This window comes from Chitinophaga niabensis (assembly GCF_900129465.1).
Lineage (GTDB): Bacteria > Bacteroidota > Bacteroidia > Chitinophagales > Chitinophagaceae > Chitinophaga > Chitinophaga niabensis.
In genome coordinates, this window is the sequence record NZ_FSRA01000002.1 from 2,417,528 (window position 1) to 2,532,870 (window position 115,343).

Below are 115,343 nucleotides of genomic sequence, written 5' to 3' on the forward strand. Positions count from 1 at the left end.
ATTTTCCCTATCCTTGGCATAAACAGATTTATTGTCACTTTCGATAAAAAATGTTGGCTTTTTATTGTTAACTAGTTCCTGTAACTTACTAATTGACATATCTCTCCCATCAGTAATGCTAACAAGAGTTCCGTTTGGATCTATGATATAAATATGTGGAACTGAGAATGGCCCCCAAACCTTATATAAGGTGGAATCGAAAGCGATAGGAAGTATTAAATTCTGTTTTACTCTTAAGCCCTCATATAGGTTTTCAATTCCATCTAGACCTTTATGCGGTACTCCAACTAACATAAATTGAATTTGGTTCTGAAATTTCCTTTGGAAGGAATCAATTTTTGGAAAACTTTTTATACAAGGTACGCACGTGGTCATCCAAAAATCTATAATTAACCATTTGCCCCTAAAATCATTAAGGGAAGCTTTATCTATTTTGTAATGTTTGATATTATCTAAAATAAAGTTCGGCATAGGCTTACCAACTTCCGGCATTTCAACCTTTTGTACTCCGGTTAAAGTATTATTTGACATTACCTCGTTCACCTGGCCGCTTGTTGAATTACTTACCAATGTGTTAATCACCAGGACTATTATTAATCTTAATGGTTTCATCTTAATTATTAAAACATAAATGTTAATAGATATTAAACTTTCATACTGCGTTGTAGGCGCAGTGAAAAATTCTTCAATAATAAGACCTTAAGTATCGAATAAAGGGTGAAGAACTTCCCTTTTTTTACTGAAAATATTGTCCAGTTGGTGGTCTGCTCTGCGGCCCCGAGGCATTGTCTCTGTGGCGGTCTGTTTATCGACCCCGCAGGAATTATTCGAGATACAGTAGAAAAAATCCATACTGTCTGCTCATTTCAGTGATTGCTGTTAACTTTAATTAGGGAAAATTTATCTATGTATGAGAATTGAAAGAACAGCCCTTACTATCATTATGTTTATTGGTGCAATAAGTGGAGCTATTGCATCTCATTCGCTATTAGATGGACCCAGTTATTCGAAAAATACAGATCTCCCAGATATTCAAAGTATTCCATGTCAGGCAAGAGAAGCCGACTGTGATGGTGGACTATACGCCTGCACGATAACAATAGAAACTGAATGCGGAGGAGTTTATCCTTCAATTCAGTTATATGAATTATTAGGATTGACATCTTGCACCATAGCAAAAACCCGTTCTTTACCTATAGAGGAATAGTATTAACGGTATTTTCTACTTTAATATTCCATTGTATAGTATTAATCATCCTAGTGATCCAACATCTTGCACAATTCTTTGTACCACTAGTGAACCATATTATTTAGCCTATAATTTCACTATTATGAATAAGAAAACCATTATTCTGTTACTTTCCACATTTGTGACTGCTGTTTCAGGAGCATTTGCTTCAAATCTTTTTATACCAGTAGACGGGTATAGTTCAATGGTCTACGTATCTAAGCAAACGATCCCATGTGAATTCCGTAAAATTTGCGACCTGGGAACATTCGTTTGTACTGCAACATTTACTATAGGAAACACAACCTATGTGGACTTCGGGTTGTTTAAACTAGAGGGTACAGAATGTACATTGTTATTATCTCAGTCAACCCCTTGATTGATGCATTTATTTTTATTGGGAAATTATTTTCCTTCAGTTTCTTGTATTAAATCGCACTTCTTATACTGGTATTTGGCTATTGGGAATGGATGAACAATTAGATTGTACATTGCAGTTTATGGGTTATAATAATTGAAAATGTTAATTGACTTTAAATTTGTACTTATGAAAAAGAAAACCATTATTCTGTTCCTTTCCACATTTTTGACTGCTATTTCTGGGGCATTTGCTTCCTATTACTTTATTTCTGCACCTGGTTATACCAGTTGGCTTACGCTTCCTGCTCAGGAAGAACCTTGTGTTTATCGTCGCGATTGTGACGGTGGCCAGTTCGTTTGCAAAGCAAGTTTTATGATAGGAGGCACGTTATACTATAAATGGACCATGTATGGGTTAAATCTTCCTACTGATCCTACAGAATGTACTATTCCATTATCCATGTCTACTGAGCTTGATTGAAATCATAGTTAGCCATTGTATTAATTTAAACCTTTTTATATGAACAAGAAATCCTTTTTCCTTGTCTTTAGTACTTTCCTATTGGCTATTTCCACGGCTTTTGCATCAAATATATTTATTGCAGCCCCGGAACTTGGGTATAGCAAGCAAATTGATGTTGAGTGTCAACCAGAACCATGTAAACTGCGAGGAGAATGTCCTGGTGGACCATTTATATGTACTGCCACTTTTGTTGAATGTGATATAGTATATGTTAACATAGCTTTATATGGTCTTAATAACCCATCTGATCCCACATCTTGTACCGTTCAATTAACGCAGGAAAATCCCAATTAATTCATATCATTTAATAGTTTTTATATTTTTAGCACAACTTGTCTTAATCCTTTTAGTGTCAAAAAATTTTGCTACCTCCTTATCTAGGGAGGTTTTTTCTTGATGCAATACTCAAGATCTTTCTATAAAAAAGTGCGGCGATTCACCCTTAACCTTATTCTTAGGGTCTTATATGGGAGAAAACGTTTTAAAACGAAGTATAACTCTCTTAATATGCTGCGGTTATATAGCAGTGTTATTTATTTAACGATAACAGCTAATAATGAAAAATACCACTCTTATATTTATCCTATTTGCAATATTATCAACTAGCAATAATGCCGCCATGGCCCAGGACAACAATTCCCTATCTGAAAAAATGGAAATGCCAGAAGTAGGAAAACCTATGCCTGACTTTACCCTGGACAGTATAGAGAATTTCAAAACAAACAAAGTTAGTCTCCAGGATTTGAAAGGACAGTGGTTGATACTTGATTTTTGGTTTTTGGGGTGTCCTTCTTGTATATCAAGTTTTCCAAAGATGAACGAAATACAGAATAAGTTGAGCGATAAATTACAGATAGTTCTATTAGCTGCTGTTAATGATGATAAGGGCGAATGGCATAGATCTGAAACAACGAAAATATTCTATAGAAAACTCAGAAACAAACAAGACTTAAGCTCGCTCCCAATTATTTATGATTTTAAATTATACAAAGATTGGAGCATTATGGCCATGCCACATTTAATAATTATTGACCCAGATGGAATTGTTAGGGCTATCACTGATGGAAGGGATTTAACTTTTGAAAAACTTACAGCTCTCTTTAAGGGAAATGAAGTCAGTTTTTTTCCGGTGAGATCAGATCGACAGGAATTTTTAGGGACGAATAACAAAATGGAAAATCAAAATGTTATTTTCAATTCGATATTAACTAAATATTCCCAAGAAGAGTTTTCAAATTATACAATAGATTACCAACTTAATGATTCGAATTATAAGCGAAAAGGCTACACATCTTCAGGATCGCTGCTCTATCAACTGTACAATATTGCATATATTGGGTATGGAGATTGGGGCAGAGATAATAAAGTACTTTATGATAATTATTATAAGTTTCCCATTCTGAATATTAAGGATAAAGTACCATTCACAAATGTAGAATCTCCAAAATTTTGGTTTAACTACAGTTTTTTTGTTCCTGCTTGGATGGAAAGTAAGGGAAATATTATGAAATTTATGCAACGTGATCTTAAAAATTATTTTGGCTACAATGTTAGACTTGAAGAAAGAGAAATGGATGTACTGGCCTTAATCGCTAACGAGGGTGCTGCAGAATTGCTGAGAAACAAAGATGGTAAATTTTATTCTGATGCTGGTGAGGGGTATTTTGTTGCAACAGCCGGATTTAAGAAAAGAAATTTTGACGCTCGGCACTTGATATATTATTTAGGCAATAATTTAAAAGAAACTATTTTGACGCCATTTTATGATGAATCAGGTTTGGAAGGAAAGATAGATATTTCAATTGATGCATTAATGACCGATTTGAACCAAGTTAGAATAGAGTTGCAAAAATATAAGCTTGATATTGTGCAGAAGAAGCGGAGAATGAAAGTTTTAGTAATTTCTGAATAATTTAACCTCCTAAACATTGTATTACGGAGTTTGAAGGGCTGATTAGATATTTTCAGCCCTTCTAGTATAGAGAAACTTTCATTCAGGAGTATCTCTAGTTAAAACAATTGTACAAGATGTCAAGTCTGATGCTATTGCCAACTTATACATCTGAATGTTTACATAAGTAACAAGTCCTTCATCAAATGTAGCTGTACAATTAAATTGACCTCCATTGCATTCGATCCTTGCTTTACATAAGGTTTCTTGTCCTGGTACATCAACCAATTTTGAATAACCAATATCTGCAGTTAATAGCTGTGAAGCAAATGCTCCACCAATTGCCAGGATAAAAACCACAGCAGATAAGAAAAGTCTCTTTTTCATAATGCTAAATTGAAAGGTAAAAGGATTTGCCTACTCTTTTTACAGGTTTTCAGCTTCCCCTGGTTCTTTATCTATAATTATGCTATCACACTTCCCTTATATGTAAAGAATGGTTGACCTTCAGATAACGAGGCTATTTTTAGTATTTTTTAGATTCAACGCTTTATGGAATGGATCTAGTTAATTGAATATTGCAATCAGTTGGATTTCCAGGAATATCTAATCCATATAACTGAATTCCAACGTAAAATACAGATCCCTCCTGGAAATCGGCTGTACAAACAAAAATTCCACCATCGCATTCCTCCCTAGGTACACAAAGATGTTGCTGTTCACCTCCAGGTTCATTTACATCTTGTATTCTACTGTACCCTATCTGAGGGAATAAATAAGTAGATGCAAATGCACCTCCAATGGCCATAATAAATGTTACAGCTGATAAGAAAAGTCTCTTTTTCATATTGCTAAATTAAAAAGGTAAAAGGAATGGCCTACTCTTTTCTACAGGTTTTCGGCTTCCCCTTGTTTAATATCGGTATTGAATTCAAGTTCCGACGATATCTTAATAATATGGTATAACTATTTTTCGTTTAAGGTTCTGACCTTGTGCATTCAATAGTGCAAGTAGTTTCATCACCAGGACCTGCAAGTGAATACAATTTAACATTAGTATATGTTACAGTTCCTACTTGAAAATCTACTGTACAAACAAACAGTCCCCCATCACAAGACTCTCTTATTTCACAAAGTTCTTCTTGCTCCCCTCCTGGAGTATTTACATCTATTGCGCGACTATAACATAATACAGAAGTTGAGTAATTTGAAGCTGCCGCTCCGGCAATGGCCAGCATAAAAGCAGCTGCTGATAGAAAGAGTCTCTTTTTCATAAAACTAAATTGAATGGTATAAGAAATGCTTACTCTTTTGTACAGGTTTTCTGCTTCCCCTGAATAATGTGTAAGGTTAAGTTGGACGGAATTAGTTCTGCTTGAATTCAACTATAGGAGAGTTTGGAATCTAGGAAATCCCTATATAAAATTACTCAATGATACTGCAGATGCCATACAGTAGATACTTTTTTATCTCAGCTCAGGAACTCCGTAGAACAATTACTATTAATATTTTCTTCAGATTTGGTGAAAAATTCACCCTTAAGCCTCCTCTTTGGGTCTTAGTATATGAGAATTGTTACTGCGTCCACAACGCAGTGAATAATAACTTAATATTCCTTAACATTTATTTATTAATGACCAAAGATGAATACATTAAAACTAATAGTAATTCTGGCGGCTACAATAACAGTAGGTAATGTAACAATGGGGCAAGTGGGAATGGCATCAATTAATAACTCAATAGACAATGTAAAAAATGTTGAAAAGCCAGAAGTAGGAAAACCAATGCCGGATTTCACACTGGATAACATTACTAATTACAAAACAACAAAAGCTTCCCTCAAGGATTTTAGAGGCAAATGGCTGATCTTAGATTTGTGGTTCAAAGGTTGCGCAGTTTGCATAAAGAGTTTTCCGCATCTAAATATATTGCATGAAAAATTTAAAGATAAAGTACAATTTATGCTAGTTGGAGATATTTCAAAGGATGTTGGAGGAAATGCGATTATTGAAACTTATGAAAATGTCAGCGAAATTCAAAAACTCAAATTGGCTTGTGCTTTTGACTCTACAATTATACAGAAATACCAGATACATTCATTCCCTTATGTTTATATAATTGACCCCAACGGAATACTAGTAGCAATTACAGATGGAAGAGATATTACAAATGATAAGATAGAGAAATTAACTGATGGTAAATCTGTAACATTTTTCCCTAAAGAAAGAGAAAAATTCATAAGTGGAATAAATAATTCAAATCCGAAAGATTCAGATTCTTTAATATTATTTCAATCGACATTATCAAAGTATACAAACCAAGATTTTTTTCTACCCCCAATCGACTATCAACTTACAAACCAATTCAAAAGAAAAGGCTTCAAAATTGCTGGAGTAGCTTTACCATTCTTATACAACCTGGCATATTTCGGTAAACATCATTGGACAATGGGAGATAGTTTATACGAAAAAGTCCACAGACAGCCTGTGCTTAACATAAAAGATTCATCGCTGTTCGACTGGAATGATAGAATAATTAAAGGGTTGTATAATTATAGTCTAGATATGCCTCCATCAAAGGCAACGAAGGAAAATATAATGGAATACATACAAAATGATTTGAAAAAATATTTTGGCTATACTGCTACAATTGAAAAAAGATTTGTGCCTGTTTGGGTAATAATTTCAGAAAAAGATGCTTTGGAAAAACTCAGATCAAAAAGTACAGTGACTTCGTTTAAAGGCGATGAAACTTGCCTAATTTTAAAGAACTATAATTGGTCAAAAGTTCCATATTTGCTAGTAAGGTATATGAAAGAACCAAATTTGATTACTGTTTTCGATGAGACAAATTTAACTGGCGAAATCGATATAAACATAACAGCCTTCATGTCAGACTTCGATCAGGTCAGAAAAGAATTGAGAAAAAATGGGCTTGATATTATTAAAAAAGAAAAAGAAATGAAAGTATTAGTAATATCAGATTTGAATAATTAGAAATTAAATAGGTATAACCGCTCAATAAAGGGGTTATACCTATTTAACTTAATAGTTAGGACCTAATTTTCTTCTGAATGTGTCAGCAAAATTGTGCAAGGATTTGTAGTTGGAACCTTGTACATATCAATTCCTACGTAAAGGATACCATTGTCTTCAAAAGTAGCTTTACATGCAAACTGGCCTCCATCACATTCCTTCCTATCAACGCAAGGAGCAGATTGAGTTGGTACATCTTGGATTCTACTGTAACCCAGATCTACAACTAAAAGTTGGGTTGCGAAAGCTCCGCCAATTGCTAACATAAAAGCAGATGCTGATAAAAACAATTTCTTTTTCATAAAACTGAATTGAGAGATAAAGAACAATTCCTACTCTGTTATGCAGGTTTTCGGAGACCCCTGTTTATTGCAATAAAGATTTATTGGGAATAGAATGATGAGTAAAATTGTGAAGTTGATTCCGTGGAAAATTAGCCTTTGGGTCTATCAATTACAAAACTAACAGTCATTACTGCAAACGCAATTCAGTATGTGGAATTTTATTTTATGAACGTATAAATTTCTAATATATCGATCCAAAATAGATTGAATTATTCAGGACTGTAGTAATAAACGCTTTTTTGAAATACCTTTTACCCAATGGAAACCACCAGCTGTTTTTGCTTTTCCTCTTAATACCGCTGAAATACCAGTATAGCCGCAATTAGCTGCTTTCGCAGCATCTTTAAGGCTATTATAATAAGCAATGAATTTGCCCTTTAGATCGTATTGGGTTACCCTAGTTCCGCGAAGTAATAAACGATGCTCTGCTTTTTGCTCTTTTAGAGCTATAATATCTATAGATGCTTCTTCGCCATGGCGCCAATAATAGCCTCCTGCAGTATTCTCTCTTCCATTGACAACTCCACTGATTGAATTAACGTAAATGTCAGTTATCCTGGCTGCTTCATGAATACTAGCATATGTTTTAATGATTTTCCCGTCATTTCCATATTGGCTCACTCTCTTAGAAGTGACTTTAGTAGAAGCTTGAATTGATTTTTCTAAATCTATGTGACCAAAGTTATTCACCATTCTCCCAAGATTGACAGACCTTCTTACTTTATTTATGATGGTGGATGCCATTAGGTTTTTAGGATAAATATCAAATCCGTTTCCATTTTTAACTAAGATGACTGTCTTTTTGTCCCTAAGATCAAAATCTTGCACGAAATATTTATACACTAATCTTCTAACAGGAAAAGACTTTTGTTTCCTTTCAACCATTATATTGACAATCAATTGAAATGTGAAGTCTTTATGGTATTTGTTAGGAGCTTTATAAACTACTAGTTTCGATATCCTTTCTTGCAATATTTTTACTCCTCCATTGCCAGTAAATATTTCTCTTTCTAACCCTTTAATTCTGCCATGGTTTGATACCTGGTAATAACCATTTACTTCTTTTATGTTTTTCCATATTTCTCCTGGCCTATTTCGTAGACTTTGATCCAGGTATGCCGGCAATCTATTTTGGGTTGATATTGCCATAAGAGAAATTTTAGCTAAGTCAATTTATGCAAAAGTGCTGCAACCGCTATGCAGTAAGCCCACGGAAAGCATCAAAGTACACTGCGGGGTCGATGAACAAACCACCGCAGGGACGAAGGTGGGAATGTCTCGCTGGGATCTCTTGAAAAAGGACCTGGCAGTAGGTAACTTTTTCGGGGGCGCCAGTACAGACCCTAAAAAGACATTATCACGGTTAAATAGATTGTAATGCACCTGAAGGGAAAAATGTAAGTTATGTACACCTGCGGGATCGATGAACAGACCGCCGCAGGGACAAAATAATTGTCCAGCTGGAGGAACGAAGGTGGTTAACCTGATATTATAAATACTTGTAACTAGGCTATAATAACTCTAGGTATAATTGTTACATTATTTGTAGTATGAACGAGAAAATCCTTAATTATAAGATCTTTACCTTGAGACTTAAATTCATTCACTTTATTTGTAGCACTTTCAATACCCCAACCAGAGAAACTTAAACTTTCAAGATTAATTCTTGCGAGTCGAATTTCTTGTGACTTTAATACTCCGCCATGAAACCAATCTGGGCTCAAAAGAGACTTGGATCTAAATGAAATTTTTTCAGAAGCACCAGAATCTTCATATAACGCCATTGTTAATTCTAAAAATTTAAAGGATAGTGGACGACGGCCCGTATTTTCAAAGGTAAAATTTATAGAGGCTGTGACTCCAATACAGTGGTATTTCCCATTTTGTAAATGTCTTGATGGTCCAATGTCAGGTATCTTAAGATCAATAGTAACGTGTAATTCATATTCAGGAATAATGTTTTTCCTATCATAGTACATTAATTCTAAATCATACTTAGTTGCTGGAAATGTGCCTGTATTCTTTCTTACAAAAATCCGTTGCTCAACTTCACTTTTAATTAGACCATTCTTGTCAAAGGTTTGGTAATTACGTATTAAATGCGGTTTGTGCAATGACGGGGGAATATGTAAAACACCCAGGATATTCTTCTCATATTCCGTTTCGTAATAATTGATCTCAAAAGCGTCACTTACGTGTCTAACTATTAAAGAATAGAGGTCAGCACTATCCCTAAGTCCGCAATGTGAAAAGGAAGCATCTGTAAATGTTTTAGTTTTATCATCATAGCCAATAATAATTAAGCCTTCCAATCCGAAAGTATTAGCTATGGCAGAGGTATCTTTAATGAATTCGCTAATACCTCGCTTATCCTTTAAATCATACCATTTTTCTTTGAAATCTACTTTTGGGTTTTCAGCTTCCAAACCTGATAAGGATTGTTGAATTAGCTGAATTACCTGTTCGGATATTTTTGGAGGAATCATAAGGAATTGGATTGGAACTGTTGTATAGGATAAAAATCCGATGGAATTGAATAAAAAAACGCGATGCTAGTTTATGAATCAATATACTCAATAAATTCTTTACCTATAGTTGACGTAGTAAGGTGCCACTCCACTCGATTGTTATTTTCTATGGCAGGATCTGTAACTGCATGATTCAATAACCGAAAATTTTCTAGTCCATGCTGCAAAAGTTCATAATAATGAAAATCTCCGCCTGTATATCTTTCGGAAAATTGTTCCCGCAAGGCATCACCGTATAAATGAGTGCCTGTTTCGTATAACTGTTCATTATCATAAATACCTTTCAGAATCATCAACTGCGTTTCTGTTAATTGTGCAACCATATCCAGAAAAATATATTTCTTATCTAATGCTAAATTAGATATAATGGCAGACTGAAAAGCAGCTCGCAAAAGGGGTTTTTTATACTCTTCAATATTTTCCATGTAAATCTTGGAGGATTTAACAAACAAAGATTGAAATTTCTCGTTTTCAAATATTTCTTCTTTAGATATCCCTGATTCTATCAATTGGGTCAGTATCATATTAGTAGCTTCCATCCATTCCCTCATTCGCTTTTGATAGTTAGGTTCTATGCACATTGTTACTAATTCACCCATTAGTCCCCCTACTAGAGGAAAAGCACCCAAGGCACCTTTTGCCGCCTTCAGTGCATAATCCTGTCCTCCTTCTTCAGGTACAGGTAAAATTTCTTGATCCATTGTAGATAATTTTATTGTACTGCAAATTTATGCCAATTAACTAAAATGAGTTGGGTATTCTAGGGAAACATAACTTATTGAGTTTGGTTTGGTATTATTATCCTTAGCGAGTTCCGGAGGAACCCTGGCGATAGGGTAATTCCATCAGGGTTTAATAGGTTGTAGTACTCCTAGAGGTGGGAATGCAAGTTGTGTACACCTGCGGGGTCAATAAACAGACCGCCACAGGGACAAACTTTTAGGACGGTGAATCGAAATTACGGAGAATAAATAGGATCAGCTCATATTAGTAGTTGATAGCCCTTCACCATTTGCACCGGTAAATTTCTTTTTCTCTTCTCTGCTAAACATAAGATTGATTCCTGCCGTAAGCATGCTCAATTCATGAACATCAGTTATTCCCGAAACTTCAACAGATAATTCAAAATCAGCAATTCCTTCTTCATAAAGCCCGAGATCATTGTTTTGTATAGCTAACTTACATTTACCAACCCCCCGGTTGTTTAATGATGTTTCATATGTCACCTTAAATTCATCATTACCTTCGTAGTTAGCTACCGCAGGTATTAAACCATCATAAATCAAAATTGCTTCCTTAAATTTACCGCGATCCAGGAGATCCTTTCCGAGATAAAATTGCTCATTAATTATTTTTTGAGATATCATGTTAGGATATTTTTGTTGTAGAAATAAATATACCAAAATATTGATAATTTATTTTCACCATGATTGGGAAAATATTCATGATTGCTCTAGTAGCCGCCCTTAGGGGTGGCATTTTCTTAACTTAACAAATCTGCTGGGTCGATGCGTAAGAACGCAGCAACCGCATACAGTTCATCAAGGCGCGGCAACCTTACATTGTTACACCAGCAATTTACTGTCTGTGGATGAGACTCCAAAAAATCTTATATTTAAATCAGATTATTAATACTTTAAGACCGCCAATTATGAGTGGAAGAGACAGCATGCGCGGATACGTTTTTCAGACAATCGTAAGTGTTATGAAGGCACTCAGCAACCAGGGCTGGGAATATGTATCTATTGAACCCTCAACGCCTGAGGACAAGGTTGATATTATTTGGGCAGGGATAGATGAAAATTTGGTTTGCCAACAGGTGAAGTCTTCCTACAAAAACTTTAGCAAACCAGATATTGTGCGATGGCTGGAAGTGATGGTTAAAGATGTTCCAACATCGACCGAATATCAGTTGCTGCTTGTTGGTAATGTTGCCACTGGTGTAGATACGTTTATAAATGATATTAGGAAGAAAAACGCGGATTTTCGCACCGGAAGTGAATTATTGGATGATAACCTTTCAAAAATATTTGTTGAGTTAATTCCATTTCAGGCTGAATATTTACAAGATGTAATCACTAACCAGGTTGCAAAGTTTTTAAGTGATGAAGGCTTTCAACTACCTCATGGCGCCTATGAACTGATTGCCGGAGGGCTTATTTATCAATTTTTTGAATTCAGCATCTTCGAGAAAAAGGTCCATCGAACGGAGGTAGCTGAGTTGCTAATTGATTGGGCAAAAAGGAATTATCAGAAGGCGTTTGGTGCGTATACACAATCGAGGAATTTGTTGCTTTCCTGCTACACTGGTGATGGGAAATTGGAAGAATCGATGGCTGGTAAATCCCTTACTATGGACCTTTCCAATATCTCCTATTTCTACAAGGGTATAAGGGAAGTATTTGCGGCCTTTCAAGAAGCAGTTTCATATGATCTTCCAGCGAGAAAAACGGTTGTTCCGCTGCCGGAAAGATCCCCCTTGGGCATAAACTTTATGGAACTGGAAATTCGGTCAGCTGAATTTGATAAAGATCGGAAGGATTTTATATCTAAAAGGCTTCGATCCTATTTTAATATTGAACCGCCCCCCGGCTTTTTTAATGTAGGAGAGCTCAATTGGATTGTTCCCACGCTTACGACTATGCTAACCTTTGGCAACAGATACGAAGGCACAGATGATGAAAAAAAGAAAAATGAGCATTTGCGTAAGCTTTATTTTAGGCTAAAAGAAATTGATGAACTGGTTAAATGTATTGATTGCATAGAGCGTTATGTAGCCATACCAGTTGCCATCCAAAATATGGGCTCATTTGATGAGGATATCAAGCTGGAAATTAAAATACCGAGCGATATAGAAGTTCTAACGGCAGAAAACCTTTATATACCAGAGGATGGAGACGTACTAGAAAGTTTGATGGACGATGACTTCCTGTTTAAAAACCTTGGGCAGCCTTCTAACAGCACGGTTTCTGAATATCCGGATACAATGCCTTTTACTTATACTAAGATGCCGTCTTTCAGCCTTCTTCAAGCTGGGCCCGATTTGAATTATATGAAAAAGGTATTTAAACGTGCGGCAGAAAATATATTAGATAATGAAGTATTTACCGACCGGCCAGGATTTACTTTGCTAAGATATACGTTTAGGAAGCTAAATCCTCATCAGTCAGTTTTTCTGCCTTCCTATCTATTTCTGAAGTCGAAAAAACCATTTAATATTGAGTATAGTATTACCTCGAAACATACTATTAAGGTAACCACGGGTATGTTGAATATTACACCAGAGGTTGAGGTAGACAAATCCATATACAAGCGGCTTTTTCAACATTATAGATCTAAGATAGTTGATTTTGATGATGAGGAAATTTAGTGCCGGATATGGTTTTTCTCTCCGACATATATGGTAATTCCTGCGGAGTCGCGTTACTGACAACCACAAGGACGATATGTGGTACAAACATCGTCCCGCCGCGGTTATATAAAATAGAAGCGACTATTTTGCACTGATAGCCACCCTTAGGGGTGGCATTTTCTTAACTTAACAAATCTGTTGGGTCGATGCGTAAGAACGCAGCAACCGCATACAGTTCATCAAGGCGCGGCTGACTGACATTCGTAACCCAACTGCTGACAGTTTGTGTATGTACACCAATATGCTCAGCCAGTTCTTTGCTGGTGAGATTTTCTGCTGCCAGCATTGCTTTAATACAATTGTATCTTAGCCGACCAATTTTTTTCTTAATCCCTAAAGCAATTGCGATATCTTTTAAATCTCCAAATGCCATTGTTTCCACCTCACCCCTAAGTATTTCCTTAGACCATTGGTAATCTATTTTGGCAATGTGGGCAAGCTTCAGGTAAGAGAGTTTTTCCTTACGACAATGTTCGATGATAAGATCTGCAAGTAATTGTTCGCGTGTTTTTTCTCATTGTTTACGTTTTTAAGATTAAAGCCCAAGGGTATAAATTAAGTTCCATTTGAATGCTGGCGGAAGGCCCATTGGGGTTTTACCCACCTACTTTGTGCGGATATGTACCGCTGGCGGTCTCTTGAACAGGACCCCCGAAGATATGGTAGCTCCTGCGGGGTCGATGAACAAACCACCACAGGGACGAACCTGTAAGGAGAAGGCTAAAGACGTTCCGCTGGTAGTCTCAAGTAATGGACTCCGGGGGATGCAAACTTCTGCTTAGGCGATAAGAGCCAATTGTTAATCGGCTTGTTAATTTCCGCAAACTCGTTTGTTTGTTTGCTAAAAATATTAGTAATATTGCTGTGTAAATCAGTTTGACATGAGAGCAGCAGCTGCGAAAAGCGGCCTCCGATTCTACGGAATCAAGGAGGTAGAGGAACTTTTTTTGCCCTTAATTGGGTTTGTGAAGGCTGGCTTCCCGAGCCCTGCAGATAATTTTTTAGAATCAGACATTGATCTTGTTGCATTTTTTGGCATGAACAAACCATATATGCGTATTGTACGCGTAGAGGGAGACTTTTTAGTAGATAATCATGCTCCAGATGGTAGTTTGCTTATAGTTGACACATTGCTAAAGCCTATAACCAATGACCTGGTAATAGTTGCCTTGAATGGAGACTATTTAGTTAGAACAATAGTAAAGGCATTAAACGGGTGGATGCTATACAGTGAGAATACCATTTGTAACCCAACGATTATTGGAGAGGAGGATAATTTCAAAGTGTTGGGTGTAGTTGTTCAAGTAATATTATCAACCAGGCATAGAGCCAGAAGCAAAGCAGGCACTATATCTTTTGAAGAAAGTATTGATCTACCAACATTATTAAACATGTATAAACCTTCAGTCTATGTTGTGCGAACTGACGGCAACTCAATGGAAGGAGAACATCTGACTGATAAAAGTTATCTAATTGTAGATAGATCTTTGAAACCGGAGCCTCATGATATAGCTGTTGCCGTGTTGAATGGTGATTTTACTGTGAAGAAGTTGATTCATTCCCCCAAAGGATGGGTATTGTATGCAGCCAATAATCACTACTCCCCAATTCCTGTAAAAGAGAACGACGATTTTACAGTATGGGGAGTTGTAGCACACATAGTTATTGATAGAAAGGAAATGAGAAAAAATTGTGGTTGAGCTGGAGGAAATATCGCCATATGGTATTTACTACCTAGACAAGAAACCAATACAGTTACTTGAGGAGCACTTTCGAGGGAATATCCTTCAACTTGCCGAAAGCCTTGTTCCTGTGCCCATAGATCCAATACAACTATGGCGTCTGAACTTTCATCACCAACCAAACACAGGAGCTTGTTCTAAAATCTGGAAAGAATGCAAGGTGATCATAACACCTGCAAAGCATGGGTGGACCATTCAATTTCCTGGAATACCAAACGCGGGGCAGATATTCTATATTCATCAGGTTCAGCGACTATGGTATGCCCACTTTCAGGAGCATTTGTGGCTTCCGAAGAAAACCAAGCCAACTCCGCCAAAGTCTCTTATTGTGGAACCGGTAGTTATATCCGAAAAGATTATTCATCGTAATAGGACATATATGAACCATACTACAATACATCCTGAGGATCAGCCATATTACCTGTCTTGGGATTCTCGCCTACTTTTAAGATCATCAGACTTTGCTATTTGGAGAGTTAGTGAAAAAAGTCCATTATTTAGTCATGCGGGGAGAAATTGGGGACTTTCTTTGCTGCATGGCAGGGCAGTAGAGGAGGATCGTATTCATGCAGGAAAGTGGCTACGGGCATTTCTTTCTTCTTAAAACAGAAACTAATACCCAAAAAATCAATGCGGAAGTGTTAAGGCCAATAAACACGACAACAATTTTATCAAGAATAGTATTTCCCAATAAAATGGCTGGCCAAAAATATATTGCAATTGAAGAGGCTGTGAAATTACCTGCAATTATCCTCCCCGATACTAATAGGGAATGAGCTAACTCAGCAGAATCCTTTTCGGACCACTCTTCACCTTTTATTTCTTTGTCATATGAAGTGCTGCTACTCATTAGTTTGAAACTGCTACTGTCTTACTGGAAGTCTCTTAAAAAGGGTCCCTGGTAGTATGGTAAATCCTGCGGGGGCGATGAACAAACCTCCATATGGATGAATTTTCAATTTTCTCCTGTTTTTTGTACTCATGCCTCTCCTAATTCAGTAATTTCTTTAGATACAGAATTCTCGTCTATTTTTGTATCATTTATTTTATCTAATTCATCATAAGTTTCAGCAGTATTCTTAAATTCTTCTAACCTTGTATCCGCCTCCCTTGCGCGGCCATTATTGTTTACATCCAACTTTATTTTGTCTAAAAGGCTTTCCGTATTTTTTTTTATTGAATCGACTTCTGCTTCTGAATAGCTATTGGTACGCATTTTTCTATAAAATGTAGCTTCGCTCCATCCACAATCATTACAAATCAAAAAGCGAAGAGTGGCTGAAGCGTTCGTGACTTCTTGGTACAAGTTTGCAAGGTCAAATTTGCTCTTATTCATGTTGAATCGATTAACTATCAGATAGTAGGGGCCAAAAAGACTTTCGGCATATATAGCACTCCAACTAATCACTATTCATAAGATGCAAAAAGAACACTTTAGGGGGAACTAAGGGTGAAGGAAATTATATTTTTTTATTATTAAATTTTAACAGTAGAAAATATTGGTGAAATCCTTCATTTGTTATTATGAAGATATTCCCTGCTGGCAAAGGGTTGTGACCTAAAATTTAGAAAATCTCATATACATTAACGGCCATTTAACAGAAGGTACAAAAGATTTTTGCAACTTTTACACTCATATTGATTCTGTAATTTTCACATACACTTACTCCCACCTTTCTCCTTGTTTGGCTTAAGCTCTTTAATGCTAAACATTCATTCACCAAAACAAAAAGACAACCTTACTTAATAGGCATTTTCATACATTGCGACGACCTTTTAATTGAAACCAACATGCTTTTCACAGACGATGTAAATATTGTAGAGGGTCTTAAACAAGGAAATGAAGTAGCCTTCGACGAAATGTTCAAAAGGTATTTTGAAATTCTTTGTCTGCATGCGCATAGTGTGCTGGAAGATTCTGAAGAAGCCAAAGATTTAGTACAAGAGCTTTTTACTAAATTGTTTCGATATAACCATATTTGGACTAATGTAGTTGATCTTCGTGGTTATTTATTTCGCTGTATTCATAATAGTTGTCTCAATGCATTAAAGAAACGAAAAGTACTGTCTGAAAGAAAGCAACTATATCTGTCTGAAACTTTTGCATTTCTTAAAAATGGACAAACATCAGAAAATGAAATTCTGAGATTTGAAGAAAATGCTCTTGAATCAATTAATAATTTACTTCCTGATCTACCACCTCAACGTTTGGCCGCTATGAATTTGGTTTATGTTATTGGATCTTCTTATGAGGAAGCGGCATCTTTAATGGGAGTTAGTGAAAACACTATAAAAACACATCTTCGCTTAGGTAGAGAATATATAAGGGCTAAACTTTTGGTTCGGCTCTTAGCAATAGCCTTGATTTTGCAATATTTTGATTTTAATCATTTTTTACCGGTTCGCTACGCGATAGGCTGAACGAAATCTAATAAATCATGCTGTTATTTGACCAAAATCAAGGAATTTAACCATCCGTTATTAACTTTTTCCAATATTTCTTAATAAATATATAATTTCTAATTCACCCTTCAGTAAGCTAACAGGGTCTTTATTGCTGTATGCGTTGCAACATATATGTAAAATTCCTTTTTAACTGCCAAACTAGTCCAAAATGCAATACTACTACCTACGCTTTTCGCTATATCGAAGAACAATTTTGATTTTCGGTTTATTATTACTCTTTTTCCAAAATAGCTATGCTTTCCAGGATAGCGCCCTCGTAACATTGAATGTCTCTAATACTTCAATTGAAAGTGTTTTTAAAAACATAGAACAGCAAACAGGAGTAGTATTTGTTTATGCTGCAACTGATTTGAATGGAAAAGACCAGGTTTCAATTAAAGTTCGTAAAGTAAAGATAGGCGCTGCAGTAGATTTATTACTTAAGGGGAAGAATGTTACCTGGAAGCGGGTTAACGGGGGAATCGTAATAAGGAGGAAAGATGAAGTTTCAAACGGATCTACCATACCTTCAAATAATAATGTATTTAATGATTCATTACCTGGAGTAACCATAAAAGGTACTGTAACAGGGGAGGAGGGTGGACCTTTACCTGGTGCAACGGTTCAAGTAAGGGGAACTTCTATAGGGACCATGACTAATGCTCAGGGCCAATTTTCTCTTTCAAATGTACCTGCCAAATCTTCTATAATCATTACTTATACTGGGTTTCAAATGACCCAGATTTCTATAAGAGATCAAGAAACCTTTGTTATACGTTTAAAAAGAGCTACAACAGGCTTGGACGAGCAGGTGGTTATTGCCTATGGCACTAGTAGTAAACGAATGCTCACAGGAAGCGTAGGACGTGTAACTGCGAAGGATATAGAAAAGCAACCAGTCGGAAATCCTATAGCAGCTCTATATGCACGAGTTCCTGGTCTCGTAATAACGCAACAAACGGGTGTGCCCGGTGGTGGTTTTAAAGTAGAAATTAGAGGGCAAAATAGCCTTCGAAACAGTCCATCAGATAATGGGAACATACCTTTGTATATCATCGATGGTGTACCATTCAACTCAACATCCCTTAGCATAAATGGTATACAAAGTATTTATCCTCAGTTGTCTGTTGCTAGAGGGGCAAGTCCTTTGAATAGTATAAATCCATCAGATATTGAGTCTATAGAGGTGTTGAAAGACGCTGATGCGACTGCCATCTATGGTTCAAGGGGAGCAAATGGAGTAATATTAATCACTACAAAAAAAGGCAGGTCTGGCCAGATGCAAGTTGATGCTAATTTTTATACAGGAGCCGGTAAAGTAACCAGGATGTTGGACTTATTGAATACCCAGCAGTATTTAGAAATGAGAAAAGAAGCATTCAGTAACGATGGCGTGACTACATATCCAATTAATGCCTATGACGTCAATGGAACATGGGACCAAAATAAATATACTAATTGGCAAAAGGAGTTAATAGGCGGAACTGCCAAAACCACGGATGGACAGATTTCGGTTTCAGGAGGAACTTTAAACTCCCAGTATCGCTTTGGAGCAGGATATCATAAGGAAACAACGGTATTTCCAGGAGACTATTCAGATCAACGTTTTTCCACGCATTTTAGTTTAGTCAATACTTCTCCAAATCAAAAATTTAAAAGTCAAATTTCTGCAAATTACTCTATAGGTAACACAAATTTGCTTTCTCAGGATTTAACTGGTAGATCTCTTACTTATGTTCCGAATGCTCCGGACCTATTGGATGCAAATGGTAATTTGAATTGGCCTACTGGAGTTAGCCAAAATCCATTGCAATATACTCGTCAACCATATAATGCTAAGAGTAATAATTTATTTGCTAACTTAACAGTAAGTTACGAATTACTTAAAGGACTGATTTTAAAATCTAGCTTTGGTTATACTAATTCCACAAATAAAGAGAAAAGCAAAATACCAAAATCATCACTACTTCCCAGTATACAAGCAGTGACTCCAAATAGTACGCAGTTTGGTAATAGCTTTAATAATTCATGGTCTATTGAGCCTCAAATTACGTATCAAAAAAGGATCGACAAGCACAGAATAAATGTTTTAGTAGGTAGTGCATTTCAAGAGCAAAACTCAGAAGCTTTATCCCAAAGCGCGTCCGGGTTTGCTACTGAAGCATTAATGGATAATATAGGTGCTGTTCCTAATACAAATGTGTCTACAGCTTTTAATACCGCAAAATATCGATACAACGCAATCTTTGGCCGGTTGGCATATGATTATTCTGAAAAATACTTATTAACATTAACTGGAAGGAGAGATGGTTCAAGTCGTTTTGGGCCAGGTAAGCAATTTGCTAATTTCGGATCTATCGGTGCGGCATGGATTTTTACTAATGAGCAGTTTATTAAAAATAATCTAGGATTCTTAAGCTTTGGTAAACTGAGAGGTAGTTACGGATCTGCAGGTAGTGACCAAACACCTAACTACGGATTTTTGGATTTGTATACTACATCAACTTCATATCAGGGGATTGTTGGGTTAACTCCTAAACAATTGTTTAATCCGGATTATGCTTGGGAGATAAACAGGAAAATTGAGGGTGCATTGGAGCTTGGTTTTCTTAGAGATAGAATCTTATTTTCTGCTGCATATTATACTAACCGATCTTCTAATCAGTTAGTAGGTTATCCATTACCTCCAACAGCAGGATTTGGAAGCGTGCAATTTAATTTGGACGCAATAGTTCAGAATGTAGGATATGAGTTTGAATTAAATACGACTATTCTTGATAAGAAATTTTTTAAGTGGAATACTTCTTTTAATCTAAGTATTCCTAAGAATAAATTAGTTTCCTATCCAAACCTTGCTGGATCCTCTTATGCCAATACTTATGTAGTTGGTGAACCTTTGGGTATTAATAAATTGTATAAATATAAAGGCGTTAATCCCCAAACCGGATTACATGAAGTTGAAGATATTGACAAAAATGGTAGCTATAATGCAGCTGACTTACAATCGATTAATTTTTTAGGCGCAAAATACTACGGTGGATTAACTAATACGATAGAATGGAAGGGAATTCAGCTTGATTTGTTATTTCAATTTACAAAGCAAGCTGGAAGAAATTACTTAGCTCTGTTTGGTTCTCAACCTGGATTAATGTTTAATCAACCCATAGAGGTTTTAAATAGATGGAAAAATGCTGGTGACATTACAACTGTACAAAAATTTCGGCAAACTTTAAATACAGAATATGGTCGCTATGCTGCAAGTAATGCATCTGTTACAGATGCTTCATTTATAAGATTGAAGAACCTGTCATTATCTTATAACATACCTCGCCATTTAATTGAAAAGGCCAAGATTAAGAATGTTAAAATATCAGTTCAAGGCCAAAATTTGATAACAATAACTAATTATAAAGGATTAGACCCAGAAAGCCAGGGAAATGTATTACCACCATTACGTTTTTTAACGGCAGGTTTGCAAGTGACACTTTAATATTGATAGACAAGTAATCCTGAAATATTATAAACAGGTAAACCAAGAATAAATAATAAAGACATTAAACATGAAGCAAGATATTACTTCCAACCATATTAAGCCGAATGTAATTCTGAATTTAGTTCAGAGCCTCATTCAAAAAACAAAGTCGAATTATATACAGAGTGACATGCAGAAAAAAAATGGAAAAATTGGACTAGCTATCCTTATACTCTTTACAACCTCATGCACAAAATTTGTGGAGATTGATCCTCCTGCTACGGACTTAATTAAAAGTACAGTTTTCACAGATGAGTCCACTGCAACTGCTGCCATCATTGATGTTTACGCCCAAATGATAAATGGTATTTCATATTCAAACGGAACAATCACATCAAGTCTCAGCTATAGGGCAGGACTTTCTGCTGATGAATTAGATCTTTATTCTACTAATGCTGAACATATTGAATTTGCTACGAATACAATTTTGCCTACTACTTCAGTTATAAACAGTTCTTTTTGGGCTGCACCTTATAAACATATTTTCCAGGCAAACGCAATTTTGGAAGGGCTGCCTAACTCCGAAAAATTAACTCCGGCTTTGAAATCTCGCTTGGAAGGGGAGGCTAAATTTTTAAGAGCATATGCTTATTTTCACTTGGTTAATATGTTTGGTGATGTCCCTTTGATTAAGACAACCGACTATAGAATAAACTCAAATATCCCTAGAACCAGTAAAAGTGAAGTTTACCAACAGATAATTACGGATTTAAAAGATGCTCAAAATTTATTAGATTCTAATTACCGAGCACCTAATAATACGATAACTTCAGAACGTGCTCGTGTAAATAAATTTGCAGCAACAGCTTTGTTAGCTAGAACTTACCTATACCTTAAAGATTGGCCAAATGCTGAAACTCAGGCAAGTGCCATTATAAATTATACAGCTCTATATGAGTTGCAACCTTTAAAGGATGTTTTCATAAAAAATAAGAAAGAAGCCATTTGGCAGTTGAGCAGGGATAATGGCAATGCTCCTGATGCTGGTGCATTTATCTTTACAACTGTACCAAATAACGGAGCACTAAAAAATTCATTGGTTACATCTTTTGAAGCAAATGACCAAAGAAAGGTTAATTGGATAGGATCAAGAGTTTCTGGGGTGAACACTTATTATTTTCCCAATAAATATAAATTAACATCACTAACTCCTATTGATGAATACTCTATGATGCTGCGTTTGGCAGAGCAATACCTGATCCGCGCAGAAGCTAGAATCAACCAACCAGGTAAAATAGCAGATGGAATAGCAGATCTTAATGTATTAAGAAGCAGAGCAAGCTTACCAGCTCCCAATAACCTACCGCCTTTATTGACAGTACTATCCAAAGAGCAGGCAATAGTAGCATTGGAATTAGAGCGCCAACATGAATTATTTACCGAATTGGGGCACCGCTGGTTCGACCTTAAAAGGTGGCCGAGCATTCTTACTCCAGGTGATAATACCCTGAGTAGAGCTGACGATGTATTAAAACCTCTTAAAGCTGGATGGACCAAGGAGGATAAGTTGTATCCCATTCCCCAGGTTCAGATCAATAATGATCCTGCAATGGCCAACCAACAGAATCCTGGTTATAACTAATAACGGGTTACCAGTCAGAAGACATGGCAACGGCAGGATGAAAATGTTCAAACATTAAAGTCTGTTTCCATGAACTTCTGTCTAAACTTCATAGAAAAACCACCTTCCGTTTTAAAAAAAAGTATCTACTCCAATCGGTAAAATTGGTTTAGAGTTTGATTCTTTAAAATGATCAAACCCGGTCTTTACCGGGTTTTTTCTAAAACCAACAGCGTTCATGCTTCAAAGAATCATCTTAATATCGTCTCGCCGGTGCTCTCTGATAAATGACCTCTATATTTAGAGTTTTAAATTTTGAAATATTGTTCTACGATTAGCTTAAACAAATAACCCGACGTTTCTCCTACGGGTTGGCTTAAGTAAAACTGTCTAAACCATAATATTTATGTTTATACTATTTTATGACATATTTTGAGGCTATTTGCAAATTTGCGTTAGAATTACAAAACCTTAAGGACATTGATTACGAATGGAAAATTTTAGTTCAGCTGGGTACATTTGCTATAGTGGGTTTTCTCTGGTTAATTTTGGATTTTTCATTTTATTTTTTCAAAGGAAGATCTTTACTAGGAATACAATATACATCCAAAACAAAATATGCTGTAGTATTTATTCTTTGGCCGCTTTCAGCTGCAATTGTTGGCTACTTTGGTTTGATAATGGGAATCTTAAATCCAACTCTTCAGACCTGTGTAATGGTGGGTACAACATGGATATATTTGGCTCCAAGAATAGCAAATAAAATATCTAAACCCAAAGACATTCAATCTTAAATGAATTTAATTAATACCATACTTGGCTTTAGAAACTTTTGCAAAGTAGATGAGATAAAGCGTTTTATCCATATATCTATATCGCTGGATAAATCAGAAGATCTTGTTTTTTCTGGGCATATCCTGCTCTTTAAGACATCCAGACAACAGACCTGGATCATAATTTCCAACATACGCTTAATTTGCGTTTTAGATGATATATCCAAGGATAATTTTGAGATAAGGTGGGATTTAGATAAACACCTGGTACTTTTTGAAAGTAAAGTTATACTGGAAATAACAGTAGAACCTCACTATAGCAGAAGATCAGGTATAATAAACTTTGGTGAGTATCATAAAAATTGGTTATATACTAAAAAGCTATTTCCTCATCCCAAAGACCTAAAGCAAAAACTGCTTGAAACGATTATAACAGAAATGGGATAAGAGCAATCGTGTGAAGTAGGAAAAATAAAATAGCTGATCACCCATTACAATAAGTTTAGATTTTGGTTAGTTCTACTGAACCAAACCCGGTCTTTACGGGTTTCTTTTGCTTTATTCCTGCAATAATAAACATATTCGAATCCGTTCAGGATAGAAAAGAAGGTTGGTATTTAATAAATACTAATCATAGTCAAAGATTAAATAGTAGCCCGGTATATACCGGGTTTTTTATTATTTCACTATTATTCATTGGGATTTCATGAATTGGATCTCCTCAAAATAAAAACAGAGCCGAATATACAGCCCTGTTTGCTATGCAACGATGACGACCGTCAAAAAAATCATCCAAATTCAAAACTTTGAATGACCTCACTAAGAGTGTAAGTTCTTTATTCATACTTAAAGAACTTATTTGATCTATTTCAACTGTAAGTTCCTCCTATTTATTGACAATAATTCAATCAATTTCTTCCCGCAAGTGATTTTTGAAAAGCCCCTTCGGAAATAGAAACAGAGCTGTGGAAACAGGCCTGTTTATTAATTTTCTTGTCAAATGGAATTTAAACACTCAAAATACTAAAGTTGGACTTCCTAGTAGTTATTATCAATGTGGAAATTTAGCATTTAATTTGAATGTATATCAATTAATATGAGAGTTAATCGATCATTATAAGTGAAAAAAACCTGGTGTTACCCAGGTTTAACGTGACTGATTTACTACTTTACTTGTTTAGTCTTTTCCAAGCAACTAGCAATTTTAATTTCAGAATAATATTTGATAATAGATCAACCATTTAAGGGGTTGTACAACTGACCGTCTCTGTAAAGATTTACCTTTTGCAATCAATTTTGTTCCTTAGGATATTCCTCACATTATCAAACTTTGAATCAAGGAATAAAGCATACAATTTCTCCACTTCTTCCCAGCTCTCCATTATCACTTTTATTTTCTCCTCTTCAACTTCGTTACTATATCTAAAATCAACTGATAGCATTCCTTCAGCTTCAAGGGTGTATTCTTCAACTCCCTGTCCATCTTTCTTGTATGGCTGGATTTTTGCTAACCAGGTAGAAATATAATTCTTTTCTTTTCTACCACTATTCCTTAAAATCTTCCCAACACCTACAACTTTTGGATCTAATATTAATTCAAATATTTCTCTAACTGTTTCCCAATTCTGAACTTTAAGTTGAATTTCTTGATTTATGTAGGCATTTTCTCCGAAATTATCATTAAGTTCATATCTAATCTTTAAATCTTCATAGACACTCAAAGAATCGTTCTCATTAATTACTACCCAAAAAGATCCAGTAAAGCCATACTCAAGAGTTTCTCTGATGGCCTCCAAGATACTCTCTATTGTTGCTGGCTTAAAGCCTTTATACACCCATGGACCTTCTAAATAAGGATATTCCATAAATTCGTTTTAAACCTTTTGTGTTTATTTGGATGGCTAAATGCAATCGTTAAAGTTATTATACCTATCTGTCTCGCTGGAAATACCCCCTCGTAAAGCAATTTTTCATATAAAGGAACCACTATTTAGATACTGTGGTGAACAATAAGTATCGAAATTATAAAGTTGAAACATAAAATTTGAAGCCTATACCGTGGAGTGTTTCAAGTTTTACTTCTTTATCGTCACTGAAGTGTTTTCTTATCTTGGTGATAAATACATCCATACTTCTACCAATGAAATAATCGTCTTTTCCCCATACATGATAGAGTATTTCCTCGCGTTTAAGGGTTTTATTGGCGTTCTCGCAAAAGAACTTCAAAAGATCTGCTTCCTTTTGTGTAAGGGAGGCTTTTAGTTTGCCACTTTTTTCTGTCAGCTTAAGTTCTCCATAATCAAAGGTAGTTTTACCTACGGCAAACGTAGTCCGCTTATCTGCATTCAAAGGACGGGTACGTTTCAGGAAAACTTCGATGCGGAGTAGTAATTCCTGCATGCTGAAAGGCTTGGTAACATAGTCATCAGCACCATGTTTAAACCCACTTATCTTGTCCTCGTCTAACGATTTTGAAGTAATAAAGAGTATTGGAATTAGATCATTGCGTTGCCTGATCTGCTTTGCTAGTTCAAAGCCATTTTTTTTAGGCATTACCACGTCAAGGAGACATATATCATACAAGCTTTTTAGAAAAGTTTTCCAAGCTATTTCGCCATCGGAACAGTGCACCACCTCATATCCCGCTTCTTCTAAGCGTTTTTTTGTAATGGCGCCCAGATTATAATCATCCTCTACTAATAGGATTCGTGCTTTTGTATCCATTTGTATTAAGCATTAGTGAACTATTTTTTGTTTCCTGTGTCAAGGCTATACATGATATTGTCGTGAACGGACCTCCATCCTTAGAGGATAAAATGACCGAATAATCCTTACCTCTTTCATTAGTGGATGAATGGGGTTAATTATGTATATTAGTTCATCATCCCTCATAGTTACAGAGGGAAAGGCAAGTAGGAATGTTTCTCCAGCAACTAACTGGCGAGTTCCAAAATTCCTAGCAATAGATGGGTCTTTGTCATTCCGCCAATCTTCTGGTAACTGCTCTTCCCTAAATACGCGTAAATTATTTTCTGGCACTTCATATTCTACCATCACCATATTTTGGCTAATTTCTCCAAGCCTATAAAATACCCTGTTTTCTATCATGCATTTTGACAAAGAGTTATGTAGATATATACAAGGAATTCCTGCGTTAGTCCAATAATTATCAACCTGCCTCCCACTATCACCAATAAGATCATCCTGCCATTCTTTTGTGCAAAGTCTATATAAAAGCATACTTTATTATTTTTTTAGAATGTGCCTACCTCAAAACGGCGAATTTCATCTTTTACCTTTTGGGCACCTACCTGAGTATCCATCAACTCAATGGGGGTTCTACCATGGAAATACCTGTTCGGCAATTTCATCCAGGTATTAAAACGTTCTCCATCGCTAAAGACCTTATAACCATAACCATATAACTCCGCAATGCCCATGATCCGATCACTAATAATATGACTGAAAGTTTCATCTTCCTTTTTCATATGAATCGTACGTTCTGTAATCGCCAACATGCAACTTAAAGTAAAGTAATCTAATGCCAGTACATTCTTTAAACAAGTCAACTGTTCCTTCATTATTCCTGCTCTCACAAAGGTTTCCTTTACTGTAAACGAAACTGTATGTAGAGTGGCAACTTGTTCGTAATTACTGAATAATCTAACTTCATTATTCGCTATAATGCGTTCTCTTTTTCTTCTTGCCATATAAATTGATTGTAAGTTTTCACGATACTGTACGCAAAGTCTCACAAATGGTTGAAAATATTTCAATCAATTTTAAGTTTAATTAAAATTGATCGAAACATTATCAGAATGAAGTTGTTAATATTATTATGCGAATAATTCAATCAGTTAATAAAATGAAAAAATGTGATTTTGAGTTATAAATTGATTCACTTTTCATTTACCATGGGTTTGTAAATGCTTGTTAGAAAGTCAGTTGTAAATTTGATAGATTTACAAAAACAAAAAAGCCCAGGATATTCCTGAGCTTTAATGCGGTCTTTTCTTTTAGAGCCGGTGCGGTCTTTACTAATTTTTCTTTTTATACTTTAACTCCTTGTTTAGTAATTTCAATTATACCTTAATCTTATGCAAGATATTACTAGTGTCTGATAATAATTCAACCAATCTGATGGTAGGTTAATCCTTCATAATTAAAAAATACATTATTCCCATTTTATTACTTCTAGAATAAAGATCTGGTAAGAAGTTGAATCATTTAAACAATAGGCCAGTTCTGAAAACTGAGCACTTCTAAAATATGCTGTAAATTTGCGTCCTTCAGTTTGTAAAATATCTGGTAAAGCAGTAGAAGAAAATATTGTATTTGATGACTGTTGAGTAATTTCTATAAGAACCCAAATAGTATCGCTACATTGAATTCGTTTTCCTATCACCTGAAACTCTCCAAATGGCGCGAGATCCCTGCCATTATTACTAAACTTCCTATTACAGCCGAAAAATGAGGTTGTAAGAATTAAGGTTACTACAAGTAGGATGATTTGATGCATATTTAATTATATAGGTATTTTCAAGACGAAAAAATGATATACACAGGGTGAATCGAAAATAATATATATTTCATATAACTAACATTTAACAAAAAATGCTAATTGATTCTCATACCTTAAACCTGAAAGCTGTCGGTTAATTACCGATTACTTTTCTCGTAAAATTCAACCGGCATCTGTCGTGATGCTGGTTTTTATTTTTGATGCCTTTCTATTCAATATTCCCTCCTTTTCATATTCTGTAGTTTTAATTGGCTCTGCTGAATAGCTTCTTGATATTAAGCAGAGCATGGTCAAGGCAATCAAGGCAGTGATTAAATAGCCCAATACCCCAAAAAATAGGATCTCACATGGCTATCTGGAATTTTATCAGTAAATTGTACAATCTATTGATAATCATTGTTTAACCAACCATAGCTTATGAATTATACATCCTTGTTATCCTTTGTAAACACGGAATTACACCCCAATTATATAAGATCTCACATAGATCAGCTGGATCATTACCAGCAAAAAGTAACATCCTTCCAGGACGAAATAAGTAAAGAACTCCAAGGAATGGCCAGTAATGTAACCTCTGCAGCTACATTACAAGACCACCAAACCATGTTAACTCAAATCTCCAATTCGCTCTTTAACTACAGCAAATTCCTGGTTGAGTTTTTACCGGCAACTAACAATTCCGTCCTTCTTTTTTATGAGAAGATTACAAAAGTTTTTGATGATTTATTATATCATATTATAAAAAACTATCCTGCCTATGTTCTGAGGGACCTTCCTGTACCATACTCCTTTGGATCCGTAATTCGTAAAGAATTTCAATCCTCAATAAGTGAACTACAAGCTGCATCGGCTCAAAATTTAATAGAACCAGCCTTGTTAGAACTAATTTTAAGGCCAATTATTGATATTATTCAACGAAAGGAACAAATGGTTACTTCTGGGGTACTTTTTTATAATAGAACCCTCTTAAACGAACTTACCTGGATAACTCAAAAGTCCTCTTCAGAAATAGAAATAAATGCCCAGATTCACTACACTCTTTTGCATTTAAATTTTAATTCTTTTGAATACTATTTTTTCTGTACAAATAAACTAAGACAAAAACTTCAAGAGAAAAAGGATAAAAAAGAGCTTCTTGAATTTTTAACCTTTTACGAAAAGGAGATAAAAGCTACTCCTTATAAGTCTAATGATTTAATTCTCCATCAGGATCAACAATCGCTTTCTACACAGATGTTAACTTGGATAGCCAAAGAAAAGGAATATGTAGAATTTCTACACAATGCAGGACAGATAGAAGTTTTAATGGAAACCGAACAAGAAAATGAAGAAGAAGAAGAAGTTGATAGTAATGAAATTGATGAAGAATCTAATACCATCGAAGTTTCAAAATTAAACACTGACCTAACAGTAAGAGAACTAGCTGTAATGGTAAAATTATATATAGATGTTGGAATAATTATCAAAACTACACAAACTAAAGTAATGCATTTTATCACACAAATGCTCACGACAAAAAGAACAAAATCCTTGGCATTTCCTAGTTTCAAAAATAAATTTCATAATAAACCAAGCCTCAAAACTTTAGTAAAATGCGAATGGTGGCTTAAGAAATTATTAGCGAAAATAGAAGAGTATAAAAGAGAAATAGCTGCATAATACATTGTAATTCAATATATTAAATATTATTGTAACCATTTAGGGTCTTTTCTTGCGTAAAACTGACGTGTAACTTCATGCTCCCTACCTCTACCGGGATGAATATGCTCATTTAGCCAAATGGATTATTGAGAGCACTATTTGTTTTATAGCTTAAGCTACTTGCCACTTATAGTAACGATGGTAATAGTTTGAAATAATCATAGTTTTTTAAAATTTATACCATGCACAAGACAATTCAATCTTTAAAAGAGAAACCACCGCTATTCTCCGAAGAGAACATACAACAAATGTACACTGCCTTATATAAAATGATGATTCAATATTACCCGCCAATTGCTAATGAAAGGGAATTGCTGGAAGTAATATTAGCTTCAACAAATATCGAGTTTTTTAAAAAGCGACAGGTAATGATTGATTATAACCAGGTGTGCAGAAACTGCTATTTCGCCGTAAAAGGATTGGTAAGATCTATCCATATACAAGATGGCATTGAAAAGACTCAATGGTTTATGGCCGAACAAGATATAATAATAGCAGTCTATAGTTTTTTTAATCAAACACCTGCGGAAGAAAGGTTAGTGGCCTTAGAAGATACAATTTGCATTTCGCTAAACTTTGATAAGCTGGAAGAGATATACCTGAAATTTCCTGTCTTTAATGGCGTGGGAAGAAAACTAACAGAATATTACTATCAGTTAGCATTCGACCGGACCACCTGGGTAACATTATCTGCTAAGGAAAGGTATGAAAGGTTATTAGATAGTCCTGTATATGGTCGGTTTATCAATAGAGTTCCTTTAGCGGCATTGGCTAGTTACTTAGGAATAGATAAAGCTACGCTTAGCCGTATACGAACTGATATAAATAAAAAACGATGATATATATCAACACTTTGTATTTGTGCGCTCCATAATTTTAATATTGTAAAACCATCTTTATGAAACCTAACAAATTCAAAATCTTAATTCAAACAACTGTAGTTGTTTTGTTAACCTTGCTAACAATCCTGTTCCCTTATTGTAGAAAAGATCCTACTAACAATAATGCAGTTAATGTTGATCACCCATTTCTGCAGCTGCTAACAGACTTACCCTCTCAAATACCTTTTTTGGAGGATTCTATTCGAAAGAATATCAATAGTGCCAAACTTGATACCATTGTTAATAGGTTTGGTTTACCAATTTGGGATAAAGCATTTACTGCCTCAACCCACAGCAAACTTACTTCAATAGTGCCAATAGCTCGTAATGGAGAAGATCAGATATCATCATTCATTGTCTTTGAAATAGCAAACAAGTTTAAATGGAGACTTTTCGATATTCAGAAGCCTGAGAGATATGGATATAACAATGGGAAAAATACAGCAAATGCCAGATCTATCTTTATAATGAGCGAATTCCTAAATTACAGGGCATTTGATGATCCGACTGCTACAATCGGCGATCCGTGTATGATGACTAATACTGAAAGAGCCCGGATAACCAGCACAATTACCACAAACGGAAATGTAAGGAGTTCAGGGGCGAAAATAATAAGTTTAAGATTCATTAGCATGACTAGCTGTTATGCCTGGACCTCTTGCACCGGAGATGGAAACGGAAATTGCATTGATAATTTGGTTTATCATATGGACTGCTCCAATAGCCTAGTTTGGATACCGGATGATTATAATGAAGGTAATTTAGGTTGGGAAGAAACATTTAACCCCGGCACACCAAATGATAGTCAAAATCCTCATGGACATGATCCCTACCAGGAAGATTGTAATTCCAATAATCCAGAATCACAGGCGCCTATGGTACTCCCACCTGATAAGCCTATATACAACGTTTCTGAATACATAGGATGTTTTGATAAAAAATCGGCTGGAAAAGTAACTTTCTATGCAGACCAACCAGTAGAAGGAAGTACAGAAGCTTTTGGGTTAAAAGAAAAAGTGGGACATTCGTACGTAACGATTGAACAAAATGTAGCTGGAACAGTTTATAGAAGAACAGTTGGATTTCACCCAAGCCAGGGAGTTTCCCCCTTTTTTAATAAATCAACGGAAAGCCAGTTGGGCGATGACTCTAATGTTGAATATGATGTCAAATTAGAAACAACTGTAACGCCTGAGCAAATGGGAAAAATACTTACCTTGATAGAGAATCATAACCCAGTGTATAATATAGAATCTTACAATTGCACTCATTTTGCATTGGATATCTCGGTTGCTGCCGGCTTAAATATACCCAGGACAGTAGGGTGGTGGATTGTAGGAAGCGGATTAAACCCAGCAAATTTTGGCGAAGATTTGAAGAAGATGACGGGTTCAATTACCCAAAAGGGACATTCAGAGAATAATACTGGAAACTGCAACTAATAAAATTACAAATCATGAAAACGTTAATTGTAATTGGATTATTTATCTCCCTTTCAGTAAGGGGATATTCTCAAAGCGATACAGAGAGCAAAAAACTTATTTCTCAGTTCCTGGAATATACCTTGGGTAACTGGAATGTTGATACTGCAACCGCAAAATACATCTTGTTTTTACCGGAGGAATCTAAAGTTGCCTCCCGAGTAAAAAGGAAATTTTATATCTGCCTTGCTATACAGGAGTTGGCTAATGAGCTGAAAGGAGAGAACATTAACTTAGCAGATCTTAAAATCAGTAAATATGAGGATGCTGATGCTGAACTGAAAAAGTTGAACCTAAACTACGACTATAGTAACAGATCATACATTGTTACTAATGCGAATAAAAGCTTTGTAAGATACTTCCTGATTAGTGGTCAAAAAATTGAATCTTTCGCTTTGTTCAATAATAAAGCATATCTGTTATTAAACTAGTATAAAAGTGATATTTAGCTATTCCAAGTGATGTTATAATTGATAATATTGAAAGCCTCCTTGCCAAAATTATTTGGTTTGTGGATATGATAGGGGAGAATGGCAAGGGGCTTTCTTTTATAGAGTAGATCGCTACATCCTCTTAATAAAAGTTATTGGAAATAATTGTGCTCAAAGGTTGATTCTTTTGAGAATGCCATTCCTATTTCACCCTATCATAATTGAATTTCTATGAGATAAGGCTTTTGACATTATTCATTGAAAAACATTGTGAAATGGAAGCATTTGTGAGTGAATTGAAATCTAGCTTAAAGAACGAATTACAACTAATTGAACAACAAACAGACATTTTATTAGACAGATACAGGTTATCTGCCAAGGCGGTATCATCCATTGTTTTACAATTGAAGGATAAAATTACAAACTATCAGTTTAAAAATTCAAAGGACGAAATATTTTTTTTCAAAAAAATATTGCCTGATTTTTATAGCGAGGTAATATATTATTCAAAATCTTTTCAGATACTGACAAAATTATCCATTTGTGAACGCGAAGGACAGAAAATACTTATTCGAGAAGAACTTAGTAGCATTACTGGTTATTTTAAAGAGCATCAAGAACTCTATCTTTATTATCATCTTGGCGATAATCATTTAGATGATAAATACTTTATCCGAAGTAATGAACCCATACAATTTTCCTATACCTTATTCTGTATCTTAGATTCTCGTTTTTGCACTGAGTACTCCTGCCAAATTTCGAATTTTATCGCATTTGAAAGGGTTAAAAATGATCTTGAAATTAAGCTGGCATTATTAGAAAATCAACCACTTAGCTCAACTGTGGCAACAATTCCGAAGCAGCTGAAGTGGAAAGGCCCCAAAGTAGGATTGGTAGAGTTTGGTTATGCTTCAAAAGATGCGGGCTATTTAGATGAATCTTTCCAGGATATTTTTGCTTCCTTCGAACAACTGTTCCAGATAAGAATTGAAAACTCATCCCGTACATTTCAAGAAATTATTGCCAGAAAAAAAGATGATCCAATAGTTATGGAAGTACTAGCCCAAAAGGTAAAACAAAGAAAGGAAAAGATGAACGAAAATTATACCTCCAAAAAATGACCCTGCAATACCAGATTAACCTCCCATTTCTATAATTATTTAACCGAGCCTCTGATCATACTCTGAAATATCGCTTCTCAACCAACGCACCTTTGTGTTAAGAAAGAAAACACAAAACATTTAATCTAAATTAATGGTTATGCCCATCGAATTAAGTGCAGTTGAGTCAATACTAATCCTAGTGGTATGTGTGTTAGGGTATTATTGGTTTCTTTATAAAAAAGGTGCTTTTGCCCCTAAAGAGGTTCCTGTATCCTCCATGGAAAACATATTAGAGGTTCCAGATCTTATCCCTCGAGAACTATTGACAGAAGGAAATAGATCTTTAATGTCACTGCCACCCCATTCAGAATCATTAAAAGAATACGAAGAGATCGATGATTCTGGTTTCGAAATTTTAGAAGACGAAAATATGGCGCTTTTGAAAGAAGCCGAAATTGTTGTAGATCGAATACAGGATACATTAAACAATATAGCATCAAACCCACCTAACCCTGAAGAAGTAAGCTCAAAAATACGAGCTATAATCTCTCCTTATCAAATTTTCCTGGAAACAGAATACTTTGATTCCATTAATACTTACATCGCTCTTTCAGTGGAAAGAGATTGTGGAATAAAACTAACGAAAACCGAATTACAATCCTTATGGAATTAACTCATTGGTAGGGGTGGATTTCAGGTGGTAGCCCGTCTGTGTGTATTGAAACAGTGGTATTGAAAGCAGGCGGGCTTTTTTCTCTCAATTATTTAATTCAATTATATGTGCAGAATGAAAGTGAGAGGAGCCAAGTGGCTCATGGGAAAGTTTTGCCTATTATCTCTATTTGTTTTATTACTGTGCTCTGTTGGAATTGCACAAGATGGGGTAAAAGGTATTGAGAAGGCAACTGAGTTAATGGGACAATATTTTAAGGCGGGCGTTACATTGCTTTATATTATTGGAGCAGTTGTTGGACTAATTGGAGCTATAAAAGTTTACGGAAAATGGTCGTCCGGAGATAGTGATACCTCAAAAGCTGCCGCAAGCTGGTTTGGAGCATGCATATTTTTAGTGATTGTAGCTACCGCCTTAAAATCATTTTTCGGAATTACCTAATCCACCTTTCAATGTCAACTGTATATCAGGTTAATAAGGGGATCAATCGTAGTATAGAGTTTAAAGGCATTAAAGCCCAGTATATAATATACCTGGCAGTTGGATTAGTTACTTTATTACTCCTCTTTACAATTTTGTATGTTGTTGGTGTTAGTACCTACATGTGCATGGCTATTATAATCCCTACTGCGGCTATATTTTATACTGTTATACAACGAATAAGTAAAAAGTATGGAGAACATGGATTGACTAATTATTTTTCCCGAAAAAGATTACCATCTAGCATTCAAACAAAAACAAGGAACATATTTTTTCAATTAAGTGAGATAGAAAATGAAGAAGAAAAGGAGCTTGGAAGAAGTGCTTCCAATTTATAAAGTTGAAAATAATTGTATTTTATCCAGGACTGGAGATGTTACTATTGCTTTTGAAGTTACTTTGCCAGAATTATTCACGCTGTCCATTGATGATTATGAGGCATTACACTTTACGTGGGTAAAAGCTATCCGATTATTACCTGCCCATTCAATACTGCATAAACAGGACTGGTTTGTTAGATCAAAATACAAATCCAATTTTGATAACCCTGATCTAACCTTTTTATCAAGAAGCAGTGAACTAAATTTTAATGAAAGGCCTTATTATAGCCATCAATGCTATCTTTATCTTACTAAAAGATCTGCAAGTCAAAGAACTTCCAGTTCCTTAACAAGCTCCTTAATTAAATTCAACCTATCCACAGAGCAATCCATTAATAACCGGGAGTTATCAGAATTCATGGATAAGGCAGGACAATTCATTAAAATATTAGAAGATTGTTCTTTTATCAAAACGAGACGACTTTCAACGGAAGAATTGGTAGGTAGCGTTGGTAGTGCTGGGTTGATAGAAAGATATTGCTTTTTGTTAGGAAAAGATGAAATGCCCCTAATTCGAGACATTGATTTTTCTGGGCAATTGAAAGTTGGAGATCTTCATACCAAGATTTTTACTTTGGCCGATATTAATGATTTGCCCTCTCTTTGCGGACCCAGATGCAATTACGAAAAGTACAGTACAGACAAGACGAAATTTTCAGTATCCTTCGCTGCCCCGCTTGGGCACTTGCTAAACTGTAATCATATTTACAACCAGTATATAACTATTAATGATGTTCAGCAAACTCTAAAGAAAATGGAGTCCAAAAGGTTGCGACTTCATTCATTATCTGCATACTCAAGGGAGAATAGCCTTAGTAGAGACGCTGTTAATCAATTTTTGAATGAGGCAATTTCTCAACAAAGGTTGCCAGTAAAGGCTCACTTTAATATTGTATCATGGACAGACAATAAAAGTCAATTAAAAGAAATTCGTAATAATATTTCCTCTTCTTTAGCCCAAATGGATGCTGTAGCAAAAGAAGAAACAATTATATCACCTCAGCTATTTTTTGCGGGAATACCTGGGGGAAGTGGTTATCTACCACTTCATGAAACCTTTGACAGTTTTGCCGAACAGGCTAGTTGCTTTTTTACCCAGGAAACTAGCTATAGATCTTCTTTATCTCCTGTTGGAATTAGGTTGGGTGACAGGTTATCTGGGATACCCATACATGTTGATATTTCTGACGAACCAATACTAAAGGGAATTTGCACCAACCGCAATAAATTCATTTTGGGGCCCTCCCTGTGCCGGGTCATTCAGTAATGGGTGACCCGGCATTATAATCCGGTTCTGGGAAATCTTTCTTTACCAACCACATGGTAAGGAGCTATTATGAACAAGGAACCCATATTGTTTTAATTGATATTGGCCATAGTTACCGTGGATTGTGTGAAATGGTCAATGGGTATTATTTCTGCTATGAGGAAAAAAATCCTATACAGTTTAATCCATTTTACCTGGAAGAAGGGGATACGCTTGATACAGAAAGGAAAGAGAGTATAAAAACAATGATCCTGGCATTGTGGAAGAAAGACGATGAACACTTTACCAGATCAGAATACGTAGCTATTTCAGACTCAATACAACTGTATTACGATTATCTATCAAATAACCCTGAGTTATTTCCCTGTTTCAATAGTTATTACGAGTTCGTTCAGGATCATTTCACTGTAAAATTGAAAAGTGAAAATGTCAAAGATAAAGATTTTGACATTGGTAATTTCTTATACGTATTGCGGCCCTATTACGGAAACGGTGAGTTTGGGTTTCTTCTGAATGCAAAGAAAAATTTAGATCTACTTCACCAACGATTAATTGTATTTGAACTTGATAATATAAGCGGGCACGCTGTACTCCTTCCAATTGTGACATTAATTATAATGTCCGTTTTCGTCTCCAAAATGAGAAGATTACGAGGAACAAGGAAGATGATTTTAATTGAAGAAGCATGGAAGGCTATTTCCAAAGGTGGAATGGCTGGATATATGCGATACCTGGTAAAGACTGTTCGTAAATATTTTGGAGAGACATGTTTTGTTAGCCAGGAAGCGGAGGATGTTGCAAACAACCCAATTGTTAAAGATGCAATCATCAATAATTCAGACTGTAAAATTTTACTTGATCAAACTAAATATATAAACAAGTTCGATAGTGTTCAGCAACTTCTTGGATTAACTGATAAGGAAAAAACGCTTATTCTCTCGCTAAACAAAGCCAATGATCCATCAAAGAAATATAAGGAAGTGTTTATAAGTCTTGGTGGTACTGTATCTAAAGTATATAGAACTGAAGTTTCATTGGAGGAATATTTATGCTATACGACTGAAGAAAAGGAGAAAATTAAAGTACAGGAATATGCTAGAAAGTATGGCAGTATTCAAAAAGGAATTGCAATGTTGGCACAGGATATTCGGCAGGGAAATATTGCTGCGTAAAAGTTTAGTGATACTTTTTACTTTTTTATAATGCAGTTTCTTATTCCTTCTCTGCATTTATTTAAAAGAATTTCAAATAATAATGTATGCTTTTTAAGTCCCTAATAATATTTCTTGTACTAATAACCTTTTGCTTGTACTCAAAACAGGCTTCTTCTCAGGTTGTTGTCATCGAAGCAATAAAGGTAGTTGCAAAAAAGGTAATCAGGGCGATGGATCTGCAGATTCAAAGAATTCAGAATAGGACAATTGATTTGCAGAATATTCAAAGACAGATTGAAAATGTCCTTTCAAAGCTTAAGCTGGATGAAATTGCGCAATGGACTGAAAAGCAAAAAGAACTGTACAAAGAATATTTTGATGAATTATGGAGGATAAAGTCAATCCTTAGGTATTACCAGGAGTTCAAAGATATTGTAGATAAACAGAAACAGCTTTTTAATGAGTATAAAAGGGCTTATGAGATAGTAGGCCGTGATACTAAATTTAGTGAAGAAGAATTAGAGTATATATACAATGTTTACTCAGGAATTTTGAATTCCAGTATCGAAACAGTAAATGATATCTTACTGATTATGGAATCTTTCAGTGTACGAATGTCTGATGCAGAACGATTAAAAATTATTAGTGATACAAATTTAGCCTTGGACAAGTATTTAGCAGACTTGAGAAAGTTTAATCAACGGAACCGGTTACTGAGCCTTCAACGTGCTAAATCAGAGAAGGAACTTGAGATTGTCAAAAGAATGTATGATTGGAAATAGAAAGGTATGAAAAAGCTGGACAGTATTGTTGCAGAACAAGCATTATTACTCAGAGCAAATGGCTATTCTGAAGAATATCTTAATAATGGAGAAGCTGAAGGTAGCTATGTCGAACATTTAAAATTGGCTCTGGAGCCTGTTATAGATAAGGATGATTTGTTATTCGATTGTGAGCCATTTGACATGCAGCTATTGGGTGTTTTCGATCAAAAGGACCGTGTTCTATTTACTTTTTCATATGAGTTTGATGTTTTCAATTCACAAATTACTCTTAAACAGATTGAAGCTCGTTTGAATGATGTTCAACTAATTATCATTATTGATAAAGGTAGCGATGTATTGGCCAGCCGGGAATTGTATGAAAAAGTTAAAAGTTTGAGCCAGGTAGTCAATAATTTTCAAGAGAAGGAAGCTGCTCAATACTATGACAATCTAATAGAACGGGAAAAACACCTTTTGGCTACAAATGGATATCATAATACTAATGTAGAAGTTCAGTTTAGGAATACAATAGAGAGAGGTAAAAAAGATTCTTCTATTATTCAAAGTTTTATTATTCATGGAACCTCCAAGACAGGGGATATGTTTGATAAAATGCAATATCGCCTTCATTACGAATACCATCCATTAAAGAGAGAATTCCGGTTAAAATCAGTTTATGCCAAAGTTGATGGAGAAGCTAGAATATTTAAAGGTACAGATAGCTATCCGATTCCACCTGCTATAGATATTTATAGATATCTATTAGAAGAAATAAATAAAAAGCGCGCTGCTCTTATTTTAAATAACATACCTGACTCTAACTTCTCTAAAGGGAGATACATTAAATAAATTAAGTATTGCCATGTTTAAAGTGTTGTGTATATCAATTGGAATATTTCTTCTAATTCATCCTTGTTTTGCACAGGGTATATTCAATCAGAAAAAGACACAGACAAGGTATAAAATAGAACAAATAGCAAAGCTTCGTTTATACTTGGAGTATCTAAAAACAGGATATAGTACTGTACATACAGGTCTTTCATTAATTGGTGATATTAAGAAAGGAGATTTTGATTTGCACTCTCTGTTTTTTCAGGATTTATATACTGTTAAACCGGTTTTTAGAAAATATTCCAAGTGTAATCACATCACCAATAACATCAAATTGATTCAATCTGAAATTCAGGATATCATATCATTTTTAAACTCCGAAAATCTATTTGTCCAACCAGATATTATTTCAATTGAGAACAGTGTTGCTGATTTTTACTCACAGCTAATAAATGATTTGTTTCAATTAGGAGAAATATTGTCAAATGGGTTTGTTCAAATGAAGGATGCAGAAAGGTTTGAGCGTATTGATAAATTACTGGTTTCTGTTGAGGATAAGAGATCCTGGGTTACAAAATTTGGTCAAAAGATTAGGTTGTTATCAATGCACCGGAGAATGAGTTCATCAGACATTAAACAGCTTGATAATTTGAGTGTGCAATATAAATAATATTAACCATGAAAAATCTATTAAAGTTATTTAGCTCATTTTTTTTCCTGATGATAATCTTGCCTACTGCAAAGGGACAGTCTTATGAAGTACAGCAACTTATTTTGAATATCGAAAAATTGAATCAGCTGAAATCTATCTTATCCCAAATGTACAAAGGTTATACAATACTTAATACCGGCTATACAACCATTAAGGGGTTATCTGAGGGGAATTTTTCGTTGCATAAAGTATTTCTGGATGAATTATTGAATGTAAGCCCCACAGTAAAAAAATATAGGAAGGCCGTCGAGATTATTAACATGCAAGCTGAAATCTTAAAATTATATAAAAAGTCGTTTGCTTCATTTTCTGTGAAGAAGATATTATCTGAGCCTGAGTCAAACTATATAGAGATTGTTTACCAGGATCTTTTCAAACGGTCGCTAAAAAATCTTGATGAGTTGTTAATGATAATCACTGCCAATAAGCTAAGGATGAGTGACGCAGAACGAATAGAGGCTATTGACAGGATATATGACGATATGAGAGAGAAAAGAGATTTTGGAAGACATTTTTTTAATAAGTCCGTCATTTTAAAGTTTCAACGCGGTAGAGAACTTCATGATATCCAGGTGTTGCAAGATCTTAATAAACAAAATTGAGTGATATGAAGTCTAAAATAGTAATTGGATTTATATTGATTTTTATTCTTGCTTTTCCCATTGTTGGCCAATGCCAGTTTTTAGAAGGGCAATTGGGTAAGTATCATGATATACTTTATCGGTTATATAAGGAAATGATTCCTATGGCCAAGGATTTACTTGTTGTTTCTCAGGCCGTTGGAGCATTTGGTGCATTATGGTTCATTGGTGTAAGAGTTTTGAAGCATTTAGCTGCTGCTGAACCCATAGATTTCTTCCCTTTGGTAAAACCTATAGTAGTTACCATACTCATTTCAATTTATCCCGTAGTATTGGGAGTTATGAATGGCGTTTTATCTCCTACTGTTATTGCAACAAAAGAGATGGTCAAAAAGTCAAACAATCCTGTTGCAGTGTTATTGGAACAAAGACAGAAAGCAATTGAGGAAAATAAAGAATGGCAAGATCTTGTAGGAGGAATTGGTAGTAGTAATGAGGAGTGGGATAAGTATAACCAACAGCATGATGAAAAGGGAGAATCTTCATTAGGAAGTGCATTTACTTTCTCCTTATCTATTATTCATCATTCGATCAACGTAATCATAAAACTTTTTGTATCCTTTTTATTACAAATATTGTATTTCGCTGCGGCTATTTGTATCGATTCAATGCGAACATTCATTTTGTTATTACTATCTATACTTGGACCGTTTGTATTGTGTTTAAGCATATACGATGGATTCCAGCATATATTACCTATTTGGATTGCTAGATATGTTAATGTTTATCTATGGCTGCCAATTGCAAATCTTATGGGTTCAATGATTGGAAAGATACAAGCTGAAATGTTAAAAATGGATTTGAAGGACATGTTCGAGGGTAATATTCCAAGTTTTGGTCAAACTGATGTACTCTACCTTATATTTCTTGTTGTTGGAATAGTTGGATATTTCTGTATTCCTAGTATCTCCAATTATATAGTGCATGCAGCTGGTGCCAATACAATTGTATCTAAAACAAATTCTTTAATTCTAACGGCTGGTAGTATGGCTATAACCGGTGGAACTACTGCCTCTGGTGGAGGAGCTACTGCTACAGCTGGTTCAGGTAGTATGAGTAGTTCGAATTACGGTAATGACCTCTATACTTCATCAATGGCAGATGCTGCTAACTCTGAGCCATATCATAAAGAGGGGGGATATAATTATTCCAAATTATCTGGAGACAAATAAAATAGGTATTAGTATGTTTCAACAATTTAAAAATATTGATTCTGCTTTTCAACTTACCCGAGTATTATCTATTATAGCCTTAGCTGGTAGTATTATTCTAAATGTCTCATTGGCCTATATAGATTATAAAGAAGATAAAGACAGGGAAAACAGGGTATATGTTATAGCAAATGGAAAGTTGTTTGAAGCATTTGCAGAAGATAGGGGGAGGTATTGGCCTATCGAAATTAAAGATCATGTAGAATCTTTTCACCATGATTTTTTTACTATTGAACCTGATTGGGATGATATTGTAAAGGGAATTAATAAGGCCCTTTACCTGGCAGATAACTCAGCAGCAAATGAGTATTCTAATTTAAAAGAAAGCGGTTATTACAACTCCTTTGTATCTGCAAATGCACGCCAAGTAGTAGAACATGATAAAGTCGAAATAAACATGGATGTTTCTCCTTGGCACTTTAAATATACCGGAAGGCTTGTAATAAAACGCTCAACTACAGAAGTAGCAAGATCGTTAATAACAGAAGGTACCCTAAAGATTGTTAAGCCTACTGATAATAACCCACACGGATTAAAAATTGGAAATTGGAGGATACTGGAAAATAAGGATGTTTCTCTTTCAAAATGACAGTTATGTTTGGAATATTTTCACTTTTCAAAAGAAAACGGAAAGACATATCTCAAAAAGAAGCTCGACAAGGAATTCTATATTCATTTCAGGTTAAGCTATCTTCTTACCTTTTTGAAAAGCAAAAGCGATTTACATTTAGGCAAAGGAAACTATTTTTCCTGCTATTTTGTATTTTGATAATAGGTATTCAGTTCTTCTATTTATATAAAATGATCAAACCTGATAACCAAGATCATTTTTTTCTACCCCATCAAACCATTACAACACCTACCGATATAACTCTTCCAGACAGTTTAGATATTAAAGTTATACAAACATATAAGCATTTTAAGAAACTTGAAAACACCACTCCCAAATAAGTTTTCAATCAAAAATGTAATAATATGAAATTAGTGATTAAGAAGTATCGAAAGATACTAGTGATGTTGCCATGCTTTCTCATTATTATCCTTTTTCTAGGGTACGTAATTAAAGGGGGGATAGAGAGTAGTAAAAATGAAGGTTCTACTATTGACTCATCAAAACGCTTTAATATCGCACTACCGGCTCCACGTATTGAGGAAAAGAATAAAACAAAATTGGAAGCATTCATGCAATCTCAGGCTGATTCCAATAAGAAGGATGATGAACTAGAGCCATATGCAAAAAGATTTTTTGATCCTGGACCAACAGAAGAGCATTTTGAGCATGATATGGAGGCAAATAAGGGTAACTATAAGCGTCCTACAATTGAGCAACAGGAACGGAAAGTTAATGAACAAATGAACAGAATTCTAAAGGAGTTGAATAGTGCTTCTGGTAATAATTCGTTCAGTACTAACGACAGTAACGATTTGCCAGCTCAAGGAGATAATAAGCCAGAGATAGCCCGTTTGGAAGCATTAATTGAAAGTCTTCAATCGGGATCTGAACCGGATCATGAATTATTGCGACTCGATACCATGCTAAACAAGATTATTCAAATAAATGAGCCATTTAAATTATCTAAAATAGGAGCCAGGCCTGATAGTAATGTTCTAATTGTACAGAAGTATCCTTTGAATATTGGCTTTAGAAATGCAGACCGAAGATATTTTTTTGGATTAGACAATAATCCGGTTACAATTAGTAATGAAAAAACTGCTATCAAAGCGGTAGTACATAGTGATCAAACGGTTCAGGATGGTTCAACCATCAAACTCAGATTGATTGAAAGCATCTATATAGGTCAAAAGGAGATCCCTGCAAATACATTTGTATATGGGGTATGTAAAATCTCTGATGAAAGACTAATAATTAACCTCAAAAACATAGTTTGCAATAACACAATGTATCCTGTAAGCCTTTCGGGATATGATATGGATGGTATTCCAGGCATCCATATACCTGGAACTATAACACGCGACGCTTCAAAACAAGGTATGGACCAGGTAATTCAATCACTTTCTATGACAGGAATTGACCCATCTTTAACAGCTCAGGCCACAACTGCAGGTATTCAAACGTTAAAAGATCTAATACGTCGAAAAGTAAAACTTGTAAAGGTAACCATTAAAGCAGGTCACCAGCTGCTTCTTCAATAGATAAAATTGATAATATTTAAAATTATAACAATGAGGTTTATATTATTATTTACAATAGCATTAAGTTTCACCTTTTCTGGATATTCTCAATTTATTTCACAACCAGAATCTGTAATTCCCATAATACCCCACAAGATAAAAGTAACCCATCGAGCAACCACTGTTTTGGTATTTCCATACACAGTACTTAATGATCCAGACAGGGGCATTGATGGATTGGTAGCAGCTAAAGTTACAGGAGTGGAAAATGTACTAAAACTGAAAGCAGCATTTAATTATTTAGACACTACCAGTTTGCATGTATTTACGTCAGATGGAGGTATTCATGTATTTGAAGTAACCTATGACCCTAAACTTTTCAATACTACCTATAAAATTATTTCCCAGGATTCAATGATGACTATAAAAAAACTTGCAAAATATCAGAAAAAATCAGATGTAAACGAAAAGGAGTTGGACATCTTGGTAAATAAAGTTCGACATCAAAAGGGTTTTCTGAATGATGATACAAGAAAATATAGAATGCAACTCTTATTGCGTGGCATATATTTTAGTGATGATATTATGTTTTTTAAATTCAACATTAAAAATAAATCTAACCTTCCTTATCAAGCCGGTTGGGCGAGGTTATACCTGATGGATAAAATTGTATCTAAAAGAACATCAGTTCAACAATTAGCAATTGACCCTTTATATCGTGACGATTTTCCGTATTTAGCTGGGAAAAGTAAGCAAGACTGGATTATCGCCATCCCGAAAACTACCATTCCTGATAAAAAGCAGCTAATATTTGAACTTCAAGAAGATAATGGAGGACGACATCTAAAGATTTCAATCCAAAATAGAGATTTATTCAAATCCCGAAAAATATTATAAAATGAGTGGCCAGGTTAACCGGATAATGGATACGATTCTCTTAAATGTAGAACAAGATCTTAAATTTAAGATCAATAATCCACTTTTTGATAACTCAAAGCAAACCGAAAACCTGAATCTACAGTATTATAACACTCTTCTTAAGCATTATAGTACAAGATTAAACCGGAATGAAAGAAATACTCGGGCGTACCTTAAAGACGAAATTAGAAGATTAAAGTTTAAAACCAGTAATAATTTCGCAGACAAAATTCGATATGGAAGATTGGCGAGATGGATTAATAGATTCCTAAGTTTAAGAAACAATGGTATAAAGTTTAACAGAACTATCGTTAATGGTTTCCAGAATAAAATTGGACAAAGAGAGAACTTCTTATTACTGGATAAAGCAATTAAAGATGCCGGTTTTAATCAGGATATTTCCAAATCTTTGGAAAAACTAATTGCTCAGGGGCTTCCTAAATTCCATATTAGATATACTGATGTACGATGTCCAGAAACAGAATTTATCCTTCATTTTAATATTATTCCTGGTACTGGGGCTTATCAATTTGCAAATTTTGAAGCTGCTGGCAGATTGCAAATTGAGCATAATTATGGGTTGCAGGAACATTTATGGCATTCTTTTTCATTAAATGCAGATGTGCAAATTTCCGCCACAGAAGCCTCGCGCTTAGTCAATGGAAAATCTATTTGCAAAGAAAACGATACTTGGATAACATTGGGTAATAATAATGCTTATTCAACGGATCGTTTTAATTTAGAAGCAGAATTAAAGAAATTGCCAATTCAAAAAATGAGTGCAATAGAGTACAAAAAATTAACCAACGCACTTAAGTTTGGAGCGTCAAAAGAAGTTACACTTATTTTAGACGGTATTCCTGTTAAATATAATCTGGAAGCTAGTCCAAGTCACCAATGCATACGTATATTAGATAAAAATAAGCAGTTGGTTGATTTACCTGCGCTAAAAGAAAGAACTTCAAAGCAATCTAAATTATTAGCAAATATTGAAAAGCAATCTGAAGCCAAAGTAATCAAGATGAGACGGTAATGCAATAGAAGAAATGAGTATTAATTCCCAATGAGAAATGGATAAAAAGAAAAGCAAAGGTCGCGGCTAACCGCAATTTTCCAAACCCAACACAAAAAATGGATGCACAAGAACGATGTGCATCCATTTTTTTTGCTCTGCTGCTCTGCCCAAAAAAAATGGCGTACAAGAACGATGTACGCCATTTTTTTTGCCTCCCCGCAGGCTCTCATTAGGGTTTGGAAATTTGCGGTTGAACGCCGCGAAAATTTAATGCTTTCTTTTTATCCATTTCTCATTAGAAATATAATACCGATGAAAGGAAAATGTACTGATTAATTAATGATTCTCATAACCTTAAAACTTAGTTATGCTTATTTCCACATTAAAAGAGACGTTCATTACTGTTAGACCATATCATCCAATAATGGAAATGATATATCATGACAAAATAAAAATTGAATGTCTTTGTTTTTGGTTTGACGGTGAATGTCGGCACCCAATCAATAATCAAACACTAAAGATATTTCTTAACCATGCAGAAATATTTACGCCTAGTGTATTCCCGGAACGTCCTGACCTTGGTTGCTATGCAATAGATAATGATATTAATTATGAAAATGGTGAATTACAAGTAGGAGAAATATATTATAAGGGGAATCTCATTTACTATAGAAAATAATGAGAGTTCATTGGCTAAAATCATTTATACAATTACTAATACTTTAAAATTGAAGTTATGAAACCATTAGAACTATCAGGTTATTTGGAATTTGTGTTTAATAATAAATACCCTGTATTGGTTAAATCGAAGCCTGGCTGTGGGAAATCTGATATCATTACAGATGCAGCTCAACGAATTGGACAAAAATTAATCATTTCTCACCCAGTTGTGAGCGATCCAACGGACTATAAAGGATTGCCTTTTCCATCAAAAAAAGGAGTAGCTGAGTTTATTCCGTTTGGTGATTTACATCAATTAATCATTGCTAAAGAACCTACTGTTTTCTTTTTGGATGATTTAGGTCAGGCAACACCAGCAGTACAAGCAGCTTGTATGCAACTCCTGCTGGCACGTCGAATCAATGGGCATGTCATTAGTGATAATGTTACTTTTATTGCAGCCAGCAATCGTAGGGAGGATAAAGCAGGGGTACGTGGATTATTAGAACCTGTAAAATCTCGTTTTGTTTCCATTGTTGAACTGGAAGTTGATACAAATGATTGGGTTAAATGGGCTATTCAGCATAACATGCCCACCGAATTAATAGCATTTGTTCGATTTAAACCCGATTTCCTCGATGATTTTTCTCCTACACAGGATCTCGTCAATTCGGCATCCCCCAGGACTGTAGCCAATGTTGGTAAACAACAATTATCTGGACTTGATAAAAAACTCGAATTTGAAGTTTTTAAAGGAGCAGCTGGAGAAGCCTTTGCTACGGAATATTGCGAATTTCTAAGAATTATCCGTGAATTACCTTCTGTTGATCAAATTATTCTAACTCCCACTACAGCTATTGTTCCTACCGATCCGGGAGCGCAATTTGCCATTTCCGCTGCACTTGCCAGGAAATTATCAGATAGTAATATCAAATCTATCATTACTTATCTGGATAGGTTACCAGAAGAAATCGCAGTTGCCTGCATCAAAGACGGAGTTACCCGTACGCCAGAGATAAACCATACCCGTGAGTTTATTGAATGGACCTCTAAGAAATCCAGTTTAATGAGTTAAATATTATGGCAATGGAACTTGCAGAAAAAATGAAAAAAGCCCGAATACAACTCATTCTCGACCATCCTTTTTTCGCTTCTCTCGCTTTAAAACTAACCTATATAGAAGATAAACAAACCCAGACTACAATTATCAATGGTAAATGCATAAAATATAATCCTGATTTTATTAAAGAGCTGCCTATTAAACAGATAGCTACTGTATTGGCGCATGAAGTATTGCATATTCTCTCCTTTCATCATATGAGACGAGAAAATAGGGATAAAGTTCTCTGGAACAAAGCCACAGATTATGCCATAAATCCTTTATTGATACGATCAGAATTTCAATTACCTGATGGGGCTTTATTGGATCACAGGTTTGATAATATGAATGCAGAACGTATTTATTCGATTCTGATGCAAGAACAACCTTCTGACAAACAGGAATCTTCTGAATCTCAAGATTATCAGGGTATGGGAGATGTAGAAGACCTGCCGGAGACTGAAAGTAAACAAGAAGTTGAGGCACAAATTAAACAAGCTATGACCCAGGCTGCAATGATTGCCAAAAGCCAAGGTAATCTCCCTGATTATATAGAGCGATTAGTATCTGAAACAATCAAACCTAAAGTTAGCTGGCGAGAAGCATTGCAAAGATTCTTTTCAGAAATAACCAAGGATGATTATACCTGGACTAAGCCTTCTACAAGATACCTTCACAATGGCCTGTATTTACCTTCGTTAGAAACGCCTTTTATAGGGAAAGTCATCCTAATTGTTGATACATCTAGTAGTATTTCAAATGAGCTTATTAACAGTTTTGCTGCAGAAGTACAGGAGATTACGTCTTCTTTTAGTATTCCTCTTACCATTATTTATGTTGATACGAAAGTGCAAGCTATTCAAGAAATAGAGCCTGACGAAATTATAAACCTAAATCCAAAAGGTGGAGGCGGAACTAACTTTAAGCCTGGATTTGAATTTATTGATGACCATAATCTCGACCCAGAAACAGTAATTTATTTAACAGATGGAGAATGTTACTCATTTCCAACAACCCCCGATTATAATGTTCTCTGGGCACAATTTGGATCGTTTGAATTTAATCCTCCATTCGGGGAAGTTATTCAGGTTACAGATTAATTCACATATAAATTATTGTCATGAAAGATTTATCACAACGTGCCATGCTGGCTAATTTGAACATTAAACAATGGTCAGGTAGAAAACAAGACAAAAACATTACCCGTGAAATTGAACGGGAACATAATGCAACCAACGCTGGTAATTTTAACAAGATTCTTATCCAGGATGATGAATTAAAGGAAATTCAGAAGATAGCGTCTGCTGCCCGGTCATATTTTTATGAATCCACATTGCCGTGGGGAGATAACGGAGACAGGTTGTTGCCATCCCCTAATATTTTTGTCTTTCTCCAGAAAATTAGAAAATTCAGAGAAGAATTTGAAGTCGCATGTGAAACATTCAAGAAGCGATTTCCTGCATTAAAAGAGCATGCAAAAGTTCGACTAAACGGCATGTACAAAGAAACCGATTATCCTTCAGTGTCAGATTTATCAGCTAAATTTCTTCTTAAAGTAGTAACTATGCCTATTGCAGATGTTGAAGATTTTAGAGTTAAGATTGATCCAAAGGAAGAAGCTGCCCTTAAATCTCAGATTGAGGATAGTATAAAAGAACGGGTTTACCATGCCACTCAGAATATATGGGAAAGAATACAAAAGACGGTAAACCATATGTACGAAAAACTTTCTGACCAGGAAGGGAAATTCCACAATACTCTTGTAACAAACATTGAAGATTTGATGGACCTATTACCACGACTTAATTTCACTAATGATCCCAACATTACAAGAATAATCGCTGATATGAAAACACTAATCGTAGATCCAGAAACACTTCGAAACGATTATTCAACCCGAATGCATACTGCTGATGGGGCAAAGGCAATACTTGATAAAGTATCAGATTATTTAGGCTAGTACTGCATTCTTCAAAAATTATTTATATGAACTTATTAATTACAGCTAGTGTTGGCATATTTAATTCCAATGATAGATTTTATCTGCAGATTATTTCGGCTAATCGGGAGAAATACTATTATTGCGAGATATCAAAAAATGCAGCTCGATTATTTTCTAATACAGAGAGTGCTAAAATTGAGGTAGTAGATGAACTACCTGATGGGATTATACTTGCAGCGTCTATATCTCCATCCTGATATATAAATAAAAGTAAAGGAAAAGAAAAAAGTCACCTGAACAATACGGATGAACAATTATGAAGAATTCAGTTGTGTCGAAAATCACTTATACGCTAGAAAGCTGTCATAATCCTAATGCTCCATTTAGGTTACGAGATTGGCAAGTTGAGTACGAGTTATTATGTGAAGATGAAATGCGAACCCTCGCAAGAGCCTTTGGATTCAATAAGAACTCCGTTGAAAAACTCGTTACTGGACCAAAGAAATTCCGATACATCAAGAAGAAAGGATATGAGATATCAAAAGTATTGCATCAGGAATCAGTTGGATGCAGGAGTTTTATGGACAAACGACAGCCTGCACATATTCAGATGCAAGAATTACTAAAGCGTTCAGCTAACGCACCATCTAAAAAATAAAACTAATTATGAAAAAAAACGCAATAAAAAGTAGAAATAGTAACGAGCCAACGGAATACTATAAAGCCGGAGATATATTTACTATACCCGGTATAGGCGAATTTCCTAGTTCTTTACAAACCTTGTGGGAGGAAGACGATGAAGTCCGAAGAACATTTAAATTAAGTGCTGTAACTGCGGACTTCATTTACTACGCTGATGAAGAAGAAGGTGATGGCAATGGCAACACTGTAATGTTAAATAAGCAAATGGAATTAGTATCGGACAATTATTTTGGTTTCAATGATTTTGTGGGAGTAGTAGAAAAAAATGAGGGTCTATTGTGGATTTCAGATGCTGTGGAATATTGGCAAAGGGAGGAGTTTGTTAAGCCACAACTCATTACACCGGAAATTGAGGATCTGCTTAATGAATTGGACGTAGAAAAGCTCACAGACAAAGAAAAGACTGTTTATTTCCGATATAGGTATAGTGGCCCTGTAAAATACACCAAGGCTGAAGCACTTATGGCTGTTATGTCTGTGGAGTTGGATCAGGAAGATTACAGTAATCAACTGACTGCTATAACGGATATTTTGAAGTAGAAAGAGGAGTGAAAAATTGGGACCAACAATCAATTGTTGAACTGAAGAAAGTAAAACATCCCTACTATACCTAACTAGTAGGTATGAAGCTCACTATAATAGCCAAAACTGTTATACCCTCAAATACGGTTCTCCTATATTCCTATTCACTTTTCTGCTTTCAATTTTAGAATTAGTACTAAGTATTTCCATGCGGAATCTCATTCACTATTTGAGGTTGGGAATCTTATGTGATAACGGATAATCAGTATATCCTTTTAATAGCTCATTTAAATATTTGGTTATGAAGAAGAACAGTAACACTGGTCAATCTGGCCTGTTCGAAACTGAACAAATTCCTATTGTAAAAAAAGAGAAAGAAAAAAGAGAAGGTGATTACGTTTTTGACCTGATGGATTCACTCACTGCGCCAGTTCTAACCTTTAGTCAATCGTGGGCTGATACGATACCTAAGCGAATGCTGGATTTAATACCAATAGCAAGAATGATGGCACTAATGACGAAAAGTGAAACTGCTACAGATGAGGAATGTGTTGTGTACATATATACTCGGACACTTGAAGCTCCAATGTCAAGTGAATGGACGGACATATACCTCCATTTGAGTTGTAAGGTGCTGGAACTAAGGTTTGGTGAGGATCATTGGAACGAACTAAAGGCTTCGAAAAAACTTAGCGAATGGCTGCAAAGTAAGCTAACAGGCCTGCGTAACCACATTTATAGAAAACGGAGAGAATACCTAAAGGGTAGGTTGAAGTCTGAAGAAAAGGTAGAAAGTGTAGGCAAGCCAACTAAAGCTACTAAAACAATCCCCAATACCGCTCATTCAAAACCTGCAATTGAGCAAGCATCTTTTGATTTTTAGGTAAACGAGCTATTATGCCTTTAAAGGACAGCCAGGACCAAAATAAGCGATTCATTTTGAAGTCAGCTTTGTGTTATCAAACATTAAAGTGGGAAGCAATAAAGCCCTTAATTCAACAGGCTTCATTTGATTTATAAATTTAATATATGTATTGTTTCAAATCTAAAAAATACAAAAATGGAAAACAAATCTGAAAACATTGTAAATGAAAAAGTCGGTTTAATTCCTGTTGACCAAATTAGTCGTGATCCAAAACAACCAAGGAAAACATTTGACCAGCAAAAACTTGAAGAACTCGCTGCTACTATCAAAACCAATGGAATGATTCAACGTATGCTGTTAAGACCGAACCCTTCAGGCGGTTATTTTATTGTCTGTGGTGAACGTAGGCATAAAGCCGCCATAATTATTGGTCTTACTGAAGTGCCTGCAGAAGTAAGAGATATACCTGATCACCTTGTACGGGAACACCAGATTATGGAAAATTTAATGAGGGAAGATGTTCATCCTATGGAACAAGCTCAAGGATTTTTGCAAATGATACAAGAAAGTCAAATGAATCCAGACGAAATTGCGTTAAGATTGGGAAAGACGGTTTATTCTATTCGTAGGTACCTTAAACTTAATGATCTAACTCCAAATTGGCAGAAATTTTTCCTCAGGAATGGAATTTCTGTTTCAGATGCATTGCAATTATGCTCTTTACCTACAGAAGCACAACGGGATATTTATCGAACAATAGTTTCGAAAGAAGCGGAGAAAGATGATAATATTTCAATTTCTATTAGTAGTTCTCTGCTAAATAAGTATAAGGGTGATTTGATTAATGCTTGCTTTAATATCGAAGACCCGGCCCTAGATCCGAAAAAGGGATCCTGTATTGGTTGTACCTTTAATTCAGCGACCTCTTCCTTATTTCCTTCCGAAGAAAAGCGCCCATTTTGTCGTAATACGGTTTGCTTTAAGAACAAAGTTGAAATTCATTTAAATATTGAATTGGAAAAAGCTAAAGCGGATCCGAATGTTGTATTAGTTTTTAGCACGTATTCAACTCCTGATGTTGTAAAGAAGCTCAAAGAAGAAGGTCATGAAGTACTTAAATTGGGATATGGCGATGACTGCTATCGAGTTAATGCCCCTGAAAAACCCATCTGGAATGTATTTATCGAAGCACGTCGATCATCAAAAAAAGCAGAAAAGTCACTTAAAATAGAGTTTAATAAACAACTTAAACAGTTTGATTTGGAGAACGCCAAATTCGAAAAATCAATTAAGACAGCGTTGGTGAAAAGGGCGTATGTTGTTTGTTCAAATAATGATAATGATACTGGAAAGTATATATTCATTACACTTCCCGAGAAAAATAAAAAGAAAACTTCGAAAGACGTAAAAGCAGCTATTAGTAAAGGAACAGCAAGTATTAATGATATCGATAATCAAATTACTAATGTATTAGATAGAGAGAAAAGCGCTAAGGATCGTGATAAAGAAAAGGTACATAGAAGAATAATAGAAGCAATTAAGGAGGATAAGAATATTAACATCCTTCCCAAAAAAGAAAACCAATTTGATTCTATACTCTTAAATTTTCTTTTGATAGAACATTTGGGCTGGCGATTTGAGAAACTTGAGAAAATTATAAAGATTCCTGGACTACGGAGCCCAAAAGATATTAATCAATTTAGAACTTCCTTAAAGCTACTCTCTAAACAGCAAATTTCATACATTATAAAATACATAATTATGGATAAATACCAGAGTCACTTTTCTAATACAAAAGGTGGTTTTGCAATTAGACTACTTGCTGAAGGTCTTGGTACAATTCCAATAATTGATTTTGAGAATGATCAGAAAAGCATTGCTGCTAATCGGCAATTGAATGTTAATAAGGCCGTTGCAATTTTAAAAGAAAATAAAGCAGAACTAATTAAGAATAATAAGCAGAATATAAGTAAAGCTGTTACTGCGAAAATTAAAAAAGCTTCTGCCGAAAAAGCTAAAACCGCTACCGACCAAAAGCGTGCATAATTGATTAACCCCATCTATTCTTCTTATTCTTTTTCTCAAACCTTCTACCCTCAACCTCTTCACCTTGTACATAATTTGAAACCAAATACTTTCCCGTATAGGGAATGGGGAAACTTTGTTCTGTATGAAGCAGGTTGCGGGAAGCATTCTTCAATCTTAAAACTATTGTTATGCAAAAAAGTAAAACTGCCGAAAAGGCAAATCTCTTTACAGCTGCAAAAAAAGACTGCACCGGCCAAGGAAGCCAAAAGCAAGGTTGTATCGCTTGCTATTTCTGCCGAACTGGAACAGCATATCAAAACCTATATAAATGCCAAATCAGAATGTAAAAACTGGGAAGCCCAACTGAAAATAGAAGAAGGGGTCATAAAAGAAAAGGCCCGTGACCTTTACCTGGAAGAATATAAGAAAGATGGCAGAAATATCGGTTCATTCAAACTGGGCGATGTAACGGTCAGCGTGCAGGATCGCTACCCCAAAATGACAGAAGATGTTGCCGCAATCGTGGCCAAAAACTTTCCGAATATAATAGAAAAACGGACGGAATACCTGTTCAATCAGGATATTCTTCAAAAGTATATTGAGCCGATTTCTGATGCACTCCAAAACGCAGAAGGTATACCTGAAGAAGACCTGGCTGCATTGATCGAAGCAAGTGAAACGATCAATGTAAAAAAAGGAACAATCGATACCCTCGCTCAGTACGGAGATCAGATGACGGATCTCTTTTACGCTATTGCCCCCATCATATCTATGCGTTAAAAATATAATGTTATGAGTATCTTCTCTGATTATACAGAATTCAGGTATATCTATCCTCCCAGACCGGAAGCGGCCATAGCCCCGGCATTATTAAAGGGATTCGGCGAAGGATGGGCCGCTCAGCCGAAATACAATGGAAGCTGTGCGGTGCTGTTCATTAATGGCTATCGGGACTATCAGCTCTATAATAGGCGAAACGAAAAATTATCGCTGCAAAATGTGATCCAGTACAACTTACTTAATGATAGCGAAAAGTATATGGTGCTATGTGGTGAATACCTAAATAAAAACAAGTTCGGTGAAGATGGAAAGGCTTTTAACCACAAATTTATTATTTGGGACATTCTTGTCTGGAGAGGACGTTACCTGATCGGAGAAACATTTGAAAACCGCCTAACGCTTCTTCACGAACTATTCGGGAGCAGCAGAGGATACGTATCTAAAAACAATATGAGCATTTACAATCACCTTCATACTACTCAAGTCGAAAATATATTTATGGCCCCTGCATATCTTGACGGCTTTTGTGAACTATACCAAGATGTAGCCGAAACAGATCTTTATGAAGGGCTTGTTTTAAAGAAAGCAAATGCCAGGTTAGAACCAGGGTTTCGGGAAAAGAATAATCACTCCTGGCAAATTAAGGCCAGAAAGCCTACACTTAATTATAAATTCTGACACAACCTTTCTTTTAGCAGCTTAGAAACTATTGTATCTCGATTTAAACTTAATTAAAAATTATTTACTTATGGCAACACTTGTTTTCAAAAACTCAAATTTGAAAGAAATACTTAATGTGATCAAAGAAGCCACTGTTTTTAGAGCTTCATTATCTGAGAAAATTATTGCTTATGAAGAAAATTCAGGAAAGGAGTATGATTTTGACCCGAAAATAGACCTTGAACTATATTCCACGCACAATCGACCTACAGTTTGGTTGGTTAAAGACAGGGGGATATATATCATGTCTTCAGCCTTGGTGGACGAAGCTTGTAAAAAAGATATTCCTGTTTGTTATGCAGAAGGTTTTCACCCGAATAACAAGAATTGTTATGAAAAATGCAGAGCCGCTATGGGAGGAGATGATTTTGTTGAATCTATTCCCTTTGAACAAGATTTACAGGAGGGAATCAGTCAAGGGGCTGATCTGTATATTAAAGTTACTACTCAGCATATTGATATTATACTGAAATATCCTACGGGAGGATGATTTAACTCAATATTCTATATTATTTAATACTAAAGAATTAATTGTGTTAAAAAAAAAAGGTTCTCAAAGCATTGAGGTCAAAAATGCTATCAAAACGCATTTTCATGATTTTTCTAATAACAGACAATTGGCTGAATTTCTCCAGATAAACATTGGAACTGTTCGCAGAATCTGTTACGAGCTGGACTTAAACCGGCTTGAGTTGGAATATTTTACCCCTGAACAAGTCAATTATCTTATCAGTAATTTTCAAATGATTGGGGATTGCGAACTGGCCGAGGTATTCCAGCAACAATGGCCTAAAAAGAAGGGTTGGACAAAAAAGCACATTGAGAAAAAACGAAAATATTTAGGATTAAAGAGAACGCAAAAACAGATTCAGTTGATTCATCATAGAAACGTAAAAAATGGTCGTTTTGCCATTTGTCCTGTTAAAGCATGGAATAAAAGGGGAAGAAGCCCTGACGGAGAAATCCGCTACTGGACACAAAAAGATACGGGTAAGAAGTATCCAGTTATTAAATTTAATGGTTCCTTTCGTCATTGGGGTAGATGGGCATGGGAACAGGCATTTGGAAAAATACCCCCCAAATATAATGTGGTTTTTAAGGATAATGATCCATATAACCTTAAGATCGAAAACCTACTACTACTCTCTAATGCAGAATTGGCGCAACGAAACGCTGAAAAAAGCAGCAAAGGGTTATCAGACAATTACATTTCAGGTATCCTTTCCCCACATGACGTTGAACTTAGGCAAGTACTAAAATCAAATACTACACTTATTGATTTAAAACGTAAACAACTCACCTTAAATCGGATAATATATGAACAAGAAAAACTTTAAAGATCAATTAAATGAAATGATCGGTAAAACATTTCAATATGGTAATAGCATTCATTGTGTTATTAGCTATAAAACTGATGAAGAAAGAGAAAAGTGCATTTTACAAACTAATCTATCAACTTTTGAAAAGCCGTTTGAGGCAATGAATGAATTTTTGAAGTATTGGAAACCCACCAGTTCCATCATGTCTCTCCCAACAGAGATAGATTATAACCAGCAGGTAACACTCATTTTAGATGAAGGGAACAATCTTAGTTCGCAATTAATTAAAACACTAACTGAAACCATCGATAATGTTAAAAACAACAAAGAGTATATTCCCCAAGCACAAACAATAGTTAACAGTACTAACACCATTGTGAATATTGAAAAAATGCGACTAAGTTATCTAAAACTTAAAATCGCATTTGGTAAATAAAATATTTTTATGGAGTTTTTGATAAAAGCTGCCCTGGACTATCGTAGTCTGGGGCTTTCTGTTATTGCTGTAAATCAATTTAAAAAACCTATTTGGAGATGGAAATGCTACACTTCTCGTTTACCAACTAAAAATGAAATTGTTGCAATGTTTAAACATCCTGATGCTGCTGGTATAGCTATCATATGCGGAGAAATCAGCGGCAATTTGGAGGCCATTGATATGGATATAAAAAATGATTTAAGTAAAACACTGTATACTGATTTTGTAAGGAGATTGGAACAAAAGGCACCAGGTTTGGAAAGCATATTAGTTAAAGTATCTACTAGATCTCAAGGATTTCATTGGTATTACAGATGCCCATCCGTCTCCTTTTCTAAAATTTTAGCACAAAGATGTTGTACAGAATTGGAAAAGTCTTGTTCTCCCCAGGAAAAGATGAAAGTATTAGTTGAATCCAGAGGGACAGACGGAATTATTATTGTTCCTCCTACTCCTGACTACAATTTTATCAGCAATGACATTTCTATGTTACCTGTTATTGGAATTGAACATCGAAAAATGATCTTTGATGTATCTAAGTCATTCGACGCTGTAGTCAAGGAAGAAGCTACTCAAAAGGTATTTCTACCTGGTTCATATAGCCCATTTAGCCCATTAGATGATTATGATATAAGAGGGGACATAATTGAACTATTGGTGAAGCATGGATGGGTAGTTGTTGAAAGGAAAGATGGGAAAACAATTTTTAAACGACCAGGTGACTCAGATCACCCTACTTCAGGAGACTTTGACCACGTTCTTGGAAAGTTTGGTGTGTTTACAACCAGTACAAAGTTTAGGCCCACAGAAGGGTATAAACCATCGGCAGTATATGCAATTCTTGAATGCGGTGGGAACTTCAAATTAGCCGCAAAGAAATTACTTGGAGAGGGATATGGGGTACCATATAAGCAGATATACTAATTATTAACAATCATAAATTTTAGTCAAATGAAAGCAAACCTAAATTTAACGAAAGAGAACTGGGACAAAGTATTAATCAATTGCCAATCTTGTCCGAAAGATTATCTCATTTCTGCTCTTGCTGAGGCACAAAAAAAATGTAAAAAAGGGAAAATAAATATAGGATCTAATTCTTATAAAGAAGTTGTAAATGAAGTATTCAAAATTATAAAAGAAACAAATACTTGTGATACTTATGGAACATTGCTGTGGATAGATCAGAATGGGAAGTTTAAAATTTCAACTGGCAAAATGAGAGAAGGGTACCGCTCTCCAAAATACGGTCACCTTGGCCTTTATTTTTTATCGACTGGCCCAGATCCTAATGGCCCAATGCCGGGTACGCGGGTAATTATGGTTATTTATGATGATAATGATATGATTGTGAGAAGGCTAGAGGAAGTAAGGGGAGAATGCCTTGATCCTGGTTATATTGATTTCTTTAATTCGCATCTTTGTAAATCAGCACTTTATCAGTATCATATCATTGATGTTGACATAAATGAGAATGTAAGCATCTTAGCGTCTCATACCGAACCTTCAGAGGCTAATAAATGGCTTAAAATTAATGTTCCTACTTGGATAGAGAAGCACGGAATTAAGCAATAAACTTAATGGTCTGACCTGCAGTTTTAGTTTGTGAACCTTCATTTATTATCGCAATCGTTCTATTACTTTACTAAAACTTCCTATTCATAATTGGATTCTACTACAGTTTCCAAATAAACCTAAATATACAGTCATGGCTCAAACCAAAATCTCACTTCATGAAGTGAAAGGGGACCTTATGACTTACCTTAATTGGTCACTAAATGCATTAGTTCCATTTGTACCTACTGCTGCCGATCGTTACCTATTAGAGAATAAGGCAGTTATAGTAAAAGTATCTCAAATGTTATTAAAGAGCATACACTATAGGCCATCCACAATTTATAGGGGAATTATTCTTAGGAAGCATGTTAATTGTATTATTCCTGATGCAAACCTACAATACCTATCATTCTCAACAGATCGAACAGTTGCTGAACATTTTGCCGATATCAATGGATTTGGGAGTGATTGGATAAATGTGCCAATCCAATTGGGAAATTATGGTTATGTAATACAATACCTGCCCAATGTATCTGAAGTTTTATTTCATTATCAATTTCTTGATTTTCTTCCATATGCCGAGGCTCTAAACTTGATTGGAATGAATGGATATGATGAAGTTGAAGGATTAAAACTTCAAAAGGAGATTACGATTCTACAACCGGTTGATCCACTTACCAACATTACTCCTCAGATCTTACGATCTATAATCCAAGTATAAATCTTTTTAAAAAAAAAGTATGTGCTCACAAAGTACGAAAAATTGAAAACCAGATTAATCGAAACTTATAAAGTACTCTTATCGGAGTTTGAAAATGATATTAAATCTGGAATAGAAGAAGGAATTTATGATAATAATGAAAATGAGAAAAACGTAAAGTTTATTCAAGAAGCTAAAAATGTCATTAATGAATTTTGCAGTTATTATCCAGCTATTTTCATTTATATCGAAGGTGGTAATATACAAGGTGCTTCTGCTTCCGAAGGTATTCAATTAAATAAGTTTGATTTGGATGATTATAAGGTTTTATCCAATGATGAAGAACAAGAATATACACCAGAATCATGGGGTCAACTAATCTCAGAAATGTCTAATTCAGGTGAAATTAGAAGTATCTATTAATAAGAAATGCAAATAAGAGGCAACAACTACATTTTTATATTGTTCAAAATTAATTTTTAAACTTAAACCAACGCTTTATGAGACAAATGTTAAACGCCATTTTCAAAGTTGTAATTGATTCTGACTTGTCAACCAATGAAGTAATTAAAGAACTTAAACAGAGTTTGGTTTGGCAAATCTCTTCAACCGAAAATGTTTCTGTTAAAAGTTCTAAGTGGTTAGAAACTACGTACTTTTCATCTGAAAATCAGGATGGAGATATACAGATCACACCGGAATATGCTAAAAGCAACTTGGGGTTTGAGGATGATATTAAATGCATCTGTGAACATGATATAATAAAAGATCCTTTTTGGCCCTGTGATGAAGCTGGAAGCCTTGTTAATCCCAACCTACTTGCCGGGCCATATCATGGCTTATGCCAAAACTGTGGAAGAATCCTAGATTCTAAAAGCTTACGTTTCATTGGTAGGCGGAATGTTGATAACATTGATGAAGAATTAGAAAATACTTATAATTAATCAAACATGAAAATTTCTCATCTTAAAACGGGAACCAAATTAATGTGGGATGCCCCTCCAAATAACTCGATCAATCCAAATAAAAGAATTACATATCCGGCTATTGTGGGTGAAAAGCATTACGACTTCCCAATGGTGAAGATCATTACTGGTAATAAAGGTAATTGGATGGGCCCCGAAGAAGAATACCTTAGATTTCCCTCCAATGTTGAACTTGAAACTTTAACCTGGCCTGAGTTAAAATAACTTCTCCTTTGAATCCTATTCATAATAAATATTTAAATTATGAAAGCAATTTTCAAATCTATTGATAGCGGAATTAGTGCAAATTTATACGTCGAAGGATTCCGTACAGAAATTTGGTATTTCCTACCTGAATACAAGTTTTATGATAGTAATAGAGAAATGCACACTGAACAATATCATTTTGCACAAAACATTAAAGCTCTAATAAATATGGGGGCTATTAATGTTGATAGTTGGGATTCCTGGAATGTCAATACAACCTGCGCTTTTAAGGTTTCACATCTCAAAATTCTAACGGATGATGAAATGTTTAACTCAACTAATATTATTCTAAGTTGTACAGGTCACCAGGATTATTCAGATTACAATATTCAGAATCTTATCATTCAACAATACACAGGAATTACGGAGAACGTTAAATGGAGGCATAGAATAATTGGAAACACACTATCAAATACAATGGCAGTTAAATTTTTTAGATATGGGTTTCAGTTGGGATTTTATACGGACGATAATATTACTCAATCTGAGGTAGTTGTAAGTACTGATTATATTTGGAACTCCCAAGAATCAATTAAATAAATGCCATTAAGTTATTGTCTGCTCTATTATTTTACTTCTTTTGGCTTTATCCAGTTAATTTTTATACTCTCAAATTTATAAAGTTTATCCCCAACTAACATTTGATTCACAGAAAGATTGCATCTAATATGAAGATCTATAATTGAATCTTTTGGGTTAACGCCATTTATTGTAAAACTGAAATGGTTACTCGAACCTGGATTTATTTCTTCCTGTAAATATAAAAACGATTGTAATGCTTTATTTCCGAATCTAACGAATGATATTTCACCAAACCCTTTATTATTTTCTCTTGTACCAAAAGATTCCTTAGAATGGATCTTATATTTTTTATCCTGCTGAACTGTAACCCCAAAATTTTCGAATCCCCCAAGTTTAAGATATACTTCAGCAGGCTCTTTATCTTCATTTTTAAACTCGACTTTCACTGTGACAACTTTTTTTAACGGGTTACCCGTTACTTGTAGGTTGTTTGCTGGGAGTTGTTTGAAGGGGGTGGTTATTTTGGGGCTTATTGAATCTTGGGCAAATGATTTGGTGATTATTCCTCCAAACAGGAACGTAGCAATTATTGCTATATTGAAATTATTAGGCTTTTTCATACAATAAGATTATTTGATGTTATCCCCATTATCGTCTTTTTTGATATATGGCAACAATCCTAATGCCAATTCTTCAGGAGTAGGTAAATCTGCTTGTAAATTTACAGGAATGTTTTTAGTTAAATTATACTCAGCGACGCCTAAAGGGTTAGAAATATTTTTTAACGAATATTCTACCACTACTTTATCAGGTGTTTTACAAAGTAATATTCCAATACTGGGCTTATCTTCCGGATGCTTTAATTGGGCATCTACCGCATTCAGGTAAAAGTTTAGTTTACCCGCAAACTCAGGTTTAAAGGCTACTGTCTTAATTTCCACGATGGTATAACATCTTAATTTTGTATGGTAAAAGAGTAGATCCAGGAAGAACTCTGAGTTTCCCACTGTTATGTTAAATTGTCTGCCCATATAAGCGAACCCCTGACCCAATTCCAATAGGAACTTTTGAATTTGATCTACTAAGGCATTTTCCAGGTTTCTTTCAAGTGAATCCTGTTCCAAGTCTAAAAAATCAAAATTGTAAGGGTTTTTAAGCAGCTCACGGGCAAGATCTGATTGGGGATTGGGTAAAGTTGTTTCAAAGTTAGTTATAGCCGATCCCTGCCGTTCATAAAGTCTGCTTTCCATATTGGCAGTTAGGACAGCCCGCGACCAATTGTTTGAAATGGTGGCCCGAGTGTAGAAAAGTGCTTCGTCTACTGTGGTACAGTGGGTTATTATTTCCCGGTTATGCCCCCAGGGTATTTGTCCCACAAGTTGTGGGATAATTGGTGTCTCATTAAATGGTTCATAATCAATAGATTGTATTTCTCCCACAACTTGTGGGATTTTTGACTGCGGATGATAAAAAGCTACCCATTTGCGGATATAAAACAGGTTTGACTTTGAAAACCCCTTTATTCCAGGAAAGGCTATCAAAAGATCTTTGGAGAGCTGGGGTATCAGATTATCCCCCCATTGGGCGTTTTTTTGCTTTTCTAGGACCTGGCAGCCCAATTCCCAATAAAACTCCAATAACGCGTAATTTACCTGTAAGGAGGCTTTAATCTGCGATTGTTTTACCCGGTTTTTGAGTGCTTTTAACCATTGTTGGTATTCTTCGTTTTTAGATAAATTCTTGTTCATACTGCACATTTTCTTAACAACAATTAATGTAATTGGAGTGGGCGTCAATTATTAGTTATTGTAAAAATAGCTTCAGGTCTTTACTCACGGCACTCATTCATTTTATTTGATCTGATTTGATTTAGTTTGATATGGTTAATTATTAATCTTTCGCTACGTTTTATACGCCAGCCTAATTTTCCATGTTTTTGATGGGCTTTTGTTCCTTAGATGTTGAAGTTGTGAATACAATTTTCTATTTCAAATGAGTTTAATTCAATCCAATTATATAGACGTATCATCTTCTACGCCTTATTCATCGGTATTTTGTGATATCAACTAGTAAATGCGACCTGGTTGAACTTTAATAGTAGTGAATTGAATCTGTGAAAATGGCATACTATGATAAAGCAATCAAAGAAGCAGCTATTATTGCCGCATGACTTAGATGATTTCTGGCATGAAATAAGGCAAATTGTTAGGCAGGAACTCACAAAATTATTGAACCATGCTTCTATATCGGATGTCCTTGAATATCCTGATGGTTTTGTAGATAAGCCATTATATTCTATTGCTGAAGTGTGTAAACTGTTTGATATTACTCGTCCAACAATGTACGAATGGATTAAAGACCATAAATTGACGCCCAAAAAAGTGAGGGGGAGGGTTTATTTCTTAGGAATTGATATCCGATGTTTAATAGAAAAGTTAGGAAAGAGGGAAGATAATGAAGCGGCTTAAAGGCCGCTTTACAATTTCCCCTTCTTTTCTTTAATCAATTCAATCGCTGTATGAAACTCTCGCACAAGTTTATCATACAAGGAATGATGTTCCTTATAGTTATAACTTACCCAGCTAGTGCAAATTTCTTTTAATGGGGTAAGAACATCATTTTTATTACAACTTTCAATGTAAGCTATTGCATCAGCAGTAAATCTGGTTATTGGTAATGGACCAAATAAATTATCAGATGAAAAAAGGTAGTATTTATAAATGCTATCGTCAATTAAGCAATTAGCTATTATTGCTACTTCTAAATCTTCTGGTACTTCAGAATATCCAACATAAACCCCATAAATTTCAATTAGGACACTTTTCCCAAGTAAATCTTCCGTATAAGCCCAATATACATCATAAGAATCTTCCTTATGAAAACGCTCCAGGTTTACGAATTGAATGTTATGAAGTGCAAACAATTTTTCCATTGGGCTAAAATAACAGCTTTATCAATACTCCCTGCACATTCCAAATTTAAGATTTAATTTATTTTTGGAATATTAATGGTTAAGATATATTTTCGCCTTGTAAAACGCTCATTTATAATTAGTTAAGAGATAGTTGAGAAATATCAATATCCTGGAGTGATTAAGGAATTCTAGCAGGTTTATAACCGTTTTGAATAACGGTTGAGTATGCTAGAAATATGGATTTATTCGTATTTTTGCAAAGTGTTGTCAATCTTTGTAAAGTGTAGTAAGATTTGAAGTAGTTCTTTGATTCCTCGACTAAATTCTTGACTAAAAAGCACAACTCATTGGACCTCAAGGGGGTTTCAGACGGGTTCGAGTCCCGTCCGGTCCGCAAGATTTAGAAGAGACCCGCGCTTGGCGCGGGTTTTTTGTTTTTAGTCGGGTGTTTATTCGAATTCCCTTTTTGTTTTCAATGATCTTTACGGAGAATGACAAACTTGAACAAGTTAAAGTTTATTCACGTATTCCCACTCAAGAACTTCTCAGTTAGAAGAAATAATAATACCTTAATGATTTAGGGCAACCTCAAATATCCATACTTTCATATATGACAGTAAGTATTAAGAAAATAGAAGAACGATTTGCGGAATCACAAGACGCTCTTGTTCTGCAACAATCTGATTTATCCCTTCAGTCCATTTCTGATATGGTTGAAAGCAAGTCAATTGACATTAGCCCAAAATATCAACGTCGAGAGCGATGGGATGCCGTTAAGGAATCAGGGCTGATAGAATCGTTTCTATTAAATATTCCTGTTCCACCGATTTACCTAGCAGAAGATGAATACGGAACATATTCAGTCATTGATGGTAAACAGCGTGTAACTGCTATTCATCGATTTTTATCGGGTGAACTAAAGCTGAAGGAATTGGAGAAATTCCCTGAACTTGAAGGCTTCTCGTTTAAGGATTTGCCGAAGTCACTAATGAATGCGCTGAAAATCCGACCTTATTTACGTGTTGTAACGCTATTAAGGCAGTCAGATGCTGAACTAAAGCATGAAGTTTTCATTAGATTGAACAAAGCTGGGGTTCCCTTAAATTCTCAAGAAATTAGAAACGTTGCATACAGAGGGGAGTTCAACGATTTATTAATTGAACTTTCTCGAAATGAATATATAAAAGAGCAATTGGATGCAACACCTGATTCGAAGATGTATAGGGAAATGATCGATGTGCAATTTATTCTTAGGTTTTTCACAGTTTTAGGATTTTATAAAGATTTTCCTGGCAATATGGATAAAGCAATGGATATGTTTATGGTGGGCAACTATAAGAATAAAGGGAAGAAATTAGTTGAACAACGTAATAGTTTTTTGAACTCATTAGAATTTTGTAAAGCAGTTTGGGGTAAGGAGGGATTTAGAAAGCCGAATGGAAGCAAACGAGTTCTGCAAGGATTTTATGATATTCAAATGGTATGTCCAGCTTTATTGACCAATACAGAAAGGGACAAAGCATTAAAGAAGAAAGACGCTGTAAAAAAAGGGCTGATTAATCTACTAGAAACAGATGAGGAGTTTGCAGAAGCTGTTAGCCAGTTCACGTCGAACTCGAAAAATGTGCTATACAGAATCACTAAGTTTTCTGACCTACTTAAAAGCTTATAAATGTCGGCAAAGTCGGAACTGATGACCCGTTTGAAATTCATTGACGGAGCATTGAATCTTCCAACTTTAATTGATAATGGAGTTGCCCCAAGTGAACACAATGGCATAGCGAATTTGTTGCGTAAGGGGCTTGGAATCGTTTCATTCAATATTCTGGAGGATTATATTAAGAAAAAAGTAGCCGAAGCCCTTACCGAAATTTCGTCTTCAGGTATAGTCTTTGGGGATCTTACAGATGAAATGCAAAACTCCTCTATTTTTGGAGCTTTAGAAGCTTTGCGATTTCGGGCGGATATGGTAAAAAAAAATGAATCCCTTGCTGATGCAATTTTAATGATACAAACAGAGTCGAGTAAAATATCTTCAACATCAAATAATCCTTTTATACTTTCAGATTTTTCATTTGTATCAAGTAATTCAAATATCAACGTGGCCGAAATTACAGAAATGATTAAAGCATTTGGAATAGGTGGAGGCTGGGTGATATTAAAGAAAATTTCAGATTTGATTGGCGGCGGTATACCTGATCTTGGCCAAGCATATAAGAATGCATTCAATAGAAGAAATAGGGCCGCTCATGGAGCAAATTTTATTTATGAATATCAAGCTCTGGAGAGTTTTAAGAATGAGATAATTGCCATTGCCGCATCGATGGATATCGTTTTAACTGCTAGATGCCGCCAAGTTAGAAAAAGACCGAGGGAAAAAGTAAGTTCACATGATATTCGCACGGCATTAAATTATCGATTTCTAGAACCGCGGGGTAGTATCTTCATTGAAAGCAAAGTTATTGGTGGGAAGGTAGTTAAAAAATGGCCAACCAAACAAGATGGAATCAACTATATTCAACCTAGATTAATGACTAAGAATGAGTTCTTAATAATATTAAACGGCAGGCGGCGCATTGTAGATTGGTATGTTCAGTAGTGATTTTTTTGAATGGCTGCGCCAAGAGTACTGCCTTTGGTAAGAATGAAATCTATCTGAGCCATTAATTGATTTATCATGCCTTGTGAATTCACATTTGGAAGAATTGCTATTCTGAGTAATCGGTTTAATGGCTGAAGCTCAAATTGAAACGCCTATAGAACAAGAAATAGAAATTTAGCTTAATGCCACTTTTCGCAATTAGCCAAACCATGTAACGAATTATTGGATTATTAATCAATTATATAATTGAAATCCAATACCCTAAATTATAAATGGATGTTTATCGTTATTGATACCAATTCAGTGAATGGAGATTTGCGGCTAAAGGGACCAGCAATAAAGAAGCTGATCAACAAGGCTACAGAGCAGGGCTATAAAATGTGTTTCCCGGAAGTGGTTGTCGCCGAGATGGAAAAGCATTTCCACGAAAGAATTGAAGTGGCGCTTAGGGGATTGAGAAAGTCTGCAAAAACGCTCGATGAATTATTAGGGGTTAACGCACTTGACGAACGAAGCGTTAAGAAATGGGAATCTTTACGGGAAAAGTATCCCAAGACAATCAAGTCTACGATAGCTAAGTTCGGCGGCCTAATCCTTAAGGAACCAACGATCTCAAAAAAGGAAGTGATGCTTAAGGCCGTAAATCGAAAGAAACCTTTTCAGGATAGTGGGAAAGGGTTGCAGGATACCCTTATATGGGCCAGTATTCTGGATCTTTCCAAACGGTATGCAGAACGCCCTTCGATTATCGAACCTAGAATAATATTTGTAACAGCTAATCACACGGATTTTTGTAAGAGCGTAGCGCTCGACCTTCATGACGACTTGGTAGAGGAACTGGAGAACATTAACGTAGCCCCCGTTGTAGTTAAGATCGTCAAAAGTTTGGATGATGCATCAAGCATGTTATTGTCCCATGTTGATGACATAAAATACAAGGAAACGATGGCTTTCTTGACGGGAGAGTCTTTCAAGAATTCTGAACTGATAGTAGAACTGGAAGGGAAAATACAAGAGAAACTTCCGTTCACCCAATTAAGTAATGATGATATTGGATTGAGCGATTCCTTTGAAGACCCTACGGTAGATATGATCCATGAAGACTATGTTTTCCAAAACGTGAATGTTGAGCCCCTTTCGAACGGAGAAATTGCTGTAACTATTAATGTCTCTCTTACCTGCCTTCTTGATGTCTTTGTAACAAAATACGATGCGATGCACCTTGAGGAATATGAAGGGCTAAGTATATATGATCATGATTGGAATAATCACTATGTGGCTGGGCAAATTGAAAGAAATATTTGGTTTAAGGCAAGTTTTATTACAGATAATCTCCGTGATATTTCGAGTTTTGAAATTGAACCAGATGAAACGATGAATTGCCTGGAGAGCTGAATTAACTTGTAGATTTTACGATAAAAACCGGACTGTATATCTTCTGGCGAATAACTATAAATACCGACTAGACTATACGGTTTTGGGAATTAAGCAGGTACAGCGAAAAAAAGTATCGTGATCACTCAATTAGGTTAGTGATATATTTTAACCGGCTTTTAGATTTGTATTGTTTCAGAATTTCTAGGTTCGAGTTTATCTCCCTCAGTCGTACCTGCGGCGATAGGCCGGGATTCATTTGCTGAATTTGTAGAGCCATTAAGCGAGAATGGGGCACATAAAGATTGGATGCTCCTTTCACGATACACCCAAGACATTCAGGGTTATTACGATAATACAAAACAGAATATTGACGCGGATGTTCCGGCAGATATATTGAGAGGGACTTTAATCTATGAATAGTTATAAATAACACAGGATAACAAACAACCCTTAAACTTAGGCACGGCACGTGTTTTTTTAGCCGGGTATTTTGGGGACCCACGATTGCCTTTGCCGGATCAAGTCAAATCTCTCGGGATTTTAATCTTACGCATACAAGTTCCAAAGAGGAAGAATTCAATATCTCTAATCGTATTTCCGAAGACTTTAACCTTTGCATTGAATGATTTTGCAGCAGCATTAGCCGCTCTTTTATGGAAGAAGTTAAAGATACCGGGATAATGAGTTTGCAAGGGCTCTGAAGGACACAAGCCCCGCTTCTTCTAAATTTTGCAAAATAAAAAGCAGGGCACGGGCCCTGCTTTAAATAGTGATGTATGAAGAAAGATTAGTTTTTCTCGATGATCTTTGTAAATGTTTTCATGCCATCGGAAATATATAAATAATACACGCCAATGCGGCAGCTGGATATGTCCAGGTCGATCTCGAACTTGTGATCGTTCTTTTGGATGATGGTAGATTGCACTATGTTGCCGGTCTGGTCGTAGATATGCAGCACATATTGTTTGCTATGGTCTTTATTATCGAGTTTCACCTTTAATATTCCATGTGTGGGGTTAGGTAATACTTTTATCTGGAGACCATCTTTCTTTTTATCATAGCCATACACGAGCACCGACAGGTCTGCGCCGGGTGCCTCCAGGTAATTTTCATTACCAGCCTGGTTGGCCCGTATTATAACAGTGCCTTCCTGAAGGAACGACAGCGTGCTGTCTATCACCCTTCCGGCACCGTTTACAATGGAATAGCTGACAGGCAGGCCGGAACTGGCTGTGGCGTGGAGTGCTGCCTGGTCGTCAATGTATTTCGGGCTGATGGTTGGGAATGTAATGGCTTGGGAAGCCTTGTTTACCTCAAAGGTTTGTTCTTCACTTGCGGTCAGGTAGTTGCCATTACCCGGCTGGCTGGCGCGTACAGTAACTGTTCCCGCGCCGGTAATAGTCAGTACGGAGTCAGCAATAGTGGCCGGGCCTGACATAATTTCAAACACACTCACAGGTAGCTTGCTGCTGGCGGTGGCACGGAGTATGAAAGGCGCATCGCCATAAGTTTTTGTATCAATCGGTGTAAACGCAACCTGCTGACTTGCTTCACTCACTGTAAATGTTTGTTCCAGTTCTGCCGGAAAATAATTGTTATCACCGGCCTGCGTGGCTTTCACTATTACAGTGCCTGCGCCGGTAATAGTGAGCATAGCGCCATCGAAGGTGGCGGGTCCGGAAACCACTTCAAACTCAACCTCCCCGCCGGAACTGGCGGTGGCGATCAGTTCAAAAGGCTCATCGCCATATGTTTTGTCGGGGATGTCAGTAAATACAATGGTTTGTGTTTTACGTTGATAGATCTCCCATTCGGCAAACTGTGTTCCGGTAGCCGTATTGTTGGCGGTAACGTTAAGCCGGTAAAAGAGGTAAGGGGTGGTGTTGATGAAGTCGTACGACTTGACCAGCCCTCTGCTGGCAAAAGTTTCATTCGTTTGGGTATCGAGGGTTACCCAGTTAATGCTGTCGGCAGATGCCTGCAAATTCCAGTTCTTCGGGTCGCGGGTGGGTGTATCGTTGCCGGATGTGATGGTGTATGATACGGCAACGGCGGGTATAGACGATTTGTATTGCACCCATAAAGCTGTTCTTCCGCTCATATAATATTTTGTTGCGGGGTTGTTGTCAATAAGGGAGGGATAATTTTCAGAAGGTTTGGAGGTATTGGTGTATTGGGCAATGATGGTGCCGTGATTATCGGTAAGGTCGAAGGGGTTTTCCGGTTCCGGTTCCGGCTCTGGTTCCATATGCCGGATCAATTGCCATTCGGCAAACTGTGTACCGCTGCTGCCATTATTGGCGGTAACATATAGGCGGTAAAAAATGTACGATGCTGAATCGGCGATGGCATACGTTTGGGTGAGCCCACGGGAGGGAAAAGTTTCCCCCACGCGGGTATCGAGCGTATCCCAGTTGGTGCTGTCGTTAGAGGCCAGCAATGTCCAGTCCCTGGGGTCGCGGCTGGCCACGTCATCGCCGGAAGTGAGGGTATACTTCACCACAATGGCTGGCACGGTGGATTGGTATTGCACCCACAGCGCATTTTTGCCGGAAATAAAATATTTGGTAGTGGTGTTGTTATCGATCAGGCTGCTGAAGCTTTGCGATGGGTTGCCGGTGTTGGCATATTGTGCAGAGATGATGCCGCCGTTGTCGGTAATATCAGGCGAAGGGTTTTCTATCACAATCTCGTCTTTCCAATGTGGCCCTGTTTCCGCAGGAGTTAAGGGTTTGCGGATGATGGGTGCGCTGGAGCTTTCGTCGGCCCCTATATCGGAATTGCTGTCGCGGGGTTGACCATCCATATCATCGGTAGCGTACATTCCGGCTCCTGCGTTCACCAAAGGACTGCTGGCTGAAGGGCGGAATAATCCGCCCGTTACGGAAAGCAGCGGATTCTGCGTGGTGATGCCTGAAGCAGGCGCGGGGTGCATATTAAGTGTAGCGCCGTAGATCACGTTGCCTTCATAGATGTTGGGCTCAAAATTGAATACATCCAGGGGAGGATTCATGTCCTGTGCAGGACTTGTAATAGCTACTCCGCTGCTTTTAACGATCACGTTATTAGCGATCGTACAATTTTGCGGCAGCATCATCCGTTGAGAGGATGGCCAGCTGGCTTTGTAAGCAGCGCCGATGTCCATACCTTCACCCCCTGGGTTTACGATGGTATTGTGTGCAATGATCACATTTTTTATCGGCCCGTATGCAGGTACGCGTCCAAGTGGTGTACCAGCTCTGAGGATCGGTTTGTAATCAGGGGTCAGGAAGGAATCGATAAACTCTCCTGCAATCAGCACAATGGCATCTTCTCTTATATTTTCGATATAGTTATTGATGATCTTGTGATTTTGCCCTGTTATGCGGATGCCCCTTGAGCCTTCTTTATTATTGCCGATGATAAAGTTACCTTCCACAGTATTGAAGTTCCCGCTTCTTAAAGTGATCTCTCCTTTAGTGTTTTTTATAGTGTTGTAACGAACAATGTTCCTGTTGGATTTTAAGGAGATCATTTCCAGGCCCTCACCGTCTGCCGCTTCCAGCAGGTTGTGTTCAATTGTAAAGAAAGCGCCGTCCGTTCCCAGTTCTTCGTTCCGGCCATATCCCCATATGCGGAATATTTCAGAGCCATTCCCGGATCCCCCCATGTTCTTAAAATAACAATGGTCTACCTTATTGTACCGGCTATTGGACTGTTCATTACCAATGGTGGGCTGGTGGTGGTTCTTCCCGGTAAAGTAACAACTGTCAACACGATTGTAAGAGCCGTTGAAGTTGACCCAGTAGTAACTGGTAGACCTTACCGCAGGGTTATAGTTCACAATAGCTGTGCTGGTGAGCCGGCAATTATTGGTATTGAATTTCACAATAGCACCGCCGGTCAGCGCGCCACTTTTAAAACAGAGGCCGCTGGCCACGAGGTAAGGAGCGGAAAAGGTAAGGGTAGAACTGCCGGTCAGGATCACCTTGCCAGGTGTTTGTGCCCGCAGTGTTACAGGTTGCGTGGCAGTGGCGCTGGCGTTAAAGTTAATGCTGACATTGGTCCAGGTACCGTTGGTCATCACAATGGTGTCTCCGGGTGCTGAGGCGGCAATGGCGGCGTTCAGTTGTGCTGCACTGACTGCTGTGCGAACCGTTTGCGCAGTGGCACTGGTTGTGAGCAATAGCATACAGCCTGCGGTCAGCAATTTTGATAACAAGGGGAATCGCTTTTTCCCATAAGTGGAATTTTCGTTCATAGATTGGGTGTTTACAAAGGTGATAAAATCAATACAGGGTAACCAAAACCATCGCCTACACGAAAATTAAGTTACCCCGCAGTTTCTACGAATGTACTTCACCGGTCTACCAGAATCTGGAGGTATTTTGTCTGTTACTGGTCTTTTTTTATCCAACCTTTAAAACTTCAAATTCTCTTTGTGTCAATGCCCAGGATTTTGATCCTACCAACAGCGGTTAATAAACATGCATCACTAATAAAAGATCGCCCCCGGAAATGGAGGCGATCTTTTATTGGTTCCAGCCGTTAGTTAAAAACAACGAACTTTAGTACCATGAAGGATTCGTATTTCTCTACTCCCTCATGCATTACCGTTAGTAATTGTCTAACCCCCAATGCACTCCTCTTAGACAATCACAAACCTCGCTGCAACCGACCTTAAAAGTTTTCGATACTTCCCGGAGGCCCCTGTTCCGGCGGCTATTACCCGTAAATTTGTGTATTTCACCAAACACAATCTTACACAATGGGAAAACAAACCAGTATCGTAAAGTACACCGGTAAAGTAGGCGACCTCGTTGGCTATTACCACAAAGGGAAATTATGCTTCCGCAGCCTGCCGCAGCAGGTGAACAGGAGCGAGGCCACCAAACTCTCCGCCCTTGATTTTGGCACCGCCAGCAGGGCCGGGAAACTGGTCCGCTCTGCATTAAAACAGGAACTGAGTATCCACCACGACAGTGACCTCACCAACCGGCTGAACACATCTCTGCTAAAGGTCCTCTATGCAGGCAACCAGCAAAGAGGAGAGAGGAGCATCCAACGGAAGCACCTGGGCATGCTAACGGGCTTAAAGCTCAATAACGCCACAGAACTAAGTAAACTGCTGCCTTTTACACCAAAGGTGGTACAGGCAGGCAACAGCCTCCGGATCGCTATCCCGGCACTCACGGCAGAAGATATCCTTCATGCCGGGAACACCACACACATTGAGATCAAAGCCATTGCGGCGGGCCTGAACTTTAAAGAAGGCAACTACGGGGAAGCCGTATCAGATAAGGTCCTGATCGATTTCAGGCAGCCTGCCGCCGCCACGGAATTGATCCTGCCTTTTAAAGCAGGCGAAGCGGAAACCATTGTGGTGCTGCAGGTGAAAGCATTCAGAGAAGAGTCCGGAAAGCTTTATGCATCAGGGAACCGCAAATACTTTGCGGCAGATATCATTGATATCATACCCTCTTTTGAAGTTATACCGGAAAGAAGGGAGTATAACATCCTGCCCGGGCAGCAATTGCTCCTGGCGGCACATGGCTGTTATGCGGTGCCGCAACTGGAATAGCGCCAGATGAGGCGGGTGACAGCGAATTAACGCGTGGTAAGCACCTCCGCCGGGATAACTATATCAAATCAGCAAAAAATGGCCTTATTTTGCAGGATAGGAACAGGAATACAGCATATCTCAAGACCCTTTTCACCAGAAATACTACTCCCAGGGTCAGGATCTTACATTTTAAAGCATCAACCCCCCAGGCCGGCAAGGATCAACTCCCCTTTAACCCGCGGTTAACACCATGTCCACCAACCTCTCGGTTTTCTGACCTCTGCCTCTTATCTATCCTTATTCTTCCTCATATGCCATCACCCATAATTACTGCAAGAAAGCTTCCTGTTCATAAGGGTTGATGATATGCGCTACAGACCTGTTCTTTTCTGTTTAGGATAACACTGCAAATAAATACAGGTAACTACCTGCCTGTAACAATGTTCAGCTCGCACAGCGAAGGCTGTTTTTTATTTATACTGGGTACTATTGGACACATTTTGTTGCGCTTTCACAAAACGGATGTTCTCATTATTCCTTCACTAAAACACTGTACTACAGCTGTTTCCCCGTTTTGGTATGCTAATTGCAAATACCAGGTTAGAACTATTTCTTAATTATTTGAAAAACCAAGTGTATGAAACTAACGCTTAAGATTGTCGGAGTACTATTGTTATCAGCTTTCCTGATGGGGTCCTGCAGTAAGGATACAGACCCTGCTGATGTAGACGTTTTTGCCGGAACATTTAGAGGTAAGATAGGATATACAGACGCTGAGAAAAATATTAGCCAGGATAATGGTAGCATCTTTGTTACCAAAGTAGGTACCCGTTACGATTTCAGATTTTCAGACGGCATTCCGGACCTTACCGGTGTTCAGTTTGAGAGGAAAGATGATAATACTATGGTCAGCGTAGGTTCCGATGGAACCGGCCTTATTACCATCAATAAGGATAAACTGGTGATAGGATTTACAAGGTCCGGCAGGAGCTGGTCGGCAGATTGTGGGCGATAGGATATTTCGGTTAAAATAAATAAAGGCGCAGATCAACATCTGCGCTTTTTTATTTATACTTGAAAAATGAAGCTTACGATCCTCTGTCTTATACTATGTACCGCAACCAGTGCCTTTTCCCAATCTTTTACAAAAGACCAGATGCGGGAAGACCTGGATACTTTGATCCACACTATCGCCCGGGTTTCTCCCCATATTGCTGTTAAAAAGGACGCATGGAAGTATGATGGCATACAGGAGATGAAAAACCTTAAGAAAAGGATCGACACAATTTCATCGGACCTTTCCTATTATCTTCTGCTCGAACAGGCATTTACACTTTCGCAGGATATGCATACCAGCAGCTGGTTTCCGCTTCCCGACTGGGCAAAGGCTGAAGAGGCTGCTTTCCGTCGTATTCGTTCCCGCTTTAAGATGGCTATTCCTAACACCTATGTGAACGGGAAGTATATTATCCGTGAGGCTTTCGCTTATGAACAGGATACTATCGGAATAGGATCGGAGATCAGGCAAATAGAAGGGATACCTGTGGATAAGTATGTGCGGCAGCATATTTCCGGCAGATATTATTCATATGATATGAAGCACGGGAAATTCTATGGTGCCGGGTTTTTTAAGAATACCGAAACGGTTTTCTACGATAGCCTCTCCTTCACTTTTCGCCTTCCTTCAGGGGCTATTAAAAACCTGAGAATGTCTACCAGGGAATTTACCCGTTATTTGCCTGTAGGATATAAACGGAAGAATAATATCACACGCATTGAACTTTGGGAACCTGAAAAGGTTCTTTATATCCGCCTAACCGAAATGAACGCAGACTCCATACCCTTTCTGCAAAGAGAACTGGCCCGCTATAAGGAACATACAAAGGATATTGAACGGATCATCGTGGATTTCCGGGGTAATCCGGGCGGGGATGATACTACCTGGCAAGCCCTTTATTCCGCAATTATTCCCTCACCTGTTTCTTATCCCCTGAAATTAAGCGCTAATAAAGGCTTCGGCAAAAAGAAAGAAACATTACCCTTATTGACGAAATATGGATTATACGCGCTTGTTGATGAAACAGAAACATTAGGACCTTCGGATTCCTCCCTGCATTTTACAGGTAAGATCTTCGTTTTATTTGAGGATCATTATTCCAGTGCCGGCAGCGCTATGATCATCCCGAATGCTAAAAAGGATGACCAGATCATTTCTGTAGGCCGGAGGACCGGAACCTTCCTGGGTGTTGGTTTTGCACCACTGTTCTTTACACTTCCGCATTCAAGGATACCCTACCGCATTGCACCTTCTATTGAAACCACAGGCGCTATCCGTGCCGGGGACCTGATGCATGACGATCCTGAGATAGAGGTGCCATACGATATCCGTGATTTTGAAGCGACCGCCACTTACACCGGCGACCTGAACGATAAAGCTTACCTGCTCCGTTATGATCCTTTTATCAGGATCGCTATGCAACATTGAGCCATTTCTTGATCTTGATTAAGATTTCCTGGTGCAGGGAAGCCTATTTTTGCCAGGTAAAACTTAATCAGGATCATGAATAAGCACATAGCAAATGCACAATTTCTGCTGAGGCTTGCACTCGGTATAGGTTTTATCTTACCTGTCCTGGACCGTATCGGCCTGATTGGTGCCCCGGGAAGTAATGGAGTAGCATGGGGCAACTGGAGTAACTTCGTGGACTATACGCATTCCTTAGTGCCCTACTTAAGCCGTTCACTGGCAGAGGTGGCTGGATGGACCGCAACGATCCTGGAAGCTGTATTCGGTGTGCTGCTGATCATAGGTTACAAAACAAAATGGGCCGCTTTTGGCAGCTTTGGCCTCACGCTGATCTTTGCTGTAAGCATGTTCTTCTTTTCAAACTATAGAGCGCCGTTTAGTTATTCCGTATTTGTGGTAAGCTTTTCCAGTTTATTGCTGGCTGGCCTTCCTTATCATAAATGGAGCCTGGACTGAGCATTAAAAAGTCCCCAATTCAGAAGAAAATCTGTAGAGCACAAGCAGCGCCAGTATACAAAAAGCCGCCAGTGCGGTCCAACGCCTTGTTTCTGTTGTTATATTGAAGAATGCCAGTATTTCTTTCTGCCATAAAGAGATAGCAAGAAAGAGGTTCAGGAAAGTAATGGCCATAAATATAGCCCCCTGAACGGTATCCAGCCCTATATATTTGAAAAGACTATCCAGCTGCATGATCCTGCCGCCGGCAGTTAAAGAAGCACTGACGAAGGTAAGTATCCAGCCCCACGACTTTCGTTTCAGCAGCAGGTAAAATACAAATACACTATAAACAAAAGGTATAAAGGAAATGAGCAGAACAGATGTATCCCTTATCGATCCATCGTAGAAAAACACTTTTGCTGTGTTATAGAATTTCCATAAGAATTCCAAGGCCAGCAGCACCAGCAAAAGAGTGAGTAGTTTAGGGGGCTTTGCTTCTTCTGTTATTTCGAAGGAATCCAGCAGATGAATGGAATTTACCTTTTCTTCCTTTACCCCTCTTTCTTTCAGTATCCTCAAAGCGGCATCAACCGCATCCGGCTGATAGGCATCCGGCTGCTGCGTGATCTTCTGTAATTCGGTATCGGGATAATCCTTATATCGTTCGTAAAAATCGAAATGCATATAGATAAATATACCTCTATAACCCGATATTCTCTACTGTTACTCCGGATGAGTTTTTCAACTTCACTGCCATATTATTGTCTTTGGGGCCTGCCACTTTTACATCCCTGATCGTTGCTCCTTTCACGTCGTCGAGGAAGATGGGATACCGGCCATCGGGCTGCTCTACCTTAAAGCTGCTCTTGGTAACAGTAAGTCCGTTTACATGTCTTACCCAGAGGCCATAGGAGGGCTGTATTTTCAGATTGGAGGCATTGTATTGCCCAACACCCAGTTCAGGAGGGGTGGCTGTGGTATCCGATGCAGGGTTGCCACCTTTTACCAATACCTGCACATCATTGAACTGAATGTTTTTGATATACCCGGTATGGTTGCCATTAGGCAGTTTGAAATCTATCCCGTTATCAGGCAGGCTGTAACCGGCTACTATTGGGGTGGCTCTTCGCTGCGAGCCATCGTAAGCTTTCCAGCGGACCTTTCCGCTGAAGGAACTGCCTGCGTATACTTCATAAACATCTATGCCATTGATGATGATATTCTCTACCTGCCCGATGTTCACATTCTTCACCAGTAATTCATTATGTGGTACGCCATTGTCTGTGAAAGCATACTTTCCTACTTCAGCACCCAGTATCCGCGCCCTGTTAGAGATTGAAATGAAAAAAGGCGTAAAAGAGCGGTACATTTTTGAGCGGGAATGTAAAGTGCCGGTATGGCCGCAATTGAGATGGATATCTTTTATGTGTGCGCCATCGTTAGTGGAAATGGAGAAGCCTGCTTTGTTGGCGCCGAGTATATATATGTTATCTACGCAGATATCTTTGATATCATCAGCAGTTTCTGATCCTATCTGGAAGAGGTTGCAGTTGGTATCCCCGATCACATTGCGTACACGATAATGACTGGCCGGGCGGGTAAAACCCAGGGAACAATCGGAACCAGGTTTTACGATATCGTCCGAACTTACTTTTGAATAGATATTGGTCACTACTACATTATTGCAGGCCATGAAATCGTAGATATCCCTTACAGAAGATGTATTTTGTTTGCCGAAATAGGTATCATGCACATGGATGTTATCTGTGCCTGTAGCTAATAACACAAAATGCCCTGCACGGTCTATGTGCAGCATATTACCTGTTTCCCTGTTGTTGCCCATGTAATACGGTTCGTCTTTCTTTTCATCATACCAGAGATCTTCTTCCCGGTGGATACCGCCTATTTCAAGATTGGTGCATAGTTTCAGGGTGAACATCTTATCAGCACGGCTATCCGGCGCATTGTTCATTACCTTGTCACTGGTATTGAGATTACCATTGCCGGTGATGTACCCATTTCCTATGATCTTGATATTATCCAGCCGTTCTCCGAAGAACATGGTGTTCCTGAAATAATGGTGTCCTACATCCTGTTTGGTCATGTAGTTTTCTGGATCTTCGTAGGGCCCGGCATCGGTAGGAGAGAGGCCGGAACGATATTTTTTATCGCTGAACCAGGTGGTTTCCGGGGCATCGGCTCCTTTCAAAGCTTTGATGGTAGCGTCTTTTTCAATATAGAGGTATACGTTGCTTTTCAGGTGAACAGTCCTTACGTTATAAGTGCCACTGCTGAACAACAGTGTACCACCACCTATATTGTGCAGGTATGCAATGGCTTCATTGATCTTTTCTGTATCATCTTCACCTTTTAAACCGAATGTTTTGATATCCATTTTACCGGAATAGAAATATACGGTATTGGAAAATCCGTTGCCTTTTTCAGCCAGTCTGAATGCATGTAGCTGATTGGGCTGTAAACCTTCTATGGTAACCTTGTTATGCTCAATCTTAACAGGAAAGGGTTTCCATGTTTTTCCTTTATCCATTGAATGCATCAGGGTAACCTTGCCGGAAGGGCTCCATTTAAAACTAACCATTGTATAGGTGGAAGGTGTTTCCTTATAGGTAAGGCTTTTGTCCAACTCCCTTTCAAGATCTGTGATAGTATGAACGGCCTGAAGATTAGCTGTTGTGGCTGCACTATTCAGTACTTCCGGTTGGGAAGTGGAATAGTCAGCTTTGAATGCATACGTTCCTGCTTTATTCAGTTGCACATCCCTGATCACAACAATCACATCTTCTCCATTGGCTGGCCGAAGATCCAATTGGCTTAAAGTAAGCAACGTGCCTCCGGTGTTTGAACGGCTTATATCAGCTACACCCACTTTTGAATAGGAGTACTTTGTACCTGTGCGGCCTATTGACTGGTTCGGCAGGTCTTTTAATAATACCTCACCACGGCCGATCACATTCACAGTTACATTATCCGGCGTAACGTTGATGCCGGCAGGGATATGGAAACGTACGGTTGCCTGTGGGCTTCTTTGCCCCGCGGTAAAAAATAGCGAGATATTCCTTTTAGTATTGACGGTGATCTGTTGTTGCGCTAAACGGAATTGCGGGCTGAGGGCTTTTCGCTCTTCTATTATGTGATAGTTGGCTAACTTATATTGACCAGGTCCGCGCAGAAAAGCCAGTTCCGACAGCAATTGTTGTTCATCTGCTTTGGTGGAGACCAGCCCTTCATTTTCCTTAGTATCTACGGTAAAGGCATAAGTGCTTCCGGTAGCTACCACGAGGGTATCTTTAGTGATCCGGACAATATGGGGTGCCTGCGCTTGTGCTTCAATAGCAAAGCCAATGAAGGAGAAAAAGGGTACCAGTACCCATGACAATTTCTTCATGTGTGTAATGTAAAGACTATTTTAATAACGTGGGAAATGTGCCGGGGCACATTTATGTCTTAAAAGTAGCTGTTAAAAATACGCACTTGTGATATAAAGTTGTCATTTAGTACCCTGATTTTCACCTAAAGCAGGTTGTCTATTACCGGTTTTAAGGCCAATGCCCACAGGCGGTATCCATTTTTTGCCAGGTGGATACCATCGTTGGAATAAGTTCCGGGAATAATATCTCCATCCTCCTGGATAAATGTATTCGATAAGGGGAAATAAGAGGCCGCGGTTTTACTGGCTGACAGGATCTCGTGGATCCTTTCATACTTCCTGCGGCGGTCTGTATCTTTTTTCAAACTGGTAGGCAGGGGGCCGGTTAGTATAATTTTGGTGGAGGGCATATGGGTCTTTGTCCATTTTTCAATGGCCAGGATACCTGTTGCAATTTCTTCGGCGCTATCGTCCCCAAAATTATTTACGCCAATAGTGATCACCATTACTTTGGGTTTCGCTTTGGCATAGTTGCCATGTTGCAGGCGCCATAATATATTCTGGGTGCGGTCTCCGGAAATACCTGCGCATTCCCAGCTGCGGCCGGCAAATACAGAGTCAAAGATAGCAAAGGCCGGTTTGCTGGTTACATAGGTCCTTGTTCCGCCGATGCCTTGTGTGATGGAATTACCCAGGAACAGGATGTCTAAGTTTTTCCTGGCATCCAGCAGGCTGTCGATGTTCCTGAACTGCGCCCACCAATCCTTTCCTTCCGTCCAGCCAGCACCGGAGCGATATTCAACGCCGGGAGCAGCAATGGCTGCAAAGTTGAATTTATTGCCGGTTGCATGTAAGATAAAGTCTGCAATAAGGGTAGGATTAGGCAGGCTATGAGGATGATGTTTGCCTTCTGGTTTATGAATAACAACAATATCTCCTCCGGCAGCTTTTACTTTTTCCTCAAAGGGATTCGTGTTTTCATCTACCGGCACTGCTTCGTCTATATCACCCACTACATGCAGCATGGGGAAGCCCAGTTTGGCGATCTTCGCCGCATTGTCCAGCGGGTTATTGTTAAACTGGCTGGCTTGTTCTTCCGTCAGGTTATAATCTTTCTTAAAGATCTCCCAGTCTTTTTTGCTACCGGGGCCTTTCCCTTTTCCACCGGGCCAGCTTTTCAGGTCCAGTACCGGCGCATCAGCATAGATACAGGCTACTTTTTCCGGATTGGCTAATGCCCAGTTATAAATATATACCCCGCCACGGCTCATACCTTCGAGGGCTGCTCTTTTAGACAGGCCGCGCTGTTGCAGGTAATCATAGAACTTGTTCCATACGCTTACCGCTTCGCTATTTCCAAACAGCTCGGCTACATCACAGAATACAATGTGGTAACCTCTTTCCAGCAGGGCAATATCTGTTTGCGGCTCATGGCCCCAGAACCTTGCACGCCATACCCAGGGTTTTCCTTTCACCGCTACCTTAGGCTTCACTATTTTGCAAGGGTGGTTATTTAAAGTGAAATCCACACATTCAAAGCCGTAGAAGGAACTGCGTTTTTTATCCTCTTTTATTTGGGAAAAGATATCGGATGGTTTGTCTTTATTTATTTTAACCGCTTCGTATAAACGCCGGGCAATTACGTTCGCGCCAATAGAGGAGGGATGTATCTTATCCGGGAACATATCCGCCTTATCTATAAACAGGGGATACAAATTGATGATCTCTGTACCGGTTTCATAAGCCACTTTCTGGATCATAGGGATGATCCTGCCTTTTATGATGGGATCATAGATCTGGTTGCTGTCTGGCGAAAAAGAGGGGACTGGTAATAATAGAACAATCCTTGGTTTTGTTGCCAGTTTCCTGAATGAAGCAATCAATGCGGTGTAGTCTTTTTCGAATTCAGGATAAAAAGGCCGGTTCACCGCCTTGCTATCATTCGTACCTAACTTGATAAAAACGATATCGGGCTTACTGGCCAGCGCTGCAGTATACTGACTGGTTTTCCAGTAAGGGTTGTTCCCGTTCTTCAGCAGGGTAGTGCCATTCACCCCAAAGTTCATCACTTCGTATGTATTGCCCAGCATAGCCTGTAACTGCTGGGGGTAGTTGTTGTTTTCCCTGTTCACTATGCCTGCGCCATAAGTGATGCTGTTGCCTATGCAGGCAATCCTGGTCTTTTTCTGTGCAAAAGAAGAAAGTACGGCAAAGAGGAAGAGGAACAGGAACGTGGATCTGTGTATCATTTTATGAAAATAGCTTAGCCTGAATTATAAAACTAAGCTAAAAGTGGCCATTTCAGATCCTATATTATCATAGACGGCTAAATGCCTCCTGTCATTTTAGCAATTTGTTTATCCGGGTATATTTATATATTGGGCCATATGAGATTCCCGTTTATAGTAATGATGCTGCTGGCTGCCACTTCAGCGAATAGCCAGTCTTATACGAAGTACGTAAATACTTTTATTGGTACCGCACCACTAACTGATCCTAAGGTGCTGGGATATGAATTGCCCAAAGGCTGGAGATCATGGGCCGGCCTCACTTTTCCCGGAAGTTCCCTGCCGAATGCCATGGTGCAGTTAAGCCCCATGACAGAATATGGCTCAGGGGCCGGATACGAATATGAGGATACGGTAATTTTAGGTTTTACACATACCAATAAAGGCCATTGGAACCTTTGCAATATTCCTGTCCTGCCGCTTTCAAACCCCGGCGAAAAATTTGGTTCCCGGTTTTCTCATAAAAAGGAAAATGCGGCACCCGGTTTTTACCAGGTATACCTGGATGATTATAATGTGCAGGTGAACCTGACCTCCACTTTAAGATGCGGATACCACCAATACACCTATAAGAACAATACAGGCAGACAGATCTTATTCGATCTCGCCCGGGCCAATAACAGGGTGTCCAACTGGAGCATCGAACAGGTGGGAAATAATGTGCTGCAGGGCTTTCAGCAAACGGGAGAACGGATCTATTTCTATGCTGTACTGAATACAAATGTTGAAAAACTGGAAAAGAAGGAAGAAGGCCAGCGCAGTGGTTTTGCTATCGTTCATTTAGCAAATGGCCAGGCAGGGAATGTTGAACTGAAAATAGGGCTGTCTTTTGTTAGCGTGGAAAACGCCAGGCAAAACCTGCAGCAGGAAATAGGTAATAAAACCTTCTCGCAGGTCCGTAAGGAAGCCACGCAGAAATGGGAGGCTTTATTATCATCTATCCAGGTAAAAGGTGGAACAGAGAAACAAAAGCAGATGTTCTATTCCTGCCTGTACAGATCATTCCTCTGGCCGGCATTGCGCAGCGATGTAAATGGTGAGTTCACAGATGCTAAACGCCAGGTGGCAAAAGCAGATTTTAATTACTACACAGAACCTTCTCTTTGGGATACTTACCGGAATAAAGATGTGTTGTTAGGTTTGATCTCCCCGGAAGTAACATTGGATGTGATCAGATCAATGAAGGATGTGGGCGATAAAAAGGGATTCATTCCTACTTTCTTTCATGGCGACCATGGCGCTTCTTCTATTGCCGGGGCCTACCTGAGAGGTATCGACAATTTTGATGTGAAAGGTACTTATGATATCCTGTTAAAGAATGCAAATGTTTCCGGGGGTGCCCGCCCGCACATCGCGGAGTACATAGAAAAAGGTTATATCTCCGATCCTGATGTTCCGGACCCTCATGTGGAAACAAAGGCAAAGGCCGGCGTATCCAAAACGTTGGAATATTCCTATGATGATTATTCCTTAGCCCAGATAGCAAAGAAATTAGGAGACACTGCAAACTACAGGATCCTGATGGCCAGGTCAAAGAACTACAAAAATATGTTCGATCCCTCCACCCGGTTTATGAGAGGCCGGTTGGAAAATGGCGAATGGATCAAGCCCTTTAACCCGCAGTACCCCTATTATGAATACATGTACAGGGAAGCCAATGCATGGCAGGTATCCTTCTTTGCGCCGCACGATATGCAGGGTCTCATAGAACTCTACGGCGGCGCAAAAGGTTTTGAATCTAAACTGGATTCACTTTTTACAGTTCCCTGGAATCCTAAACACATTGCAAGGAATGTGGAAACCATGATAGGCCAATACTGCCATGGTAACCAACCGGACCATGAAGCACCTTTTGCTTATTACTTTATAGGCAAACCGGAGAAGTCCCAGAAAATGATAGACACTATCCTTAATAGCCTGTACGGCATAGGAGAAGAAGGTCTGGCACTTTGCGGAATGGACGATGCAGGAGAAATGTCTGCCTGGTATGTGTTCAGCGCATTGGGTTTATACACTTACTCTGCTACCGATCCGGAATATCTGGTAACAGTGCCGCTTTTTGATGAAGTGAAATGGAAGACCAGCACAGGCAAATTGCTAACCATAACAAAGCCGGGGAAAGGAAGGAATTTAACCGGCATAAAAGTGAATGGGAAAGAAAATAAAGGATATTTTGTGCCGCATGATCTTTTCAGGAACGGCGGTAAGATAGAGATTACCACAAAGTAGCATAACCTTAAGCGGTAAGATAGAGATAACCACAAAATAGCATACCACTAAAAAGCGAAAACGGATACCGTTTTCGCTTTTTAGTTCTTTTTCTGCTGGCCTGGCGCAAATGGCTTGGCAGATTTTGTTCCTGCTGCTTTTTTCATCTGACCAGGAGGTACTTTCCCACTGTTACCTGCAGTGCGGGGTGTATAACATGAACTTGCCAGCATCATTCCTGCAACAATCAGCACTATATGTATTCTTCTCATATCATGTTTGACGCGAATAACATGCCAAATCCGGGTAAATAGTGTATTAGCTAACCCCATGAGCGAGTGATTTGATATCTTTTACTTCCAGTATCTGCCTTGGATATCCCTTCAGCACACTATTGATCATGGCCAGCCCTACTTCCCGCATAGTACTTGTTTTGCCGGGAAATATCAGCCGCAGCAAAGGGTATAATGAACTCACCACTTTAAAGAGCCCCTTCACATTTTGCTGCCCCGGTGTTGGCTTCATCAGGCCCGGCCGGAAATTGTAGACCTTTTTAAACGGCAGTTTCATAAGGGCATTCTCTGTTTTACCTTTTACACGCGCCCACATAATTTTGCCCTTCTCAGAACTATCTGTTGAACTGCCGGAGATATGTCCAAAGATCATTGCAGGATTGAGTGCTGCCAGTTTACCGGCAAAATGCAGCGTAGTATCATAAGTGATACGGCTGTAGGTGGCTTCATCCAAACCATTGGAGCTAATACCTGCACAATAGAAACAGGCATCGTAACCTGTCAGCTGATCAGCAACGCCGTTCAGGGAAAAGAAGTCAGGCACAAGGCATTCTTTCAGTTTGAAGTGTTGCAGGGCCGAGGGCTTCCTGTTCACCATCAGCACCTGGGAAACATCCGGATGTTCCAGGCATTCCAGTAAAACCCCTTCGCCCACCAACCCGGTGGCTCCTGTAATGATCACTTTGATTTGCATAATATATGAATTTAAGACTTTTTATAAGGTAAAGTTCCTCCTCAAACAGAAGGCTGTTTTGTTGAGGAGCCCAGATTTTTGCTGTTATGGAGCCCAAAGAACTATTTGGCACTATACCTGTTATTCATAGTGTATGAAAACCGTTGAACAATCTGGTATAAATACCGTACGTGTACTGGCTGCGGATGCAGTACAGAAAGCTAAATCCGGTCATCCCGGAACACCCATGGGACTTGCCCCGATCGGCCACATTTTGTGGACGGAAAGCATGAATTATAATCCACACAATCCTTCCTGGGCCAACAGGGACCGTTTTATTTTATCTGCCGGCCATGCCTGTATGCTGCAATACATCTTTATGCACCTCACAGGTTACGATGTTACCATGGATGATCTTAAAAACTTCCGGCAGTTACACAGCAGGACCGCCGGCCACCCTGAATATGGTTTATTGCCAGGAATTGAGGTGACCACTGGTCCCTTAGGCCAGGGTTTTGCCAATGGGGTAGGTTTTGCCATTGCACAACAATACATGGCCGAACGCTACAATAAACCCGGCTTTGATATTTTTGACTATAAGATCTATGCCATCTGCAGTGATGGGGACATCATGGAAGGTATTACCGCAGAAGCTGCATCCATAGCCGGGCATCTTCAGTTGGGCAATCTCATTTACCTCTATGATGATAATCATATCACGATTGAAGGAAGTACATCCCTGGCCATCGATGAAGATGTGGCCAAACGTTTTGAAGCGTATGGCTGGCATGTCCAGGACTTGCCGGATGGTAATGATCTCGGGGCATTATCTGCTGCAATTAAAAATGCCCAGGCTGAAACCAGCCGTCCTTCCCTGATCAAAGTACGTACACACATCGGTTATGGCAGTCCGAATAAAGTGGACACCGCTGCTGCGCATGGCGCACCATTGGGTGAAGACGAAGTGAAACTGGTGAAGAAGAATTTTGGCTTTGACCCGGATAAATATTTTGTAGTGCCGGAGGATGTAAAAAAATATTACCGGGAAGCAGGAGAAAAAGGCATACAGAAAGAAGCCCAATGGAATGAATTATATCAATCCTACAAAGAAAAATATAAAGAGCTGGCAAACGAATACGAACTGATCAGCAGTGGTAAACTCCCGGATGGCTGGCAGGAAAAATTGCCGGTGTTCAAAGCAGGGGAGAAAAAGATGGCCACCCGCAAAGCTTCCGGCAAAGCACTGAATGCTATTGCGGACTATCTGCCCCAATTGATAGGAGGTGCTGCAGATCTTTCTCCTTCCACAGACACTGATCTCGAAAAGTATGCATCCTTTGCTGCCAATAACCGCAGCGGCCGTATTTTTCATTTCGGGATAAGGGAACATGCCATGGGTGCTATATTGAATGGAATGGCCCTGAGTAAGTACCTGATCCCCTATGGCGCCACCTTCCTGGTATTCTACGATTACATGCGGCCACCGGTAAGGTTAGCCGCAATCATGAAGATCCGGTCTGTCTTTATTTACACACACGATAGTATAGGATTGGGTGAGGACGGTACAACCCATCAGCCTGTAGAACATTTGGCCGGCTTAAGGTCTGTTCCTGGTCTGGTAATGATCCGCCCCGCAGATGCAAATGAAACCGTAGCAGCATGGCGTGTGGCATTGGAACATAAGGATGGCCCGGTAGCATTGATCTTAACCCGCCAGGAAATACCAGTGATAGACCCAAAGAACTGCCAGCTGGAAAAGGGCGCTTACATCCTCTCGGAATCAGCAGGAACACCGCAGATCATTTTAATAGGTACCGGCTCAGAAGTACAGTTGTTATTGGCAGCGCAGGAACAATTGAAAGAAGAAGGTATCGCGGCCCGTGTAGTGAGCATGCCATCATGGGAGCTGTTTGAAGAACAGGACAATGCTTATAAAGAAAAGGTATTTCCCAAAAAACTCCGGCAACGCCTTGCAGTAGAAGCCGGATCACCCTTAGGCTGGCAGAAATATGTAACTGATGATGGAGATGTTATAGGTATCGATAAATTCGGTGAATCCGCACCCGGTGAAGAAGTGCTGAAAGAATACGGGTTCACAACAGATAATGTTGTAAAAAGAGCAAAAGCATTATTGCATGACAAGCGCTAAGGTAAAAGTTATTTTTTCAGATGTGGGGGGAGTATTGCTGAACAATGGATGGGGGCATCAGTCACGCCAAAAGGCCGCCAGGGTATTTGGCCTGGATCACACAGAAATGGAAGTATTGCACAACTTCATTTTTAATGTGTACGAAATAGGTAAGATCTCCCTGGACGATTACCTGAACACCGTTGTGTTCAATCACCCCAGGCACTTTACAAAGGAAGATTTCAGAACATTTATGTTCGCGGAGTCTGTTGAACTGCCGGACTTCCTGCAATGGTTCAAAGCATGGAAACTAAGATGCCCTTTCAGGGTTATTTCAATTAATAACGAAGGAAAGGAACTCAACGATTTCCGTATTAAGAAGTTCGGCCTGCATGATTGTTTTGATGCTTTTATCTCCTCCTGTGAAGTAGGAATGCGCAAACCAGACCCGGGCATCTTTAGCCTCGCCATGGGAATAGCACAGGTCTCGCCGGAAGAATGTGTTTATTTTGACGACCGGCTCATGATCGTGCAGGCGGCTGACAAAATGGGAATAAAAAGTTTCCATCACCAGGATTTTGCATCTACCCGGAACATACTGGAAGAACTGATATGAAGCAACTCATCATATTTGACCTCGATGGCACTTTAGCGGAAAGTAAATCTGCATTGGATGAAGAGATGGCCCAGCTATTGGAAAGTTTGTTCCATGTGGTAAAAGTAGCGATCATCTCGGGAGGGGACTGGAGCCAGTTTGAAAAACAGGTGCTGTCTCATATTACCTCGCATGAAAACCTTTCTCTCCTGCCTACCTGCGGCACTAAATATTACCAGTATAAAGGGGAATGGAAACAATTATATGCAGAGAACTTTTCTGCGGAAGAAAAAGCAAAGATCCTCACCCATCTCAATAGGATAGTAAAAGCGCTGCCACCTGTTAGAATATGGGGTGAGCAGATCGAAGACAGGGGCAGCCAGATCACTTTTTCCGGTTTAGGCCAGGATGCGCCGCATGAGGTGAAGAAAGACTGGGACCCTGATTTTGCCAAACGTAAGGTCATAAAGGATGAACTGGATAAAGTGATCCCCGAATTTTCTATTCAGATGGGCGGAGAAACGTCCATCGATATTACCAAACCCGGCATCGATAAAGCCTACGGTATTCAGAAACTGCATCAGACCCTGAACATGGCAATAAAAGATATGCTGTTCATCGGCGACGCTTTGTTTGAAGGAGGGAATGATCATCCCGCCCGCCAGACAGGGGTGGATTGCATACAGGTAAGGGACCCGCATGAAACTAAAAGAGTGGTGGAAGCTATTATTTCCTGCTCGGGCGGTAGCTGGCATCAATATGCAGCACGTTAGCACCTATTAGCACCTAATGGTTGTTCCATAACCCGTTCCGGTTGTTTACCATGCACTGTAACAAGTATTTCGTTTTCATAAGATCTTTAAGCTTATAACGCACTTGTCATACTAAAAAATGCTAAATTTGTTAGTATGAAACACGCCGGATCAGCAGATCTGCCTTTGCATTATGGCTACGTTCCCAAATGGCTGGCAGAAAGGATGGCAAAGCTGGGATTGGCTATCACGGAGTCTATCCTCGCGGAATATGGACAGGCGGCCTTTTTAAGCCGTATGAGCAGCCCGTTCTGGTTCCAGAGCCTGGGAGCGGTAATGGGAATGGACTGGCATTCTTCCGGCATCACCACTTCTGTGATGGGCGCTTTAAAAAGGGCGGTTAACCCCCATGCTAAAGAATTTGGCATCTTCATCTGTGGCGGAAAAGGGAAGTTTTCCCTGGAAACGCCGGAAGAATTATTGAAGATCGCAGACCAGACAGGGCTGGATGGAGAATATCTTGTAAGGTGCAGTAAGCTGAGCGCAAAAGTAGATAATACAGCTGTGCAGGATGGCTTCCAGTTATACACGCATAATTTTATTGTAAGCAGTAAAGGTGACTGGACGGTTATTCAGCAGGGCATGAATGCCGGGAATAAAAAAGCACGGCGGTATCACTGGCATTCCGGGCAGATCGATTCTTTTATTGAAGAACCGCATACCGCGGTCTGTGGCCATAACCAGGGCCTGATATTGAACCTCACTGCAAAAGAGGCCGGAGATACACGCAAAGGAATGTTACAGCTGATGAAGGAGGAACCGGAACAGATGATCCGGGAGATCCGGCACCTCATTATGCCGGACAATCACGCATTAGAAGCGAAAGACGTAGACCTTAAAAGATTAGGCGCTGTATTATGGCTGGCCAATGAACATCCTTTACATGATTTTGAAGAGTTATTGTTGCTGAAAGGAGTAGGTCCCCGCACGATACAGTCTTTAACTCTAGTGAGTGAAGTGATCCATGGAACACCATCACGGTTCAAAGATCCTGCCCGTTTCGCTTTTGCACATGGCGGAAAAGATGGTCATCCTTTCCCTGTTCCCGTTAAAGTATATGATGAAACCATTGCTACCCTTCAAACAGCTGTACATAAAGCAAAGCTGGGCAACCAGGATAAACAGGAAGCAATCAGATCATTACACAAACTCGCCGCAATAGCAGAAAAAGATTTTGTGCCTAACGACCGTTTTGAAGCATTGATAGAAAAGGAAAAAAATGATTCCTGGAAATATGGTGGGCGCACCGTGTTTGGAAAAGCGAAGCCACCTGGAAAGGTAAAAGGTGTTCAGCTAAGGTTGTTCTAAAAGAAAAGCGCGTAACAGTACTATGAACGATCAGGATTTCTCTCATACAACATGATGGGCTTTATGCAAAGGTGTCTTAGCTATAAAGTGGATGGAAACAGTAGTGCCTTCTGCTGATCTGATGGCAAATGTCCCATTTATATCATCTACCAGGCCATCCATAAGTTTTAATCCTAAATGACTGTCGAGGTCTGGCAGCACGCCAATGCCATTGTCTGCAATCGTAAGGGTTATCTCATGATCATCTCCCTGCTCCATGCAAACACTGATCTCCTGCCCGATCTCTTTCCGGGGAAAAGCATACCTGATAGCGTTAGTGAGTGCTTCATTGATGATCAGGGTAACAGGTACAGCTTGTGATACATCCAGTTCAAGAGGAGGAATGTGCAGATGAATATGGATCTGCCGGTTTACATCAAAACTTTCGCGCAGGTGGTTCACCAGTTCGGGCAAATAGGAACGAATGTCTACAGCCGCTGCATTTTCTGATCTCCGGTGGATGAGGGACATGGCGTAGATCCTGTTCTGGCTGTCCTGCACAGAGGATTGAGAGCCCAGCAGGCTTACAATGGTCTGAAGATTATTTTTCACCCGGTAATTCGCTTCTTTCAGCAGCCATTCCTTCTCATGCGCCAGGTGCTGCAGGTCCGTGTTCTTTTTATTCGTCACCCGTTTCAACCAGTAAAGTAATCCTGCAATGATCAGTATTACTACAAGCCCCCCAAGTATAATATTACGCAGGAAACCGGATTGTTGTAATGCGGCCTGTTGCAGTTTGCCGGATTGTGTAAGTAACTGAATGTTCTGATCTTTCTTCTCCGTTTCATACCTGGCCCTTAACTCCTGCATTTGATTGCTGAGCAGGGAATCCCGGTAAAAAGCATATTTGATACGATACTGTAAAGCAGATGCATATCTCCCGGCCGCCGAATCCAGTTTGGAAAACAGCAGATGAATGCCGGCCAGGTTTTGAATACCCATGCTGCCGGAAGTAAAATCAAGCGCTTTCTGGAGGTAGGTCCTCGCTTTCGCCATTTGCCCCTGGTTGAAATAGAAAAGGGATACCTGGTAGAATGCATCCGGTGTTTCTGTATAATTGGAGGGCAACGGAAACTGCTCTGCCATGGAAGTGAAAGTATCATAGTTCACCGCCGCCAGTGTATTGTCTTTCAGATGTTCATAGCTATACCCTTTAATAAAGGCCAGGCGCATTTTATCGAAAGTATTGGCAGGAGGGAAGCTGGCTGTTACTTCCTGCATGAGGGATAATGCTTCTTCAGCCCGCCCTAAAAATGCCAGCAGGTTAGCCGCACTGATAAAACCTTTGTACCAGAAGTCCTGTGTGGCCGTATTCTTCTTTCCTGCATAGGACTTCTCATACCAGGCCAATGCTTCTTCCGGTTTATTGAAATGACTGTACACAGCTCCCATCCTGGTGTAAAAAAGACAGGCCAGGGCTGCGTCTCCCGTTTCCTGCATATTATCTATAGCCCGCCGCGCGTAAGAAAGTGCGCTTTTATGGTCTGCTTTCTGATCAGCTAAACAGGAAAGTGCATAATCTGCATATAAAGTATGACGGAAACCAATGGCCTTCTGAAGGAGCAATATTTGCTGCCATTGCTTTTCTGCAAGGGGCCGGTTAATATCCGCGATATACATCCTTACCTCTATTTCCTTTTCCTTCATCTGCAACTTATGGTAAAGCTCCAGCGATCTTTCCAGGTAACTTATTTTTTTAGGATCATTATCCGGCAGGTATTTCCCCTGGTTTTCATAAGCCGGCGCAAGGCTTGCAGGATCAGTTCCTGCAATATCCACCACCTTCGAAAAACACTTTTGGCTTTCTGCGATATTGCCGGCCTGGTAGTAGTATTTCCCCAGCAGGCTAAGGCATTCAGGTTCTGCATTTGCATTCGCCTGTTGAAGGAAGGACCAGGCACTATCCAGATCTGCTTTCTCATTACCGGGTTTAAAAAGATAATAAGCACCCAGTTCCAGCAGGATCCTCGTTTTGTTCATCCCCTCCGTATAGTTCAACAGGTTGGTGATCACTCCTATCTTCCCCGCATCGATCAGTTTACTGGTGGGAGAAATAACACCATCACTGAACCCCTCGTTATATGGCAGTAAACGGTTGTACCCATACATCCTGCATGCAAACAGGTTGGCGCTGTCCCGATCTATCAGGCCCCGGCTTTCGTTATAGATAAAATTACCTGTACCGGCAACTAACAACCGTTGTTTAAGTATGTCATAACTGCTCTGGGGAGATTGCCCGTCAACCACATTCTGTAAGAATATACATACGCATAGGAGAAAAAAACATCTTATCAAATATCGTATCATAAGTAGGGGACATGTGCTGCTAAGATACGTTTTTCGACTTTTTAATTTCTTAAATTATTCCCCGAAAGTATTGTTAATGCTGGATCATAAGGGAAATGCCTTTCTTGAAATTAGTGAAGTTAACACCGGAATTATTTTTAAAGAACTTGCTGAAATGCGCCATATCGTTAAACCCAAGTGCGTAAGCAATTTCCTTCATACTGCGGTTGGAATGGATGGCCAGTCTTTTTGCCTCCTTCACCAGGTATTGCTGGATATGGTAACTGGCGGTATAACCGGAGAGCTTTTTTACTACCTGGTTGAGATAACTGGGAGTAATGTTTAGTTCATAAGCATAATCTGTAACCATTTTCTTGGTAATGAAATGTTCTTTCAGTAACTGCATGAACCGGCGCAGCAACTCAGCATCTTTTGTAAAGGTCACCGGGTAGGAATACTTTCGGGAAGTATAAAGCAGGAAGATCTTGAACAAACCTTTCAGCACCTCTAACCGGAACGAAAAGTAATTGATGAATTCTTTCCTCATTTTGCCAAGGATCTCTTCCACCTCAGCTTCTGTTTCCTCATCAATAGGTATCTGCAAAAGATCGTTTTGGGCAGACAGCAGGGAAAAGCTCAGGGTGGTTTCTGCGAGCTGCAGAAAATCGGCGGACAGGGAAATGTAATATCCTTCCATCCTTTCTGCCGGTACCAGTTGCTTTAACCGGCCAGGTTGTAAACAATAAATGGTTTGCCCGCTGATCTCAGATTCCTCAGGTCCCATTTTCAGGAAGCCCTCGCCCCGTTTCACCCACAGGATCTCATATGTATTGTGTCTGGTGTTAACCTGGTTTTTAGCGAACCATTCCAGGGTATGTATTTCAAATTCGCTGATAGTGGATATGTTCATGGCTCATGTAATTAGGCCATACATTATCCAATCTCTGTGCCCTGTTTGCAATACATTGAAATACAATATTTTAAATGAAAAACTGGGAAAAAGATTAGCGATATATCAATAATTTTAACGGGATTATTGATATATCGGCAAAAGAACAGCCTGTAAAAAAGCCCTGTAAAAATTGAAAAAAGCATCGATTTTAATTGTAACTTAAATACAGTGAAGATGCAACTGTCGCACCGTTCAGATCCCCTATTGTCAGAGTGTACTGTGAAAGAGATTGTTTGGACCACAATAATATATCAACCAGATTGTAACACATATAATAATTTACCGCCCATGCTTCCGACTTTATAAAACATAAAGAATATCACTACCTATTTTAATAACCAAATCAACTTTTTTTTATGAAGAGCATTATGACCAGAATCTTATACGTTTCGCTTATGGCCGTAGCAGTATTTTTTGTTTCCTGTTCCAAAGATGGATCTGCCGGCCCTGCTGGTCCCGCTGGTCCTGCCGGCCCTGCCGGTCCTGCTGGTCCCGCCGGCCCTGCTGGTGGAAACGGAGCTCCCGGAACAGCCAATGTTATTTACTCTGGCTGGCTGGATGTGAAGTTTGACACGCTGAGGAATCAGCAGGGTGTTGGAGTTGGCTTTGATGCAACAATACCTGCTCCCAAACTAACAGATGCAATATTGAGTAACGGAGAAATAAAGGTTTACATTAACTGGGGCACTGCTACTGCACTGGAAGTAGATCCATTGCCTTTATTTGATGCTGTATACCTTGGAGGTCTCAATATAACTACCACCTTTTATAAAGGAGAAATATATTTAGCGTCTAATGGAGATGTTAGCACAGTTACGGGGGCAAACGGAAAACAATTGCAATACCGCTACATCCTGATCCCGGGTGGGCAAACTGCCAGGCAGGCGCCTGCTGTGGATTGGAAGAATTATAAAGCTGTGCAGGAATACCTTGGTTTGAAAGACTAATTATAAAAAAAGAGGCCCTGAAAAGCCTCTTTTTCTTTTTATTCTGTTCCCTGTAAATGGGAGAGATGTTGTTTTAATGTTTTCAATGCACGGTTCATATGTACCTCAATAGTTCCCGTACCTATATTCATCCGTGCCGAGATCTGTTTGTAACTCATCGCATGTTCCTTATGTAAACGGAAAATGATCTGCTGCTGCCGCGGTAACTTTTTGATGGCAGACTGGATAGCCGTATTCAGCTCCCTGTTCTTAAAGCAATCTTCCGGAGATTCCACTGTTTCTTCCGGTGAATGCCTGGAAAGAGATGCATTTTTCCTCGCCGCACTTCTCACTTCGTCCAGGAATATATTCCGCGCGTATGTTTTCAGCAAAATAATAATGGTGTGATCATCCTGCACCTGTTCAATATTCTTCCATAACCGGATATAGGTTTCCTGCATGATATCCTCACTCAGCTGTTTATTGTTACACAGCAGATACAGGGATGCATACAAACGATCAAAAGTATCCTCCACAATGCGCTTAAATCGTTCTTGCGATATGTTACGAATCGGCTTCATTTCAGCAAATCTACAGTTCGAAAGTTAAGCAAAAGTTAAGAATTGCAAAGGGTGTATAGGCATTTTAATTAAAAAACGTGTTGTATGCATATGAACCGAGAAATACTGGAAAGGTTTTTAAAGGGAGAAGCAACCCCGGCCGAGATCAGGGAGGTGGAATTGTGGTTGCAGGATGAGCCGGAAAACTGGCTGGAGGATTATATGGAACAAGGCTGGGAACAGCCCGCCATCAGGATGCCGGCGGAAGAAAAGGAGGAAATGATAGCCGGTATTATGAGCCGCACCCGCTCTCCCTGGAAAGGATTTATCCGTATTGCCGCCATAGTAACTGGTCTGCTGGTAACCGCTGGCGGGGCCTGGTATTTTACACAGGCTCCTGAAAAAGTAAACCAGCTGGCGGTGAAAGTGCCTTTTCATACTACTAAAAAGGTAACACTGCCGGATAATACGGTCATTACCCTCAATGCTGGTAGTATCTTAACTTATCCAGAGCGCTTTACAGGAGATACAAGAGAAATTACGCTGGAAGGAGAAGCCTTCTTTGATGTAGCTACGGACGCGCAGAAACCATTTATCATTCATGCCGGCGCCCTCAATACCACCGTATTGGGCACCACTTTTAATATCACGGCCTATAAGAACTCTCCGCAATTGTCCGTAACGGTACTCAGCGGAAAGGTAGCGGTGATGGATACGCTTTCGCATAAAAGTGTGACCGTACTGCCTAAACAAAGGGCCACTTTTAATCCGGGCAAAGCCACATTAATTACATCCATTGTAGATAAACCGGAAAATGCAATCGCCTGGAGCGAAGGCAAACTGATATTCGAAGAAACGCCATTGGCAGAAGTGGCGGAAAGATTATCCTACAAATACAATGTTCAGATCGTTCTCTCAGGCAAGAACCTGTCCGATTGCCGTTTCAACGGCGAATTCGATACAGAGCCACTGGAGGAGATCCTGAAGATCATTACCACTTTAACCGAAACGAAAATTAAAAGAGAAGGAGCATTGATCCATCTCTCAGGAAAGGGATGTAAGTAGTCCATCCCCCGGTAAAGATTTATTCACTATTAATAATTGGCTATGTTCAAAGATTCCTTTTAAGTCTATGAAATGGTTGCAGGAATGTATTGCGCAACCACGGAAATTATCTCATGTCTATTACAATCAATCAAAGTTATGTGGAAAAAACTATTCCTGGCTTTCACTGCCATCGTTATGATCATGGCTACTTCCCTGGAAAGTATGGGCCAGACGGACTTGTCAAAGAAGATCACCGTCAACTTTAAGAACAAGCCTTTAAAGGACGCGTTGAAAACAATCACAAAAGAATCAGGCGTGCCATTTGTATACACGTCTAACGACGCCGCTTTTCAGGCCTCGGTAAATTTATCCGCTGCTAACGAAACCGTTAACAACGTCATCAAAAAGATACTCACACCATTACAGCTGGATTTCCAGGTAGTATCCGGTAAAGTGCTGATCGAAAAAGCAAAAAGTAAACCACCCGTACCTGTGGCCGATACTAAGCCCATTCGCGTAAAAGGTAAAGTGGTGGACGCTGCCACCGGAGAACCTGTACCCGGGGTTTCCGTTGCAGTGAAAGGTGCCGGTATCGGTACATCCACAAATGAAAAAGGAGAGTACGAACTGGGAAATGTTCCGCCGAAAGGAACACTCGTATTTACTATCATAGGTTATACCCGTTACGAGGAAGCCGTGAACGGGCAGGGCAACATACAGGTAACACTGTCTACTTTAGCCAGTGAACTGAATGAAACTGTGGTGATCGGTTATGGTACCAGGAAAAGAAAAGACCTTACCGGTTCCGTAGGAAGTGTAAGCATGGAAGATATGAACAAAGCCCCTGTTTCTTCTTTCGATGAAGCGCTGGCCGGAAGGGTAGCAGGTGTGCAGGTTTCTTCTGCCGAAGGCCAGCCCGGAACCAATTCCCGGATCGTGATCCGCGGTAACAACTCCCTCACGCAGGACAACTATCCGCTCTATGTAATCGACGGATTCCCCATTGAAACAGCGGATAATAATATCCTCAATCCGGACGATATTGAATCTATTGATGTATTGAAGGATGCCTCTGCTACTGCTATCTATGGAGCAAGAGGTGCAAACGGTGTAATTATTATTACCACCAAAAGAGGTAAGCTCGGCGCACCATCCATTCGTTACAATACCTGGTACGGTTTTCAGCAGAACATCCAGGAGATCCCGGTAATGGATGCCTATGAATTCGTGAAATTGCAGCAGGAGATCAAAGCAGGTGACCTGGACCTCACTTACCTCGCCAATGGTGCAACAGTAGAGGATTACAAGAACGTACCCAGCATCAACTGGCAGAAGAAACTGTACCGGGTAGCGCCTATGCAGAACCACTCCATCTCTATGTCCGGCGGTACGGAAAAAACAAAATATGCGGTATCCGGCCAGATCTTAGATCAGCAGGGAACTATCATCAACTCTGCATTTAAGCGTTACCAGGGCAAAGTGAGCCTTGACCAGCAGGTGAACGATAAGATAAAAGTAGGCGGTAACCTTAGTTATACTACTACCAAAACAACGGGTACATCTCCTTCCGCACTCAGTGGTTCTTCCATGAACAACCTGCTGTACAGCGCATGGGGTTACAGACCTGCCGGCCCTATCAACTCTTCTAAACCTATCAATGAAGATTTTGAAGATGAACTGATAGATGATATGGTGAACTCCGGTACGGATTATCGCATCAATCCTTTTCTGAGTGCAGAAAATGAATACCGCCTGCGGAATGTGAATAACCTCATCGCCAATGGTTTTGGCGAATACAGGATCCTGCCGGAACTGATGCTGCGTGTATCCGGAGGTATCAATAAGAATACACAGCGCAACGATGCCTTCAATAATTCGCTCACAAGAAGTGGTAACCCTAACACCGTCTATAAAGTGAACGGGTCCATCATGTATTATGAATCTTCTACCTGGCTGAATGAAAATACGCTGGTGTATGATAAGAAGATCAATAAGAACAACCGCATCAACGCAGTCGCCGGTTTTACATTGCAGGGAAATAAGAGCAGCGCTTACGGCATGTCTGCCAACCAATTGCCGAATGAAAGTCTTGGCCTGAGTGGTCTCAGCCAGGGTGTTCCGCAACCCATCACTTCCCGCGAATCTGAATGGTCTATGGCCTCTGCATTAGCCAGGGTGAACTACACTTTCAGAGAACGCTATCTGCTTACTGCTTCTTTCCGTTCAGATGGTTCTTCCAAATTCAGGTCTACCAATCAATGGAGCTATTTCCCTTCCGCAGCTTTTGCCTGGAAGATCAAGGGCGAAAAGTTCATGAAGAACATCCGTATTATCAATGATGCTAAATTGCGTGCCAGCTGGGGTATTACAGGAAATAACCGTGTAAGTGAATATGCAACCTATGCGCTGCTCGATTTTGCAGTACGTAATTCGTACTATTCATTTGGTAACCAGTTACAGCAAAGTGCCGTTCCCACTTCACTCGCCAGTGAAGACCTGAAATGGGAGAACACCGCGCAAACTGATGTGGGACTGGATGTGGATTTCTTCAAATCCCGTATATCCCTCTCCGTTGATTATTATAAAAAAACAACTTCAGACCTCCTGTTGAATGCAAAATTACCTCCCACCACGGGTTATGGTTCTGCCTTCAAGAACGTAGGCAAAACAAGCAACGAAGGTTTGGAGATCTCATTGAATACCGTCAACATCAAACCAACTAACAAAAATGGTTTCAGCTGGAGCAGCGGTTTCAATATCTCCTTCAATAAGAGCAAGATCCTGGCATTAACGCAAAACCAGGAATCCATGACCTCTTCCATGAGCTGGGATTCCTGGTATGCCACTGTGCCATTGTACATCGCAAAGATCGGCCAGCCGATGGGGCAGTTCTATGGCTTTATCTGGGATGGCGTGTATCAGTATGACGATTTCAATAAACTTCCCAACGGCAGCTATCTGCTGAAAGACGACAGACCAACCAACGGCAATACCCGCGCAGCTATCCAGCCCGGTGATATCAAATACAGGGACCTGAATGGAGATGGTGTAGTGAATGTGGATGACCGTACTGTTATAGGAAGAGGCCTGCCCGTACACATCGGCGGCTTCACCAACAATTTCAGGTATAAGAACTTCGACCTGAATATCTTCTTCCAATGGTCTTACGGTAACGAGATCATGAACGGTAACAGGATCAATTTTGAAACAGGTAATAAATCCTATCTCAACCAGTATAAAACCTTTGAAAGCAGGTGGACGCCGGATAATACAGCAACCACTATGCCGCGTGCAGGTGGCCAGTTTGGATATGTATATTCCACCCGTACACTCGAAGACGGATCTTTCCTGCGTTTGAAAACTGCCGCTATCGGGTACACCCTGCCTGCAGCATTGCTGAATAGAGCAAAGATCAAGAGCCTGCGCCTGTACGCATCTGCTCAGAACCTGATCACCTGGACGAAATATACCGGTTCAGATCCAGAGGTAGGGATTGGCTATTCAGCCCTCACCCCCGGATTCGATTATTCTTCCTACCCGAGAGCCAGAACCATCACTTTCGGTCTTAATCTTTCTTTATAAAAAAATAATTCTCTTGTATGAAAAAGATACTTTCCATTACAAGCCTTGTTTTACTCGTTATAGTGAGCGGGTGCAGCAAGTTCCTCGATAAAAAACCTATTTCATCTGTATCACCAACTAACTACTATAATAATGAGGCAGAAGTGAATGCGGCAGTAGCAGGTGTTTACAGTATTGCAGCCATGGAATTCATGTGGGGCGGAAGGATCCCTATCCGCCACAACGCCAGTACAGATGAATCTTTCTACTCTGTCACCAACCAGCCCATCGGTCCATGGTGGTTCACATACGACGCATCAGATGTAACCGTAACAGAAATGTGGACATATCTTTACTCCGGCATCGAAAGGGCCAATGTGGTATTGGCCAATATAGGTAAAGCCAAAATGGACGATACCAAAAAGGCCGTATTGATCGGAGAACTGAAATTCCTCCGCGCATTCTATTATTTCACGCTCGTACAATATTGGGGTGATGTTCCATTGAAAACAACACCTTCTTCTTCTGTAAATAATGTAGACCTTGCAAGAACACCCATGAAGGATGTTTATACATTCATTGAGAAGGAAATGAAAGAAGCAGAAGCCGCAGTGGATGTAGTAACAGCCATCGGTAATACAGAACGTATCTCAAGATCAACTGTACAGGGCATATTAGCCAGGGTATACCTGCAATGGGCCGGTGAACCTTTGAAAGCAACCGCTAAGTACGAAGATGCCCGCCAGTATGCACTGAAAGTAGTGCAATCCAATGTACATGAATTGAACCCCAGCTATTCACAGATCTATATCAACGAATGCCAGGATATTGATGAATGGAAAGAATGCATATGGGAAACCGGTAACTGGGGCAATAACAGCGATGCCAACAGGATCGGCGGACGGATCGGAAATGAGAACGGCGTAAAATGTTCTTCTTCTAATGACCAGGTGGTAGGTTACGCCTATGGTTTTAACAGCACCACCTACAAATTATTCAACCTCTACAAAGCCGGCGACCTCAGAAGGGATTGGGCCATTTCAACCTATACCCTTAATGCCACTGGTGTAAAAGCTAACATTGCGGCCAATAATATCTATGCCCGCAATTGCGCGAAATGGCGCAGGGAATTTGAATTATTGCGTCCGCTGAATAAGAACTACACACCCACTAACTTCCCCATCCTGCGTTATGCAGATGTACTGTTGATGCTGGCAGAAGCAGAAAACGAAGTGAACGGCCCTGCTAACGCTTACCAATATATTAATATGGTAAGGAGAAGGGGATATGGCAAACCTGCCGGCACGCCGGATGTTACAGCAGACCTCACAGGCCTGGATCAAACATCCTTCCGTAAAGCGGTGCAGGACGAAAGGGCCATGGAACTCTGTTTCGAAGGATTACGCAAACAGGACCTGATCCGCTGGGGGCTATACCTCACCGCCATGAGAGATCAGGCACTGGAAATTAAAGCACGCGCTACGGCCACTTATCAATATGCAGCCACCGCAGCAGAACGTGTTTCAGAAAGACATTTGTTATATCCTATTCCATCCAATGAAATGTCTTTGAACAAGTTAATGGTGCAAAATCCCGGATGGTAATCGTTAACAGAACATTAAAATGATTTTATGAAGAAGCTATTGTATATACTCGCCGGAACCTTTGTTGCAGCCAGCTGTAACACAAAGGATGTGCCTGCGCCGGAATTTTCCGTTACATCAAAAAGTGCTGCCTATGCATTAGGGGATACTTCATTCTTTTCCTTTACCGGAAACCCCTATAACATCACTTTTTATGCAGGAGACAGTTCCCATCAGTATGAGTTCCGCAAAAGAACTTCCGCGAAAGGAACGCCCCAGCTGCAGTTCACCTCTTACATGCAAACCGGCTCGCAAACAAATTCACTCGCACTGATGATCTCCACAGATTTCCCCGGTGTATATGATTCCGCCACAATCTACAGTCCAAATACACACTGGACAAATATCACCGGCAAGGCCACACTGTCTGCCGGTACCAATAACACACCTTCAGGGATCGTAGATCTTTCTGAATTTGTGAACGATGGCAAACCTGTGTACATCGCTTTCAAATACACGGGCATCAAAAGCACCTCTGCGCAAAGGACCTGGACCATTCCAACTTTTACAGTGACCAACCTGCTGGAAGATAACTGGACCAAAATGCCTGTGGCAGCTGATCTTGCCGGAGCTTCCTGGGCTGTGGTACCTATGAAGAATCCTGCTGTGAAATGGGTAGTGTCTGCCACCAACCTCAAAGTTACCGGCGGTGCTGCTCAAAGTGAAGAAGCAGAAAGCTGGGTGATCACAAAAGGGCTGATCCTCAACAGGGCCATACCGGATGCAGGTACCTCACTGAAGAACATTTCTTCCAACGCCATCACCTCCTCTTTCTATATCTATAAAGGAGCAGGTAATTACAAAGCCACTTTTGAAGCTGCCAATACAACCGTATACGAAAGCAAAACAAACGTGAAGGAAGTTCAGGTAACTATCACACCCTGATCTGTTAAACGGAAACCACGTTTATTCCCTGGTCCCTGTTTCATACCTATGCCAGAAAGGCCTCCGATAGATCGGGGGCTTTTCCTTTCCAGGGAGAAAACAGGCCTTAAAAACCAAAATATTGTTATATAACCTTAATTGTACTACTTTTGCCGCCCTGAGTTTCTAAAAGGTTCGGGCATTTTCAGACCCGGGTTTGCCGGGTTTATCTTTTTTTAAGCAACTCCCTGTATCTGAATGCACTTTTGGGGCACTTGTTCGGGGTTTACTATCTTTATGACGTACTTTAACCTTTTTAAATCTGTATAATGCAATTTCTGGATTTTGAAAAACCGATTGCGGATCTGTACGAACAACTGGAAAAACTGAAGGAGAACGGCGTTAAGTCCGGTGTGGATGTTTCGGCAACCGTAAGCGAGTACGAACAAAAAATCAGCGACACTAAGCAGAACATCTATAATAATCTGACCAGCTGGCAAAAGGTACAACTGAGCCGCCATCCGGACAGGCCATATACCCTTGAGTACATCGAACGCATGACCACCAACTTCGTGGAAATGCATGGTGACAGGAATGTGAAGGATGATAAGGCTATGGTAGGCGGGTTTGCCGACCTGGATGGCGAAACCGTGATGTTCATCGGGCAGCAGAAAGGTATCAATACCAAAATGCGCCAGATCCGTAATTTCGGAATGGCCAATCCGGAAGGTTACCGCAAAGCCCTCCGCCTTATGAAACTGGCAGAAAGGTTCAACAAACCCATTGTTACCCTCATAGACACGCCGGGAGCTTATCCCGGTCTGGAAGCAGAGGAAAGGGGACAGGGCGAAGCGATTGCCCGTAACCTGTTTGAAATGGTGAAACTGAGAGTGCCGGTAATCTGCGTGATCATTGGAGAAGGTGCCTCAGGCGGTGCATTGGGAATTGGTATAGGCGACCGTATTTTCATGCTGGAAAACAGCTGGTATACAGTGATCTCCCCGGAAAACTGCTCCACCATCCTCTGGCGCAGCTGGAACTTTAAGGAAAAAGCAGCAGAAGAACTGAAACTCACTTCCTCCTACATGAGCCAGTTCGGTCTTGTAGATGGTGTGATCCCCGAACCCATAGGCGGCGCACATTCCAACCATGAAGAAATGGCAGCCATCCTTAAAGCAAAGTTAAAGTCTACCCTCGCAGAAGTGAAGAAGATCGATCCGGATACCCGCATCGAACAACGGATAGACAAATTCTCGAATATGGGCTTTTACGAAGAACGCTAAATAAAATAATGCGCTTTTATTGCGTGAACCGATCCAAATTTTCATATTTGCATTTTTTCAAGGGCAGCAAGCGCTATTTGATACACTAGATATGTTACAGCAACAATTAAGGGGAACTGGTGTTGCACTGGTTACGCCCTTTACTACAAACGGAGCGATTGATTGGACAGGCCTGGAGAGGCTGATCAATCATGTGATCGAAGGAGGAGTGAACTATGTGGTTACTTTAGGTACCACCGGAGAAACACCCACCCTCTCTTCTGATGAAAAACTGGACCTGATAAAATTTACGTTCGAGAAGGTAAGTAAACGGGTGCCCGTTGTAGTAGGAATTGGTGATTATAGCACCGCGGATGTTGTAAGCCGGCTGGAAAAATGCCCGCTGGACGATGCTGCGGCTATTCTGAGCGTATCTCCTTTTTACAGCAAACCAACGCAGGAAGGGATCTTCCAGCACTATAAAGCCATCGCGGCCGCTTCTCCCAAACCTATCATATTGTACAATGTTCCTGCCCGCACCGGCCGTAATATGACCGCAGAAACAACCCTGCGCCTGGCCCATGAGGTAGAGAACATCGTAGCCATGAAAGAAGCTTCCGGCGATATGCTCCAATGCATGCAGATCATCCGCGATAAACCCAAAGACTTCCTGGTGATCAGCGGAGACGATGGCGTGGCATTTCCCCAGCTTGCCTGCGGAATGGATGGCGTGATTTCCGTAGCTGCCAACTACTTCGCAAAAGATTTCTCCGCCATGGTAAAAGCTACCCTGGATGGTAACATAGCAGAAGGCCGCCGCCTCCACTACAAAATGCTCGAAGGCTTCGACCTCATGTTCATGGAAAACAACCCGGCCGGTATCAAAGCATTCCTGTCTTTCGACAAGATCATAGAGAATACTTTCCGCCTGCCCATCCTTCCCGTGAGCAACGACCTCCAGGCTAAAATAAATACCTTCCTAAAAGGTTACTAATAAGTAAGTTATCGTATTAATAAAGGCCCGTTCTGCTGAAGAACGGGCCTCTTTGTATATACCTTTCTATACTTGACATAGGCTTCACATAGGCTCAGGATAGGGGAATTGTTCTACTTTCCCCCCTAGAAGGATATCCCGATCGTTAACCCAAGTCCCCTTACACCCACAAAGGGCATCTTAACATCGGCCCTCAATCCATCATTCCTCACCTCTGCTGTAATATTCTTCTTACCCCCGATCTCTATCAGCGATTCTACATCATCTTTCAGATCAGCTCTTTGCTGTTCATCAAGATCACTCAGGTCTGTAAGCCCTTCTACTTTACCGCTAAGATTACCATAATGCCCCCCAATGATGAACAGGTCAACGATCACATGCTTATGCAGGTTGAACTGACCACCAAGGATAATTCCTCCACCAATACCACTGCTTTTGCCCGTTAGGGGTACTAACCTTTTTTCTGTAGGCAGTTCAAAGTCATAAGGATAATCATATTTGAAAGAAGCATACCTGCCATACACACCGGCATAGAAACCTTTGGCACCAGCCCTGCGGCCAGTGTAGAAGCGGATCTCCGCTGTGATGGCGTTTCCGCTCATTTGCAGTTTGTCCAGCTGTTGCGTGATCTCTCCGTCACCATCTTCAAAGTAATCCATTACTTTTTCTGTTAATGCCGTTTTAGCCAGGTAGGTTTTAGGCATAAAACGGTAACCCAGGGAAGCGGAGATCTTCCGGGCAATCATCCTTTCATAGGTAAGCCCATAGTTATTCAATGCAATGGAAGAGAGGTTTGTTTTAATAATGTTCTTGTTGTAGGGCAGATTACGGAGCCTGTGTTTGCGGGAAGGGGCTTCGGTTGAATCTGTACCGGCGGTGCTGTGGGCGGTGCTGTCTGTTTGAGCCATTACGCTCAGGCCCAGGCATAAAGGGAGCATAAGAAGCAGTGCTGCTCTTTTCATAGGAATAGTGATTTTAAATTTAATGCGTAAATATAATGTAACAAAAATACTTACGCAACAATTGAATCACTAGATAAGATAGGTGACGCCCTCTATGGCCAGTTCTGTTTCGGGGAAAACAGGGCGGGTTTCATCCAGGAAAGGTTGTAATTCCGTGTATTTGGAAGAAAAATGACCGATCAGCAAACGGTGCGCTCCTGCCATCTTAGCGAGTGTCGCGGCCTGAACAGTAGTGCTGTGGAACCTGTCTGCCGCCCGTTGTGAAAGGTCGTGGAGATAAGTGGTTTCATGATATACGATGTCCGCTTCTTTCATATGAGGTACCAGGTCCTCATCATATATGGAGTCCGCACAATATACATATCGTTTGGCCCTGGGAGGGGGAAGGGTGACCCAATCGTTTTTGACCACCTTTCCATCTTTCCGTTCATAATCAGCGCCTTCCTGTAGTTTGGAATAAAAAGCAGCCGGTATTTCATATATGCGTGCCTGTTCTGGTATGATCCTGCGTTTTCTACGTTGGAGGCTGAAGGAAAAACCATAACAGGGAATGCGGTGGCGGGTAGGGAAGAAGCTGACCTCCATTTCCTTTTCCTTCAATACAACGCCTGTTTGGCCAGGCAGCAGGGGATGGAAGTTGAGCTCGAAGTTGAGGGTAGTGGCGGCAACATGTAGCTGGATCTGCAATATTTCCTCCAGCTCCGGCGGGCCGTAAACCGATAAAGGCTCTATCCGCCCCAGTAAGCTCATGCTGTTGATCAGGCCTATCAGCCCAAAATAGTGATCGCCATGCAGGTGACTGATAAAGATATGCCGGATACGCCCCCTTTTTATCTTGTAACGCTGTAGCTGCATCTGTGTGCCTTCTCCGCAATCCACAAGGATCAGCTGGTCGTTATAAGTGATCACCTGCGATGTAGGATGCCGGTCTGGTGTAGGTATTGCCGAATTATTGCCTAAAATTGTTACCGCGAACATATCTCTAAAATAAACAAGTAATTGGTAATGATGCTATTCTCCCAGGTCAAGCTCCCGCTCCAGGTCTTCCATCATCACCATATCAATGGCTTCAGATTCTGTAGGCACTACATTCAGCATTTCGGGGTATTTTTCACTTAATGCAGCGGATAGGGGAGCGCGAAGGTGAGCAACGGCGGCTGAAAGCCCACGCTCGTACTGGCGGTTGTATACTGCAAAAATGGCTTTAAGGCCATTTTCATCGGCAGATTGCAGGGAATGCAGGTCCAGCACCAGATTCTTATCCTCCAGATCAGGTATTCCAAAAACCGCTTTTTCCAGCTCGGCTGCCAAATTAGCATTCAGTTCGGGTTCTTCCAGCCGGAAAAGCACTATTTTTTCTTTGGTATCAATTTTGAATTGCATAAGCCAGGATGTTATATTTTAATCATTAAAAAAAAGGACTGCCGAACGAACCCGTCCGTAAAACCTTGCCGGAAGTAATCTCACACAAACAAAAACATCCCCCTTCTCGTAAGTATATTTACATCTATACGGCCTTCAGAAGCAAAAGTAAATCTTAAGTATAAATGTGCAAGGATAAAAACTAAATCCAAATTTATTTGGTAATATTGTATAAGCAAGCCCCCGTAAGGGTTTAATCAAAAATCATCTACAATGGATCAGAATTTTTCACCGCAAGTAAAGGAGATCATTTCGTTTAGCAGGGAGGAAGCTTTACGTCTGGGAAATGATTTCATCGGTACGGAACACCTGCTATTGGGCATCATTCGTGAAGGTGAGGGGACGGCTGTTAAAATTCTACAAGCTTTGAACGTAGATCTTTACGAACTGCGCAAAGAAGTGGAACTGGCTATTAAGGATAAGACCGGTAAGAACATTGCCAATATCAATAGCCTCCCTTTAACCAGACAGGCAGAGAAAGTGATCCGTGTGACCGTGCTGGAAGCTAAGGCCCTTAAAAGCCCTACCGTTGAGACAGAACATCTCATGCTTTCCATCCTCAAGAATAAAGAAAACGTATGTACTCAAATCCTTCAACAATTTGACGTGGACTACGATACATTTAAAAACGAATTGGGCTTCGTAAAATCTGCAGATCCTAAAGCAGAGTTCGATGACCCCGGAGAAGAGGAATTTGAAGATGAACGTAAAAGTTATGCCTCTAAAGCGAAGCAAACCAATACCAAGTCTAAAACTCCCGTACTCGACAATTTTGGCCGTGATATCACCAAACTCGCCGAAAGTGGCAGCCTGGACCCTATCGTTGGCCGTGAGCAGGAAATTGAACGCGTTTCGCAGATCCTTTCCCGCCGTAAAAAGAACAATCCCATCCTCATTGGTGAGCCTGGTGTAGGTAAAACAGCTATCGTGGAAGGCCTCGCCCTCCGCATCGTTCAGCGCAAGGTTTCCCGCGTGTTGTTTGATAAAAGGGTAGTTAGCCTCGACCTCGCTGCCCTGGTGGCCGGTACAAAATACCGTGGCCAGTTTGAAGAAAGGATGAAAGCCATCATGAACGAACTCGAAAAGAACCGGGATGTGATCCTGTTCATCGACGAGATCCACACCATTGTTGGTGCAGGTGGCGCTTCCGGTTCCCTGGATGCTTCCAACATCTTCAAACCAGCCCTCGCACGTGGCGAACTCCAATGCATCGGAGCATCCACACTGGATGAATACCGTATGTACATTGAGAAAGATGGCGCTTTAGACCGCCGTTTCCAGAAAGTAATGGTAGATCCTCCATCCGTGGAAGAAACCGTACTGATCCTCAATAACATCAAACAACGCTACGAAGAATATCACAACGTAAGCTACACAGATGATGCCATCGATGCCTGCGTAAAACTGAGCGACCGTTACATGACGGACCGCCTGCTGCCAGACAAAGCGATAGACGTGTTGGATGAAGTAGGAGCAAGGGTACACTTAAAGAACATCAATGTTCCGCAAAATATCCTCGACCTGGAAAAACAGATCGAAGACATCAAGCAGGAAAAAAATAAAGTAGTGAAGAGCCAGCGCTTCGAAGAAGCCGCAGCCCTGCGCGATACCGAAAAGAAACTCGGCGAAGACCTGGAAAAGGCCAAAGCCGTGTGGGAAGAAGAAGTAAAGCACAAACGCTACCCAATTGATGAAGAAGCCATCGCAGAAGTAGTGAGCATGATGACCGGCATCCCCGTTAAACGGATGGTGCAGGCAGAAAATGATAAACTTCGCCGCATGGGTGAAGATCTGAAGAGCGCCGTAGTTGGACAGGAAGAGGCCATCAGCAAAGTGACCAAAGCCATCCAGCGTAACAGGGTAGGTCTGAAAGATCCTAAGAAACCGATCGGTACTTTCATCTTCCTCGGCCCAACCGGGGTAGGTAAAACTGAACTGGCAAAATCACTCGCCCGCTATATGTTCGACTCAGATGATGCACTTATCCGCATAGACATGAGTGAGTACATGGAGAAATTCTCTGTAAGCAGGCTGATTGGAGCGCCTCCGGGTTATGTGGGTTATGAAGAAGGTGGTCAGCTGACCGAAAAGGTCCGCCGCAAACCTTACTCTGTGATCCTCCTGGATGAGATCGAAAAGGCCCATCCGGATATCTACAACATCCTGCTGCAAGTGCTGGACGATGGTATCCTCACAGATGGTCTCGGCCGTAAGGTAGACTTTAAGAACACGCTCATCATTATGACTTCCAACATTGGTGTACGCCAGTTGAAAGATTTCGGTGCAGGCGTTGGTTTTACCACCAGTGCAAGGACAGTGAGCGAGGAAGATAACACCAAAGCCGTAATAGAAAAGGCTTTGAAACGTACCTTCTCTCCTGAGTTCCTGAACCGTATTGATGATGTGATCATCTTTAACTCTCTCTCCAAAGAGCATATCTATACCATTATAGATATCACCATGAAAGGTGTACTGGTACGTTTGCAGAACCTGGGCTTCAGCCTGGAACTCACAGACGAAGCCAAAGGTTTCCTCGCAGAGAAAGGATATGATCAGCAGTTCGGAGCACGCCCACTCCACCGCGCTATCCAGAAATACCTGGAAGATCCGTTAGCAGAAGAGATCCTGAATATGAACATTCATAACGGGGATATCCTCATCGCGGACCTCGATAAAGAAAATCAGAAACTGGTGTTCTCTTTAAAGAATCCTTCCAAGAGTAAATCTGAGAAATCAGAAGCATAATTTATAAAGGACATTCTATATAATACAGGTTGCCGGATACCCTCCGGCAACCTTTTTTTATACCCCCTAAACCCACCTAACTAACACTTTTTGTTTTTCCTTAATGTTTACTTTTATCTTTTCACCTCGCTGATCTTCAATAAAATAGCAGCTTCTTAGCCCCCGTAACCCCGACTATTGTATTAAATAAATAAAAAACATTATAAATATTACGTATTAATCAAAATATATATGTAATATTGTGAGAGCGTTGTAGCCCTGGTACGAGAGAGGGGAAGAACAAAAACTAGTATTCGTCATAAAAATCAATTAAACACATAAACCTTTTATTTTAACAACTCATATTTTTCAACCTATTATCCTATGAGAAAGTCGTTACGTATTGCCAGTATGGTACTGGCTGCGCTGTTGTTCTTTAGTTACGACAGCCTAAAAGCTCAGGTCAAGATCGGGGGTAATCCTGCCGACATTGATCCTAACGCTATCCTGGAATTGGAAAGCACCAAGAAAGGATTTCTTTTGCCCCGCGTAAGTGATATGTCCCTTATTTCCGCTTCAACAAAAGAAGGTTACCTGGTATATTTTACTGGCTCAGGTCCCGCCAATCCAGCTGGTTTGTTTGTGAAACAAGGTGCTGTGATGGTAAGGGTTTCTACTGAAACCTCCACCGGAATGCCCTGGAAATTAGATGGTAACACTGGTGTTGCCGGTAGTTTTTTGGGTAATATCAATTCGCACCCTTTAGAATTCAGAACAAATAACATCCCTCGTATCACCATCGCAGCAGATGGTAAGTTGAACTTTTCCGCTGTTGATGTTTCCCTGCCTGCAGAAGGTATTAATGATGTGTTGGTGATCGCGGCTGATGGTACTGTTAAAAAGAAGCCGCTCGTTAACGGGGTAACTAAACTAAACAGCCTGGATGGAGAATTGGATATTGAGCTGACAGGTAATAATGCAATTACCCAGCCTACAATTACCACTACGCCGGGTGGTGCTGGTGTTCCTGGCATTGTTGAATTAGCGTATCCTATACAGGAAGGTCAGGGTGCAAGTTATGGTTTCATGACCGAAACTGACTACCTGAAACTGAAAGATATGAGTGATGTTGACGGTTTTAAAGTAATTGCCGTAACAGCTACGGCGGTACCGGAAGGTGCTACATTCACTAAGAACGGCAACAAATGGGAACTGTCTTTAGCAGCTGCTACAGCAACCAGTCCCGGTATTGTTACCACTGGTGCGCAGGGATTTGCAGGTGATAAAACATTCACCAACCAGGTGACCACATTTGATGGTAGTGTGAAAATTGCAAAGACTGATCCGGCATCTGGTGCTCCTACATTATTTGTAGAAGGTGCTGCAACCCTTAAAGGTACTACTGCGCAAACACTGGTGAACGCTAACAACTATAATATTTTATTGCAGGATCCAAATGCTGCCGGCGATGCCAGATATGAAGTGAAGAACGTATCCCTTCCAGCCTGGAAACTGAGTGCTACCGGTATCGGTCAGATCTCTGCACCTGCAGGTTCTGCTACTCCTTCTGTAGGTTCTGCAACTGGTAACCTGGATCTCGAAGTAGTAACAACAGGTACAGATTTCGCTATCACATCTGCTGCTGATAAGATCACTTTTGCTGTACCGAATGCAACTGGCGGAGCCACTCCCGCCCGTGGTTTGGTGAGCACTGGTAGTCAATCATTCGCCGGTGATAAATCATTCGACGGCAAAGTGCATGTAGGCCCTGCTTTTGGAACTCCGCAAGTATCTCCGTCCAACATGATCGTAAACGGTTCTGTTGGTGTTAAATTCCGCAATGTTCCTGCAGGCAGTACAATCGGAGCTGATGATTATATCGTTCTCACTGCTGCAGCAACTGCAACATCTGACCTTACGCTTCCTAATGCAACAGAATGCTCAGGAAGGGTTTATGTGATCAAAAGAATACCTGGTGCCACCCCGGCTACAGAGGAAGATAATAACCTTATTGTGAGAGCAGCAGCCGGCCAGAACATTAATGGTCTCGCTACTACTTCTATCACTGTTGTACACACTTCCATTACTTTAATGTCTGACGGTGCTAACTGGCAACTGCTCAGCAGAGGAACTGGCTTTTAAACCTGATTTACCGGAACGGTTATTATTCGTATAACCGTTCCGGTAAAATCTTAATCAAAGCATATGATGTTTCTGTACACCAAAAAAATTGACATGAATTGGCCGAGAGGATATAAAACGTTATTAATACTACTGCTCTCAGGATTCGCAGCTATTCCTTCCCAGGCACAAATACAAGTAGGCGGGCAATCTAACAGGCTGGATGCCGCTTTAGAAATAAGTACCCAGAAAAAGGGTTTGCTGTTACCACGTGTTACAAGCACTGCACTCACCTCCAATCCACTGGATAGCGCCGCTGCCGGTATGATGGTCTTTAACATCACCGATCAAACACTGTACGTTAAAAGAGCCAATGGATATACACCCTGGTCAAAAGTACCAGACCTCACTACTTATGCATTAAGCACTTTGTCTGACGTTAATTTCGCTGTATTACCATCCACTGATCAATTGCTCCGTTACAACGGAACGAAATGGAGCAACTGGACCCCTGACTATATTAAAACAATCTCCGGAGATGTTACTGCTGGTGCAGTAGACGCCGCCGGAAATGTTGTAACCACTTTATCAAACTTTGGTACAGCCAATACTTACTTCAAAGTAACAACAGACGCAAAAGGCCGTGTACAATCCGGTGCAACAGCACTCATTGCTGCAGATATTCCCAACCTCGCTGCTTCTTATATTCAGAATCAGAACGCAGCATTACAAACCGGTGATTTCCGCATCAGTGGTAACGGTAATATGGCAAGCCTCTCTGTAACAGGTTTAACTGCACAGGGTGGATTATTGTTCACTAATACCGGCGCTGTTACACAGAAAGCAGGCCAGCTGATCTGGGACAATACCAATAACAGGTTAGGCATCGGTAATGCTGCTCCTGCTGAAGCTTTACATGTTACAGGAAATATCAGGGCAACTGGTTTAAATAAAACAGGCGGCATTGTATTTACTTCAGGTACTACCGGACTACTGGAACAGGATGATGCGCAATTATTCTGGGATGCCCCCAATAACAGGTTAGGCATCGGTAACGCCGCTCCCAGCACTGCCTTACACGTTACAGGAGGTATGAGGGTAACCGGTTTAAATACAGCCGGAGGTGTATTGTTCGCGAACGGTACAACAGGCGACGTAGCGCAAAAAGCCAATCAGCTGATCTGGGATAATACGAATGACAGGTTGGGGATCGGCGTAGCTGCACCTACTGCCAAACTAGATGTGGAGGGAACTTTTAAACTGGGTACGGATGGTACTGCGTTAACCAGCATGACTAAAGCACAGGCTACTTACACGGGCGGTACTCAGAACTTTGGCCAATATACCGGAGCGAACATTACCTTAACGTTACCTGCAGGAGTTGTTATGAAAGCAGACGATAATGTAATTGTGAATCCAACCGTAAACTTAACAACAGGGATCGTAATAGCATGGGCCAGGGTAAGTAATGCCGCTACCAGGCAGATAACGGTTGCGATTTGGAATGCTGACAACGGAACAAGGGCGTTCAATAATAACACGGTCTTTAATATTACCCTCATCTCATTGTGATAACCAAAAACAAATGCGTTACATATCACTTACCATATTTGCACTTCTCAGCCTTGTACTGCCCCTCGCAGCACAACAACAAGGCCTGTACATTGCTCCCGATGCAAGGATCCAGGTGGGAACGGGAGAGGTATTCAGTATATATGGAAATGTTACGAACGAAGGCGCTTTTGGAACCAATCTTAATTCTATCATTAATTTCTTCGGTAAAACATGGAATAACGGTAACGGCGCTACGCTCCCTGATGAATCCGCCAGTGGCGTTGATGGAAAAGGAGGCCTGTTCCGTTTCTCCGGTAACAATCCCATGTATGGTAACCTTGGCGCACAACAATTATTGGGAGGATATAGTGTAGTAGGCCGCACAGGCGCTACTTTTCCAAACTTTGATGTAAACAACCGCCTGGGAATTCTGCTCTCAGACCTGAGTGATGTGAAAGTTCGTAACAATCTTAATTTTTCTACCGGTCATCTTTTCCTGAACGGATGGAACCTTGTGGTAGGCGATGCCAAACCCGGCACCATCACAGGTTATAGCGAAAACTCCTTTATCGTAACCGGCTCTACTGTGGCCGGTGGTTTCCTTTACCGCGAAAGTATGGATGGCTCTTCCGGTAAAATAGTATTCCCAATCGGTACCTCTGTAGATACCTATGCTCCCGCAGAAATTGAATACGCCGGCGTAGCAGACGATTTCAGGGCCAGGGTATTTGACAGTGTATATCAGTTTGCGATCTCAGGAAATGTGAATAAACTGGACTTCACCAATAAAACCTGGAACGTGGCACGTGTAAGAAATGATCATGCAGAATCAAAGGTCACTTTGCAGCACATGGACGCAGAAGAAGGAAAGGATTATATGACCTTCCGCTCTGCCAGTTATATATCCCGCTATGTGAACAATGCCTGGGATTACCTGGAACAACTGGAAACTTTCCCTGTTGCCGGTAATATCACTACTACGAATACACTGAGGAATGCCACCATGCACGTCCGCACATTTAAGGACGGCCTGAATAATAACGAATATTTTACCAAGGCCTCCATGATCTATGGGCCGTATGCACCTGCTGCTTTTATTTATTTCAATGCTTACCGTATGTCAGAAAACTTCGCACAACTGGAGTGGTCTGTGATACGGGAGCTCAATAACGACCGCTACGAAATAGAAAGACGTTTTGATAGGGATACCGGTTTCACAAAAGCCGGAGAGGTACGCTCCAAAGCACCAAACGGGAATACCACTTCCCGCCTCGATTATGTACACGCCGATCCTAATAACTACGATGGATGGACGTATTACCGTATCAAAGCGGTCTCTAAAAATGAACGGGTAAGTTATTCCCAGATCAAAGCCGTACCACCATTCCTGCACATCGATGTATGGCCAAATCCCAATATGGGCCAGTTCCAGGTACAGATCCGCGGAGAGCATACGGATATGATCATGCAGATAGTGAACAGCCTGGGCCAGGTTGTGAACCAGTACGCTGTAAAAGGCGAAGCTACCGTTCGCGTCAACAATCTTTCCAAGGGCACTTATATCCTGGCATTCTACGATCAGAAATCAAACCGCCTCATGCGTACGCATAAAGTGATTGTGATCGATCGCAGATAGAAAACTCTTTGATTTTTCCCGGAATTACGGCATTTTTGCAGTGGCAATTGTTGCATCCAGCACCTACATGCACATCAAAAATCCGGGCGTGAAAAAGATTATCATTACAATAGACGGTTATTCTTCCTGTGGGAAGAGCACACTGGCCAGGCAATTGGCTGCACAGCTGAATTACCTGTACATAGACAGTGGTGCCATGTACCGTGCTATCACGCTTTATTTCATTCAGCACAGGGTGGAATGGAACGACCATGTGCAGGTGAAAACTGCACTCGATAGCATTCACCTGGAATTTGTACACAACCAGATCTCCGGTTATAGTGATATGTTCCTCAATGATGAAAACGTAGAGCAATTGATCCGTGAAATGCTGGTGGCAGAGAAAGTAAGCGAGGTAGCCGCTATCCGTGCTGTACGTGAGTTTGCAGTAGCACAGCAGCAAAAGATGGGCGCCCAGAAAGGTATTGTGATGGATGGCCGGGATATCGGTACCGTAGTTTTTCCACATGCGGAACTGAAGATCTTTATGACCGCAGACCCTGCTATCAGGGTAGAACGCAGGTTCAAAGAATTGTACGCCAAAAACCCGAATATCACCCTCCACGAAGTAAAAGAAAACCTGGAACTCCGTGATTATATAGATGCCAACAGGGAAGTAAGCCCCCTCCGCAGGGCAGAAGATGCTATCATCCTGGATAACAGTCAGTTAAACATGCAGGAACAGCTCGATCTGGTTATGCAATGGGTAGAAGACGCTATCATGGCACATTCTTCTTGAAATTTTTTTGTATATCAAAAAAACGTTATTACCTTTGGTTCTATAGGGATACTATCCCTGTGTATTAATTTTATATACCTCATCCTCTCGAAATTCCTGCATTTTTAATGGTCTTGGCCCTGAT

Annotated in this window: 106 protein-coding genes (1 of these 106 cut by a window edge); 74 read left to right on the forward strand and 32 right to left on the reverse strand. The window is 39.5% G+C overall.

Features of this window, described 5'->3' with window-relative positions; translation table 11 throughout:
* Positions 1-612, reverse strand: the 5' portion of a protein-coding gene (locus BUR42_RS27150; protein WP_074242674.1) for a TlpA family protein disulfide reductase. Its footprint begins 744 nt before the window's first position; 612 of the gene's 1,356 nt are visible here — the first part of the coding sequence; its start codon is at positions 610-612; the stop codon falls past the left edge of the window.
* 298 nt (positions 613-910) lie between these two features.
* On the opposite strand from BUR42_RS27150, the gene BUR42_RS29670 reads away from it, so the two are divergent.
* The 4 genes from BUR42_RS29670 (at position 911) to BUR42_RS27165 (ending at position 4,023) form a co-directional block, all read left to right on the forward strand.
* Positions 911-1,207, forward strand: coding sequence for a hypothetical protein (locus tag BUR42_RS29670; RefSeq protein ID WP_143197597.1), 297 nt, complete (start codon positions 911-913; stop codon positions 1,205-1,207).
* A 568-nt stretch (positions 1,208-1,775) separates the two neighbouring features.
* Positions 1,776-2,069, forward strand: coding sequence for a DUF6520 family protein (locus BUR42_RS27160; protein WP_143197598.1), 294 nt, complete (start codon positions 1,776-1,778; stop codon positions 2,067-2,069).
* 39 nt (positions 2,070-2,108) lie between these two features.
* Positions 2,109-2,405 (forward strand): DUF6520 family protein, encoded by a 297-nt coding sequence (locus BUR42_RS29675; protein ID WP_143197599.1) that lies wholly within the window; start codon positions 2,109-2,111, stop codon positions 2,403-2,405.
* 262 nt (positions 2,406-2,667) lie between these two features.
* Positions 2,668-4,023 (forward strand): TlpA family protein disulfide reductase, encoded by a 1,356-nt coding sequence (locus tag BUR42_RS27165; protein WP_074242677.1) that lies wholly within the window; start codon positions 2,668-2,670, stop codon positions 4,021-4,023.
* Between the two features lie 78 nt (positions 4,024-4,101).
* Here the strand turns inward: BUR42_RS27165 and BUR42_RS27170 are convergent, their stop codons facing one another.
* From BUR42_RS27170 to BUR42_RS29685, 3 genes are all read right to left on the reverse strand, one after another.
* Positions 4,102-4,389 (reverse strand): DUF6520 family protein, encoded by a 288-nt coding sequence (locus BUR42_RS27170; RefSeq protein WP_074242678.1) that lies wholly within the window; start codon positions 4,387-4,389, stop codon positions 4,102-4,104.
* Between the two features lie 163 nt (positions 4,390-4,552).
* Complete coding sequence (locus BUR42_RS29680; RefSeq protein ID WP_143197600.1) at positions 4,553-4,849, reverse strand: DUF6520 family protein; 297 nt, start codon at positions 4,847-4,849, stop codon at positions 4,553-4,555.
* A 130-nt stretch (positions 4,850-4,979) separates the two neighbouring features.
* Complete coding sequence (locus BUR42_RS29685) at positions 4,980-5,276, reverse strand: DUF6520 family protein (protein WP_143197601.1); 297 nt, start codon at positions 5,274-5,276, stop codon at positions 4,980-4,982.
* A gap of 369 nt (positions 5,277-5,645) precedes the next feature.
* On the opposite strand from BUR42_RS29685, the gene BUR42_RS27175 reads away from it, so the two are divergent.
* Positions 5,646-6,998 (forward strand): TlpA family protein disulfide reductase, encoded by a 1,353-nt coding sequence (locus BUR42_RS27175; RefSeq protein WP_074242679.1) that lies wholly within the window; start codon positions 5,646-5,648, stop codon positions 6,996-6,998.
* Positions 6,999-7,060: 62 nt separating this feature from the next.
* On the opposite strand, the gene BUR42_RS27180 is transcribed toward BUR42_RS27175, so the two are convergent.
* From BUR42_RS27180 to BUR42_RS27200, 5 genes are all read right to left on the reverse strand, one after another.
* Positions 7,061-7,339 carry a DUF6520 family protein gene (locus BUR42_RS27180; RefSeq protein ID WP_074242680.1) on the reverse strand — a complete coding sequence of 93 codons (279 nt, stop codon included), beginning with the start codon at positions 7,337-7,339 and terminating at the stop codon, positions 7,061-7,063.
* Between the two features lie 255 nt (positions 7,340-7,594).
* Entirely contained in the window at positions 7,595-8,530 is a 936-nt protein-coding gene (locus tag BUR42_RS27185) for an NUMOD4 domain-containing protein (protein WP_074242681.1), read from the reverse strand.
* Between the two features lie 356 nt (positions 8,531-8,886).
* Positions 8,887-9,867 (reverse strand): AlbA family DNA-binding domain-containing protein, encoded by a 981-nt coding sequence (locus BUR42_RS27190; RefSeq protein ID WP_074242682.1) that lies wholly within the window; start codon positions 9,865-9,867, stop codon positions 8,887-8,889.
* 71 nt (positions 9,868-9,938) lie between these two features.
* Entirely contained in the window at positions 9,939-10,610 is a 672-nt protein-coding gene (locus BUR42_RS27195; protein ID WP_074242683.1) for a hypothetical protein, read from the reverse strand.
* A gap of 276 nt (positions 10,611-10,886) precedes the next feature.
* A complete protein-coding gene (locus BUR42_RS27200) occupies positions 10,887-11,276 on the reverse strand; it encodes a hypothetical protein (protein WP_074242684.1) in 390 nt (129 codons plus the stop codon).
* Between the two features lie 338 nt (positions 11,277-11,614).
* On the opposite strand from BUR42_RS27200, the gene BUR42_RS27205 reads away from it, so the two are divergent.
* A complete protein-coding gene (locus BUR42_RS27205; RefSeq protein WP_143197602.1) occupies positions 11,615-13,279 on the forward strand; it encodes a hypothetical protein in 1,665 nt (554 codons plus the stop codon).
* Between the two features lie 163 nt (positions 13,280-13,442).
* Here the strand turns inward: BUR42_RS27205 and BUR42_RS27210 are convergent, their stop codons facing one another.
* Positions 13,443-13,694 (reverse strand): helix-turn-helix transcriptional regulator, encoded by a 252-nt coding sequence (locus tag BUR42_RS27210; protein ID WP_084185852.1) that lies wholly within the window; start codon positions 13,692-13,694, stop codon positions 13,443-13,445.
* A gap of 508 nt (positions 13,695-14,202) precedes the next feature.
* On the opposite strand from BUR42_RS27210, the gene BUR42_RS27215 reads away from it, so the two are divergent.
* Positions 14,203-15,021 (forward strand): LexA family protein, encoded by an 819-nt coding sequence (locus BUR42_RS27215; protein WP_074242686.1) that lies wholly within the window; start codon positions 14,203-14,205, stop codon positions 15,019-15,021.
* 622 nt (positions 15,022-15,643) lie between these two features.
* Here BUR42_RS27215 and BUR42_RS29690 read toward each other — a convergent pair.
* A complete protein-coding gene (locus BUR42_RS29690) occupies positions 15,644-15,913 on the reverse strand; it encodes a hypothetical protein (protein WP_143197603.1) in 270 nt (89 codons plus the stop codon).
* A gap of 129 nt (positions 15,914-16,042) precedes the next feature.
* Positions 16,043-16,399 (reverse strand): hypothetical protein, encoded by a 357-nt coding sequence (locus BUR42_RS27230; RefSeq protein WP_074242689.1) that lies wholly within the window; start codon positions 16,397-16,399, stop codon positions 16,043-16,045.
* A gap of 455 nt (positions 16,400-16,854) precedes the next feature.
* On the opposite strand from BUR42_RS27230, the gene BUR42_RS27235 reads away from it, so the two are divergent.
* The 4 genes from BUR42_RS27235 (at position 16,855) to BUR42_RS27250 (ending at position 23,395) form a co-directional block, all read left to right on the forward strand.
* On the forward strand, positions 16,855-17,484 hold the full coding sequence (locus tag BUR42_RS27235) for an RNA polymerase sigma factor (protein WP_074242690.1): 630 nt from the start codon (positions 16,855-16,857) through the stop codon (positions 17,482-17,484).
* A gap of 193 nt (positions 17,485-17,677) precedes the next feature.
* A complete protein-coding gene (locus BUR42_RS27240; protein ID WP_084185853.1) occupies positions 17,678-20,998 on the forward strand; it encodes a SusC/RagA family TonB-linked outer membrane protein in 3,321 nt (1,106 codons plus the stop codon).
* A 70-nt stretch (positions 20,999-21,068) separates the two neighbouring features.
* Positions 21,069-22,622 carry a RagB/SusD family nutrient uptake outer membrane protein gene (locus BUR42_RS27245; RefSeq protein ID WP_084185854.1) on the forward strand — a complete coding sequence of 518 codons (1,554 nt, stop codon included), beginning with the start codon at positions 21,069-21,071 and terminating at the stop codon, positions 22,620-22,622.
* Positions 22,623-23,023: 401 nt separating this feature from the next.
* The gene (locus BUR42_RS27250) at positions 23,024-23,395 is read left to right on the forward strand and encodes a hypothetical protein (protein WP_074242691.1); all 372 of its coding nucleotides are present in this window, start codon (positions 23,024-23,026) and stop codon (positions 23,393-23,395) included.
* Between the two features lie 1,256 nt (positions 23,396-24,651).
* Here BUR42_RS27250 and BUR42_RS27260 read toward each other — a convergent pair.
* The 5 genes from BUR42_RS27260 to BUR42_RS27280 all read right to left on the reverse strand — a co-directional run bounded on the left by BUR42_RS27260 (position 24,652) and on the right by BUR42_RS27280 (position 27,893).
* On the reverse strand, positions 24,652-25,239 hold the full coding sequence (locus BUR42_RS27260; protein WP_074242693.1) for a hypothetical protein: 588 nt from the start codon (positions 25,237-25,239) through the stop codon (positions 24,652-24,654).
* Between the two features lie 157 nt (positions 25,240-25,396).
* Positions 25,397-26,098 carry a response regulator transcription factor gene (locus BUR42_RS27265; protein ID WP_074242694.1) on the reverse strand — a complete coding sequence of 234 codons (702 nt, stop codon included), beginning with the start codon at positions 26,096-26,098 and terminating at the stop codon, positions 25,397-25,399.
* Positions 26,099-26,143: 45 nt separating this feature from the next.
* On the reverse strand, positions 26,144-26,614 hold the full coding sequence (locus BUR42_RS27270; RefSeq protein ID WP_074242695.1) for an RES family NAD+ phosphorylase: 471 nt from the start codon (positions 26,612-26,614) through the stop codon (positions 26,144-26,146).
* 14 nt (positions 26,615-26,628) lie between these two features.
* Positions 26,629-27,084 carry an antitoxin Xre/MbcA/ParS toxin-binding domain-containing protein gene (locus BUR42_RS27275; RefSeq protein ID WP_074242696.1) on the reverse strand — a complete coding sequence of 152 codons (456 nt, stop codon included), beginning with the start codon at positions 27,082-27,084 and terminating at the stop codon, positions 26,629-26,631.
* A gap of 464 nt (positions 27,085-27,548) precedes the next feature.
* Positions 27,549-27,893 (reverse strand): hypothetical protein, encoded by a 345-nt coding sequence (locus BUR42_RS27280; RefSeq protein ID WP_074242697.1) that lies wholly within the window; start codon positions 27,891-27,893, stop codon positions 27,549-27,551.
* 420 nt (positions 27,894-28,313) lie between these two features.
* On the opposite strand from BUR42_RS27280, the gene BUR42_RS27285 reads away from it, so the two are divergent.
* From BUR42_RS27285 to BUR42_RS27480, 38 genes are all read left to right on the forward strand, one after another.
* Complete coding sequence (locus BUR42_RS27285; RefSeq protein ID WP_074242698.1) at positions 28,314-29,555, forward strand: hypothetical protein; 1,242 nt, start codon at positions 28,314-28,316, stop codon at positions 29,553-29,555.
* A 224-nt stretch (positions 29,556-29,779) separates the two neighbouring features.
* Complete coding sequence (locus BUR42_RS27290; protein WP_074242699.1) at positions 29,780-30,436, forward strand: Crp/Fnr family transcriptional regulator; 657 nt, start codon at positions 29,780-29,782, stop codon at positions 30,434-30,436.
* A gap of 59 nt (positions 30,437-30,495) precedes the next feature.
* The gene (locus tag BUR42_RS27295) at positions 30,496-31,920 is read left to right on the forward strand and encodes a hypothetical protein (protein ID WP_074242700.1); all 1,425 of its coding nucleotides are present in this window, start codon (positions 30,496-30,498) and stop codon (positions 31,918-31,920) included.
* A gap of 14 nt (positions 31,921-31,934) precedes the next feature.
* Positions 31,935-32,390, forward strand: a complete 456-nt coding sequence (locus tag BUR42_RS27300) for a hypothetical protein (RefSeq protein ID WP_074242701.1) — start codon at positions 31,935-31,937, stop codon at positions 32,388-32,390.
* 275 nt (positions 32,391-32,665) lie between these two features.
* Positions 32,666-33,511 (forward strand): RteC domain-containing protein, encoded by an 846-nt coding sequence (locus tag BUR42_RS27305; RefSeq protein ID WP_074242702.1) that lies wholly within the window; start codon positions 32,666-32,668, stop codon positions 33,509-33,511.
* Positions 33,512-33,650: 139 nt separating this feature from the next.
* Complete coding sequence (locus BUR42_RS27310; RefSeq protein WP_143197604.1) at positions 33,651-34,166, forward strand: hypothetical protein; 516 nt, start codon at positions 33,651-33,653, stop codon at positions 34,164-34,166.
* A 114-nt stretch (positions 34,167-34,280) separates the two neighbouring features.
* Positions 34,281-34,607, forward strand: a complete 327-nt coding sequence (locus tag BUR42_RS27315; protein ID WP_074242704.1) for a DUF4134 domain-containing protein — start codon at positions 34,281-34,283, stop codon at positions 34,605-34,607.
* Between the two features lie 11 nt (positions 34,608-34,618).
* On the forward strand, positions 34,619-34,984 hold the full coding sequence (locus BUR42_RS27320; RefSeq protein WP_074242705.1) for a DUF4133 domain-containing protein: 366 nt from the start codon (positions 34,619-34,621) through the stop codon (positions 34,982-34,984).
* Entirely contained in the window at positions 34,941-36,293 is a 1,353-nt protein-coding gene (locus BUR42_RS30115; protein ID WP_200798369.1) for a TraG family conjugative transposon ATPase, read from the forward strand. Before BUR42_RS27320 ends, BUR42_RS30115 begins: the two co-directional genes overlap by 44 nt.
* A gap of 53 nt (positions 36,294-36,346) precedes the next feature.
* Positions 36,347-37,465 (forward strand): TraG family conjugative transposon ATPase, encoded by a 1,119-nt coding sequence (locus BUR42_RS30120; protein WP_200798370.1) that lies wholly within the window; start codon positions 36,347-36,349, stop codon positions 37,463-37,465.
* A gap of 134 nt (positions 37,466-37,599) precedes the next feature.
* Complete coding sequence (locus tag BUR42_RS27330; RefSeq protein ID WP_143197605.1) at positions 37,600-38,229, forward strand: conjugal transfer protein TraI; 630 nt, start codon at positions 37,600-37,602, stop codon at positions 38,227-38,229.
* Positions 38,230-38,235: 6 nt separating this feature from the next.
* Positions 38,236-39,060, forward strand: a complete 825-nt coding sequence (locus BUR42_RS27335; RefSeq protein WP_074242707.1) for a hypothetical protein — start codon at positions 38,236-38,238, stop codon at positions 39,058-39,060.
* A gap of 13 nt (positions 39,061-39,073) precedes the next feature.
* Positions 39,074-39,712: a hypothetical protein gene (locus tag BUR42_RS27340; protein WP_074242708.1), complete on the forward strand. Its 639-nt coding sequence runs from the start codon at positions 39,074-39,076 to the stop codon at positions 39,710-39,712.
* Positions 39,713-39,720: 8 nt separating this feature from the next.
* Entirely contained in the window at positions 39,721-40,356 is a 636-nt protein-coding gene (locus BUR42_RS27345) for a hypothetical protein (RefSeq protein WP_074242709.1), read from the forward strand.
* A 5-nt stretch (positions 40,357-40,361) separates the two neighbouring features.
* On the forward strand, positions 40,362-41,567 hold the full coding sequence (gene traJ, locus BUR42_RS27350; RefSeq protein ID WP_074242710.1) for a conjugative transposon protein TraJ: 1,206 nt from the start codon (positions 40,362-40,364) through the stop codon (positions 41,565-41,567).
* A gap of 13 nt (positions 41,568-41,580) precedes the next feature.
* Entirely contained in the window at positions 41,581-42,195 is a 615-nt protein-coding gene (gene traK / locus BUR42_RS27355) for a conjugative transposon protein TraK (RefSeq protein ID WP_074242711.1), read from the forward strand.
* 386 nt (positions 42,196-42,581) lie between these two features.
* Entirely contained in the window at positions 42,582-43,760 is a 1,179-nt protein-coding gene (gene traM / locus BUR42_RS27365; RefSeq protein WP_074242713.1) for a conjugative transposon protein TraM, read from the forward strand.
* Between the two features lie 30 nt (positions 43,761-43,790).
* The gene (traN, locus tag BUR42_RS27370; RefSeq protein WP_074242714.1) at positions 43,791-44,636 is read left to right on the forward strand and encodes a conjugative transposon protein TraN; all 846 of its coding nucleotides are present in this window, start codon (positions 43,791-43,793) and stop codon (positions 44,634-44,636) included.
* Positions 44,637-44,661: 25 nt separating this feature from the next.
* Complete coding sequence (locus BUR42_RS27375; RefSeq protein WP_143197606.1) at positions 44,662-45,690, forward strand: hypothetical protein; 1,029 nt, start codon at positions 44,662-44,664, stop codon at positions 45,688-45,690.
* 718 nt (positions 45,691-46,408) lie between these two features.
* Positions 46,409-47,407, forward strand: coding sequence for an ATP-binding protein (locus tag BUR42_RS27390; protein ID WP_074242718.1), 999 nt, complete (start codon positions 46,409-46,411; stop codon positions 47,405-47,407).
* A gap of 11 nt (positions 47,408-47,418) precedes the next feature.
* Complete coding sequence (locus tag BUR42_RS27395) at positions 47,419-48,531, forward strand: vWA domain-containing protein (RefSeq protein ID WP_074242719.1); 1,113 nt, start codon at positions 47,419-47,421, stop codon at positions 48,529-48,531.
* Positions 48,532-48,551: 20 nt separating this feature from the next.
* Positions 48,552-49,391, forward strand: coding sequence for a hypothetical protein (locus BUR42_RS27400; protein ID WP_074242720.1), 840 nt, complete (start codon positions 48,552-48,554; stop codon positions 49,389-49,391).
* Between the two features lie 298 nt (positions 49,392-49,689).
* Complete coding sequence (locus tag BUR42_RS27405) at positions 49,690-50,031, forward strand: hypothetical protein (protein WP_143197608.1); 342 nt, start codon at positions 49,690-49,692, stop codon at positions 50,029-50,031.
* 8 nt (positions 50,032-50,039) lie between these two features.
* Positions 50,040-50,615, forward strand: coding sequence for a hypothetical protein (locus BUR42_RS27410; protein WP_074242722.1), 576 nt, complete (start codon positions 50,040-50,042; stop codon positions 50,613-50,615).
* A 283-nt stretch (positions 50,616-50,898) separates the two neighbouring features.
* Positions 50,899-51,480, forward strand: coding sequence for a hypothetical protein (locus BUR42_RS27415; protein WP_074242723.1), 582 nt, complete (start codon positions 50,899-50,901; stop codon positions 51,478-51,480).
* A gap of 177 nt (positions 51,481-51,657) precedes the next feature.
* Positions 51,658-53,508 carry a ParB/RepB/Spo0J family partition protein gene (locus tag BUR42_RS27420; RefSeq protein WP_074242724.1) on the forward strand — a complete coding sequence of 617 codons (1,851 nt, stop codon included), beginning with the start codon at positions 51,658-51,660 and terminating at the stop codon, positions 53,506-53,508.
* Complete coding sequence (locus BUR42_RS27425) at positions 53,509-54,270, forward strand: hypothetical protein (protein WP_143197609.1); 762 nt, start codon at positions 53,509-53,511, stop codon at positions 54,268-54,270.
* A 12-nt stretch (positions 54,271-54,282) separates the two neighbouring features.
* Positions 54,283-54,948 (forward strand): ATP-dependent DNA ligase, encoded by a 666-nt coding sequence (locus BUR42_RS27430; RefSeq protein WP_074242726.1) that lies wholly within the window; start codon positions 54,283-54,285, stop codon positions 54,946-54,948.
* A 70-nt stretch (positions 54,949-55,018) separates the two neighbouring features.
* Positions 55,019-55,480 carry a DUF3085 domain-containing protein gene (locus tag BUR42_RS27435; RefSeq protein WP_074242727.1) on the forward strand — a complete coding sequence of 154 codons (462 nt, stop codon included), beginning with the start codon at positions 55,019-55,021 and terminating at the stop codon, positions 55,478-55,480.
* Between the two features lie 43 nt (positions 55,481-55,523).
* Positions 55,524-56,327 carry an HNH endonuclease signature motif containing protein gene (locus BUR42_RS27440; RefSeq protein WP_074242728.1) on the forward strand — a complete coding sequence of 268 codons (804 nt, stop codon included), beginning with the start codon at positions 55,524-55,526 and terminating at the stop codon, positions 56,325-56,327.
* Positions 56,308-56,745: a hypothetical protein gene (locus BUR42_RS27445; protein WP_074242729.1), complete on the forward strand. Its 438-nt coding sequence runs from the start codon at positions 56,308-56,310 to the stop codon at positions 56,743-56,745. The genes BUR42_RS27440 and BUR42_RS27445 overlap by 20 nt, the downstream gene beginning before the upstream one ends.
* Before the next feature lie 9 nt (positions 56,746-56,754).
* Positions 56,755-57,711, forward strand: a complete 957-nt coding sequence (locus BUR42_RS27450) for a bifunctional DNA primase/polymerase (protein ID WP_074242730.1) — start codon at positions 56,755-56,757, stop codon at positions 57,709-57,711.
* Between the two features lie 27 nt (positions 57,712-57,738).
* Positions 57,739-58,359, forward strand: a complete 621-nt coding sequence (locus tag BUR42_RS27455) for a hypothetical protein (protein WP_074242731.1) — start codon at positions 57,739-57,741, stop codon at positions 58,357-58,359.
* A 133-nt stretch (positions 58,360-58,492) separates the two neighbouring features.
* Positions 58,493-59,062 (forward strand): hypothetical protein, encoded by a 570-nt coding sequence (locus BUR42_RS27460; protein ID WP_074242732.1) that lies wholly within the window; start codon positions 58,493-58,495, stop codon positions 59,060-59,062.
* Positions 59,063-59,104: 42 nt separating this feature from the next.
* Positions 59,105-59,464, forward strand: coding sequence for a hypothetical protein (locus BUR42_RS27465; RefSeq protein WP_143197610.1), 360 nt, complete (start codon positions 59,105-59,107; stop codon positions 59,462-59,464).
* Positions 59,465-59,541: 77 nt separating this feature from the next.
* Positions 59,542-59,985, forward strand: a complete 444-nt coding sequence (locus BUR42_RS27470; protein WP_143197611.1) for a hypothetical protein — start codon at positions 59,542-59,544, stop codon at positions 59,983-59,985.
* Between the two features lie 6 nt (positions 59,986-59,991).
* Positions 59,992-60,231, forward strand: coding sequence for a hypothetical protein (locus BUR42_RS27475; protein WP_074242735.1), 240 nt, complete (start codon positions 59,992-59,994; stop codon positions 60,229-60,231).
* Between the two features lie 39 nt (positions 60,232-60,270).
* Positions 60,271-60,813 (forward strand): hypothetical protein, encoded by a 543-nt coding sequence (locus tag BUR42_RS27480; RefSeq protein ID WP_074242736.1) that lies wholly within the window; start codon positions 60,271-60,273, stop codon positions 60,811-60,813.
* A gap of 26 nt (positions 60,814-60,839) precedes the next feature.
* On the opposite strand, the gene BUR42_RS27485 is transcribed toward BUR42_RS27480, so the two are convergent.
* Together BUR42_RS27485 and BUR42_RS27490 are read right to left on the reverse strand one after the other, a co-directional pair.
* Positions 60,840-61,415 carry a hypothetical protein gene (locus tag BUR42_RS27485; protein WP_074242737.1) on the reverse strand — a complete coding sequence of 192 codons (576 nt, stop codon included), beginning with the start codon at positions 61,413-61,415 and terminating at the stop codon, positions 60,840-60,842.
* A gap of 9 nt (positions 61,416-61,424) precedes the next feature.
* Positions 61,425-62,543, reverse strand: coding sequence for a PDDEXK nuclease domain-containing protein (locus tag BUR42_RS27490; RefSeq protein ID WP_074242738.1), 1,119 nt, complete (start codon positions 62,541-62,543; stop codon positions 61,425-61,427).
* Positions 62,544-62,924: 381 nt separating this feature from the next.
* Here BUR42_RS27490 and BUR42_RS27495 point away from each other — a divergent pair, with 381 nt between their 5' ends.
* Positions 62,925-63,263, forward strand: a complete 339-nt coding sequence (locus tag BUR42_RS27495; protein WP_074242739.1) for a helix-turn-helix domain-containing protein — start codon at positions 62,925-62,927, stop codon at positions 63,261-63,263.
* 8 nt (positions 63,264-63,271) lie between these two features.
* On the opposite strand, the gene BUR42_RS27500 is transcribed toward BUR42_RS27495, so the two are convergent.
* Complete coding sequence (locus BUR42_RS27500) at positions 63,272-63,727, reverse strand: hypothetical protein (RefSeq protein WP_074242740.1); 456 nt, start codon at positions 63,725-63,727, stop codon at positions 63,272-63,274.
* A 592-nt stretch (positions 63,728-64,319) separates the two neighbouring features.
* Between BUR42_RS27500 and BUR42_RS27505 the strand changes: the two genes are divergently transcribed.
* From BUR42_RS27505 to BUR42_RS27515, 3 genes are all read left to right on the forward strand, one after another.
* Entirely contained in the window at positions 64,320-65,381 is a 1,062-nt protein-coding gene (locus BUR42_RS27505; protein ID WP_200798371.1) for a DUF262 domain-containing protein, read from the forward strand.
* A gap of 21 nt (positions 65,382-65,402) precedes the next feature.
* The gene (locus BUR42_RS27510; protein ID WP_143197612.1) at positions 65,403-66,308 is read left to right on the forward strand and encodes an MAE_28990/MAE_18760 family HEPN-like nuclease; all 906 of its coding nucleotides are present in this window, start codon (positions 65,403-65,405) and stop codon (positions 66,306-66,308) included.
* A 279-nt stretch (positions 66,309-66,587) separates the two neighbouring features.
* Positions 66,588-67,706, forward strand: a complete 1,119-nt coding sequence (locus tag BUR42_RS27515; protein WP_074242742.1) for a PIN domain-containing protein — start codon at positions 66,588-66,590, stop codon at positions 67,704-67,706.
* A gap of 769 nt (positions 67,707-68,475) precedes the next feature.
* On the opposite strand, the gene BUR42_RS27520 is transcribed toward BUR42_RS27515, so the two are convergent.
* Entirely contained in the window at positions 68,476-71,928 is a 3,453-nt protein-coding gene (locus BUR42_RS27520; RefSeq protein WP_074242743.1) for a chondroitinase-B domain-containing protein, read from the reverse strand.
* 507 nt (positions 71,929-72,435) lie between these two features.
* Between BUR42_RS27520 and BUR42_RS27525 the strand changes: the two genes are divergently transcribed.
* The 4 genes from BUR42_RS27525 (at position 72,436) to BUR42_RS27540 (ending at position 76,213) form a co-directional block, all read left to right on the forward strand.
* Entirely contained in the window at positions 72,436-73,248 is an 813-nt protein-coding gene (locus tag BUR42_RS27525; protein ID WP_074242744.1) for a hypothetical protein, read from the forward strand.
* Between the two features lie 619 nt (positions 73,249-73,867).
* Complete coding sequence (locus BUR42_RS27530) at positions 73,868-74,245, forward strand: hypothetical protein (protein WP_074242745.1); 378 nt, start codon at positions 73,868-73,870, stop codon at positions 74,243-74,245.
* A gap of 66 nt (positions 74,246-74,311) precedes the next feature.
* Positions 74,312-75,715: a S41 family peptidase gene (locus BUR42_RS27535; RefSeq protein ID WP_084185857.1), complete on the forward strand. Its 1,404-nt coding sequence runs from the start codon at positions 74,312-74,314 to the stop codon at positions 75,713-75,715.
* A gap of 75 nt (positions 75,716-75,790) precedes the next feature.
* Positions 75,791-76,213 (forward strand): DoxX family membrane protein, encoded by a 423-nt coding sequence (locus BUR42_RS27540; RefSeq protein WP_074242747.1) that lies wholly within the window; start codon positions 75,791-75,793, stop codon positions 76,211-76,213.
* 3 nt (positions 76,214-76,216) lie between these two features.
* Here the strand turns inward: BUR42_RS27540 and BUR42_RS27545 are convergent, their stop codons facing one another.
* The 3 genes from BUR42_RS27545 to BUR42_RS27555 form a co-directional block, all read right to left on the reverse strand.
* Positions 76,217-76,879, reverse strand: coding sequence for a hypothetical protein (locus BUR42_RS27545; RefSeq protein ID WP_074242748.1), 663 nt, complete (start codon positions 76,877-76,879; stop codon positions 76,217-76,219).
* Between the two features lie 16 nt (positions 76,880-76,895).
* Entirely contained in the window at positions 76,896-79,601 is a 2,706-nt protein-coding gene (locus BUR42_RS27550) for an endopygalactorunase (RefSeq protein WP_074242749.1), read from the reverse strand.
* A gap of 125 nt (positions 79,602-79,726) precedes the next feature.
* Positions 79,727-81,832, reverse strand: a complete 2,106-nt coding sequence (locus BUR42_RS27555) for a GDSL-type esterase/lipase family protein (RefSeq protein WP_074242750.1) — start codon at positions 81,830-81,832, stop codon at positions 79,727-79,729.
* Positions 81,833-81,970: 138 nt separating this feature from the next.
* On the opposite strand from BUR42_RS27555, the gene BUR42_RS27560 reads away from it, so the two are divergent.
* Positions 81,971-84,100 (forward strand): GH92 family glycosyl hydrolase, encoded by a 2,130-nt coding sequence (locus BUR42_RS27560; RefSeq protein ID WP_074242751.1) that lies wholly within the window; start codon positions 81,971-81,973, stop codon positions 84,098-84,100.
* Between the two features lie 80 nt (positions 84,101-84,180).
* Here the strand turns inward: BUR42_RS27560 and BUR42_RS29925 are convergent, their stop codons facing one another.
* Positions 84,181-84,351: a hypothetical protein gene (locus BUR42_RS29925; protein WP_200798372.1), complete on the reverse strand. Its 171-nt coding sequence runs from the start codon at positions 84,349-84,351 to the stop codon at positions 84,181-84,183.
* A gap of 46 nt (positions 84,352-84,397) precedes the next feature.
* Entirely contained in the window at positions 84,398-85,066 is a 669-nt protein-coding gene (locus BUR42_RS27565) for an NAD-dependent epimerase/dehydratase family protein (protein WP_074242752.1), read from the reverse strand.
* 133 nt (positions 85,067-85,199) lie between these two features.
* Between BUR42_RS27565 and tkt the strand changes: the two genes are divergently transcribed.
* The 4 genes from tkt (at position 85,200) to BUR42_RS27585 (ending at position 89,888) form a co-directional block, all read left to right on the forward strand.
* Positions 85,200-87,194, forward strand: a complete 1,995-nt coding sequence (gene tkt, locus BUR42_RS27570; protein ID WP_074242753.1) for a transketolase — start codon at positions 85,200-85,202, stop codon at positions 87,192-87,194.
* Positions 87,181-87,789 (forward strand): HAD family hydrolase, encoded by a 609-nt coding sequence (locus tag BUR42_RS27575; RefSeq protein ID WP_074242754.1) that lies wholly within the window; start codon positions 87,181-87,183, stop codon positions 87,787-87,789. The genes tkt and BUR42_RS27575 overlap by 14 nt, the downstream gene beginning before the upstream one ends.
* A complete protein-coding gene (locus tag BUR42_RS27580; protein ID WP_074242755.1) occupies positions 87,786-88,541 on the forward strand; it encodes an HAD-IIB family hydrolase in 756 nt (251 codons plus the stop codon). Before BUR42_RS27575 ends, BUR42_RS27580 begins: the two co-directional genes overlap by 4 nt.
* A gap of 135 nt (positions 88,542-88,676) precedes the next feature.
* The gene (locus BUR42_RS27585; RefSeq protein WP_074242756.1) at positions 88,677-89,888 is read left to right on the forward strand and encodes a DUF763 domain-containing protein; all 1,212 of its coding nucleotides are present in this window, start codon (positions 88,677-88,679) and stop codon (positions 89,886-89,888) included.
* A 42-nt stretch (positions 89,889-89,930) separates the two neighbouring features.
* Here the strand turns inward: BUR42_RS27585 and BUR42_RS27590 are convergent, their stop codons facing one another.
* Positions 89,931-92,174 carry a histidine kinase dimerization/phosphoacceptor domain -containing protein gene (locus BUR42_RS27590; protein WP_074242757.1) on the reverse strand — a complete coding sequence of 748 codons (2,244 nt, stop codon included), beginning with the start codon at positions 92,172-92,174 and terminating at the stop codon, positions 89,931-89,933.
* 133 nt (positions 92,175-92,307) lie between these two features.
* Complete coding sequence (locus tag BUR42_RS27595) at positions 92,308-93,123, reverse strand: helix-turn-helix domain-containing protein (protein WP_074242758.1); 816 nt, start codon at positions 93,121-93,123, stop codon at positions 92,308-92,310.
* A gap of 410 nt (positions 93,124-93,533) precedes the next feature.
* Here BUR42_RS27595 and BUR42_RS27605 point away from each other — a divergent pair, with 410 nt between their 5' ends.
* Entirely contained in the window at positions 93,534-94,112 is a 579-nt protein-coding gene (locus tag BUR42_RS27605) for a hypothetical protein (RefSeq protein ID WP_200798373.1), read from the forward strand.
* 38 nt (positions 94,113-94,150) lie between these two features.
* Here BUR42_RS27605 and BUR42_RS27610 read toward each other — a convergent pair whose 3' ends face one another.
* On the reverse strand, positions 94,151-94,672 hold the full coding sequence (locus BUR42_RS27610; RefSeq protein WP_074242761.1) for an RNA polymerase sigma factor: 522 nt from the start codon (positions 94,670-94,672) through the stop codon (positions 94,151-94,153).
* An 84-nt stretch (positions 94,673-94,756) separates the two neighbouring features.
* On the opposite strand from BUR42_RS27610, the gene BUR42_RS27615 reads away from it, so the two are divergent.
* From BUR42_RS27615 to dapA, 6 genes are all read left to right on the forward strand, one after another.
* A complete protein-coding gene (locus BUR42_RS27615) occupies positions 94,757-95,716 on the forward strand; it encodes a FecR family protein (RefSeq protein ID WP_074242762.1) in 960 nt (319 codons plus the stop codon).
* A gap of 138 nt (positions 95,717-95,854) precedes the next feature.
* Positions 95,855-99,280 carry a SusC/RagA family TonB-linked outer membrane protein gene (locus tag BUR42_RS27620; RefSeq protein ID WP_234979816.1) on the forward strand — a complete coding sequence of 1,142 codons (3,426 nt, stop codon included), beginning with the start codon at positions 95,855-95,857 and terminating at the stop codon, positions 99,278-99,280.
* A gap of 17 nt (positions 99,281-99,297) precedes the next feature.
* Positions 99,298-100,863 (forward strand): RagB/SusD family nutrient uptake outer membrane protein, encoded by a 1,566-nt coding sequence (locus BUR42_RS27625; protein ID WP_074242763.1) that lies wholly within the window; start codon positions 99,298-99,300, stop codon positions 100,861-100,863.
* Between the two features lie 27 nt (positions 100,864-100,890).
* Positions 100,891-101,787, forward strand: a complete 897-nt coding sequence (locus BUR42_RS27630; protein WP_084185859.1) for a DUF5017 domain-containing protein — start codon at positions 100,891-100,893, stop codon at positions 101,785-101,787.
* 308 nt (positions 101,788-102,095) lie between these two features.
* Positions 102,096-103,049 carry an acetyl-CoA carboxylase carboxyltransferase subunit alpha gene (locus BUR42_RS27635; protein WP_074242765.1) on the forward strand — a complete coding sequence of 318 codons (954 nt, stop codon included), beginning with the start codon at positions 102,096-102,098 and terminating at the stop codon, positions 103,047-103,049.
* Positions 103,050-103,140: 91 nt separating this feature from the next.
* Positions 103,141-104,022 carry a 4-hydroxy-tetrahydrodipicolinate synthase gene (gene dapA, locus BUR42_RS27640; RefSeq protein WP_074242766.1) on the forward strand — a complete coding sequence of 294 codons (882 nt, stop codon included), beginning with the start codon at positions 103,141-103,143 and terminating at the stop codon, positions 104,020-104,022.
* A 125-nt stretch (positions 104,023-104,147) separates the two neighbouring features.
* On the opposite strand, the gene BUR42_RS27645 is transcribed toward dapA, so the two are convergent.
* From BUR42_RS27645 to BUR42_RS27655, 3 genes are all read right to left on the reverse strand, one after another.
* Complete coding sequence (locus tag BUR42_RS27645) at positions 104,148-104,984, reverse strand: DUF3575 domain-containing protein (protein WP_084185860.1); 837 nt, start codon at positions 104,982-104,984, stop codon at positions 104,148-104,150.
* Positions 104,985-105,053: 69 nt separating this feature from the next.
* Complete coding sequence (locus tag BUR42_RS27650) at positions 105,054-105,962, reverse strand: ribonuclease Z (RefSeq protein WP_074242767.1); 909 nt, start codon at positions 105,960-105,962, stop codon at positions 105,054-105,056.
* A 33-nt stretch (positions 105,963-105,995) separates the two neighbouring features.
* On the reverse strand, positions 105,996-106,367 hold the full coding sequence (locus tag BUR42_RS27655; RefSeq protein ID WP_074242768.1) for an STAS domain-containing protein: 372 nt from the start codon (positions 106,365-106,367) through the stop codon (positions 105,996-105,998).
* A gap of 252 nt (positions 106,368-106,619) precedes the next feature.
* On the opposite strand from BUR42_RS27655, the gene BUR42_RS27660 reads away from it, so the two are divergent.
* From BUR42_RS27660 to cmk, 5 genes are all read left to right on the forward strand, one after another.
* Positions 106,620-109,151, forward strand: a complete 2,532-nt coding sequence (locus BUR42_RS27660) for an ATP-dependent Clp protease ATP-binding subunit (protein WP_074242769.1) — start codon at positions 106,620-106,622, stop codon at positions 109,149-109,151.
* Positions 109,152-109,514: 363 nt separating this feature from the next.
* A complete protein-coding gene (locus BUR42_RS27665) occupies positions 109,515-111,272 on the forward strand; it encodes a hypothetical protein (protein ID WP_143197614.1) in 1,758 nt (585 codons plus the stop codon).
* A gap of 93 nt (positions 111,273-111,365) precedes the next feature.
* A complete protein-coding gene (locus BUR42_RS27670) occupies positions 111,366-112,823 on the forward strand; it encodes a hypothetical protein (RefSeq protein WP_143197615.1) in 1,458 nt (485 codons plus the stop codon).
* Positions 112,824-112,836: 13 nt separating this feature from the next.
* Positions 112,837-114,441, forward strand: a complete 1,605-nt coding sequence (locus BUR42_RS27675; protein WP_074242772.1) for a T9SS type A sorting domain-containing protein — start codon at positions 112,837-112,839, stop codon at positions 114,439-114,441.
* Between the two features lie 88 nt (positions 114,442-114,529).
* Entirely contained in the window at positions 114,530-115,219 is a 690-nt protein-coding gene (gene cmk / locus BUR42_RS27680) for a (d)CMP kinase (protein ID WP_200798374.1), read from the forward strand.
* Positions 115,220-115,343: the final 124 nt, after the last annotated feature.

What these genes read in the sequence shown, in the direction of transcription:
- BUR42_RS29670 (WP_143197597.1), top strand. Translation starts at nt 911, where the DNA reads ATGAGAATTGAAAGAACAGCCCTTACTATCATTATGTTTATTGGTGCA.
- BUR42_RS27160 (WP_143197598.1), top strand. Translation starts at nt 1,776, where the DNA reads ATGAAAAAGAAAACCATTATTCTGTTCCTTTCCACATTTTTGACTGCT.
- BUR42_RS29675 (WP_143197599.1), top strand. Translation starts at nt 2,109, where the DNA reads ATGAACAAGAAATCCTTTTTCCTTGTCTTTAGTACTTTCCTATTGGCT.
- BUR42_RS27165 (WP_074242677.1), top strand. Translation starts at nt 2,668, where the DNA reads ATGAAAAATACCACTCTTATATTTATCCTATTTGCAATATTATCAACT.
- BUR42_RS27170 (WP_074242678.1), bottom strand. Translation starts at nt 4,389, where the DNA reads ATGAAAAAGAGACTTTTCTTATCTGCTGTGGTTTTTATCCTGGCAATT.
- BUR42_RS29680 (WP_143197600.1), bottom strand. Translation starts at nt 4,849, where the DNA reads ATGAAAAAGAGACTTTTCTTATCAGCTGTAACATTTATTATGGCCATT.
- BUR42_RS29685 (WP_143197601.1), bottom strand. Translation starts at nt 5,276, where the DNA reads ATGAAAAAGAGACTCTTTCTATCAGCAGCTGCTTTTATGCTGGCCATT.
- BUR42_RS27175 (WP_074242679.1), top strand. Translation starts at nt 5,646, where the DNA reads ATGAATACATTAAAACTAATAGTAATTCTGGCGGCTACAATAACAGTA.
- BUR42_RS27180 (WP_074242680.1), bottom strand. Translation starts at nt 7,339, where the DNA reads ATGAAAAAGAAATTGTTTTTATCAGCATCTGCTTTTATGTTAGCAATT.
- BUR42_RS27185 (WP_074242681.1), bottom strand. Translation starts at nt 8,530, where the DNA reads ATGGCAATATCAACCCAAAATAGATTGCCGGCATACCTGGATCAAAGT.
- BUR42_RS27190 (WP_074242682.1), bottom strand. Translation starts at nt 9,867, where the DNA reads ATGATTCCTCCAAAAATATCCGAACAGGTAATTCAGCTAATTCAACAA.
- BUR42_RS27195 (WP_074242683.1), bottom strand. Translation starts at nt 10,610, where the DNA reads ATGGATCAAGAAATTTTACCTGTACCTGAAGAAGGAGGACAGGATTAT.
- BUR42_RS27200 (WP_074242684.1), bottom strand. Translation starts at nt 11,276, where the DNA reads ATGATATCTCAAAAAATAATTAATGAGCAATTTTATCTCGGAAAGGAT.
- BUR42_RS27205 (WP_143197602.1), top strand. Translation starts at nt 11,615, where the DNA reads ATGAAGGCACTCAGCAACCAGGGCTGGGAATATGTATCTATTGAACCC.
- BUR42_RS27210 (WP_084185852.1), bottom strand. Translation starts at nt 13,694, where the DNA reads ATGGCATTTGGAGATTTAAAAGATATCGCAATTGCTTTAGGGATTAAG.
- BUR42_RS27215 (WP_074242686.1), top strand. Translation starts at nt 14,203, where the DNA reads ATGAGAGCAGCAGCTGCGAAAAGCGGCCTCCGATTCTACGGAATCAAG.
- BUR42_RS29690 (WP_143197603.1), bottom strand. Translation starts at nt 15,913, where the DNA reads ATGAGTAGCAGCACTTCATATGACAAAGAAATAAAAGGTGAAGAGTGG.
- BUR42_RS27230 (WP_074242689.1), bottom strand. Translation starts at nt 16,399, where the DNA reads ATGAATAAGAGCAAATTTGACCTTGCAAACTTGTACCAAGAAGTCACG.
- BUR42_RS27235 (WP_074242690.1), top strand. Translation starts at nt 16,855, where the DNA reads ATGCTTTTCACAGACGATGTAAATATTGTAGAGGGTCTTAAACAAGGA.
- BUR42_RS27240 (WP_084185853.1), top strand. Translation starts at nt 17,678, where the DNA reads ATGCAATACTACTACCTACGCTTTTCGCTATATCGAAGAACAATTTTG.
- BUR42_RS27245 (WP_084185854.1), top strand. Translation starts at nt 21,069, where the DNA reads ATGAAGCAAGATATTACTTCCAACCATATTAAGCCGAATGTAATTCTG.
- BUR42_RS27250 (WP_074242691.1), top strand. Translation starts at nt 23,024, where the DNA reads ATGACATATTTTGAGGCTATTTGCAAATTTGCGTTAGAATTACAAAAC.
- BUR42_RS27260 (WP_074242693.1), bottom strand. Translation starts at nt 25,239, where the DNA reads ATGGAATATCCTTATTTAGAAGGTCCATGGGTGTATAAAGGCTTTAAG.
- BUR42_RS27265 (WP_074242694.1), bottom strand. Translation starts at nt 26,098, where the DNA reads ATGGATACAAAAGCACGAATCCTATTAGTAGAGGATGATTATAATCTG.
- BUR42_RS27270 (WP_074242695.1), bottom strand. Translation starts at nt 26,614, where the DNA reads ATGCTTTTATATAGACTTTGCACAAAAGAATGGCAGGATGATCTTATT.
- BUR42_RS27275 (WP_074242696.1), bottom strand. Translation starts at nt 27,084, where the DNA reads ATGGCAAGAAGAAAAAGAGAACGCATTATAGCGAATAATGAAGTTAGA.
- BUR42_RS27280 (WP_074242697.1), bottom strand. Translation starts at nt 27,893, where the DNA reads ATGCATCAAATCATCCTACTTGTAGTAACCTTAATTCTTACAACCTCA.
- BUR42_RS27285 (WP_074242698.1), top strand. Translation starts at nt 28,314, where the DNA reads ATGAATTATACATCCTTGTTATCCTTTGTAAACACGGAATTACACCCC.
- BUR42_RS27290 (WP_074242699.1), top strand. Translation starts at nt 29,780, where the DNA reads ATGCACAAGACAATTCAATCTTTAAAAGAGAAACCACCGCTATTCTCC.
- BUR42_RS27295 (WP_074242700.1), top strand. Translation starts at nt 30,496, where the DNA reads ATGAAACCTAACAAATTCAAAATCTTAATTCAAACAACTGTAGTTGTT.
- BUR42_RS27300 (WP_074242701.1), top strand. Translation starts at nt 31,935, where the DNA reads ATGAAAACGTTAATTGTAATTGGATTATTTATCTCCCTTTCAGTAAGG.
- BUR42_RS27305 (WP_074242702.1), top strand. Translation starts at nt 32,666, where the DNA reads ATGGAAGCATTTGTGAGTGAATTGAAATCTAGCTTAAAGAACGAATTA.
- BUR42_RS27310 (WP_143197604.1), top strand. Translation starts at nt 33,651, where the DNA reads ATGCCCATCGAATTAAGTGCAGTTGAGTCAATACTAATCCTAGTGGTA.
- BUR42_RS27315 (WP_074242704.1), top strand. Translation starts at nt 34,281, where the DNA reads ATGAAAGTGAGAGGAGCCAAGTGGCTCATGGGAAAGTTTTGCCTATTA.
- BUR42_RS27320 (WP_074242705.1), top strand. Translation starts at nt 34,619, where the DNA reads ATGTCAACTGTATATCAGGTTAATAAGGGGATCAATCGTAGTATAGAG.
- BUR42_RS30115 (WP_200798369.1), top strand. Translation starts at nt 34,941, where the DNA reads ATGAAGAAGAAAAGGAGCTTGGAAGAAGTGCTTCCAATTTATAAAGTT.
- BUR42_RS30120 (WP_200798370.1), top strand. Translation starts at nt 36,347, where the DNA reads ATGGTAAGGAGCTATTATGAACAAGGAACCCATATTGTTTTAATTGAT.
- BUR42_RS27335 (WP_074242707.1), top strand. Translation starts at nt 38,236, where the DNA reads ATGAAAAAGCTGGACAGTATTGTTGCAGAACAAGCATTATTACTCAGA.
- BUR42_RS27340 (WP_074242708.1), top strand. Translation starts at nt 39,074, where the DNA reads ATGTTTAAAGTGTTGTGTATATCAATTGGAATATTTCTTCTAATTCAT.
- BUR42_RS27345 (WP_074242709.1), top strand. Translation starts at nt 39,721, where the DNA reads ATGAAAAATCTATTAAAGTTATTTAGCTCATTTTTTTTCCTGATGATA.
- traJ (WP_074242710.1), top strand. Translation starts at nt 40,362, where the DNA reads ATGAAGTCTAAAATAGTAATTGGATTTATATTGATTTTTATTCTTGCT.
- traK (WP_074242711.1), top strand. Translation starts at nt 41,581, where the DNA reads ATGTTTCAACAATTTAAAAATATTGATTCTGCTTTTCAACTTACCCGA.
- traM (WP_074242713.1), top strand. Translation starts at nt 42,582, where the DNA reads ATGAAATTAGTGATTAAGAAGTATCGAAAGATACTAGTGATGTTGCCA.
- traN (WP_074242714.1), top strand. Translation starts at nt 43,791, where the DNA reads ATGAGGTTTATATTATTATTTACAATAGCATTAAGTTTCACCTTTTCT.
- BUR42_RS27375 (WP_143197606.1), top strand. Translation starts at nt 44,662, where the DNA reads ATGGATACGATTCTCTTAAATGTAGAACAAGATCTTAAATTTAAGATC.
- BUR42_RS27390 (WP_074242718.1), top strand. Translation starts at nt 46,409, where the DNA reads ATGAAACCATTAGAACTATCAGGTTATTTGGAATTTGTGTTTAATAAT.
- BUR42_RS27395 (WP_074242719.1), top strand. Translation starts at nt 47,419, where the DNA reads ATGGAACTTGCAGAAAAAATGAAAAAAGCCCGAATACAACTCATTCTC.
- BUR42_RS27400 (WP_074242720.1), top strand. Translation starts at nt 48,552, where the DNA reads ATGAAAGATTTATCACAACGTGCCATGCTGGCTAATTTGAACATTAAA.
- BUR42_RS27405 (WP_143197608.1), top strand. Translation starts at nt 49,690, where the DNA reads ATGAAGAATTCAGTTGTGTCGAAAATCACTTATACGCTAGAAAGCTGT.
- BUR42_RS27410 (WP_074242722.1), top strand. Translation starts at nt 50,040, where the DNA reads ATGAAAAAAAACGCAATAAAAAGTAGAAATAGTAACGAGCCAACGGAA.
- BUR42_RS27415 (WP_074242723.1), top strand. Translation starts at nt 50,899, where the DNA reads ATGAAGAAGAACAGTAACACTGGTCAATCTGGCCTGTTCGAAACTGAA.
- BUR42_RS27420 (WP_074242724.1), top strand. Translation starts at nt 51,658, where the DNA reads ATGGAAAACAAATCTGAAAACATTGTAAATGAAAAAGTCGGTTTAATT.
- BUR42_RS27430 (WP_074242726.1), top strand. Translation starts at nt 54,283, where the DNA reads ATGAGTATCTTCTCTGATTATACAGAATTCAGGTATATCTATCCTCCC.
- BUR42_RS27435 (WP_074242727.1), top strand. Translation starts at nt 55,019, where the DNA reads ATGGCAACACTTGTTTTCAAAAACTCAAATTTGAAAGAAATACTTAAT.
- BUR42_RS27445 (WP_074242729.1), top strand. Translation starts at nt 56,308, where the DNA reads ATGAACAAGAAAAACTTTAAAGATCAATTAAATGAAATGATCGGTAAA.
- BUR42_RS27450 (WP_074242730.1), top strand. Translation starts at nt 56,755, where the DNA reads ATGGAGTTTTTGATAAAAGCTGCCCTGGACTATCGTAGTCTGGGGCTT.
- BUR42_RS27455 (WP_074242731.1), top strand. Translation starts at nt 57,739, where the DNA reads ATGAAAGCAAACCTAAATTTAACGAAAGAGAACTGGGACAAAGTATTA.
- BUR42_RS27460 (WP_074242732.1), top strand. Translation starts at nt 58,493, where the DNA reads ATGGCTCAAACCAAAATCTCACTTCATGAAGTGAAAGGGGACCTTATG.
- BUR42_RS27470 (WP_143197611.1), top strand. Translation starts at nt 59,542, where the DNA reads ATGAGACAAATGTTAAACGCCATTTTCAAAGTTGTAATTGATTCTGAC.
- BUR42_RS27475 (WP_074242735.1), top strand. Translation starts at nt 59,992, where the DNA reads ATGAAAATTTCTCATCTTAAAACGGGAACCAAATTAATGTGGGATGCC.
- BUR42_RS27480 (WP_074242736.1), top strand. Translation starts at nt 60,271, where the DNA reads ATGAAAGCAATTTTCAAATCTATTGATAGCGGAATTAGTGCAAATTTA.
- BUR42_RS27485 (WP_074242737.1), bottom strand. Translation starts at nt 61,415, where the DNA reads ATGAAAAAGCCTAATAATTTCAATATAGCAATAATTGCTACGTTCCTG.
- BUR42_RS27490 (WP_074242738.1), bottom strand. Translation starts at nt 62,543, where the DNA reads ATGAACAAGAATTTATCTAAAAACGAAGAATACCAACAATGGTTAAAA.
- BUR42_RS27495 (WP_074242739.1), top strand. Translation starts at nt 62,925, where the DNA reads ATGATAAAGCAATCAAAGAAGCAGCTATTATTGCCGCATGACTTAGAT.
- BUR42_RS27500 (WP_074242740.1), bottom strand. Translation starts at nt 63,727, where the DNA reads ATGGAAAAATTGTTTGCACTTCATAACATTCAATTCGTAAACCTGGAG.
- BUR42_RS27505 (WP_200798371.1), top strand. Translation starts at nt 64,320, where the DNA reads ATGACAGTAAGTATTAAGAAAATAGAAGAACGATTTGCGGAATCACAA.
- BUR42_RS27510 (WP_143197612.1), top strand. Translation starts at nt 65,403, where the DNA reads ATGACCCGTTTGAAATTCATTGACGGAGCATTGAATCTTCCAACTTTA.
- BUR42_RS27515 (WP_074242742.1), top strand. Translation starts at nt 66,588, where the DNA reads ATGTTTATCGTTATTGATACCAATTCAGTGAATGGAGATTTGCGGCTA.
- BUR42_RS27520 (WP_074242743.1), bottom strand. Translation starts at nt 71,928, where the DNA reads ATGAACGAAAATTCCACTTATGGGAAAAAGCGATTCCCCTTGTTATCA.
- BUR42_RS27525 (WP_074242744.1), top strand. Translation starts at nt 72,436, where the DNA reads ATGGGAAAACAAACCAGTATCGTAAAGTACACCGGTAAAGTAGGCGAC.
- BUR42_RS27530 (WP_074242745.1), top strand. Translation starts at nt 73,868, where the DNA reads ATGAAACTAACGCTTAAGATTGTCGGAGTACTATTGTTATCAGCTTTC.
- BUR42_RS27535 (WP_084185857.1), top strand. Translation starts at nt 74,312, where the DNA reads ATGAAGCTTACGATCCTCTGTCTTATACTATGTACCGCAACCAGTGCC.
- BUR42_RS27540 (WP_074242747.1), top strand. Translation starts at nt 75,791, where the DNA reads ATGAATAAGCACATAGCAAATGCACAATTTCTGCTGAGGCTTGCACTC.
- BUR42_RS27545 (WP_074242748.1), bottom strand. Translation starts at nt 76,879, where the DNA reads ATGCATTTCGATTTTTACGAACGATATAAGGATTATCCCGATACCGAA.
- BUR42_RS27550 (WP_074242749.1), bottom strand. Translation starts at nt 79,601, where the DNA reads ATGAAGAAATTGTCATGGGTACTGGTACCCTTTTTCTCCTTCATTGGC.
- BUR42_RS27555 (WP_074242750.1), bottom strand. Translation starts at nt 81,832, where the DNA reads ATGATACACAGATCCACGTTCCTGTTCCTCTTCCTCTTTGCCGTACTT.
- BUR42_RS27560 (WP_074242751.1), top strand. Translation starts at nt 81,971, where the DNA reads ATGAGATTCCCGTTTATAGTAATGATGCTGCTGGCTGCCACTTCAGCG.
- BUR42_RS29925 (WP_200798372.1), bottom strand. Translation starts at nt 84,351, where the DNA reads ATGAGAAGAATACATATAGTGCTGATTGTTGCAGGAATGATGCTGGCA.
- BUR42_RS27565 (WP_074242752.1), bottom strand. Translation starts at nt 85,066, where the DNA reads ATGCAAATCAAAGTGATCATTACAGGAGCCACCGGGTTGGTGGGCGAA.
- tkt (WP_074242753.1), top strand. Translation starts at nt 85,200, where the DNA reads ATGAAAACCGTTGAACAATCTGGTATAAATACCGTACGTGTACTGGCT.
- BUR42_RS27575 (WP_074242754.1), top strand. Translation starts at nt 87,181, where the DNA reads ATGACAAGCGCTAAGGTAAAAGTTATTTTTTCAGATGTGGGGGGAGTA.
- BUR42_RS27580 (WP_074242755.1), top strand. Translation starts at nt 87,786, where the DNA reads ATGAAGCAACTCATCATATTTGACCTCGATGGCACTTTAGCGGAAAGT.
- BUR42_RS27585 (WP_074242756.1), top strand. Translation starts at nt 88,677, where the DNA reads ATGAAACACGCCGGATCAGCAGATCTGCCTTTGCATTATGGCTACGTT.
- BUR42_RS27595 (WP_074242758.1), bottom strand. Translation starts at nt 93,123, where the DNA reads ATGAACATATCCACTATCAGCGAATTTGAAATACATACCCTGGAATGG.
- BUR42_RS27605 (WP_200798373.1), top strand. Translation starts at nt 93,534, where the DNA reads ATGACCAGAATCTTATACGTTTCGCTTATGGCCGTAGCAGTATTTTTT.
- BUR42_RS27610 (WP_074242761.1), bottom strand. Translation starts at nt 94,672, where the DNA reads ATGAAGCCGATTCGTAACATATCGCAAGAACGATTTAAGCGCATTGTG.
- BUR42_RS27615 (WP_074242762.1), top strand. Translation starts at nt 94,757, where the DNA reads ATGCATATGAACCGAGAAATACTGGAAAGGTTTTTAAAGGGAGAAGCA.
- BUR42_RS27620 (WP_234979816.1), top strand. Translation starts at nt 95,855, where the DNA reads ATGTGGAAAAAACTATTCCTGGCTTTCACTGCCATCGTTATGATCATG.
- BUR42_RS27625 (WP_074242763.1), top strand. Translation starts at nt 99,298, where the DNA reads ATGAAAAAGATACTTTCCATTACAAGCCTTGTTTTACTCGTTATAGTG.
- BUR42_RS27630 (WP_084185859.1), top strand. Translation starts at nt 100,891, where the DNA reads ATGAAGAAGCTATTGTATATACTCGCCGGAACCTTTGTTGCAGCCAGC.
- BUR42_RS27635 (WP_074242765.1), top strand. Translation starts at nt 102,096, where the DNA reads ATGCAATTTCTGGATTTTGAAAAACCGATTGCGGATCTGTACGAACAA.
- dapA (WP_074242766.1), top strand. Translation starts at nt 103,141, where the DNA reads ATGTTACAGCAACAATTAAGGGGAACTGGTGTTGCACTGGTTACGCCC.
- BUR42_RS27645 (WP_084185860.1), bottom strand. Translation starts at nt 104,984, where the DNA reads ATGAAAAGAGCAGCACTGCTTCTTATGCTCCCTTTATGCCTGGGCCTG.
- BUR42_RS27650 (WP_074242767.1), bottom strand. Translation starts at nt 105,962, where the DNA reads ATGTTCGCGGTAACAATTTTAGGCAATAATTCGGCAATACCTACACCA.
- BUR42_RS27655 (WP_074242768.1), bottom strand. Translation starts at nt 106,367, where the DNA reads ATGCAATTCAAAATTGATACCAAAGAAAAAATAGTGCTTTTCCGGCTG.
- BUR42_RS27660 (WP_074242769.1), top strand. Translation starts at nt 106,620, where the DNA reads ATGGATCAGAATTTTTCACCGCAAGTAAAGGAGATCATTTCGTTTAGC.
- BUR42_RS27665 (WP_143197614.1), top strand. Translation starts at nt 109,515, where the DNA reads ATGAGAAAGTCGTTACGTATTGCCAGTATGGTACTGGCTGCGCTGTTG.
- BUR42_RS27670 (WP_143197615.1), top strand. Translation starts at nt 111,366, where the DNA reads ATGAATTGGCCGAGAGGATATAAAACGTTATTAATACTACTGCTCTCA.
- BUR42_RS27675 (WP_074242772.1), top strand. Translation starts at nt 112,837, where the DNA reads ATGCGTTACATATCACTTACCATATTTGCACTTCTCAGCCTTGTACTG.